At 65.4% G+C, this 111,141-nt stretch carries 110 protein-coding genes and 3 tRNA genes (2 of these 113 cut by a window edge); 40 read left to right on the forward strand and 73 right to left on the reverse strand.

The genetic code is table 11. The features are described 5' to 3' along the window. Together F3H57_RS01945 and F3H57_RS01950 are read right to left on the reverse strand one after the other, a co-directional pair. Positions 1-225, reverse strand: the start of a protein-coding gene (locus F3H57_RS01945; RefSeq protein ID WP_149754179.1) for a M20/M25/M40 family metallo-hydrolase. 1,170 nt of this gene lie to the left of the window's left edge; only the first 225 of its 1,395 coding nucleotides appear in the window; the start codon lies at positions 223-225; its stop codon lies beyond the left edge, outside the window. 86 nt (positions 226-311) lie between these two features. Next, positions 312-1,508, reverse strand: coding sequence for a trans-sulfuration enzyme family protein (locus F3H57_RS01950; RefSeq protein ID WP_149754180.1), 1,197 nt, complete (start codon positions 1,506-1,508; stop codon positions 312-314). 25 nt (positions 1,509-1,533) lie between these two features. Here F3H57_RS01950 and F3H57_RS01955 point away from each other — a divergent pair, with 25 nt between their 5' ends. Continuing rightward, positions 1,534-2,517: a LysR substrate-binding domain-containing protein gene (locus F3H57_RS01955; protein ID WP_223162908.1), complete on the forward strand. Its 984-nt coding sequence runs from the start codon at positions 1,534-1,536 to the stop codon at positions 2,515-2,517. Positions 2,518-2,525: 8 nt separating this feature from the next. Here F3H57_RS01955 and F3H57_RS01960 read toward each other — a convergent pair whose 3' ends face one another. The 6 genes from F3H57_RS01960 to F3H57_RS01985 all read right to left on the reverse strand — a co-directional run bounded on the left by F3H57_RS01960 (position 2,526) and on the right by F3H57_RS01985 (position 8,726). After that, positions 2,526-3,311, reverse strand: coding sequence for an amino acid ABC transporter ATP-binding protein (locus tag F3H57_RS01960; RefSeq protein WP_149754181.1), 786 nt, complete (start codon positions 3,309-3,311; stop codon positions 2,526-2,528). Beyond that, complete coding sequence (locus tag F3H57_RS01965; protein ID WP_149754415.1) at positions 3,289-4,182, reverse strand: amino acid ABC transporter permease; 894 nt, start codon at positions 4,180-4,182, stop codon at positions 3,289-3,291. Before F3H57_RS01965 ends, F3H57_RS01960 begins: the two co-directional genes overlap by 23 nt. Positions 4,183-4,204: 22 nt before the next feature. Continuing rightward, positions 4,205-5,038, reverse strand: coding sequence for a transporter substrate-binding domain-containing protein (locus F3H57_RS01970; protein WP_223162909.1), 834 nt, complete (start codon positions 5,036-5,038; stop codon positions 4,205-4,207). A 355-nt stretch (positions 5,039-5,393) separates the two neighbouring features. Then, the gene (locus F3H57_RS01975) at positions 5,394-6,416 is read right to left on the reverse strand and encodes a helix-turn-helix domain-containing protein (protein ID WP_149754183.1); all 1,023 of its coding nucleotides are present in this window, start codon (positions 6,414-6,416) and stop codon (positions 5,394-5,396) included. A gap of 542 nt (positions 6,417-6,958) precedes the next feature. Continuing rightward, positions 6,959-7,903 (reverse strand): alpha/beta hydrolase family protein, encoded by a 945-nt coding sequence (locus F3H57_RS01980; protein ID WP_149754184.1) that lies wholly within the window; start codon positions 7,901-7,903, stop codon positions 6,959-6,961. Between the two features lie 64 nt (positions 7,904-7,967). Beyond that, entirely contained in the window at positions 7,968-8,726 is a 759-nt protein-coding gene (locus tag F3H57_RS01985) for an SDR family oxidoreductase (protein ID WP_149754185.1), read from the reverse strand. Between the two features lie 73 nt (positions 8,727-8,799). Here F3H57_RS01985 and F3H57_RS01990 point away from each other — a divergent pair, with 73 nt between their 5' ends. From F3H57_RS01990 to F3H57_RS02015, 6 genes are all read left to right on the forward strand, one after another. Continuing rightward, complete coding sequence (locus F3H57_RS01990) at positions 8,800-9,738, forward strand: AraC family transcriptional regulator (protein ID WP_149754186.1); 939 nt, start codon at positions 8,800-8,802, stop codon at positions 9,736-9,738. Between the two features lie 540 nt (positions 9,739-10,278). Beyond that, entirely contained in the window at positions 10,279-11,364 is a 1,086-nt protein-coding gene (locus F3H57_RS01995; protein WP_149754187.1) for an Atu2307/SP_0267 family LLM class monooxygenase, read from the forward strand. Between the two features lie 27 nt (positions 11,365-11,391). Further along, positions 11,392-11,790 carry a RidA family protein gene (locus F3H57_RS02000; RefSeq protein ID WP_149754188.1) on the forward strand — a complete coding sequence of 133 codons (399 nt, stop codon included), beginning with the start codon at positions 11,392-11,394 and terminating at the stop codon, positions 11,788-11,790. Between the two features lie 96 nt (positions 11,791-11,886). Continuing rightward, positions 11,887-12,795, forward strand: a complete 909-nt coding sequence (locus F3H57_RS02005; RefSeq protein WP_149754189.1) for an alpha/beta fold hydrolase — start codon at positions 11,887-11,889, stop codon at positions 12,793-12,795. 109 nt (positions 12,796-12,904) lie between these two features. After that, positions 12,905-13,597 (forward strand): type 1 glutamine amidotransferase domain-containing protein, encoded by a 693-nt coding sequence (locus F3H57_RS02010; protein ID WP_149754190.1) that lies wholly within the window; start codon positions 12,905-12,907, stop codon positions 13,595-13,597. After that, positions 13,597-13,884 (forward strand): DUF1330 domain-containing protein, encoded by a 288-nt coding sequence (locus F3H57_RS02015; protein WP_149754191.1) that lies wholly within the window; start codon positions 13,597-13,599, stop codon positions 13,882-13,884. The genes F3H57_RS02010 and F3H57_RS02015 overlap by 1 nt, the downstream gene beginning before the upstream one ends. 15 nt (positions 13,885-13,899) lie before the next feature. Here F3H57_RS02015 and F3H57_RS02020 read toward each other — a convergent pair whose 3' ends face one another. From F3H57_RS02020 to F3H57_RS02035, 4 genes are all read right to left on the reverse strand, one after another. Next, complete coding sequence (locus tag F3H57_RS02020) at positions 13,900-14,565, reverse strand: NAD(P)H-binding protein (RefSeq protein WP_149754192.1); 666 nt, start codon at positions 14,563-14,565, stop codon at positions 13,900-13,902. A 114-nt stretch (positions 14,566-14,679) separates the two neighbouring features. Further along, positions 14,680-14,880 (reverse strand): hypothetical protein, encoded by a 201-nt coding sequence (locus F3H57_RS02025; RefSeq protein WP_149754193.1) that lies wholly within the window; start codon positions 14,878-14,880, stop codon positions 14,680-14,682. 48 nt (positions 14,881-14,928) lie between these two features. Then, positions 14,929-15,816, reverse strand: coding sequence for a helix-turn-helix domain-containing protein (locus F3H57_RS02030; RefSeq protein WP_149754194.1), 888 nt, complete (start codon positions 15,814-15,816; stop codon positions 14,929-14,931). Further along, a complete protein-coding gene (locus F3H57_RS02035) occupies positions 15,813-16,664 on the reverse strand; it encodes an AraC family transcriptional regulator (protein ID WP_223162910.1) in 852 nt (283 codons plus the stop codon). The genes F3H57_RS02030 and F3H57_RS02035 overlap by 4 nt, the downstream gene beginning before the upstream one ends. A gap of 566 nt (positions 16,665-17,230) precedes the next feature. Between F3H57_RS02035 and F3H57_RS02040 the strand changes: the two genes are divergently transcribed. From F3H57_RS02040 to F3H57_RS02065, 5 genes are all read left to right on the forward strand, one after another. Next, complete coding sequence (locus F3H57_RS02040) at positions 17,231-18,124, forward strand: LysR family transcriptional regulator (RefSeq protein WP_149754195.1); 894 nt, start codon at positions 17,231-17,233, stop codon at positions 18,122-18,124. Between the two features lie 448 nt (positions 18,125-18,572). Then, positions 18,573-19,628, forward strand: coding sequence for a helix-turn-helix domain-containing protein (locus F3H57_RS02045; RefSeq protein ID WP_149754196.1), 1,056 nt, complete (start codon positions 18,573-18,575; stop codon positions 19,626-19,628). Between the two features lie 16 nt (positions 19,629-19,644). Further along, positions 19,645-20,652, forward strand: coding sequence for a hypothetical protein (locus tag F3H57_RS23035; protein WP_262504482.1), 1,008 nt, complete (start codon positions 19,645-19,647; stop codon positions 20,650-20,652). A gap of 121 nt (positions 20,653-20,773) precedes the next feature. Then, positions 20,774-21,487 (forward strand): NAD(P)-dependent oxidoreductase, encoded by a 714-nt coding sequence (locus F3H57_RS02060; protein ID WP_149754199.1) that lies wholly within the window; start codon positions 20,774-20,776, stop codon positions 21,485-21,487. 395 nt (positions 21,488-21,882) lie between these two features. Further along, complete coding sequence (locus tag F3H57_RS02065) at positions 21,883-22,248, forward strand: alcohol dehydrogenase catalytic domain-containing protein (RefSeq protein WP_223162911.1); 366 nt, start codon at positions 21,883-21,885, stop codon at positions 22,246-22,248. Positions 22,249-22,381: 133 nt separating this feature from the next. Here the strand turns inward: F3H57_RS02065 and F3H57_RS02070 are convergent, their stop codons facing one another. Beyond that, entirely contained in the window at positions 22,382-23,692 is a 1,311-nt protein-coding gene (locus F3H57_RS02070) for an aspartate aminotransferase family protein (protein ID WP_149754200.1), read from the reverse strand. Between the two features lie 102 nt (positions 23,693-23,794). Between F3H57_RS02070 and F3H57_RS02075 the strand changes: the two genes are divergently transcribed. Then, the gene (locus F3H57_RS02075; RefSeq protein WP_149754201.1) at positions 23,795-24,646 is read left to right on the forward strand and encodes a LysR family transcriptional regulator; all 852 of its coding nucleotides are present in this window, start codon (positions 23,795-23,797) and stop codon (positions 24,644-24,646) included. Positions 24,647-24,689: 43 nt separating this feature from the next. On the opposite strand, the gene F3H57_RS02080 is transcribed toward F3H57_RS02075, so the two are convergent. Beyond that, positions 24,690-24,902: a multidrug effflux MFS transporter gene (locus F3H57_RS02080; protein ID WP_149754202.1), complete on the reverse strand. Its 213-nt coding sequence runs from the start codon at positions 24,900-24,902 to the stop codon at positions 24,690-24,692. Between the two features lie 77 nt (positions 24,903-24,979). Beyond that, the gene (locus F3H57_RS02085; RefSeq protein ID WP_149754203.1) at positions 24,980-25,885 is read right to left on the reverse strand and encodes a LysR family transcriptional regulator; all 906 of its coding nucleotides are present in this window, start codon (positions 25,883-25,885) and stop codon (positions 24,980-24,982) included. 147 nt (positions 25,886-26,032) lie between these two features. Between F3H57_RS02085 and F3H57_RS02090 the strand changes: the two genes are divergently transcribed. Together F3H57_RS02090 and F3H57_RS02095 are read left to right on the forward strand one after the other, a co-directional pair. Further along, positions 26,033-26,761 carry an alpha/beta fold hydrolase gene (locus tag F3H57_RS02090; protein ID WP_223162912.1) on the forward strand — a complete coding sequence of 243 codons (729 nt, stop codon included), beginning with the start codon at positions 26,033-26,035 and terminating at the stop codon, positions 26,759-26,761. Between the two features lie 286 nt (positions 26,762-27,047). Next, positions 27,048-27,188, forward strand: a complete 141-nt coding sequence (locus tag F3H57_RS02095) for a response regulator (protein WP_149754204.1) — start codon at positions 27,048-27,050, stop codon at positions 27,186-27,188. Between the two features lie 232 nt (positions 27,189-27,420). On the opposite strand, the gene F3H57_RS02100 is transcribed toward F3H57_RS02095, so the two are convergent. The 3 genes from F3H57_RS02100 to F3H57_RS02110 all read right to left on the reverse strand — a co-directional run bounded on the left by F3H57_RS02100 (position 27,421) and on the right by F3H57_RS02110 (position 32,154). Continuing rightward, entirely contained in the window at positions 27,421-28,434 is a 1,014-nt protein-coding gene (locus tag F3H57_RS02100) for a Gfo/Idh/MocA family protein (RefSeq protein ID WP_149754205.1), read from the reverse strand. A gap of 82 nt (positions 28,435-28,516) precedes the next feature. After that, positions 28,517-30,913 carry a GH36-type glycosyl hydrolase domain-containing protein gene (locus F3H57_RS02105; RefSeq protein WP_149754206.1) on the reverse strand — a complete coding sequence of 799 codons (2,397 nt, stop codon included), beginning with the start codon at positions 30,911-30,913 and terminating at the stop codon, positions 28,517-28,519. A 23-nt stretch (positions 30,914-30,936) separates the two neighbouring features. Then, on the reverse strand, positions 30,937-32,154 hold the full coding sequence (locus F3H57_RS02110) for a LacI family DNA-binding transcriptional regulator (RefSeq protein ID WP_223162913.1): 1,218 nt from the start codon (positions 32,152-32,154) through the stop codon (positions 30,937-30,939). A gap of 37 nt (positions 32,155-32,191) precedes the next feature. Here F3H57_RS02110 and F3H57_RS02115 point away from each other — a divergent pair, with 37 nt between their 5' ends. From F3H57_RS02115 to F3H57_RS02135, 5 genes are all read left to right on the forward strand, one after another. After that, positions 32,192-33,424: an ABC transporter substrate-binding protein gene (locus tag F3H57_RS02115; protein WP_149754207.1), complete on the forward strand. Its 1,233-nt coding sequence runs from the start codon at positions 32,192-32,194 to the stop codon at positions 33,422-33,424. 71 nt (positions 33,425-33,495) lie between these two features. Next, a complete protein-coding gene (locus F3H57_RS02120; protein ID WP_223162914.1) occupies positions 33,496-34,395 on the forward strand; it encodes a carbohydrate ABC transporter permease in 900 nt (299 codons plus the stop codon). Further along, on the forward strand, positions 34,392-35,291 hold the full coding sequence (locus F3H57_RS02125; protein ID WP_149754208.1) for a carbohydrate ABC transporter permease: 900 nt from the start codon (positions 34,392-34,394) through the stop codon (positions 35,289-35,291). Before F3H57_RS02120 ends, F3H57_RS02125 begins: the two co-directional genes overlap by 4 nt. 3 nt (positions 35,292-35,294) lie before the next feature. Next, positions 35,295-36,374, forward strand: a complete 1,080-nt coding sequence (locus tag F3H57_RS02130; protein ID WP_149754209.1) for an ABC transporter ATP-binding protein — start codon at positions 35,295-35,297, stop codon at positions 36,372-36,374. A 649-nt stretch (positions 36,375-37,023) separates the two neighbouring features. Further along, a complete protein-coding gene (locus tag F3H57_RS02135) occupies positions 37,024-38,340 on the forward strand; it encodes an integrase family protein (protein ID WP_149754210.1) in 1,317 nt (438 codons plus the stop codon). 497 nt (positions 38,341-38,837) lie between these two features. Here the strand turns inward: F3H57_RS02135 and F3H57_RS02140 are convergent, their stop codons facing one another. The 6 genes from F3H57_RS02140 to F3H57_RS02165 form a co-directional block, all read right to left on the reverse strand. After that, positions 38,838-41,867 carry a type I restriction endonuclease subunit R gene (locus tag F3H57_RS02140; RefSeq protein ID WP_149754211.1) on the reverse strand — a complete coding sequence of 1,010 codons (3,030 nt, stop codon included), beginning with the start codon at positions 41,865-41,867 and terminating at the stop codon, positions 38,838-38,840. Between the two features lie 50 nt (positions 41,868-41,917). Next, positions 41,918-43,201, reverse strand: coding sequence for a restriction endonuclease subunit S domain-containing protein (locus F3H57_RS02145; RefSeq protein WP_149754212.1), 1,284 nt, complete (start codon positions 43,199-43,201; stop codon positions 41,918-41,920). Beyond that, positions 43,198-45,672, reverse strand: coding sequence for a type I restriction-modification system subunit M (locus tag F3H57_RS02150; protein ID WP_223162915.1), 2,475 nt, complete (start codon positions 45,670-45,672; stop codon positions 43,198-43,200). Before F3H57_RS02150 ends, F3H57_RS02145 begins: the two co-directional genes overlap by 4 nt. 152 nt (positions 45,673-45,824) lie before the next feature. Continuing rightward, positions 45,825-46,139, reverse strand: coding sequence for a helix-turn-helix transcriptional regulator (locus F3H57_RS02155; RefSeq protein ID WP_149754213.1), 315 nt, complete (start codon positions 46,137-46,139; stop codon positions 45,825-45,827). A gap of 424 nt (positions 46,140-46,563) precedes the next feature. Then, positions 46,564-47,439 carry a hypothetical protein gene (locus tag F3H57_RS02160; protein WP_149754214.1) on the reverse strand — a complete coding sequence of 292 codons (876 nt, stop codon included), beginning with the start codon at positions 47,437-47,439 and terminating at the stop codon, positions 46,564-46,566. 1 nt (position 47,440) lies between these two features. Then, complete coding sequence (locus tag F3H57_RS02165; RefSeq protein ID WP_149754215.1) at positions 47,441-48,694, reverse strand: TIR domain-containing protein; 1,254 nt, start codon at positions 48,692-48,694, stop codon at positions 47,441-47,443. Positions 48,695-48,799: 105 nt separating this feature from the next. Here F3H57_RS02165 and F3H57_RS02170 point away from each other — a divergent pair, with 105 nt between their 5' ends. Genes F3H57_RS02170 through F3H57_RS02185 form a run of 4 tightly spaced genes read left to right on the forward strand, consistent with a single transcriptional unit; the run spans position 48,800 to position 51,732 of the window. Further along, entirely contained in the window at positions 48,800-49,273 is a 474-nt protein-coding gene (locus F3H57_RS02170) for a TIR domain-containing protein (protein WP_149754216.1), read from the forward strand. A gap of 19 nt (positions 49,274-49,292) precedes the next feature. Beyond that, positions 49,293-49,910 carry an Nmad2 family putative nucleotide modification protein gene (locus F3H57_RS02175; RefSeq protein ID WP_223162916.1) on the forward strand — a complete coding sequence of 206 codons (618 nt, stop codon included), beginning with the start codon at positions 49,293-49,295 and terminating at the stop codon, positions 49,908-49,910. Next, positions 49,907-51,058, forward strand: a complete 1,152-nt coding sequence (locus F3H57_RS02180; protein ID WP_149754218.1) for a nucleoside triphosphate pyrophosphohydrolase family protein — start codon at positions 49,907-49,909, stop codon at positions 51,056-51,058. Before F3H57_RS02175 ends, F3H57_RS02180 begins: the two co-directional genes overlap by 4 nt. Next, on the forward strand, positions 51,055-51,732 hold the full coding sequence (locus tag F3H57_RS02185; protein WP_149754219.1) for a uracil-DNA glycosylase: 678 nt from the start codon (positions 51,055-51,057) through the stop codon (positions 51,730-51,732). Before F3H57_RS02180 ends, F3H57_RS02185 begins: the two co-directional genes overlap by 4 nt. A 101-nt stretch (positions 51,733-51,833) precedes the next feature. Here F3H57_RS02185 and F3H57_RS02190 read toward each other — a convergent pair whose 3' ends face one another. Then, positions 51,834-52,223, reverse strand: a complete 390-nt coding sequence (locus F3H57_RS02190) for a hypothetical protein (protein WP_149754220.1) — start codon at positions 52,221-52,223, stop codon at positions 51,834-51,836. 319 nt (positions 52,224-52,542) lie between these two features. On the opposite strand from F3H57_RS02190, the gene F3H57_RS02195 reads away from it, so the two are divergent. Continuing rightward, complete coding sequence (locus tag F3H57_RS02195; protein ID WP_149754221.1) at positions 52,543-52,785, forward strand: hypothetical protein; 243 nt, start codon at positions 52,543-52,545, stop codon at positions 52,783-52,785. Between the two features lie 394 nt (positions 52,786-53,179). Here F3H57_RS02195 and F3H57_RS02200 read toward each other — a convergent pair. From F3H57_RS02200 to F3H57_RS02250, 11 genes are all read right to left on the reverse strand, one after another. Beyond that, positions 53,180-53,256 (reverse strand) — tRNA-Arg (locus tag F3H57_RS02200). A gap of 44 nt (positions 53,257-53,300) precedes the next feature. After that, positions 53,301-53,385: transfer RNA gene (locus F3H57_RS02205), tRNA-Arg, on the reverse strand. A 217-nt stretch (positions 53,386-53,602) separates the two neighbouring features. Next, entirely contained in the window at positions 53,603-55,570 is a 1,968-nt protein-coding gene (locus F3H57_RS02210; RefSeq protein ID WP_149754222.1) for a bifunctional 2',3'-cyclic-nucleotide 2'-phosphodiesterase/3'-nucleotidase, read from the reverse strand. Positions 55,571-55,878: 308 nt separating this feature from the next. Continuing rightward, positions 55,879-56,886, reverse strand: a complete 1,008-nt coding sequence (locus F3H57_RS02215; RefSeq protein ID WP_149754223.1) for an ABC transporter substrate-binding protein — start codon at positions 56,884-56,886, stop codon at positions 55,879-55,881. Positions 56,887-56,926: 40 nt separating this feature from the next. After that, on the reverse strand, positions 56,927-57,772 hold the full coding sequence (locus F3H57_RS02220) for an ABC transporter permease (RefSeq protein ID WP_149754224.1): 846 nt from the start codon (positions 57,770-57,772) through the stop codon (positions 56,927-56,929). Between the two features lie 103 nt (positions 57,773-57,875). Beyond that, on the reverse strand, positions 57,876-58,796 hold the full coding sequence (locus tag F3H57_RS02225) for an ABC transporter permease (protein WP_223162928.1): 921 nt from the start codon (positions 58,794-58,796) through the stop codon (positions 57,876-57,878). 187 nt (positions 58,797-58,983) lie between these two features. After that, on the reverse strand, positions 58,984-59,760 hold the full coding sequence (locus F3H57_RS02230) for an ABC transporter ATP-binding protein (RefSeq protein WP_149754226.1): 777 nt from the start codon (positions 59,758-59,760) through the stop codon (positions 58,984-58,986). 112 nt (positions 59,761-59,872) lie between these two features. Beyond that, complete coding sequence (locus tag F3H57_RS02235) at positions 59,873-60,202, reverse strand: hypothetical protein (RefSeq protein WP_149754227.1); 330 nt, start codon at positions 60,200-60,202, stop codon at positions 59,873-59,875. Then, entirely contained in the window at positions 60,202-61,662 is a 1,461-nt protein-coding gene (hydA, locus tag F3H57_RS02240) for a dihydropyrimidinase (RefSeq protein WP_149754228.1), read from the reverse strand. Before hydA ends, F3H57_RS02235 begins: the two co-directional genes overlap by 1 nt. Before the next feature lie 79 nt (positions 61,663-61,741). After that, positions 61,742-61,990, reverse strand: a complete 249-nt coding sequence (locus F3H57_RS02245) for a hypothetical protein (protein ID WP_149754229.1) — start codon at positions 61,988-61,990, stop codon at positions 61,742-61,744. Continuing rightward, positions 61,987-63,261, reverse strand: coding sequence for a Zn-dependent hydrolase (locus tag F3H57_RS02250; protein ID WP_149754230.1), 1,275 nt, complete (start codon positions 63,259-63,261; stop codon positions 61,987-61,989). Before F3H57_RS02250 ends, F3H57_RS02245 begins: the two co-directional genes overlap by 4 nt. A gap of 183 nt (positions 63,262-63,444) precedes the next feature. Here F3H57_RS02250 and F3H57_RS02255 point away from each other — a divergent pair, with 183 nt between their 5' ends. From F3H57_RS02255 to F3H57_RS02265, 3 genes are all read left to right on the forward strand, one after another. Beyond that, a complete protein-coding gene (locus F3H57_RS02255; protein ID WP_149754231.1) occupies positions 63,445-64,110 on the forward strand; it encodes a TetR family transcriptional regulator C-terminal domain-containing protein in 666 nt (221 codons plus the stop codon). A 67-nt stretch (positions 64,111-64,177) separates the two neighbouring features. Next, on the forward strand, positions 64,178-64,684 hold the full coding sequence (locus tag F3H57_RS02260; RefSeq protein ID WP_149754232.1) for a methanogen output domain 1-containing protein: 507 nt from the start codon (positions 64,178-64,180) through the stop codon (positions 64,682-64,684). 58 nt (positions 64,685-64,742) lie between these two features. Continuing rightward, the gene (locus tag F3H57_RS02265; RefSeq protein WP_149754233.1) at positions 64,743-64,997 is read left to right on the forward strand and encodes a hypothetical protein; all 255 of its coding nucleotides are present in this window, start codon (positions 64,743-64,745) and stop codon (positions 64,995-64,997) included. Positions 64,998-65,064: 67 nt separating this feature from the next. Here F3H57_RS02265 and preA read toward each other — a convergent pair whose 3' ends face one another. Together preA and F3H57_RS02275 are read right to left on the reverse strand one after the other, a co-directional pair. Beyond that, positions 65,065-66,372, reverse strand: a complete 1,308-nt coding sequence (gene preA / locus F3H57_RS02270) for an NAD-dependent dihydropyrimidine dehydrogenase subunit PreA (protein ID WP_149754234.1) — start codon at positions 66,370-66,372, stop codon at positions 65,065-65,067. Between the two features lie 83 nt (positions 66,373-66,455). Continuing rightward, on the reverse strand, positions 66,456-67,790 hold the full coding sequence (locus tag F3H57_RS02275; protein WP_149754235.1) for an NAD(P)-dependent oxidoreductase: 1,335 nt from the start codon (positions 67,788-67,790) through the stop codon (positions 66,456-66,458). Positions 67,791-68,128: 338 nt separating this feature from the next. Between F3H57_RS02275 and F3H57_RS02280 the strand changes: the two genes are divergently transcribed. The 4 genes from F3H57_RS02280 to F3H57_RS02295 all read left to right on the forward strand — a co-directional run bounded on the left by F3H57_RS02280 (position 68,129) and on the right by F3H57_RS02295 (position 71,087). Further along, positions 68,129-68,629, forward strand: coding sequence for a type III secretion system chaperone family protein (locus F3H57_RS02280; protein ID WP_149754236.1), 501 nt, complete (start codon positions 68,129-68,131; stop codon positions 68,627-68,629). Between the two features lie 44 nt (positions 68,630-68,673). Next, positions 68,674-69,492 (forward strand): pyrroline-5-carboxylate reductase, encoded by an 819-nt coding sequence (gene proC, locus F3H57_RS02285; RefSeq protein ID WP_149754237.1) that lies wholly within the window; start codon positions 68,674-68,676, stop codon positions 69,490-69,492. Continuing rightward, a complete protein-coding gene (locus F3H57_RS02290) occupies positions 69,482-69,823 on the forward strand; it encodes a tRNA-binding protein (protein WP_149754238.1) in 342 nt (113 codons plus the stop codon). Before proC ends, F3H57_RS02290 begins: the two co-directional genes overlap by 11 nt. A gap of 145 nt (positions 69,824-69,968) precedes the next feature. Next, positions 69,969-71,087: a beta-ketoacyl-ACP synthase III gene (locus F3H57_RS02295; RefSeq protein ID WP_149754239.1), complete on the forward strand. Its 1,119-nt coding sequence runs from the start codon at positions 69,969-69,971 to the stop codon at positions 71,085-71,087. A 42-nt stretch (positions 71,088-71,129) separates the two neighbouring features. Here the strand turns inward: F3H57_RS02295 and F3H57_RS02300 are convergent, their stop codons facing one another. After that, positions 71,130-71,711 carry a thymidine kinase gene (locus F3H57_RS02300; RefSeq protein WP_149754240.1) on the reverse strand — a complete coding sequence of 194 codons (582 nt, stop codon included), beginning with the start codon at positions 71,709-71,711 and terminating at the stop codon, positions 71,130-71,132. 96 nt (positions 71,712-71,807) lie between these two features. Between F3H57_RS02300 and F3H57_RS02305 the strand changes: the two genes are divergently transcribed. Beyond that, positions 71,808-72,695, forward strand: coding sequence for a helix-turn-helix transcriptional regulator (locus F3H57_RS02305; RefSeq protein WP_188129577.1), 888 nt, complete (start codon positions 71,808-71,810; stop codon positions 72,693-72,695). 358 nt (positions 72,696-73,053) lie between these two features. Here F3H57_RS02305 and rimO read toward each other — a convergent pair whose 3' ends face one another. Further along, positions 73,054-74,424, reverse strand: coding sequence for a 30S ribosomal protein S12 methylthiotransferase RimO (gene rimO, locus F3H57_RS02310; RefSeq protein WP_149754242.1), 1,371 nt, complete (start codon positions 74,422-74,424; stop codon positions 73,054-73,056). 97 nt (positions 74,425-74,521) lie between these two features. Further along, entirely contained in the window at positions 74,522-75,121 is a 600-nt protein-coding gene (locus F3H57_RS02315; protein WP_149754243.1) for a GcrA family cell cycle regulator, read from the reverse strand. A gap of 129 nt (positions 75,122-75,250) precedes the next feature. Here F3H57_RS02315 and F3H57_RS02320 point away from each other — a divergent pair, with 129 nt between their 5' ends. Then, positions 75,251-76,060: an ABC transporter permease gene (locus tag F3H57_RS02320; RefSeq protein ID WP_149754244.1), complete on the forward strand. Its 810-nt coding sequence runs from the start codon at positions 75,251-75,253 to the stop codon at positions 76,058-76,060. A gap of 4 nt (positions 76,061-76,064) precedes the next feature. Next, positions 76,065-76,772 (forward strand): SDR family NAD(P)-dependent oxidoreductase, encoded by a 708-nt coding sequence (locus tag F3H57_RS02325; protein WP_149754245.1) that lies wholly within the window; start codon positions 76,065-76,067, stop codon positions 76,770-76,772. 4 nt (positions 76,773-76,776) lie between these two features. Here the strand turns inward: F3H57_RS02325 and F3H57_RS02330 are convergent, their stop codons facing one another. The 3 genes from F3H57_RS02330 to dapF form a co-directional block, all read right to left on the reverse strand. Next, positions 76,777-77,490, reverse strand: coding sequence for a CDP-alcohol phosphatidyltransferase family protein (locus tag F3H57_RS02330; RefSeq protein WP_149754246.1), 714 nt, complete (start codon positions 77,488-77,490; stop codon positions 76,777-76,779). A gap of 94 nt (positions 77,491-77,584) precedes the next feature. Beyond that, positions 77,585-78,838 carry a tRNA (N(6)-L-threonylcarbamoyladenosine(37)-C(2))-methylthiotransferase MtaB gene (gene mtaB / locus F3H57_RS02335; RefSeq protein ID WP_149754247.1) on the reverse strand — a complete coding sequence of 418 codons (1,254 nt, stop codon included), beginning with the start codon at positions 78,836-78,838 and terminating at the stop codon, positions 77,585-77,587. After that, entirely contained in the window at positions 78,835-79,677 is an 843-nt protein-coding gene (gene dapF / locus F3H57_RS02340; protein WP_149754248.1) for a diaminopimelate epimerase, read from the reverse strand. Before dapF ends, mtaB begins: the two co-directional genes overlap by 4 nt. Positions 79,678-79,816: 139 nt before the next feature. Here dapF and F3H57_RS02345 point away from each other — a divergent pair. The 3 genes from F3H57_RS02345 (at position 79,817) to F3H57_RS02355 (ending at position 82,656) form a co-directional block, all read left to right on the forward strand. Continuing rightward, positions 79,817-79,892: transfer RNA gene (locus F3H57_RS02345), tRNA-Lys, on the forward strand. A gap of 362 nt (positions 79,893-80,254) precedes the next feature. Next, on the forward strand, positions 80,255-81,658 hold the full coding sequence (locus F3H57_RS02350; protein WP_149754249.1) for a hypothetical protein: 1,404 nt from the start codon (positions 80,255-80,257) through the stop codon (positions 81,656-81,658). 191 nt (positions 81,659-81,849) lie between these two features. Continuing rightward, a complete protein-coding gene (locus F3H57_RS02355; RefSeq protein WP_149754250.1) occupies positions 81,850-82,656 on the forward strand; it encodes a DUF6635 family protein in 807 nt (268 codons plus the stop codon). 555 nt (positions 82,657-83,211) lie between these two features. On the opposite strand, the gene F3H57_RS02360 is transcribed toward F3H57_RS02355, so the two are convergent. From F3H57_RS02360 to F3H57_RS02375, 4 genes are read right to left on the reverse strand one after another with little or no spacing between them, the layout of a single operon-like run. Beyond that, complete coding sequence (locus tag F3H57_RS02360; RefSeq protein ID WP_149754251.1) at positions 83,212-84,276, reverse strand: maleylacetate reductase; 1,065 nt, start codon at positions 84,274-84,276, stop codon at positions 83,212-83,214. Further along, entirely contained in the window at positions 84,273-84,923 is a 651-nt protein-coding gene (locus tag F3H57_RS02365; RefSeq protein WP_149754252.1) for an alpha/beta hydrolase, read from the reverse strand. Before F3H57_RS02365 ends, F3H57_RS02360 begins: the two co-directional genes overlap by 4 nt. Beyond that, positions 84,920-85,879, reverse strand: coding sequence for a VOC family protein (locus F3H57_RS02370; protein WP_149754253.1), 960 nt, complete (start codon positions 85,877-85,879; stop codon positions 84,920-84,922). The genes F3H57_RS02365 and F3H57_RS02370 overlap by 4 nt, the downstream gene beginning before the upstream one ends. Positions 85,880-85,881: 2 nt before the next feature. Then, positions 85,882-86,787: a dioxygenase family protein gene (locus tag F3H57_RS02375; RefSeq protein WP_149754254.1), complete on the reverse strand. Its 906-nt coding sequence runs from the start codon at positions 86,785-86,787 to the stop codon at positions 85,882-85,884. A gap of 114 nt (positions 86,788-86,901) precedes the next feature. Between F3H57_RS02375 and F3H57_RS02380 the strand changes: the two genes are divergently transcribed. After that, a complete protein-coding gene (locus F3H57_RS02380; RefSeq protein WP_223162917.1) occupies positions 86,902-87,828 on the forward strand; it encodes a LysR family transcriptional regulator in 927 nt (308 codons plus the stop codon). 423 nt (positions 87,829-88,251) lie between these two features. Here the strand turns inward: F3H57_RS02380 and F3H57_RS02385 are convergent, their stop codons facing one another. From F3H57_RS02385 to fabA, 3 genes are read right to left on the reverse strand one after another with little or no spacing between them, the layout of a single operon-like run. Continuing rightward, positions 88,252-89,040, reverse strand: a complete 789-nt coding sequence (locus tag F3H57_RS02385; RefSeq protein WP_149754256.1) for an enoyl-ACP reductase FabI — start codon at positions 89,038-89,040, stop codon at positions 88,252-88,254. A gap of 42 nt (positions 89,041-89,082) precedes the next feature. Beyond that, positions 89,083-90,312 (reverse strand): beta-ketoacyl-ACP synthase I, encoded by a 1,230-nt coding sequence (fabB, locus tag F3H57_RS02390; protein ID WP_149754257.1) that lies wholly within the window; start codon positions 90,310-90,312, stop codon positions 89,083-89,085. A gap of 28 nt (positions 90,313-90,340) precedes the next feature. Then, positions 90,341-90,850: a bifunctional 3-hydroxydecanoyl-ACP dehydratase/trans-2-decenoyl-ACP isomerase gene (gene fabA, locus F3H57_RS02395; protein WP_149754258.1), complete on the reverse strand. Its 510-nt coding sequence runs from the start codon at positions 90,848-90,850 to the stop codon at positions 90,341-90,343. A gap of 181 nt (positions 90,851-91,031) precedes the next feature. On the opposite strand from fabA, the gene irrA reads away from it, so the two are divergent. Beyond that, on the forward strand, positions 91,032-91,451 hold the full coding sequence (gene irrA / locus F3H57_RS02400; RefSeq protein ID WP_149754259.1) for an iron response transcriptional regulator IrrA: 420 nt from the start codon (positions 91,032-91,034) through the stop codon (positions 91,449-91,451). 6 nt (positions 91,452-91,457) lie between these two features. Here the strand turns inward: irrA and nagA are convergent, their stop codons facing one another. The 22 genes from nagA to F3H57_RS02510 all read right to left on the reverse strand — a co-directional run. Then, positions 91,458-92,585, reverse strand: coding sequence for an N-acetylglucosamine-6-phosphate deacetylase (nagA, locus tag F3H57_RS02405; protein ID WP_149754260.1), 1,128 nt, complete (start codon positions 92,583-92,585; stop codon positions 91,458-91,460). After that, complete coding sequence (locus F3H57_RS02410; protein WP_149754261.1) at positions 92,582-93,430, reverse strand: BadF/BadG/BcrA/BcrD ATPase family protein; 849 nt, start codon at positions 93,428-93,430, stop codon at positions 92,582-92,584. Before F3H57_RS02410 ends, nagA begins: the two co-directional genes overlap by 4 nt. A gap of 50 nt (positions 93,431-93,480) precedes the next feature. Further along, positions 93,481-94,314, reverse strand: coding sequence for a metal ABC transporter permease (locus F3H57_RS02415; protein WP_149754262.1), 834 nt, complete (start codon positions 94,312-94,314; stop codon positions 93,481-93,483). Next, positions 94,311-95,180, reverse strand: a complete 870-nt coding sequence (locus tag F3H57_RS02420; RefSeq protein WP_149754263.1) for a metal ABC transporter permease — start codon at positions 95,178-95,180, stop codon at positions 94,311-94,313. The genes F3H57_RS02415 and F3H57_RS02420 overlap by 4 nt, the downstream gene beginning before the upstream one ends. 52 nt (positions 95,181-95,232) lie before the next feature. Continuing rightward, positions 95,233-96,111 (reverse strand): manganese/iron ABC transporter ATP-binding protein, encoded by an 879-nt coding sequence (locus F3H57_RS02425; RefSeq protein WP_149754264.1) that lies wholly within the window; start codon positions 96,109-96,111, stop codon positions 95,233-95,235. Beyond that, a complete protein-coding gene (locus F3H57_RS02430; RefSeq protein WP_149754265.1) occupies positions 96,108-97,007 on the reverse strand; it encodes a metal ABC transporter substrate-binding protein in 900 nt (299 codons plus the stop codon). Before F3H57_RS02430 ends, F3H57_RS02425 begins: the two co-directional genes overlap by 4 nt. Before the next feature lie 354 nt (positions 97,008-97,361). Further along, on the reverse strand, positions 97,362-98,204 hold the full coding sequence (locus F3H57_RS02435) for a BKACE family enzyme (protein ID WP_149754266.1): 843 nt from the start codon (positions 98,202-98,204) through the stop codon (positions 97,362-97,364). Further along, the gene (gene pcaG, locus F3H57_RS02440) at positions 98,197-98,805 is read right to left on the reverse strand and encodes a protocatechuate 3,4-dioxygenase subunit alpha (RefSeq protein WP_149754267.1); all 609 of its coding nucleotides are present in this window, start codon (positions 98,803-98,805) and stop codon (positions 98,197-98,199) included. The genes F3H57_RS02435 and pcaG overlap by 8 nt, the downstream gene beginning before the upstream one ends. 25 nt (positions 98,806-98,830) lie before the next feature. Then, positions 98,831-99,556 carry a protocatechuate 3,4-dioxygenase subunit beta gene (pcaH, locus tag F3H57_RS02445; protein WP_149754268.1) on the reverse strand — a complete coding sequence of 242 codons (726 nt, stop codon included), beginning with the start codon at positions 99,554-99,556 and terminating at the stop codon, positions 98,831-98,833. Next, positions 99,549-99,932: a 4-carboxymuconolactone decarboxylase gene (gene pcaC, locus F3H57_RS02450; protein ID WP_394349810.1), complete on the reverse strand. Its 384-nt coding sequence runs from the start codon at positions 99,930-99,932 to the stop codon at positions 99,549-99,551. Before pcaC ends, pcaH begins: the two co-directional genes overlap by 8 nt. Before the next feature lie 368 nt (positions 99,933-100,300). Continuing rightward, positions 100,301-102,523, reverse strand: coding sequence for an NADP-dependent isocitrate dehydrogenase (locus F3H57_RS02455; RefSeq protein ID WP_149754270.1), 2,223 nt, complete (start codon positions 102,521-102,523; stop codon positions 100,301-100,303). 222 nt (positions 102,524-102,745) lie between these two features. Next, positions 102,746-106,639: a baseplate multidomain protein megatron gene (locus F3H57_RS02460; RefSeq protein WP_149754271.1), complete on the reverse strand. Its 3,894-nt coding sequence runs from the start codon at positions 106,637-106,639 to the stop codon at positions 102,746-102,748. Between the two features lie 47 nt (positions 106,640-106,686). Beyond that, complete coding sequence (locus F3H57_RS02465) at positions 106,687-107,118, reverse strand: NlpC/P60 family protein (RefSeq protein ID WP_149754272.1); 432 nt, start codon at positions 107,116-107,118, stop codon at positions 106,687-106,689. Next, on the reverse strand, positions 107,115-107,996 hold the full coding sequence (locus F3H57_RS02470) for a DUF2163 domain-containing protein (protein ID WP_149754273.1): 882 nt from the start codon (positions 107,994-107,996) through the stop codon (positions 107,115-107,117). The genes F3H57_RS02465 and F3H57_RS02470 overlap by 4 nt, the downstream gene beginning before the upstream one ends. Next, entirely contained in the window at positions 107,993-108,625 is a 633-nt protein-coding gene (locus tag F3H57_RS02475; protein ID WP_149754274.1) for a DUF2460 domain-containing protein, read from the reverse strand. Before F3H57_RS02475 ends, F3H57_RS02470 begins: the two co-directional genes overlap by 4 nt. Positions 108,626-108,638: 13 nt before the next feature. After that, on the reverse strand, positions 108,639-109,295 hold the full coding sequence (locus F3H57_RS02480; protein ID WP_149754275.1) for a phage tail tape measure protein: 657 nt from the start codon (positions 109,293-109,295) through the stop codon (positions 108,639-108,641). Continuing rightward, entirely contained in the window at positions 109,292-109,486 is a 195-nt protein-coding gene (locus tag F3H57_RS02485; protein ID WP_149754276.1) for a rcc01693 family protein, read from the reverse strand. The genes F3H57_RS02480 and F3H57_RS02485 overlap by 4 nt, the downstream gene beginning before the upstream one ends. A 1-nt stretch (position 109,487) precedes the next feature. Then, positions 109,488-109,808, reverse strand: a complete 321-nt coding sequence (locus F3H57_RS02490) for a gene transfer agent family protein (protein ID WP_149754277.1) — start codon at positions 109,806-109,808, stop codon at positions 109,488-109,490. Next, entirely contained in the window at positions 109,808-110,227 is a 420-nt protein-coding gene (locus tag F3H57_RS02495; RefSeq protein WP_149754278.1) for a phage major tail protein, TP901-1 family, read from the reverse strand. The genes F3H57_RS02490 and F3H57_RS02495 overlap by 1 nt, the downstream gene beginning before the upstream one ends. Before the next feature lie 27 nt (positions 110,228-110,254). Next, a complete protein-coding gene (locus F3H57_RS02500; protein WP_149754279.1) occupies positions 110,255-110,662 on the reverse strand; it encodes a DUF3168 domain-containing protein in 408 nt (135 codons plus the stop codon). Continuing rightward, complete coding sequence (locus F3H57_RS02505) at positions 110,659-110,997, reverse strand: head-tail adaptor protein (protein ID WP_149754280.1); 339 nt, start codon at positions 110,995-110,997, stop codon at positions 110,659-110,661. Before F3H57_RS02505 ends, F3H57_RS02500 begins: the two co-directional genes overlap by 4 nt. Further along, positions 110,994-111,141, reverse strand: the 3' end of a protein-coding gene (locus F3H57_RS02510; protein ID WP_149754281.1) for a head-tail connector protein. It continues 446 nt past the right edge of the window; the window shows 148 of its 594 coding nt (coding positions 447-594); its start codon lies beyond the right edge, outside the window; it ends in the stop codon at positions 110,994-110,996. Before F3H57_RS02510 ends, F3H57_RS02505 begins: the two co-directional genes overlap by 4 nt.

The raw sequence follows: 111,141 nt of genomic DNA on the forward strand, positions 1-111,141 counted from the left end.
CTCGGACCGTGCCAGCACAACGGGATTGCAGGCCGTTTCCACGACGCGGGAGGAAAAGCCGATAGCCGTCAGCGCGTCGTCCAGCCACGTGGCGGCGCGGGCGATACCTGCCTTGCCCGCGTCTTCGCCCGAAACGGACGGGATCGAAATCAGCTCCAGCAGATCGGCAACTGCAGTGTCGAGATTGGCGTCGACCTCCCTCAGCGCGCGTTCGATTTCCGACACGTCAAACGTCCTTTCCGCGTATCATTGCGGTGAGCGCCGCCGCGAAGCGACGTGACACCACTCGAATGTGTCGGCGAGCCCCCCTGTCACTCGGCCGCGTCCCCCGCGGCACTGAGGCGCCGCAGCGCGGTCAGCATACGCTCCAGATCCGCCCAGAGCTCCCCTTCGTCTTCCAGCCCGATCGATATCCGCAGGATCACGTCGGGCTCCTGCCAGCGCGTGGCGCTCCGGCTGGCCCCGATCGACATCGGCGCGGCCAGGCTCCGCGTGCCGCCCCAGGACGCGCCGATGGCGAACAGGCTCAGATGATCGAGCGCGCGCCAGACATGCGGGGCGACACATTCAGGGAAGGTCAGGGAAAAGACACCGCTGCTGCCCAGAAAATCGCGCTTGAAGATCTCATGTCCCGCCATCGTCGGAAGCCCCGGAAAAAGCACCCTGCCGATCGCGCGGTGGCCGGAAAGCCGCTCGGCGAACCGCTGTGCCACGGCCCCGCAATGCCGCAGTCGCATCCCCAGCGTCTCGAACCCTCTCAAGACAAGAGAGGCATCATCCGGTGAGGCACCTATACCAAAACGGCCGAACATCTTCTTCAGCGGCTGCGCCAGATCGGGATCGCGAACGGATATCGATCCCATCAGCACATCCGAATGGCCCGAAACGTATTTCGTAAGCGCCTCCGTGACGATGTCCGCCCCGAGCGCCAGAGGTTTCAGGTTCAGCGGCGTGGCCCATGTATTGTCTACCGCCAACAGGGCCCTGGCCTCGTGCGTCAGCGCCGCCGCTGCGGGAATATCCATCAGCTCCATCGTCGTGGAGCCGGGGCTTTCACACCAGACGAGCCGCGTTTCGCTTCGGATTCGCGCCTCCAGATCGCCGAGATCCGTCGGGTCGAAAAAATCGAGCGTGATCCCCATCCTTGCCAGGTCGGACAGGGCGAAATCCCGCATTGGCGGATAGACCGTATCGGCCAGCAGAATGTGGTCCCCCTTGTTCAGGAAGGCCACCGCTGCCAGCGCGTTGGCTGCCTGCCCGGAAGGCGCTAGAAACGTGCCCGCGGCCTGCTCGAGCTGCGTCAGTTTCTCCTCCAGCGTCCGCGTCGTCGGGGTCCCGTAAAGACCGTAGGAATACCCCTTCTCGCCACGCTCGCCCCTTTCGGCGTAGGCCGCAGCATCCTCGAAAAGGATCGTCGACGCGCGATGAACGCCAATGCCGATCGGCTCGAACCCCTCCGTCGCCACACGTGGGGTCAGGACACATCGTGTCAGATCGGTGGGTGCCATCGTTTCTTACCTTCTACAACGCGCAGTGTATGCGTTGACGTTATTGCCGCTATCGGTATTATTCGTTCCGCTCTTGATTGCCCGGAGGCTCTGGATCATGAACCTGCGTCAGATCGAGGTTTTCCGGGCCGTCGTGACCAGCGGCACGACCTCGCGCGCCGCCGAAGTGCTGAGGATCTCGCAGCCCTCCGTCAGCAAGACGATCATGGATCTCGAACGTTCGATCGGTTTTCCCGTCTTCGACCGGATCAAGGGCCGTTTGCGACCGACCGCCGAGGGTCAGCTTTTCTTCCGCGAGGTCGAGCACACCTTCCAAGGTCTCGCTCATCTTCGTGGCGCCGCCGCTCGAATCCGGGATTTCGGGTCCGGAGAGTTGCGTGTGGCGTCGCTGTCGGCCCTGTCCACCAACGTCATGCCCCACGCATTGTCCGCGCTGATGTCGAAAAATCCCGGTGTTGCGATCACCTTTCAGACGAACCTGTCCTCCGTGGTCAGGGACCACGTCGCATCCGGCCAGTTCGATGTGGGCGTCGTGTCCGACGAGATCGACAAGACCGGTGTCGAGATCCGTCCCTTCGCCCGCTTCCGCGCGTGGCTTGCGGTCCCCGAAGGCCATCCGCTCGAGGCGCACGCCGTCATCCGGCCGGCTGATCTCGTCAATCAGCCATTCATCGCACTTTCGCCCGAGGACACCACGCGTCAGCAGGCTGAAACCGCTCTCGCTGCCGAAAACGTCAAGCTGAGCATCATTCTGGAAACGCCCTATGCCACGACGATCTGCGCGATGGTGGCCGCGGGCCTGGGGGTAGGATTGGTCGATCCCCTGACCGCCGAGTTGTTCAAGGGGCGCGGGCTGGTACTGCGCCCGTTCGAGCCAGAAGTGCATTTCCGGACGCTCGTGATCCTGCCGCCGCACCGCCCCGCGTCGCGCATCGTCGAGGACTTCATCATCGAACTGTTCCGCACCCTGGAAGAGGACGGAAAGTTCGGCGGCGGCTTCTGCTGCTGACAGCATCTCTAGAGAACCTTTGACAGGAACGCTTGGGTACGCGTGCTCTTCGGCGCCGCAAGCATTTGCTTCGGCTGCCCCTCTTCCACGATGGTTCCGTGATCCATGAAGACCATGCGGTCGCCGACCTCGCGGGCAAAGCCGATCTCGTGCGTGACCAGGATCATCGTCATGCCGGAGGCCGCGAGATCCTTGATCACGTCGAGCACCTCCCCCACAAGCTCCGGATCGAGCGCCGAGGTCGGTTCGTCGAAGAGCATCACCTCCGGCTCCATCGCCAGCGCCCGCGCGATGGCGACGCGCTGCTGCTGTCCCCCCGAGAGCTGGTTGGGATAGCGGTCCTCGAGGTCGGTCAGCCCCACCCGGGCAAGCTGATCCCGCCCAATGCGCCGCGCCTCGGCCTTCGGAATGCGCTTCACTTGCACGGGGCCTTCGATCACGTTGCCAAGCGCGGTCATGTGCGGAAAGAGGTTGAACCGCTGGAACACCATGCCGGTCAGCCGGCGTTGCCGGTCAATGGCTCGCGGCGACAGCTCGTGAAGACGGCCGTTCCGCTCATCGTAGCCCTGCAGCGTGCCACCGATCCTGACGCGTCCCGCCGAAATCTGCTCGATCTGGTTGATACACCGCAGAAGGGTCGACTTGCCCGATCCGGACGGACCGATCACAACGCAGACTTCGCCCTTGGCGATAGTCAGGTCGATACCGCGTAGCGCGTGGTAATTGCCGAAGAACTTGTGGACGCCTTCAAGCAACACTGCGGCAGCCCGGTCAGGCGTGGCGTGTCGGGACATAATCCTGCCCCCTGCCGAAATGGCGTTCCAGGTAGTACTGGCCAATCATCATCACCGAGGTAATCGCCAGATACCAGAATGCCGCGACCATGAGCATCGGCACCGGAAGATAGATCCGGTTCGAGATCGCGTTGGTGGCGAACATCAGATCCAATGTGAACGGCACGGCAAGGACGAGCGCAGTCCCCTTAAGCATTCCGATCGTCTCGTTTCCCGTCGGCGGGATGATCGTACGCAAGGCCTGCGGCAGAAGGATGCGCCACCATATGCGCCCTTTCGACATTCCGATGGCTTGTGCGGCCTCGGTCTGCCCGCGGTCGATGGCCCTGAAGCCCGCTCGAAAGATCTCGGCCAGATAAGCGCTTTCACACAGGCCAAGCCCCAGGATTGCCGCAACGCCGGCGGTCACCACCCAATCTGTGGGCACACCAATGATTTCGGGACCGAACGGAACGGAAATCGACAGGCGCGGAAACAGGACCGCGAACAGGCCCCAGAACAGAAGCTGCGTGTAAAGCGGGGTTCCGCGGAAAAACCAGATCCACAGCCACGAAACCGTCCTCAGGATCGGGTTTTCGCTGTCACGCATCAGCACGAGGATGACTGCGCAGACAATCGCGACCAGCATGGCAATCACGGTCAACATCAGCGTCCACCCCACACCGGCCATGACAGTCGGCGCAAAGAGGTACTGCCAGAATACGTCCCAGTGAAAATTCGGATTGACGATGATGCCGTGCGCCACCTGCGCGACGACGACTGCCAGCAGGGCGACTGCAACCCAGCGCCCCGGGTGGCGGTGCGGCACCACGTCATTCAGCCGGACCTTCTGTCCTTCGTCGCGGGCGGCGTCGTCGTGTCCCGAAGCCATTGCTGTCGTGTCTGATTGCATATCAGTTCGACACTTCCGGATTGATGACGGATTCATCGACAAGGAAGTGTGACACGCCCCAGAACTCGTAGATTTCGGCATAGACGCCGTTGTCGATAAGGTGATTCAGCGTGTCCGCGATGAGCTGGGTGAGTTCCATATCATCCTTGGCCACGGCGATACCGTTCAGGCCGCGCTTTCCCATCGGCTCGACGGGTTCGAGGTTCTCCAGTCTTCCCCCGCTCTGCTTCACGGCATAGGCCGCTGTGCCGCCACCTGTCGCGGTTGCATCGGCGCCGCCTGCGGCGACCCGCGTGATCGCCTCCGTCTGCACTGAGAACGGCAGCTTCTCGATCGCCGGTTTGCCCGCGTCCAGGCATGCCTGGTTGTCCAGGTCCAGGTGCTTTTCGTAGTAGGTGCCCGACATGATGGCAACCTTGGCGCCGCAATAATCCGCCGGATCGAACCCGGTCGGATTCCCGGCCCGGACCACCCATAGGCCCTGAGTGTCCGAGTACGACACGAAGTTCACCACCTTCATGCGCTCGTTGGTGATTGAAAATGCGTTCAGTCCGATATCGTATTTCGACCCGAGCGCGGGCAGAATAGAGGGGAACGCCGCGGTGCGCGATTCGTATTCGAGCCCGAGCGTCTTCGCGATCGCCCTGCCGACATCAATGTCGATCCCCTGTGGCGATTGACCGTCATCGCCCGCCAGGAATTCCCATGGCGCATAGGCATTGTCGGCACCGCCGACGAGAATGCCGCGTTCGGCGATCTTCTCCGGCACGCGTTCGGCAAGTTCCGGAACCGCTTCAAGCCCGGACCGGTCAAAAACCTGCGCAAGGCTGGCCACGGGAATGTGAACTGAAACCGCGACGAGAGCTGCGGAATATCTGCATCTAAGTCGAAAGAAAGATGTCATCTGGTTATTCCCTGCCGGACACTTCAGAGGCGATCTTTTCATTAAATCTGTTTCGCGCGGCCGCGCGATCTTCTCAACGATACGCCCGAGCTGGGTATTCGTCCAATACTAGATTCTCAGGAACTCATTCACAAAGTGCATAACTTATCGTCCGACCTGCCAAAAACGAAGCCCGACGGGGATCTTGATCGTCAGGCAGAACTGGATCGCTCCTTCCGACAAGACCGGCAGCCGAGCGGGGCTCACTCATGCGGGGCGAGCCTCGTCATGTTCTGCACGAACCGGATCAGCATCTCACCGAACTTGCGAAGCACCGCGTTGTCAAAAGACCTGTCTGCGCCGCGCAAACGGGCAGGCGGGCGCCGGCCTCGGCATGACGCCCCACCGACTTTCTGGTTTCCGGTTGTGAATTCATGGCTCCCCAGGTTCTGTGACTACGTCGGTAATCGGTCGGGCTCATGAGCTTATTCTTGAGAAAGACCCGGGCGAGCACCTGGTTCGAGGAATACCCGACCTCGAAAGCGATCTCGGTGACCGGAATGTCCGTGTGCTTAAGAAGGTCGCAGGCCTTTTCCATTCTCAATTGCGTCAGATAAACCCGCGGTGGTACACCGAGGCTCTGCTTGAACATTCGGGCGAAATGAAACGGAGATAGCTTCGCCTCGTCAGCCAGTTCATCCAGACTGATGTCTTCCGAAAGCCGGGCATGCATAAGCTCTATGCAACGTCGCTTCGCCCAGGGCGAAAGGCCGCCCTTTACAGGGACAATTGCCGCACCACCCAGCCGACACAGATGCGCCATGATCTCGAAGCCTGCGGCGCGCGCCAGCAAACGTGATGGCACGCCTTCGTCTGCGCAAATTGCCCAGAGGCACCTTATCGCCGAACGGATTTCAGGCGATTTGAATGCCCCCCTGAAGACTTCAGGCCGGTCGAGTACTGCTTCGCCAACATTCGCTTCATCAAATACGCTTTGCCAATGCGACAGAGGCAATGCCAGACTGCGAACTTGAAGGCAGGAATCGACCATTATCTTGTTGGCGCAGTTCGGTTTCGCGAGGAAGAACCCGCCCTTTTCGCTTGTGACGTCGAAAGCTCCCGCGCCCAGATCGCCACTGAAACGCGTACCGCCATTCAGATCCTGATGCAGAACGAGGTCCGGTACCGCGGGGCCGGAAATGTCGCCAGCCGGTTGCTCCGCCTCGATCAGATCAAGTATTCCGCCGGCTGATCTTCTTGCCCGCACGTAGGATGCGAGATGACCTTCCTCATACCATTGCGCAAAAGAAGAATAAGCAGGGGATCTCATCCTTCGTTATCCTTTTCTCAGTTGAGCAAGATCTAAGATCGGTTGCCACGCGCACCGCTCCACCAAGGGCCACGGTACCCTTTTCCAATCTATTCGGAAAATACTGATCATTCAGCGGTCTATTCCAGAATGATATAGGCAGTGCCCATCCTCGGCCTGCGACGCTGTCGACCTCAACGAGGGCGCACGCTCGGGAAGCCGAGCGGGTCCCGGTCAAGTTCGGCATTTGCGACGCAGCGGAAGGGACGCTTGATGTTCCGAAGGCGGCCATGTGCTCGACCGCGGGCACCAGCCGTGAAGCTCGCGTGGGCTCTGGACGAACTCCGGGATCAGGTCGGACGGCATCATTATATCCAGGTGGGTGGACCACTTGGCGTAATCGCGGCTGAGCCTTCTCGCCGGCAGCGCCGGGATCTCCCACCCAGGTCGTCCAACGATCGGCGTTGAGGAAGAACCCGCATGCCGAGCTATCGCTCGCGCCAGCCCGCCACACGACCGCTTACCCAATGGGACCCTTGGTGACGCAACGCACGAACGCTACCTCAAGTCCCTCGCGCGCTGATCGTCGCGAGGGCAGATGCGTCTTCTCGAAGCGCGGCTTGGCTCTTGGTCCACGCGTCCGGCTCGATTGACAATCTGCTCCTAAGCCATGCCAGTGTCAGTCGCCGGGTGGCCTCAAGCGCCTCGGGCTCTTCCACGTCGGTCTCGCGTGCGTCGAACGCGGCGATCCCGCCCAACCCGTGGCCCACACCCTCGATCGTCAGAAGGGAATCCGCGCCCGGCGCGTCGCGGAACGCATCCGCATGCCATTCCGGTCCGCGCGGCGTGAAATGCGGATCGTCCTCGGCACCGCAGACCACAAGCATCGGCACGCCGATACCCCCGAAGTCCACATCGAAGAAGGGAAAGCGCGCGGCATGCTCGGGCGTGAGGTCCGAACCGCCGCGTCCTGGCGCTGCCAGCAGGATACCGCCGGCGATCCGCGGATCGGAGAAATCTTCCCCCTTGAGACGCCCTCCCAGTAGCAGGCTGCAGGTCTGACCGCCGAAGGAGTGCCCCGCCACGGCGATCCGGCCATGATCCAGCCGCCCCGCAATGGCAGGAGCCTGTCCTCCGATCTCAGCCAACCGGTCGAGGATCGCCCGCATCTCGGCGACCCGTTCGCGCCAGAAGAAAGGGCCACCGGGCAAGTCGGGATCGAGCCCGCCGGAGCGTGAACTGGCATGCGTCGGCTGAATGACGGCGATCCCCCGTTCTGCCCAGAACTGGGCGAGCGGGGCGTAACCGTCCTTCGATGGAATGTAATTCGAGGGCCCAAAGCCATGCGACAGGATCACGATCGGCACGGCGTCCCCGATGGCAGGTGCAGTCAAGCGCAGTTCCAGGGGTTGTCGGCCCGGTATGGTGAGCCGGATTGGCGAATAAGCCACGGTCGGGCCCGGCTCCGGAACGGGAAGGGCGCGGCTCAGCTTGATCAGTCGGTTCATCGGTCGATCCTTTCGGGATTGTGCGGGCGCGGCGCCATTGCCGCGCCCCGGAGAGCCGCCAGGATCAGGCCGCGCTCCGACCCGCTTCGCGAAACCACGTCTCGGCATCGGCACCGGCGGGAAGCTTCATCGGAGCGCTGTCGTCCGTGACGGCGCGCCAGACGACCTGCGCGACGTCGTGCGCCTGCGTCTTCTCCGTGGCCGATTGCAGCCTTTCGAAACAGGCCTGCACGAAGTCGCCATAGGCCTCGGGCACGTCCATGCCCATGCGCGCCACGGCATTGCGTCCGAAGGACGTCTCGGGCGCGCTGCCGGGCAGGACGAGCCGGGCGCGTACGCCGAATTCTGCTGCCTCCAGCGAGAAGCTTTCGGTGAACGCGTTGAGCGCTGCTTTGCTGGCAGAATAGATCGACAGGGCGGGCAACGGGCGAAGCGTCACGCTGGAACTGATATTCACGATCACGCCGCTGCGGCGCGCGCGCATACCGGGCATAACGGCGCGGGTCATTGCCATGGCCCCCAGCACGTTGGTTTCGAAAAGCTCGCGGGCCCGGTCGATCTCGGCGCCTTCCAGCACGTTAAGCATGCCGACACCGGCGTTGTTCACCAAGGCGTCAAGCGGACCGGCTTCCGCGACCGCATCGGCGATGCTGGACGCATCGGTGACGTCCAGCGGCAGCAGACGCAGGTTGTCCGAGGCGGGCAGGCCTTCGGCGGAAGGAGTGCGCATCGTGGCTAAGACCTCCCAGCCGCGGTCGAGGAAGTGCGAAGCGATGGCACGGCCGAAGCCGGAAGAGGTACCGGTGATGAGTATGCGGGACATATCTGTTCTCCTGTTGCGATGTGCGGGAGAGATAGACGGCGAGCCCCGTTCATCCTATATACGATAATCCATAATGATTCATCGAAAGTCCGGAAACATCCTCGATGGTCTCGAAGACCCCCTGTCGCGCGTCGTCGAGTTGCTCCGCCCGGCGATGTCCATCTCGAAGATGGTCGAGGCGGGCGGCCGGTGGCGGGTCGAGCGGCACGACATGTCCAACCCGTTCTACTGCGCGATCGTCGAGGGGGCCTGCCGGATCGAGGTGACCGAACGGCCGTCGGCGGTCACCTTGACGGCCGGCGACTTCATCCTGATCCCCGATCTGCATGGCTTCACCATGACCAGCGAGACGCCGCCGGAGGCGAAGCGGCCAGGCCGGCCGCTCACGATCGAACCCGGGCGCGTTCGGCTGGGCCCGGAGACCGATCCGGTCGAGATGCGTGCGCTTGTCGGGCATTGTCGTTTTCAGGCCCCCGCTCGCGACCTTCTGGTGTCACTTCTGCCCGAGATGATCCGTATATCCGGTCACGAGCGCCTGATGGCACTGGTGCCGGTGATCCACGAGGAAACCCGCGCCAGCCGGCCGGGGCGCGAGCTGATCTTGGAGCGGCTCCTCGAAGTGCTGCTCATCGAGGCGCTCCGCTCGGGGCCCGCCGCGGAGATGCCGCCCGGGCTCTTGCGCGGCCTTTCGGATCCGCGCCTGGCGACCGCGTTACAACACATTCATTCGGATGCGGGGGGCGAAATCTCTGTCGCCGGACTGGCAAAACAGGCAGGCATGTCCCGCTCCGGCTTTTTCGAGACGTTCCGCAAGGAGATCGGCCGCGCGCCGATGGACTACGTGACCGGCTGGCGCATGGCCATCGCCAAGACCCTGCTGCGGCAGGGCGGATTGACCAATGCCGAGATCGCGCACAGGATCGGCTACGGGTCCGCCAGCGCATTCGGGATGGCCTTTCTTCGACACGAGAAAATCTCGCCGGGGGCGTATGCAGTTGCCCACGACAGGTAGTGTAACGCCTTCGCCCGGAAGCTGCCGCACGTCGGATGCTGATCTGCCTCGCGGAGGAAGGCGTCCAACCGTGACGGGCGGCGATGAAGAGGTCGCTCCCGGGCACGCGCCCTAGGTCAATAGCATCACTCGGATCCTTCCCTGAACGGCATCATGCGTCGCTCGAGCCGTGACTGAGGACAGAAGCGATGAGCAAAGCGGACAGGACGACCGCAGAACGATAAGCACTTGACCAAGGCTCGGCGGACCAAGCCTGCCCATGCAGCCCGCAACCACGCCGAATTCGGTAGATGAAACTGGCGGCCGCTTGCCCAAAAAGGACTTCCAGTTCCCCTAACCCGATATCGCTCGAGGACTTGCAAACTTGACCGCTTAGCGATCGACGCAGCAGCAAGATCGGCACCAGAAAGGCAGTTTCTGCGCCGCGCTGCCCGGATGCACTCGCTATCTATGCCGGCAGAACTCGGCTCAGGATTTTTGATGCAAGTGACAGGCACAGACGCCGGGCGGCCGCCAACAAAAAGTCTGCAAGGAGCAATCATGGAAATCGGTATCGACAGTTTTGCGGCCATTCTTCCTGATCGGAAGACGGGTGCGCTTCCATCCGCGACCGATCGCATGGCCACGCTTCTTGATGAAGTCGAACTCGCTGATAGCGTCGGACTGGATGTCTTCGGCATCGGCGAACATCACCGTGCCGAATTCCTCGATTCAGCGCCTGCCATTATCCTGGCTGCAGCTGCAACCCGCACCGAGAAGATCCGATTGACAAGCGCGGTCACGGTGCTGAGCGCCGCAGACCCGGTACGGGTGTTTCAGGAATTCGCGACCCTTGACCTGATCTCGAGGGGACGGGCCGAAATCGTCGTCGGCCGGGGCTCGTTCGGAGAAGCCTTTCCGCTGTTCGGCCTGGACACGCGGGCCTATGACGACCTCTTTGCGGAAAAGCTTGAGCTGTTCCTCAAACTTGGCGAGGCGACCAATGTCACCTGGGAGGGCCGCTTCCGGCCGGCGCTTACCGGACAGGGCGTCTTCCCGCGTCCGCATCAGGCTCGCCTGCCGCTTTGGGTCGGAGTCGGCGGCACGCCGCAATCCTTCGCGCGCGCCGGTCAGCTCGGCCTTCCGCTGATGGTCGCGATCATCGGGGGCGACTTCGAGCGGTTTCGGCCGCTGGTCGATCTCTATCGCAAAACCGGACTGCAAGCCGGACATCGTCCAGAGACGCTTGCGGTGGGGATCCATGCGATGGGGTTCGTCGGCGAGACCGATGCGGCGGCGAGGGATTCCTTCTTTCCCGGCTGGGCACATCTGACGGCGACAATCGGGCGCGAACGCGGCTGGTCGGCACCGTCGCGCCAGCAGTTCGACGCCATGGCGGGGCCGGAGGGCGCGTTCCTGGTCGGAGCTCCTGCAACGGTCGCCGACAAGATGATTCATGCCAGCGAGACGCTTGGCGGTGTCTCGCGCATCACATTCCAGATGAGCACGGCCTCGCTCGAAACGGCAGCGATGAAGCGTTCGATCGAGCTTCTGGGGAACGAGGTCGCGCCGATCGTCCGCGCGGCACCGGAAACACCGGCACACCCGAACCACAATGAACGGCGCGCTGGCGCGCCACAGCACTGAACCTGCACATCCCGAAAGGACGCCACCGTGTCGAAACGCAGTGCGATTTTTCCCGCGAACCGCCATGCCCTTTATGAAATGCACGGATATTCCGCTGCCATCGCGTCGGGCGATCTGCTGTTCGTATCGGGGCAGGTGGGCAGCCGTTCCGACGGCTCACCGGAGCCGGAATTCGCAAAGCAGGTCCGGTTGGCCTTTTCCAACCTTGAGGCCACACTGGCCGCGGGCGGCTGCACCGTTGACGATCTCGTCGATGTGACGACATTCCACACCGATCCCGAGAACCAGTTCGAAACGATCATGGCCGAGAAGAGCCTGGTTTTCTCGCAGCCCCCCTATCCGAACTGGACTGCGATCGGCGTCAACTGGCTTGCCGGATTCGACTTCGAGATCAAGGTGATCGCCCGCATTCCGGGCCAGGGCTAGCGGCGGCGGGCGGCCAGTATGAACCAGTTGCGAAGACCGTGATCGAACTCAGAGCAGTCCTCGCACGGAAAATAGCAATCCGGAGGCAAGTCCGAGATGGAATCCAACGTCAAGCGAACACGTTACAAGTCCCTGACAGTCGGCGAAGCGAAGGTCTTCTATCGGGAGGCGGGACTGTCCGACGCGCCGGTCATCCTGCTGCTGCATGGTTTTCCGACTGCCAGCCATATGTTCCGCGACCTGATTCCCCTTCTGGCAGATCGTTATCGGCTCATTGCGCCTGACCTGCCCGGCTTCGGCCAGACCATGACACCACCACGTGGGGCGTTCGACTACAGCTTCGATCGGCTGGCCGATGTCGTCGAAGGTTTCACCGAGGCACTGTCGCTCGACCGGTACGCGCTATACATCTTCGATTATGGCGCACCGGTCGGGCTGCGTCTCGCCACGCGTCACCCAGAGCGGGTCTCCGCGATCATCAGCCAGAACGGCAACGCCTATGTCGAAGGTTTCAGCGACCAGTGGGGGCCGTGGGAGGCCTACTGGCAGGACGCGAGCGAAGCGAACCGGGAAGCTTGCCGCCCCTCGCTGTCTCCCGAAACGATCAGGAACTGGCAATACGGAACTGGCGCCGACCCGGAGCTGCTCTCGCCGGATGGATACGAACTCGACATAGCCTACATGGCGCGGCCGGATGCGGAAGAAATCCAGCTCGACCTGATCCGCGACTATCGCACCAACGTGGCGCTCTATCCTGAGTTCCAGTCCTATTTCCGCGAGCATCGTCCGCCGCTGTTGGCGACCTGGGGACGTCACGATCCGGCGTTTATCCCTTCTGGCGCCGAGGCCTACAAGCGCGACCTTCCTGACGCCGAGGTGCATTTGCTGGATGCGGGACATTTCGCTTTGGAGACCCATGCCGAAGAGATCGCGACGCTGATCCGTGATTTTCTCGGTCGTGTTCTGTCGAAGGGAGACAGGGGCGCGCAGACGCTCTCGGCGTGAGCGGTCGATGGGACCCGAATGAGATGAGGCCGGGACCGTCCAGGCCCCGGCCCCGAGCGGGGGCTTTCCTGGGCGGACGGCTCCGAAACCGACTGAAAGGGATATCGATATGAAAGTACTGATCGTTCTGACCTCGCACGACACCCTGGGCGACACCGGCCGCAAGACCGGCTTCTGGCTCGAGGAACTGGCGGCCCCCTATTTCGCCTTCCGGGACGCGGGCGCCGAAATCACCTTGGCATCGCCCAAGGGCGGACAACCGCCGCTGGACCCGGTCAGCAATTCGCCCGACTTCCAGACGGATGATACCCGTCGTTTCGAAGCCGACGCCGAAGCCACGGCTGCGCTTGCCAGCACCGTGAAACTGTCCGACGTCAACGCGGATGACTACGACACCGTCTTTTATCCGGGCGGCCACGGCCCGCTCTGGGATCTGACCGTGGATGCCGACTCGATCAGGCTGATCGAAGCCTTCAATGCGGCGGAAAAGCCGCTGGGTCTGGTCTGCCACGCACCCGGCGTGCTGCGTGACGTGAAGGGGACCGACGGCGCGCCGATCGTGCAGGGCCGCAAGGTCACGGGCTTCACCAACTCGGAAGAAGAAGGCGTCGGCCTGACCAAGGTCGTGCCGTACCTCGTGGAAGACACGCTCAAGGCGAAGGGTGGAGAGTTTGCGAAGGGCGATGACTGGGCTTCTTTCGTCGTGCAGGACGGTCTGCTTGTCACCGGCCAGAACCCCGCGTCCTCCGCAGAAGCCGCGCGGCGCGTTATCGCTGCGCTCGAGGCTCGGGGCACGAAATAATGACCGCTTACGTGGTCATGATCCGCGAAGAGACCAGCGATCCTGCCGAAATGGCCCTCTACCGCGAAAAGGCTCCACTAGCGCGGGAGGGTCATGACGTCTCTGCCGTCGCCTTCTACGGTGCGCAGGACGTGCTCGAGGGGCCAGAGTTCGAAGGGGCAGCGATCCTGGCCTTTCCGGATATGGATGCGGCGCGCGCCTGGTACGACAGCCCGGCCTATCAGGTCGCCCGCCAGCACCGGCAGGCCGGCAGCAGGACGCGGGTCTTCCTCATCGACGGTGTCTGAGCGCCAGCGCGGTGCTTATGCGCGTCCGGCCCCGGCCATGGTCGAAACGGCGGCCGCGATCGGGGTCGCCCCGTCGGTCACTTCCAGAATGATGCGGTTGACGTCCGGCTGGCGCAGAACCTCGACAACGGTCTCCGCCACGTCATCGCGGGTGATTTCCTCATGAACCTTCGCGAGGCCCAGATCCACAAGGCCGGTCCCGGGTGCGTTGCTCAGTGCTGAAGGGCGGACGATGACCCAATCCAGATCAGTGAGGACGAGTTCGACTTCGGCCTGCTTCTTCGCAACCATGTAGTGTTCGAACGCCTCGTCCATTCGCCGCTCCCGCCAAGCCTCCGGAAAGACCGACACCAGGACAATCCGGCTGACCCCGGCGATTTCGGCTGCCTTCGACAACTTGCCCGGACCGGCACCGTCGATCTGGTCGATGGCTTCAGGGCCGCCCTCCCCGCCCGCACCGGCGGTGAAGACGGCCGCATCGTAACCGCGTATGAACGCGGCGAGTTCCTCGGATGTCAGCGTCACGAGATCCCCGAGAGTTGCGGCAATTCCTTCTGCGGCCAGATCCTCGACCTGGGCCGATCTCCGCACCAGCCCACCCACCTGAACGCCCTGCGCGACAAGGCGTGCTGCAACGCGACGACCAACACCGCCCGCTATTCCGACAACAAATACTTTCATCGAGATACTCCGTCTGATCGGTCTCGCGGTCCGTATGGCTAAAGCGCGGAATGACTGCGTTGCCAGAAGACATGGAGACCCGACGTTACCGAACCCGCCTAGGCTCGACGGCGCTCAGGCTGCGGCGCCGGTGCTGATCTTGCTTTCTTTCGCCGTTGGGCAGACGAGTTGTGATCCTGCCCAGCTTGAGTGGACATCCCGATAGGTTTCCAAGCCAAAAGAAGAGTGTTCGAGATTTGGGCAACGGCCCTTCTGCGACGGATACGCCGGTTCGAATTGGCTGCCGAGAATGCCCGGCTGAAGCGTGAAACGCATCGCGGCCTGATCCCGTCCATTTTTACGGAGCAGGATCAGTCTGCGTACTCAATCACGAACGGCCCGGCGATAGTCGCTCGGGCTCACATGCGTGTGCTTGGCGAAGACGCGCGCCAACACTTGGTTCGACGAATATCCGACCTCCAGCGCAATCTCCGTAATCGAAAGGTCCGTCTGCTCGAGGAGCGTGCAGGCCTTCTCCATCCTCAACCGCGTGAAGTAGACGCGTGGCGGCACGCCGAGGCTCTGCTTGAACATCCGGGCGAAATGAAAAGGCGAAAGCTGCACCTCGGCCGCCAACTCGTCGAGGCTCAGATCCTCATCGAGTCGCGCCCGCATCAGTTCCAGGCAGCGCCGTTCGGCCCGGGGCGCGAGGCCGCCCTTGGCCGGCGCGAACGGGGCCCCGCCCAACCGGCACAGCTCGGCAAGGATCTCGCATCCAGCGGCTCGCGCCAGAAAAAGCGAGGGCGGCCCCTCGTTGGCACACAGGGTCCACAGGGTCCTGAGCGCCGACCGGATGGCCGGCGAATCGAAAGTCCCGTCGTAGACACCGGCAAGGTCGAAATTGAACTGACCATCGACGGCTTCATTCAGTATTGCCTGCCAATGCGACAATGGAAATGTTACTGCGCGCATCCGATGGCCGATATCGACGTTGGACGTAAGCGAGAAGTTCGGCGCACCCAGAAACAGCGCGCCTTGCCGACTTAATACATCGAAACGCCGCCCTCCGAGATGTCCGTTAACGCGGCTGCCGCCGACCATGTCTTGAACCAGCACAAGATCGGGAAGGCCCGAGCGAGACATGTTCCCGGCCGGTCGCTCAATCTCAAGCAGATCGAGCATTCCGCCTGCGGACTTCATCGTACGCAGATTGTATCCGCAATTGCCTTGCCGGTACCACTGGGCGGTGGCCGAACGGTCAGGCACAGTCATCGCCATGACCTTGCCGGGGCAAACGCCGCGCCCGGCATTCGAACAGGGATCTGTCGCACCGGATCACGCACCGCTCGACGATACTCGGTCGGACTCATGCGAATGTGCTTGTGAAAAATCCGCGCCAGAACCTGGTTCGACGAATATCCGACCTCCTGCGCGATCTCCGTGACGGTATGGTCGGTGTGCTCCAAAAGGTGGCAACTCTCCTCGACCCTCAGCCGTGTCAGGTAGACGCGCGGCGGCACGCCGACACTCTGCTTGAACATGCGGGCGAAGTGGTAGGGCGATAGCTGCGCCTCGGCTGCGAGTTCGTCGAGACTTATGTCGTCGGCGAGCCGCGCCCGCATCAATTCCAGACAGCGCCGCTCTGCCCAGGGCGCCAGGCCGCCCTTGGCCGGTGCGATAGGCGCACCGCCCAGCCTGCACAACTCGGCCAGGATCTCGCAACCCGCGGCCTGAGCCAGCAACCTCGATGGCGTACCCTCGTGCTCGCAGAGAGCCCAAAGGTTCCGGAACGCGGATCGGATAACAGGCGAACCGAACATCCGGCCGTAGACGAACGAACTGTCGAACGAGAACCGACCGTCGCCGGCGTCGTCGAGTGTGCTTTGCCATTGCGCTACCGGGAACGACAGACCGCGCAGCTGGTGGCTTTCTTCCATGACGGCGTCGGTGGCGAAGTCCGGCGCTGCCAGGCAGAAGTCGCCCCGCGTGCCCGTCACGTCGAATTTACCCCCTCCAAGGTCGCCGCGCACCCGACTGCCACCGAGCAGGTCCTGATAAAGCACGATGTCCGGCAGGCCTGGCCGGGACATGTCACCGGCCGGTCGCGCGACCTCGAACATGTCGAGGATTCCGCCAGCGGATCTTCGTGCCCTCATGTACTCCGCCTGCCGGCCTTCGCAGTACCACTCTGAGGTTGAAGCGTAGACAGGCTCAGGCATCATGATCGCTCCTCTAGGCTGGGTGCGCGGTTGATCAGCCACCGGTATGACACAGCGAAGCGATCGACCCGGGCCTCGCCCCGAACCACAGCCCGCGCGAAGCGATCGCGCAGCGATGCAGTCGAAGACTCCCTAGACGGTTCGTGACCACCCGACTGAATTGTTCAATCGGACGTCACACCGGTTCCACGCCTTCCATGCCAGTTTCCCGCAGGAGACGTCTCCTGCGCTCATCTGGGTGGCTCGAATTGTCGTCGAGGCGAAAATCAGCTCGAAATCTTTACGCAACACATCTCGAACGGCTGCCGCAGCATCCTCGTTCAACATCTCGATCGGCTTCGGTCGCGCTTCGGGGAGCCAATCCAACACCCGACATCGACCTTGGTGTAATACAGGATACCGCTCGGGCGGATGGCGCACCAGTGTTACAACCCGAGTAGGTGTGGCGCGGACGGGGGAACACCAAGATGGACATCGATGACCTACAGACATTCGTCGCCGTGGCCGATGCGGGCGGAGTATCGGCTGCAGCACGGAGACTTGGCGTATCGAAATCCATCGTCAGCCGGCGTCTTTTCCGGATAGAAGCCGAACTGGGTGCCCAACTCGTCGCGCGAACGACCCGCGGCGCCGCGCTGACGGAAGCCGGGATGATATTTCGGGATCATGCCGCAAGAGTCAGCGCCGAAATCGACACGGCGCGAGAGTCGATCCAGCCGGACGGCGAGTTGCGCGGCCGCCTGCGCGTTGCCTTACCGTTCACCTTCGGACCGACCCACTTCGCGCCCGTGGTCGCCGAGATGGCGCGACGCCACCCGCAGCTGCACATTCACGCGGCCTACCAGGATCGTCTCGTCGATCTCATCGCGGAGGGCTACGATTGCGCGATCAGGGTCGGGTCCCTTCACGATTCGAGCCTGATCGCCCAGCGCGTGGCGCCGATCCGCGGGGCGCTGGTGGCGAGCCCCGACTATGTGGAGACCCACGGCGCACCAGTGACGCCGGAGGAAGTCACCGAACACGAGGCACTCATGCAGGGCACTGAAACGTGGCAGTTCATGGATGCCGGTAGCGTGATCAACGTTCAGCCGCGTGGCAGGTTCAAGGCCGACAACGCCAAGGCACTTGCCGTCGCCGCCGCAGCAGGGCTTGGCATTGCATGGCTCCCCAACTGCGTCACGCAGGAATACGTGATCGCCGGCGCTCTCGTTCCGATCATGACGGAGTATCCCCCGCCGGACGCCGGCATATACGTGGTCCGGCCGCCCGGACGACATCCCGCCCGCAAGATACGGGTGCTGACCGAGATGCTGGGCGAAGACATCAAGTCGAACCCCAATCTCTGGGGGCTCGACCGCTGAGCGCTGCGGGGCGACCTGTGCACGATAGGCCCGGTGGGCAATACCGGCACTTGATGCATTGAATCGACGCTGAATAGTCCTGACCGCAACGCCGATGATCCTTCAGGTCATCCGAGCGCCGGGGCGTTCGGGGGCCCGGACTGCGCAATCTTGCGCACCCGAACTGTTTGAGAACCGGTGAGGCAGTCTCTGTTGACAGACGACTGCGAATGAATCCGCAAGAGCGATGCCATCGCAGCAGGGCGAGCAACACAAGCTCCTTCGGCACCGGCTAGTCTCCCTTCGTAACTTGGTACATCGCGGACGACGCTGAATCCGCCGCTGTGCCACACGGTTCGCAGTCCACTTGCAGGACGGCGAGAGCGAATAGCCGCGGCTTGAGGTCGCCAGGCTTCCGCCGCGCCGCCCCCGAAAGTCGGATCTGCGAACCTTATTGACAGGGTTGCCGATGCCGAACGATCAAATCTCGTCCAACACAACAATCTCCCGAGGGACCTGGCTGCCCTCGCAGCTCGACATTCCCTTCATGAGCGTGGGAAGGCTCCGCGAGAGAATTGGCGCTCCGACACGACGGATCGTGGGTGAAGGCGAACCTGGGGTACTGGTTCTGGTGGAACTTGGGCAGCGTCCCAGGCACGGGCTGCGCGCCTCGCAGACGGCAGCGACGTTCGAGATCTGCCCCAAGGCGAATGTCTCCATCCGCGATGTAAGGCATGCTTGCATCGTGGATGACACCGGTGGCGCAGATACCGTGCTTTTCTGGATCGGCAGCAATGCGCTCAGCGATTTCTCGATGCTCTCCGGTCGACCGGAGTTCACGGCGTTGCGCTGTGTCCAGGGCGTCAGCGATCCATGGTTGCAGGGGTTGGCACTGGCGCTTCTTCCAGCTCTGGAGCGGCCAGGCAAATCCAGTCCACTGTTCCTCGAACAATTGGCGCTTGCCGTGATGGCACACCTGACACAATGCTACGGCGGAATGACAGTCGCGCCGACCCGCAAAGGGGGGCTGTCGGCGCGGCAAGAGACTACGGCCGTCGAGTTTCTTGCCGCCCATTTGCAAGAGGAATTTACCCTGCAGGACCTGGCCGATGCCTGCGGTCTCTCCCGAAGCTATTTCAGCAAGGCGTTCAAGGCCACCTTCGGCAAGACCCCCGGCCGATGGCTGGCCGAGTTTCGCGTGGCACGCGCGTGCGAGTTGCTGCGCACCACCATGCCGATCTCGCAGATCTCGTTTGCCTGCGGCTTTGCCGACCAGAGCCACCTGACGCGTGTGTTCTCCGAGATCATGGGCGAACCCCCGGGCGGCTGGCGACGAAGCCTCCGCGAGATTTCGCACGACGGGCACGAGCCGGCCGGACTGCCGTCGAACGCGACGGAGCGAGACAACACACGCGCCGATCCGAAGGTCATTCGCGCGCTGAGACGGCACCGGTCGACGGCACTGGCCCGGTTGCCTCTGGAAACGCCACATCCGAAGCCAATGCCGCCGGCAGTGGTCTCGTAGCGGGCTGGTGAACACGATGCACGACCTGCTACTCGATCAGGAACGCCCCCTCGTCTACAATGCGATGCTCGCAGCGCCCGGCAGCAAGGGCATCATCGGGATGACGGGCTGCATTGTGCCCCAGTTCTCGGGCATGAGCTTCGTCAAGTTCCACTACCCGCCGGGTGAATTTTCCGGCATGTCCTTCGGCTGCTGGCTCATCGGGATCGTTCGCACCCCGCACTTGGTCAAGCACTCCGAATTCCAGGAAAAGTGCACGCGCGGACGCACCGTTACGGCCGGGGAGCTGCTGATCGTAGAGCCGGGCGCCGAGTATTCTTCGACGATCTCCATGCGAGCGCAGATCGATTTCCTGGTACTGACAAAGGACCGTCTGCACTCCGCCATGGACGCCCAGCACGCGAACCGTCCGGTCAAGAACACGTCGCCGGAATCGTATTTCGCCTCGCACCTCATAGCGCCGCTGGTCGACGCCGTGTTGTCCAGCGCTGAACGCCCCGATGTTTTCGAAGCTTGCCATTCCGACAATTTCATCAACGCGATCGTGTCGGGATTGTCCCAGCCCGAGCCGGACATGAGCGCCGGCCGAGACCGCTTTCACAACGGGTTATCCCCGCGCGATCTAAGAGTGATTGACGAATTCATCGACAACGCTGCTGGGCACGACGCGTCTTTCGATCGCCGAGATCGCCTACAGCTGCGGGTTTCCCTGGCAGAGCCACATGACAGACGTGTTCCGCTGCCGCGTCGGCGCCACGCCCGCGGCCGTTCGGAAAGCAGGTCCGGGCGCATGACGCAGCGGTATCGGGCGGAGTGTCAGGACTCGCGAGGCCGCACCGGTCCGACGCCGGGCGTCACCCCCGTTGAGCAGCTCGGTTGCCGGGATCTGACAACACCCGGCACGAAATCCGGAATATTCCACCCGGCCCGAGGTGCAGAACAGCAAGTGTTTCAGCGACAAAGGATGCGACGACATGACTTGTCCCACGATAGAGACTTACAGGAAACCGCGGCGGCGTGGTGACCCTGCCGGATCGGCGGACCGTGGACAGATGCCATCTTTCGCCGACCGGCCGGCGGTGTTGCCGCAGCCTGCCCGCGCCAACGCCCGAACCAGTGTACTCGTGACCGGCCGAAACACTACTATGGGCCGTACCGTCATTGCGGAACTTCTGGCACGGGGCCTGTCCGTTACCGTGTTCGGGACAGGATACGAAGACGATTCCAGGGGCGTCGTGACTCTGATCTCGGATCTCTCCGATTCATTGGTCATTCGCTCTGTGGCCGGCCAGCTGGATGCGGTGATCCATTGCGACCGGTCCGACCGGGCCACGACAAAATCCGTCTCGGCTGCGCTCTGCAAAATGCTGGCGGCAATGCCGCCGCATGGCCGGCTGATTTCCGCGTCCGGCGCCTCATGTCCCGACTGCCCCGAGGCAGCAGAGACCGACCGCGCCGTGCTGTCCGCGGCCGAGTGTCGGCCGCAATCCGCCTATGTCCTGGCACCTGCATTGCGCTCGCCCGACTGCCTTGCGCGTACCAGCGTCCGAACCCTGACACCGTCGGCATCGAAGAGCGACCGCGTCTCGCGTCCATTGCCAACGAAGACGGTGGAAGACTGTGCAAGGCTACTTGCCTGCCTCGCCGAGAACGGTGCGTTCAAGGGCGGTGCGGTTTCCTGCCCGGCATCGGCCGCGCGCGTGCCGGCCGACTTGGTGCATCCGGTGAGACTCGGTTTCGGTGCGCCGATGAGTCCCGAGGAATTTGGGTTCCGGGCGTCGCCTGCCCCCCGGAAGCGAAGCTATGAGCCGTCTGCTGTCGCGGACCGGATGTCGGCACGTCGACCATTCATTCAATAGGTCGGCATTAACCAGACTATCTATCCGGCAGATCGCACGTTTATGCCGGTCGGTCTGAACGCACTGGCGCAGTTCGCCGTTGTCGCGCGGCTTCTCAACTTCAGGCGCGCTGCCGCCGAATGCGCAACGTTCAAGATCACTTCCCCTAAATCAATAGACCATGCCATTCTATCGCCTTTTTGGCCGACAAACGAGCGGTTGGCTCCAGCACGTTCCGATGCAGGAGCAACCCCGCGACCGAAGACAAATCAAACCGCGCTGCGTGGCAGCCCGCACCCGGACAACCTCTGCAACTCGGAGGCACCGAGATGCCCGAGCCCGGCGCCGACGAGATCCTCATCCCTAATGCGGCCAATTCCATCAATCCGCTGGATTGACTGCTGCAGGACCAAGTGTTGCTGCCTTGGCTCGACTACCCTGCGATACTGGGCCGCGATACCGCGGGCGAGGTCGCCGCGATCGGCCGAGACGTGACACGGCTCAGGATCGACGATCGCGTGATCGGACAGGCGGTCGGCCCAACAACGAACAATCCCGCCGAAGATACCCACCAGCACTATACGATCGCGTCCGAGCACATGGCGTCGACAAGGCCGGACGCTATGGCCTTCGCCGAAGCTGTGGCTCCACCGCTCGGTCTGGGCACCAGGGCTGTCGACGTGGCAGCCCCGCCGGCCAGGATCGCCGGTCATGGCCTCGAAGCGCTTCAGGAGGCGCTCGAACTATTAAAACCGGCGTGTCCGGCACCAAGATCGTCGTGAACCTGGGAAAATAGCCGGAAAGCTCCGGTTGACAGCGATCCGCGAGTAGCGGACCAGCAACGAGCCGTCACATCGTCAGGGCCACACGTGTTGCCAACGCGATCCCCTCGACCACAGCCGGATCGCGGGCAGCCTACTGCCGGCTGGCGTCATCCAGGGCGGCAGACATGATGTCGAGGCCCAGGTCGATCTCAGCGTCCGTGGCCGTCAGCGGCGGCGCGATGCGGAACACCGATCCCATCGCCGGAACCTTGACGATGTTCATACTCAATCCGCGCGCCATGGCCGCCTCCGCGATCCGGTCGCCCATGGCGAGATCCGGAACCTTGCTGCCACGATCCGTCACGATCTCGAGGCCGAGCAGCAGGCCACGGCCGCGCACGTCGCCGATGCATCCGTAGCGCTGCTGGAGGGCCAGCATCCCGTTCCGCAGGCGTTCGCCCGCCTCCGCCGCCCGGCTGATCAGCCCATCGCGTTCGACGACGTCGAGAACGGCAAGGCCCACAGCGGCCGGCAGCGGGTCGGAGACATGCGTGGTCAGGAAGATGAAGCCCCGCTCATGGGCCGCTTCCTCGATCTCGCGGCTGGTGACCAGCGCCGAAAGCGGCAGGCCGGCGCCGAGCGTCTTGGACAAAGTCAGGATATCGGGCGTCACCCCGTCGCGCTGGAAGGCGAACATCGTGCCGGTGCGTCCGATCCCGGTCTGCGCCTCGTCGAGGATCAGCAGCATGTCGCGCTCCTCGCACTTGCGCTTGAGCGCGGCGAGGTAGCCTTCGGGCAGGTCGATGACGCCACCCGACGACAGGATCGGCTCCGCGATGAAAGCCGCGAGGCTGCCCGTCGACTGCGCGTCGATCTGGGCGAACGCATCATCGAGCTCGGTCCGCCAGTCCAGGCTGCCGTCGGCATGTTTGAAGCGCGGCCGGTAGGCATGCGGCGCGGGGATCGCGAAGGCGCCCACGTTCGCCGGCCCGTAGCCCTTGCGCGCGGCGCTGTAGGTCGCCGACGCCGCGGCCCCCGTCATGCCGTGCCAGCTCTTGGAGAAGGCGACGATTTCGTGCTTGCCCGTGACGCACTTGGCAAGCCGTATCGCCGCCTCGTTCGCCTCGCCGCCCGTCGACAGCAGCATCGCCTTCTCGAGCCCCGGCACCATCCCGCCCAGGCGCGCGCAGAGATCGACCACCGGCCGCGACAACATCCCGCTGAAGAGGTGGTCGAGCCGGCCGATCTGCTCGCGGACGACGTGCACGATGTCGGGATGCGCATGGCCGAGCAGCGCACTCATCTGCCCCGACGTGAAGTCGAGGATGCGCGTGCCGTCCTCGTCGTAGACAAAACTGCCATCCGCCCGGTCGATGATCCGCTGTTCGAAGGCCGGGCCGTAGCGCATGACGTGGTTCGACACGTCGGACCAGAAGGTGTCGGGCTGATGGGTATCGGGCATGGCGGTCTCCGTTCCGGACTGCATCGCGAACCACGGTACCGCCGATCCCGATTCAAGGATAATTCATTCTCCTGCCACCGGAATCGAGGAATCCTCATACCCATGCCCGACCTCGACATCGCGCTGCTGCGCAGCTTCATCGCCGTCTCCCGCGCGGGGTCGATCCGTTCGGCGGCCGTGCGCATCGGCCGGACGCAATCGGCGGTCAGCCTCCAGATCAAGCGGCTCGAAGCCATCGTCGGCGAGCAGCTTTTCCACCGGACGGGGTCCGGCATCGCGCCGACCGCGGCGGGCGAGCGGTTCTTTTCCGGTGCGGAGCGGATCCTCGCCGCGCATGACGATACGCTCGAGGAGATCCGCTCGGAAGGCGTCCGCGGGTCGATCGTCTTCGGATGTCCCGAGGATTACCTGACGGCGTTCTTCCCCGACCTTCTAGGGCGCTATGGCGCCGCGCACCCCGGCGTCGAGATCGAATTCATCTGCTTGCCGACGGTCGAATTGCAGCCGCTTCTGCAGCGACGCCGGATCGACCTCGCGCTCGTTTCCCTGCCGAACTCGGCGCAGTCCGAAGACATCATCCGCTACGAGCCGCTGGTCTGGATCGCGTCGGCGCGGGTCCCTGCCCTGCTGCACGATCCGGCGCTGCCGCTGGCCCTCTCCGCGCCTGCCACGCTCGATCACCAGGAGGCACGCCGCGCGCTCGACGCGGCCGGAATGTCCTACCGGATCGCCCATGCCAGCAACGGCCTGGCCGGTCTGCTGGCCATCGCGCGGTCCGGCCTCGCGATCAGCGTGGCGACGCGGGCGGCCGTGCCCGACGACCTCGCCATCGTCACCGAGAGCCTGCCGCCATTGCCGGATATCGGGGTCAGCCTCGCCTACGCGTCGGCCAGGCCCTCGCGCGCGATCCGCTCGTTCGGCGCGTTCGTCTCCTCGAGCCTGAAATCGGCATGAGGTGCCGTCGAAGATCGACGCAGAAGCGCCCTCGTCGCCGGGGTCAAGCCTTCCGCAGGCGCAGCCGCGGCAGCGGCAGCGGCGCTGCCAGCCAGGCCACGCCCGCGCAAGACGCGAAGGCCGCGATCATGCTCAGAACGTCGCCCCCGATGAACGGTCCGGCCAGAGCGATCATGAGCCCTCCGGTCAGCATCTGCCCCGTGCCGCCGATCGAGGAGGCGAGCCCCGCGATGGCGGGATGCGGATCGAGCGCCACATCGCATCACGGCCCGGGGCCACGGCGCCGGCCACGCTGGCTCGACACGTCTCCGCACCCGCAACTCATCGACACTCTCAACCGCTTCGCCGCCTCCTGCTCTGAAGGTAGTCGACCAGCGCCGCGAGCGCGGCCGATTTCTGGTGCCGGCCGGGGTAGTACAGATGATAACCCGACCAGAGCGGGCAGAACGGCTCGAGGCAGGTCCGGAGGCGACCCGCCGCCAGATGCTCCGAGACGAACGGCTCGAACATGTAGGTCAGCCCGTGACCCGCCAGCGCGGCCTCGATCATCACGTGGGCATCGTCGGTGATCAGCGGCCCCCTGACCGCCATCTCGACCCGGCGCTCGCCCTGCCGGAACGACCAGCGGAAGAGGTCGCCGTGGCTCGGCTGACGGTAGTTCAGGCAGGCATGGTCGGCGAGATCCTCCAGCCGTTCCGGCACGCCACGCCGGGCGAAATAGTCCGGCGAGCCGATGACCACCGCGCGCAGATCGGGACCGAGCGGCACCGCCGACATGTCCTGTTCCAGATGTGCGCCCATCCGGATGCCGGCATCGAACCCGCCCGCGACAATGTCGGTCAGCCGGTCGCTGATCCGCAGATCGACTGTGACGTTGGGATATTGCTCCATGAATCCCGTCAGCGCGGGGATCATGATCGCCCTTGCCGGGTACTCGATGGAGGTGAGCCGCAGGGTGCCGACCACGCCGCCGCGGGCCTCCTGAAGCTCGGTAAGCCCCTCCTCGATCAGCCGCAGTGCCGGGTTCAGCGAGGTCAGAAGCCGCTGCCCCGCCTCCGTCGGGCGCACATTGCGCGTTGTCCGCGCCAGCAGCGGCACGCCGATCCGCCGTTCCAGCGCGGCGATCGCCTGACTGATCCCCGACTGCGCCCGTCCCAGCCGCAGTGCCGCGCGTGTGAAGCTGCCCTCCTCGGCCACGACCTGGAAGAGCAGCAGGTCGGGCAGATCGCGACGGTCCATTCATGTGCCCCACTGATAAGCGATATCACTTCGATCAGTATACTGATCGCTCACAGCCAAGGCTATCTCACAGCCCTGACACCGAGAACATATTCAACTGAGGCACAGACTATGACCAATCTCCGCACTCTCTTCTTGTCCGGAAGCGTGGCGCTCGGCACCATGATGGCGCAGCCGGGCATGGCCACCGCCGATGTCAAGAACATCGTCCTGGTTCACGGCGCGAACGTCGATGGCAGCACCTGGCGGGAGGTGTACGACCGCCTGATCGCACAGGACTTCAACGTCACCATCACGCAATTGCCGCTGACCTCAGTCGCCGACGACATCGCCGCGGTCCGGCGCAACCTGGACGGCCAGGACGGCCCGGTGCTGCTCGTCGGTCATTCATATGGCGGCGTGGTCATCAGCGAAGCCGGAACGGACCCTGACGTGAAGGGCCTCGTCTACGTCGCGGCCTTCCAGCCGGACGCGGGGGAAAGCGGCGGCGCCCTGCTGGCCTCGACATCGACCGAATTCACGCCCGACAAGCTCACGGTCTTTGATGACGGCCATTACCTGGTCAATGAGGACGCTTTCCTCTCTCTGGTCTCCAACGGTCTTTCCGACGACGACGCCATCTTCGTGGCCAGATCGCAGGCAATGTCCCATACGGCGATCCTCGCGCACGAGGCACAGGCCGCGGCCTGGAACGACAAGCCGAGCTGGTCGGCCATCGCCACCGAGGACCGGACCATCGCGCCCGAGCTCCAGCGCCGCATGGCCGAGCGGGCCGGCTCCACGGTCGTCGAGATCGAGAACGGCCACATGCTGCCGATGACGAGCCCCGACGAGGTGGCCGAGGTGATCGCGCAGGCCGCCGAAGCGGTGGAATGACCACGCCCCCGGTGCGGACCGGGAAACCGGTCCGCGCGCTCTTGTAACGACACGGCAGACGGACGCCGAAATCCGGATGACCTGTCACTCACGACAAAGCGCCGGGTGAAAATTCCGAATGACGGCAAGACTCCGCTACGAGTGGCAGGCGACCGCTTGCCGGTTCGATGACTTCGCACCCGGTCGCTTACCTGGTGAGACGAAGCTTACCACCTCGGCTGCGCCCGATAGCTCTCGTCTTGCAAGACGGATACACAGGGCAGAACTGCGGAAATGAGGGAGCGCCGTGAGAATTCTGCTTGTCGAAGACGAGCTTCGGCTCGCGGACGCATTGCGCGCGGTCCTGGAATGGGAGCGGTTCGTCGTGGCTCATGCGGACCGGTTCGAGACGGCGCGGGAAGCCGCAACGCTGGCATGCTGCCGGTGATACCGTTTAGCTCGAGCAACTCATCGAGAATGCGTCCTCGCTCTTGCCTCGAACTGGTCCGGTACCGCGCCTTAACCGCCAACACCGGCTCGGCACACGCACCCATGCTTTTCCTCCGAACAATCGCCGCTCCGCCCTTCGGTTTCCGTCCGGGCCGAAGTTATCCGCAACAGCGTCCGGTAGCATTTCAGGTTAGGCAATGCGGGGTCGGACCCTGATGTCGCCGGACATCCTACGCGACCTCGGTCCGCCATTGCTCGAGGACAGAATTGGTGCCGATACTGGCTGCCGGAGCCATTGCCGGCCAGTCGAGGCCGCTGCGCCCCTCCGCGATAGCCCGGCTGGCGGCTTCCGCCTCGAAGGCAAAGAGATGCTCCGGTTGCCGCAGTTCCTCGATGCGCCGGCCCTCCGCCTTGATCACATGGATCCGCACGTCCGCGGGCCCTCCGTCGCGCCCGGGCGTCCAGGGGTCCGGAAGCGAAAGGCTGCCTTTGTCGCCTTCGACGTAAACGGCATTCTCCATCGGCCGGCTGATGGCGCAGCCGATTTCCGCCGTGATGCCATCCGCGAATGTCAATGCCCCGCGGGCGATCTCCACGACCCCACTTCGCCCGATCGCGCCCGTGCCGGAGACCACCTCCGGCTGGGCGAACCGTCGCTCCGCGGCTCCGGCAAATAGGCAGGCGGCGGAAACGGGATAGCCGCCGACGTCAAGGATGGCGCCGCCGCCCAGCTCGGGCGAGAACAGGCGAGATTCTGGATCGAAAGGCGCCTCGAACCCGAAGGTCGCGCGTACGAGTCGAAGCTTGCCGATCTCGCCGGACCGCAGAATCTCAAGGGCACGCGCGATCTGCGGATGGCACAGGTACATGTAGGCCTCCATGAGGAAAACCCGCTCGCGCGCCGCAGCCTCGACGATCGTCCGTACTTCGGCGGCCGTGACCCCGGCCGGTTTCTCGACCGAGACGTGCTTGCCGGCGCGGATCGCCATCAGCGCCTGCTCGGCATGGAAGACGTGCGGGGTCGAGATGTGTACGGCGTCCACGTCCGGGTCGGCGCACAGATCCCGGTAATCGGTGTACCGCTTCGCCCCGTCCAGGCGGTAGCGATCGCCGAACGCGCGCGCTCTCGCCTCCGATCGACTCGCCACGGCGACGAGCGCGCCCGAAGGCGCTTCGGCCAGCCCGTCGGCAAAGTTCCGGGCGATGGCTCCGGGGCCGATCAAGCCCCACCTTGTCACCGACATCGAAGACTCCTCGGAACGGGCGCGCAACGACGAGGAGCGTCGGCGGACGAGACCCGGTGGGTCGAGCCATGGTAGCGGCAGATCATGCCGCGCCGTGCCGCTGCGCCTGCTGCTGGGTCTGGCCGGGGATCTTCACCTTCACATCGTAGGTGCGCCCGGGTTCGACCCGCCGGAGGACGTCTCCGTCGAGCGGTCGGCTGTCGATATCGATCATCCGGTCGGTCAGACCCTCCGCCCGTTCCACATCCACCTTGAAAGTGGCGCCGCGGAAGGTCCTGCGAAAGCGGCAGCGCTGCCAGTCCGATGGGATCTGGGGCGCGATCACGATCCCGTCTCGCGTCCCCCGCAGACCGCAGAGCTGCTCGATCACCAGGCGGTAGAACCAGGAGGCCGTGCCGGTATTGAACAGGTTGCTCGAGCGCCCCGCGGTGCGGGGATGCTGATGCCAGGCTCCGCGATAATAGTTGGGGATGTAGAGCGGCAGCTGGCCACGGACGGCGATGTCGTCCGCGTCGGGTTCGGTCAGCATCGCGCGCAGCACGCGAAACGCCCTGTCGCCCTCGTCGACATGGTAAAGAGCGGCGGCATAGAAGGCGGCGGCGTGGTTGTAGACCGAACCGTTCTCGGCACTGCCGGGCCATTTCTGTGTCAGGCGGCCCACATCCTCGCGCATCCGCGTATAGGCGGGCGCGAACATCGCGACGCCCCAGGGTGTTTCGAGCTGCTCGTCGATGGCGCGCAGCATCCGCGCCTTGCGATCCGCGTCTGCGGCCCCGCAGAGCATCGCCCAGCTCTGGGCATTGAGGTAGATCCGCCCTTCCGGATCGGACGAGACGCCGAAAGGCGCGCCGTCGTCGGTGATGCCGCGGGCGTACCAGTTGCCGTCCCAGAGATGCGCATTGATCCGTTCGACCATGGCGTCGGACGCGCGCTTCAGCCATCCGGCGGTCTCATGATCGGCCTCCGCTTCGCAGATATCCGCCCACAGCGACATCGCGTAGCTCGACGCCTCGGCCAGCCAGCCCGAGACGCCCCTGCCCTTGTATCCGACCATGTTCATAGGATCGTTCCAGTCGCCCTGCGCGATCAGGGGCAATCCGCGCTCGTCCACCTCGCCCGCGAGAAATCGCAGCGCGCGGCTGACGTGCTCATACAGGCTGTCGGATCCGGCGCCGTCGGCCCAGCCGGCCGGCGCGGCCAGGATGGAGCGGTCACCCGTCTCGTCCAGATAGGCGCAGGTTGCGATCACGAGCCACACCGCGTGATCGGTGTGCGGCACCTGGTTGATGTATTTCAGCGTCGCATCGGCGCGCAGCAGGATCCCGTCCGGAACCTTGCCGGAGACGAATTGCTGGCTCGCGGCGCGCAAAATGACCTCGCGGGTCGTCTCCGGCCGGATGAACACCATGCCGAGGGCATCCTGCAGGTAGTTCCGGGTCTGCGGATCGGTGGTCAATCGGTTGGTGTCGCCGTGATAATAGACCTGCCGAGGCAGCCAGTTGTTCACGAAGGCGTCGAACGCGCCATCGGGCGATTCGATCTCGAAGCTGCCGAGCCCGTCGGCGATGTACGCGCGGGAGGCACGCCGAACTGCCTCGGCATCGCCCCGCAGATATTTTCCGGTGAGCTCGGAGACCTCCGATGTATCCCGCGCCGGCCCGAAGAGGAGCCGGATGCACTCGCTTCCGCCGGCAGGCAGCGACAGGTCGTATTGCAGGATGCCTGCGGGCAGCTCGTAGCACGCATCGCCCCCCTTCAGGTTCCCGCCCGCCTGCAGCGCCGACGGATCGGCGAGCCCACCCTCACCCTCGAAGGCCTGCTGCGAGACCTCGAAATGGTCGGGCCGGCGGTCAGCGGCGAGGAACGTGATGTCCTTGAGGTGTTGGTTCCGGAAATAGTCCTCGACCGCCTGATAAGGCGTCACACTGGTGCACAGGACGGCGCCGAGTTCGGGGTCGAAATGCCCGCCCATGTTCATCCAGGACATGTACCCGGCCGGAAAATACGGCACGAACGACACGTCCCGGCCGGTCTCGCCGACATTGGTCACCGTCGCTGTCCAGATCTCCGCCACATCGTCGTCGGGCAGTTCGAGGCAGAGATCGACGCGCAGTCCGTCCTTCTCGACCGTGCAGCGGATGTCCGAGAGACCCGGCTCGAAGGCGAAGCTGTCCGGCCGCGCGCGCACCGGCTCGTGCGGGGCCGAGAACAGCGCCCCGCTCCGGTTGTCGCGGACATAGAAGAACCGGCCGGGATGGTGGGCGAAATAGCGATGCTCCGGCTGCATGAAGGTTTGGCCCGCGATGGTCGGCACATGCGCGTATTTCCGCGGCTCGGGATCCATGTACTGGCTCACCGCGTAGCCACGGCAGGTCATCTGGATCATCATCCGACGGTTCCACAGGTAGCCGGCGGCGGCCGGTGCCAGCGTGGGGTCTGTCAGGCGGAACCGGGTTCCGTTGTCGATGAAGTCGGCCATGTTCGTCTTTCGATACTGCAAGATCAGGGGGCGGACGGGGGCGGCGCGGTCGATTTGCGCGCACAGAGCGCGGGCTCGAAACGCTCCCGGAAGGGCAGGTCGAGACCGTATGTGAGGTTGAGAAGCTGACGGCAGGCCGATTGCGTCATCTCGACGATGGGGGCGTGGATCGTGCTGAGGGCCGGCACCATGTATTCGGCAAAATCGACGTTGTCGTAGCCCAGCACGGAAACCTCGTCGGGCACGCTGACGCCGGAGGCCTGAAGGCGGGACGCCACCACCATCGCCACCTTGTCGTTGCCGCAGAACACCGCGGTGAACTTCGCCGACGACCGCAGGAGCATGTCGGCGGCCCGCTCGCCGCCCGCATAGCTGAAGGCCCCCTCGATGATCCGTTCGGGCGCCACCGGATCGCCAAGCCGTGCCATCTCATCGACGAAGCCGCCATGCCGCTGCTTGGCGTCCTGCGCCGAGAGCCGGCCGGTAATGACGGCGATCTTCCGGTGGCCGAGTCCATGAAGGTGCCGCGCTGCAAGGCGGCCGCCAAGGTCGTGATCGATGGAAAAGGCCCGGCCGGGCAGGGCCTCGACCTCGCGATTGATGCAGACGAGGTTCGGATATCGCTCCGACAGGCTGGCGAGCTTGAACTCGCCGAGCCGCGAGCCCGACATCAAGATGCCGTCGCAATCGCGATTGATCAGGTAGTCGATGTGTCCGAGCCGGTCTTCGTCGGTCTGCGCGTCCTCGGCATTGGCCAGGATCATGTGCTTACCCTGCTGCCGAAGCTCCAGCTCGATGGCCCGGATCATCATCTGGTAGTAGGGCCCCTCGAGCGACGGCACCCACACACCCAGCAGATCCGAGCGGCGAGACGACAGCGACCGGGCGATGCTGTTGGGGCGATACTTGAGCTGGGTGATCGCGCGGGCGATCTTCTCGGCGGATTTCGGCGAAACTGAACCGTTTCCAGAAACGTATCTCGATACGGTACCGGAACCCACACCGGCGAGCCTTGCCACATCCTTCAGTGTCGCCATCTTTTGCTCCGCCATTCTGGATACCCGAATATCATTACGATTTTTTATTTTTATTTCAGCAACATGACAAGACGCGTAGCCGCTTGCGGCAGGCCACCGCAACTTGGTTGTCGCAGGAACGATTGACAAAATCAAGGTGTCGTGATTGGAATGGAACCGGTTCCAGTGGGGGATCTGGAGCATGGCACGGCCGCGCCATGCCATTCAGCGACGCTCGAATTCGGTGCATCCGGGAGGACACATGTTTCACAAGACGAAATCGTTGGCGCATACCGCCATGGCTCTGACCATCGGCGCGGGCGCGGCCCATGCCCAGGAGGCGGAGGTCATCCATTTCTGGACCTCGGGCGGCGAATCGGCGGCAATCTCGGTCATCGCCGAGGCGTTCGAGGAACGTGGCGGAAATTGGGTCGACAACGCCATCGCCGGCGGTTCGGCCGCCCGCGGCGCGGCCATCAACCGGATCATCGGCGGAGATCCGTCGACCGCCGCGCTGTTCAACACGTCGCAGCAATATCACGAGATAATCGGGGAAGGCCTGCTGAACGACATCGACGGCGTCGCCAACCGGAACGATTGGGACAACGTTCTGCCCGCCCCTATCGTCGATGCGATCAAGGTCGACGGCAAATATTACGCCGCCCCGGTCAACATCCATATGCCGCTCTGGCTCTGGTATTCATCGGACGCGCTCCAGGAAGCGGGCATCGAGTCGCCGCCCGAAACCATGGAAGAGTTCTTCGCCGCTCTCGACGCTCTGCAAGAGGCGGGTATCACTCCGCTCGCACTCGGCGGCCAGCGCTGGCAGGAGAACCTGCTCTTCTCCGCGATGATGACCAATGTCGGCGGGCACGACCTGTGGACAAGCGTCTACGCGGACAAGGACGAGGCAGCGATCAACTCGCCCGAATTCCGGGAGGTCATCGAGACCTTCATCCGACTGAAGCAATATGTCGATGACGCCTCGCCCGGCCGCAACTGGAACGACACGACAGCGATGCTGATCAGCGACGAGGCCGGATTTCAGTTCATGGGCGACTGGGCGAAGGGCGAGTTCAAGCAGGCCGATCAGGAAATCGGCGTCGATTACGGCTGCCTGCCCGGCCTGCGCGCAGATTCCCCCTACGTGCTGGGCGGTGACGTCTTCGTCTTTCCGCGCACCGACGACCCCGCACAGATCGAGGCGCAGACCATGCTGGTCGAGACCATTACCGCGCCGGACGTTCAGGTGTCGTTCAACAACCTGAAGGGGTCGATCCCGATCCGGTCCGACGTGGACGCCACCGCGCTGGACGAATGCGCCGCACTCGGCATGGAGATTCTGTCCGACCCCTCGCGCCAGGCCCCTGACGCCTCGCAGATGATGGAGGAATACGTCTACGGATCGGTCCAGGACATCATCACCGAACTCTGGAACACGGACATGAGCGTCGACGAGGCCGTCTCCCGCTTCGACAGCGCACTGCGCAACTGAACCTGCGACCGGCAAGGACCTGCGTAGGCGGGAAGGCGCGTCCTTCCCGCCGTCGAACGAGGGAGGACATCGTGCAGACCGCTCAACTCACCTGGCACGTGCGACGCAACGCCGTGGCCTACCTGGCCCTGCTGCCAATGGCCGCGATCGTCGTGTTCGCATATCTGGGCACGATGGCGTGGTCGATCCGCCTGTCGTTCTCCAGCTCCCGGCTGCTTCCCAGAAACGACTTCGTGGGCTTCGCCCAGTACACAGAGCTGTTCGGGACGTCGCGCTGGCTGACCTCGCTGGAGAACTTCGCCTTCATCGCTGTGTTCTTCCTTGCGATCTGCTTCGTCCTGGGCACGCTTCTGGCGATCTTCATCGATCAGAACGTGCGCGCTGAGGGCCTGTTCCGGACGGCCTTCCTCTATCCCTACGCCATGTCCATGGTCGTGACCGGCCTGATGTGGCAATGGATCCTCAACCCGGATCTCGGCATCGAGCGGACGATGCGCGATATGGGGTTCTCCGGCTTCGTGCTCGACTGGGTCGTCAACAGCAATACCGTCCTCTACGCCGTGGTGCTCGCCACCGTCTGGCACGGGGCCGGGCTGGTGATGGCGCTGCTGCTGGCCGGCCTGCGGGGCATCGACACCGATCTGTGGAAGGCCACGCGGATCGACGGCATCCCGGCCTGGCGCGTCTATGCCTTTATCATCCTGCCGATCCTGCGGCCGATGATCGTCACCTCGCTGGTGCTGCTGTCGATCAGCATCGTCAAGATGTACGACCTCATCGTCGCGATGACCAACGGCGGCCCCGGCAATGCCAGCGAGGTTCCCGCGAAGTTCATCATGGACAACCTGTTCGAGCGGGCGAACATCGGATTGGCGACCGCGGCCTCGACCACGATGCTGGTCACCGTCCTGCTCATCATCGCGCCGGTTCTCTATTCGCAATACCTCGGCAAGAAGGGATCCTCGGCATGAGTGTGGCCGAACTGATCGCCCCCGCCGCCCGGCGGCCCGTGACTTCCCAGCAGCTCTGGGGACGCATAGGGATCTACGCCTTCCTCGGCGCGATGACGCTGTTCTTTCTGCTGCCGCTCTACGTGATGGTCGTCACCTCGCTGAAGACGATGGACGAGATCCGGCTGGGACAGATCTTCGCCCTGCCCCGCGAGCTCACCTTCGACGCCTGGAAGGTGGCATGGTCGAGCGCCTGCACCGGGCTCGACTGTACCGGACTGCGCGTCGGCTTCTGGAACTCGGTCGAGATCCTGATCCCCAGCGTCGTGCTGTCGATCCTGCTGGGCGCGTTGAACGGCTACGCGCTGTCGTTCTGGAAGGTCCGTGGCGGGAATGTGCTCTTCGCCTGCCTGCTGCTGGGCGCATTCATGCCCTATCAGGTGTTCATCTATCCGCTGGTGCGCTTCTACGCCCAGGCGGGCATCTACGGATCGCTGCCGGGGGTCGTGCTCACGCATGTCATTTTCGGGATGCCGGTGATGACGCTCCTGTTCCGGAACTACTATTCGGGGCTTCCGACCGAACTCTTCAAGGCGGCACGCATCGACGGAGCCGGCTTCTGGATGATCTTCTTCACCATCATCCTGCCGATGTCCGTCCCGATCACCATCGTCGCGGTCATCATGCAGGTCACGGCGATCTGGAACGACTTCCTGCTGGGGCTCGTCTTCGCGGGCCGCGAGAACCTGCCGATGACCGTGCAGCTGAACAACATCGTCAACACCACCACCGGCGAACGGGCCTACAACGTCAACATGGCCGCGACCATCCTGACGTCTCTGGTCCCGCTGGCCGTTTATCTGGGCTCCGGCCGCTGGTTCGTCCGCGGCATCGCCTCCGGCGCCGTGAAGGGGTAAGCCATGACCTCCGTCTCCATCCGCAACCTTGAAATCCGCTATGGCCAGCACGCGGTCATAGACAAGCTCGACCTCGATATCCGGGACGGCGAGTTCCTGGTCCTCCTCGGGCCGTCGGGCTGCGGGAAATCCACGCTGATGAATGCCGTCGGCGGGCTCACTGACGCGAGCGCAGGCAGCATCCATTTCGACGGCAAGGACGTCACCTGGGCCGATCCGAAGGACCGCGGCATCGGCATGGTGTTCCAGTCCTACGCGCTCTACCCGACGATGAGCGTGCGTCGGAACATGTCCTACGGCCTGCGCATCGCCCGGGTCGATCGCGCCACGATCGACAGGAAGATCGAATGGGCGGCCGAGGTCCTGCAGATCACGCACCTGCTCGACCGCAAGCCCGCGGCGCTGTCGGGCGGACAGCGGCAGCGCGTTGCAATCGGTCGCGCCCTCGTGCGCGACGCCGACATCTTCCTGTTCGACGAGCCGCTGTCGAACCTCGACGCCAAGCTGCGCGCGGAGCTCAGGCTGGAGATCAAGAAGCTGCACAAGGCGATCGGTTCAACCATGATCTACGTGACCCACGATCAGATCGAGGCGCTGACGCTCGCCGACCGGATCGCCGTAATGAAGGATGGCGTCATCCAGCAGCTCGATACGCCACTGAATGTCTACAACAAACCGGCCAACGCCTTTGTCGGCGGTTTTCTCGGTTCGCCCGCCATGAACAAGGTCGAGGGGCAGTTTTCCACGCGCGACGGCACGCTCACGTTCGAAACCGGCGGTTTCGCCCTCGACATGGAGGCCTATCCTTTCGAGGAGCGCGTCGAGACCGGTCAGAAGGCGACGCTGGGCCTGCGGCCGGAGCATATCGTACCGGCCGACGGCACATCGCGGCAGCTCGAAGGCACTCTGTCACTGATCGAACCGATGGGCAGCGACATACTCGCCTGGTCGGACTTCGGGGGCATCAGCATGGCGCATCGACTGAGTCAGGAAGACAGCTACACGGTCGGCAACCCTTTTGCGGTGAACATCGACACCCGGAAGGCGTCCTTCTTCGATCAAGCGACCGGGAAGCGGCTTTGATGCGCGCCTCACAGCCACGATCCGCGTCACGGCACCCGTGACCGGAGCCCAGCTTTGTCCCAAAATTTTGCGAGGCGCGGAATGTCCTCGTTGAAATGGACGTTGGCAAATAGGATATTCGTCGCCTTCGGCCTGGATGTGTCCTTTCGACATGCGGCGCCACGCGGCTGAAGCGCGGGCTTCGTCCCGCCTCTTTCCGACGGTGGACGTGAAAGGCTCCGGAACCGCGGAACTTTTGGAGGACAAATCCGCGCTTCGTCAACTTGGGCGCGGGGGTCGACGGCAATCGGCTAACAGCAGTACCGCGGCTGCTCCCTCAATCGAAACCCACCGAATTTATGTGGTAAGCTTGTCATGGAAGAATTATTGTCGCCTCGATGAAAGCCAAAACGGCCGGAATGGCATTCAATTGGTGGCCGCCACAACCGCCTTACATATTTCAGAATGGCGACCCCGGCAGGATTCGAACCTGCAACCTGCCCCTTAGGAGTTAATAGAGTGATGTTGTGGATCGCCCGATATCACCCGGTATCATACTGAAAATAAAGGATAATTATCCTTCGTCAGATTTGAATCGGCCAATATCGTCTGTAACCGTCGCGGGTCGCAGGCGGTTCGCGAAACGGCACCAAACTGTTCGGAGGTTAACATGGCTGACTGGCTAAACGAGAAGAAAATCAAGGCCCTCACCTGGAGTGGCGAAGCACAAACTATTCGCGACGGAAAAATCGCAGGGTTCTTCGTTGCAGTGAACAAGACATGCAAATCCTACAAGATCCAAGCCGATCTTTGGCAAGGGCCCAGTGGGCGAAGAACTCTCGTCCGAACGGTCCGTCACACGATAGGAACAACAGAGACCCACAGCCTCGCCGAAGCAAGGAATATCGCAGCTGAACTACTGAGCAAGATCAAGCGGGGTGTGGACCCCTTCCCACCTAAGCGGCAGGCTCGCGACGGCGCGGACTTGATGGTTGTTAATGGAGACCCTGTTGGTTGGAACGTGGACGAGCTCATGATCAACTATCAGGCCGTGCTCGCAGCAGCAGAAAAATCCGAAAGGTCTATACACAACGTTGAGGAAACTCGAGTGCGTTACCTCAAGCGCTGGCGCGGCCGAATGATAGTAGACATTAGGAAAAAAGACGCTCGTGAACTCCATGCATATATCACAGCAAACCACGGAAAAATTGTTGCCAATCAGACAATGCGATATTTCCGTGCTGCGTATAATGTGGCTGAAGCTCTCTCCGACGATGAAGAAGCTTTCGAATACAACCCTGTTCAAGGCGTGATATTCCATAAGGAAAGGGCCAGCAAGAGGGTCATTTTACCGCAACTTATTTTCGATTGGTGGAGTCAAGTGGAGGCGCTTCCAAACCCTCTGAGGCAGGAGATGCACAAGCTACATATCTTGAGCGGATTACGCCCGGGAACAGTTATGACGATCAAAAGAGAATGGCTCGACCTTCAGTCATGCACTATACACTTCCCGAAAATGAAAACTTCGGAAGGCTTCGATCTCCCACTTTCGTGGCAAATGGTGGACTGCGTAAAACGTGCAGAGGAGATGTCCAAATTCCTGTACTCAGGATCAGAATGGCTCTTTCCCACAAGAGCCAAGGATCGCTCCATCACCCACACCAAGGTAATACGTGAAAAATCGATGCCGAGTGAGACGGGACACATTCTTCGACATACCCATCGGACCATCGCGCAATCGGTAGGGGTAAGTCCCATCAACGCGAAGCTACTGCTGGACCAAAAAATTCCAGGTATCGACGGCGTTTACATTCACGACGTAGCACTATTCGGGCCGCTTCTTCGTGATCAGCAAAAAATTAGTGACTGTATAACGAGTCTCGCCACAGACAGAGACGCAATCCTGCCGACACATGCCAACGCAGCGCAGATACTTCAACTCTCCCCAAATACAAAATCTGTCACGCGGCTTCGTCATGCGCAATAGTAGTGGGCTGAGGTGTAAACTGCAGGTACGAAAGGAACGGCGCCTAAAAGGGCACCCGGATGAGTTTGGGCTCGAGCAGGATATCTGTGATATTACCTTATGGTTATCCATAAGCTTTCGCGTGCACAAGATACACCTTTGGGTTGATCGCCATCACTTCCATCATGGCCGTCAGATTTCCGATGTAGAGGTATTCGGGGCAAGGCAGATTTCTTCTCAAATGTCAGCCGCTGCTCGCAAAGCTTTCGCTGCCCTTGGATACCGCATTCACGACACTGGTGCCGATGTATACGGCCATCAGCACTGCGATGGAAATCACTCGAAACATGATGCAATCCGCGCGTATTCAAGAATAGAGCGCGAGTTCAAGTTGGGTTGATACGGTCAGATTTACTCATTGCAAGAAATGCGAAGGGCGAACAACAGCCCGCCGCCCTTTTCAGGGTTAGAGGGCTTTCGCCAACTTCAATAACCCGGTGGTCAATGCGCGGGGAGGGTCATGTTGGGGGTCGGCCTTTGTCGATTGCATCTTTGATGCTTTGATAGAGTGACGATTTGAATGCCTGATCCTGTGCATGCAGCTTGTAGAGCTCAAGTTCTTCCTTGCGGCGGCGAAGCATCACGTCCTTCATGATTTTATCGAAGGCGAGGTCGCGGGAATACGGGTCAGGATTTTCGCTGAACTTCTCTTCGAAGTCTGGGTGAGCCTGAACGCTTTCCACAATATTGAGGAATTTGACCCGCTGCTCTTCAGGGGTTGCACTCCATCCTTGGAACCAACGTTCGTTGAAGCTGCGAATGATCTCTTCAAGCGGATCTTCCTGCGCATCTTCGCCGCGGTAGCCACGCGGGTTGGGGTTCGGGGGATCAAGCTCGGCTTCACCGGAATCCAGCTCGATGGATTGATTGAGCTTCGTGCGTTCAAGCCCGTAAGACGACAAGTCCACAGCTTCGAGCAGTTCGTCCAAGGCGTCCTGATTGGGGTCTTGAATCTTCAGCTTCGGCACCAAGAACTTCAGGAACCAGAAGAGCTTCTCCCAGTCGAGCACTTCGAACGGCATGATCGAGGCCATCTGGCCGTAGATCTTCACGAATTGCTTGGCTTTGACCTTGAAGTCGATCTTTGCCTCGTCCACCAAATCCAGTTCGTCGTTGAACCTCGCGGCAGCCGTATCAATCAGGGGGCTCAGTTTCTGCGAATCTTCTCCCTCGAAGAACCGGGTGCAGAACTCCTCAACCTCTGCCCACTCGTAGACGCCAGCGTCATCCAGCGTGCCTTTCAACTCATGCAGGACGTTCACGTCGGTCGCTTCGGACAGGGACGTCACAGTGAAGAACGGATCGAAGGCAGCCTTGATGTCCTCGGTTTCGTTGAAGAAGTCGAGGACGAAGAGGTCCTCGGTGCGTTTGCCGAGCTTGGGCGAGGACCGGTTCAACCGCGATAGTGCCTGCACCGCCAGCACCGATTGCAGTTTCTTGTCGACATACATTGCGCAAAGCTTCGGCTGGTCAAAGCCGGTCAAATACTTGTTCGCTACGACCAGAAGCCGGTATTCGTCCTTGTCGAACTCGGAACGCGTTTTGTCCTCGGCAAAGCCATTCATCTCGGCTTCGGTGCGCTTGATCCCATCGACCTCTTTCTCACCCGAGAACGCGATCAGCGCCTTAAAGGGCTTCCCGCGCTTCTCAAGCTCGGCCTGCACCGCATTGTAGTAGCGGATCGCCATCTCGATGTTCTGGGTGACGATCATACCCTTGCCTTTGCCACGCAGCTTCTTGGTGTTGACCACGTTGTCGATGAAGTCATCGACCATAATCTCTGCCTTGGTGTTGATCGTCTGCTGGCTGCGCTCGACATAGGAACGGAGCTTCTTCTGCGCCTTCACCGTATCGAACAGGGGGTTATCTTCGATCGACTTCTGGATCTCGTAATAGCCCTTATAGGTCGTGTAATTGGCAAGGACATCGAGGATGAAGCCTTCCTCGATCGCCTGCTTCATCGAGTATAGGTGGAAGGGCTTGAAACGGCCATCTTCCAGCTGCGTGCCGAACTTCTCCAAGGTCGTGTTCTTGGGCGTGGCGGTGAAGGCGAAGTAGGAGGCGTTGCCGCGCATCTTGCGGGCGCGCATCGCCTTCAGGATCTTGTCCTGGTTATCCTCCTCATCCGGATCCTCGCCGCCGCCCATGGCCTGGTTCATCTTGTCATGGGCCAGACCGCTCTGGCCGCTATGGGCCTCGTCGATGATAACGGCAAAGCGCTTGTCGCTCAGATCGGCGATCCCGTCGATGATGAAGGGGAACTTCTGGATCGTGGTGATGATGATCTTCTTGCCGTTTTCCAGCGCCGCTTTCAGATCGGCAGAGCGCATCGCCGGAGCGACGATGTTCTTCACCTCAGAGAAGTCGCGGATGTTGTCGCGCAGCTGCTTGTCCAGCAACCGGCGGTCGGTCACCACGATCACGCTGTCGAATAGCGGTGCATCCAGCGCACGGGCACCGGGCAGGTCCATGCTGTCCGGGTAGGTCTCGATCAGCTGATAGGCCGTCCAGGTGATCGAGTTCGACTTGCCGGACCCTGCCGAGTGCTGGATCAGGTAGCTATGGCCGACGCCTTGCCCGGCGGTGTGGGTCAGCAGCTGACGCACCACGTCCAGCTGGTGATAGCGCGGGAAGATCAGCGTCTTTTTCGCCAGCGGGTCGGTGGACTTGCCCTCGAGCAGGACGAAGTGTTGGATGATCCCAGACAGGCTCTGCGGCTGGAACACCTCTTCCCACAGATAGGCGGTCTTGTGGCCATTGGGGTTGGGCGGATTGCCCGCGCCCTCGTTGTGGCCCTTGTTGAAGGGCAGGAAGAAGGTCGAGCCGCCCGCCAGCTTGGTCGCCATCCAGACCTCGTCAGTATCTGCGGTCATGTGGACCAAGACGCGGCCAAAGCTCAGCAGGGGCTGGCTGGCGTCGCGTTCGCGATATTGCTTCTGGCCGTGGTAGCGGGCGGTCTGGTGGGTCCAGGCGTTCTTTAGTTCCAGCGTGATGATGGGCAGGCCGTTGAGGAACAGCACCATGTCCACGGATTCATTCGGATTGGAAAGGGAATGATGCACCTGCCGCATCACGCTCCAGATATTGGCGGCGAAGTTGTCGTGGACCTTTTGCGCTGAACTCGCCAGCGGCGCAGGATACATCAGCGTGAACTGCGCGTCATCGACGGGCAGGCCCTTTTTCAGGATGTGCAGCAGGCCCTTGCGTTTGATCAGCTTGTCGAATTGGCCGAGGATCTTGGCCTGCCAGTCGGTAGGGTTGCGGGTCTTGAGTCGCTCCAGCGCCTTGCCCTGAGTGGTTTCGAGGAATTCCCAGAACAGCGCGGTGTCGAGCGCGCGGGTTGCGTCGAAATCGGCGGGGCGGCCGATGCGGAATGGGCCAGTCGGCCCGGCGCCTTCGGCCAGCTCTTCCGAGATGGCACCGGCGAGACCACGTTCGATGGCCTGCTCCAGTGCGATTTCCTTGGTGTTGCTGACCGCAATATTCATGACGCGACTTTCAAATGTTCGGGTCGCAGGCCCCGTTCTGGGGCCCGCGCTTACATCACCTTGATCTTTCCAGTCACCGCAGCGTTGATCAAGCTTGTCTTGTATTCGCGCAAAGCGGTGATCTGGGATTCTTTCAATGCTATGGCAGCATCAATCCGTCGACTTTGATCGTCGATATGAGCCACGATTGCATCTTGCTCGTCACGAGGTGGGAGTGGCGTTTTGAAGGATGCGAAACTTTCCTTCGGGATCGTGTTGCGGAGCCCCTTATACATTCCACGCATTTTCTTTCCCGTATCTGCAAAGATGTAGAAGTGCATGAGAAAGCGAGAGTTCACGTCCTCGGCGGGCCGATAGACAGTGTATGCTCCAGTGATCATGCCGAAAAATTCTGATAGCCCAATCGTTCTCGGTGTCTCTTCGACATCGAAGTGACAGAACACAAAGTCGCCTGGGGTGACCTCTTGGTAGGTGTCGAATTCGGCAGGAAACTTACCTTCCGGGTTTTCCATGTCACGCTTTATGACACCTCGAAGGGTGAGTGACAGGAGGTCGAACTCTGGCGCGCGCTTCCCTACCAACCTTTTTGTCAAAGCAAAGATGAACTTGTTGTGGCGCGGTTCCCAATGCGCGGGGATTTGGCCGATCCAGTCGATGCCGCTGTCCTTCATGGGGGCGTCTTTGTTCAGGCCGCGGGTGACGGCCTGCTGGATCAGTATCTGCCTGCGCTCGCGCAGGAGCGTGATCTGCTCCTCCTTGATCCGCACCGCCTCATCAATCGTCGCGCATTTCCCATCCAGAAACGCCGCAATGGCGCGTTGTTCGGGGAGCGGAGGTGCGAAAAGATCCACCATGGAAAAGTTCTCAAACCGCAGCGCCTGACCGTCACGAACAAGGTTGGAGGTCGATTGAAGCGCCTCAATGTACCGGGTGCTCTTCAATAGGTACTTGTAGAATGGCGGGTGAACCTCGTCCTGAGGTTCCAGCGCGACGTATGCCGAACTCACGCATCCGGTGTGTTCGGAATATTCAAGGCCACCTTGGAAGCTGCGCATACTCATCACGAAGTCGCCTGCTTCGACATGCTTCAGAATAGTGAAGTCGAGAAAGACTTGGGTGATCCTCCGGCCTTCAAGCTCCATGAATTCTGCCTGCGGGATCACACCATACTTCTGGGTCGCCGCAAGCTGCGGCTCACCCTTGCGTGCTCGTTCCTTTCGGTCGTGGAATAGCCATTTGCTGCGCTCGACAAGCCAGTGGGAAGGTATCTCACCAATCCACTGAACACCGCTGTCCTTATAGCTGTCGTACCTTGGAAGTGTCGCAATGTTCATTCCGCCGGCTCCAGCTTGGTCGCGACTTCGACGCCGAGGATATCGGCGATCAACCCGTCGGCCTTCTCCTCCAGCGCCAGAATGTCCTGCGTGACTTCTTCGAGGCTGCGCAGCGGCTTGTGGCGGTAGAAATATTTGTTGAAGCTGATCTCGTAGCCGATCTTGACGCTGTCGAGGTTGATCCAGGCTTCCTCCACATGCGGCTTCACCTCCGCCAGGAAATAGCGGTGGATGCTGTCCTTGAGCGGCACGCTTTCCGCATCGCGCAGGTCGGTCGCGGTCTCATAGGTCAGGTAGCTGCCGTCGGGCTGCACGTACCAGCCGAAATCGCCCAGATCCCCGGTGGCACAGCCCAGATGGGTGGTCAGGTCGTTCAGATCGCCCGAGGACAGCTTGCGCCGCTTGGCGATGACCTTTTGCGCCGCCTCGTCATACCAGCTGACGGCGTTCAGAATGGCGTTCTTCTCCGTCACGCCCAGCTTGATCTTGCGAGCCTTGATCGCCTTGGTCACCGCGTCGCGGAAGGCGTTGAAGTCGTCCGTCTCCTCGGTGCCGATGTCGCCCATCAGCTGGGTCGCGACCTTGAGCAGGTCGCGCAGTCTGGTCCAGAAGCTGGTGTCGGTCAGCTTGCCCCGCTGCTTGGCGTTGAGCGTGATCCCCTGTTGCTCGCACCATGCGACGATGGCCTTCTGCTCGCCCTTCAGGAAGCCGGGTTCATAGACCTGTTCGCCATGCTCCGCGTAGAGCCATTCCATCGGCTCGCGCAGGGATTTGTCAAAGCGCAGGGGCGCAATGCGATCGGCGCTGAAAGCCGCGCGGCGGCGGTCGGGGCGTTCGATCGTGACCTTGTGATAGCCGAAGTCCTCGTTGTCGAAGACCTGCACGGCGATGCCGACGGGATCGTTGTTCGCGTCGATCTCGCGCTCGACAGGGGCGAAGTTCAGGTAGGCGTCTGTGATCGCCTTGATGTGCTCGGGCGCAAATTCGCAATTCTTGTCGCCAAGGTTCTTGCGCAGTTTGCGATAGAGCAGGTTGGCATCAATCAGCTGGACCCGGCCCTTACGGGCCTCAGGCTTGGCGTTGGTCAGGAGCCAGATGTAGGTGGTGATGCCAGTGTTGTAGAACAGGTTGTTCGGCAGCTGGATGATGGTGTCCAGCATGTCGTTCTCGATAATAAAGCGGCGGATGTTGGATTCTCCGCTGCCCGCATCACCGGTGAAGAGGCTGGACCCGTTGTGGACCGAGGCGATGCGCGAGCCGAGCGGGCTTGTGCCAGCGGGCTTCATCTTGTTCACCATTTCCATCAGGAACAGCAGCTGTCCGTCGGAGGAGCGCGGCGTGGCGTCCATGGTGTCCTTGTTGCCCCAGTAGTCGGTCAGTTCGACCTGAAAGCGGGGGTCGATGACGTCCTTGCCGTCCTTGATGTATTTGACTTCGCTGTTCCAGCTTTTGCCGTAGGGCGGGTTGGACAGCATGAAGTCGAAGCGGTTGGCCGAGAATTCATCGGTGGAAAGGGTGGAGCCGACGCGGATGTTCTCGGGGTTGTTGCCCTTGATCATCATGTCCGATTTGCAGATCGCGTAGGTCTCGTCGTTGATCTCCTTGCCGTAGAGATAGACGTCGCCTTTTGCCTGGATCGGGCCGTCGGGTTCCTTGATGTAGTTCTGCGCCTCAGTGAGCATGCCGCCCGAGCCGCAGGCCGGATCGTAGATCGTCATGACCGGGGGCAGCTGATCCGTGATCGGGTCGAACATGAGGTGGGTCATGAGGTGGATCACCTCGCGCGGGGTGAAGTGTTCCCCGGCTTCCTCGTTGTTCTCTTCGTTGAACTTGCGGATCAACTCTTCGAAGACGTAACCCATGCCGAGGTTAGACAGGCCAGGCAAGGTGTTCCCGTCAGGGTCCTCTTGATCGTGTGGTGTTAGGTTGATCCACGGCGACACAAAGTTTTCGATGACGTCCAGCAAGACCTGCTTTTTCGCCATGTGCCGCATCTGATCGAATAGCTTGAAGCGGGTGACGATCTCTTTGACGTTGTCGGAGAAGCCGTCGAGATAGTCCTCGATGTTGGCCAGCAGGATCTGCTGGTTGTTTGTGGCGGTGCTGTGGAGCTTCTTCAGGGTCCACTGGCTGGTGTTGAAGAACACGTATCCGGCGGCGTCTCTCAGCGGCTCATCGTCAAACTCGACCGCACCCATCTCTTCCTTCTGGTAACGGACTTCCTCGAGGACGGCGTCCTTGGTTGGCTCCAGCAGGGTGTCGAGGCGCCGGAGAACGACCATCGGCAGGATTACATCACGATACTTCCCTCGCACGTAGACGTCCCGAAGACAGTCATCGGCAATGCGCCAAATGAAGGATACAAGGCTATTGTGGGATGTTTGGTTCATTGCCTGCCCTCGTGGTGGTTGCCGTCTCGCTGGACAGAAGACTGTCGCGGCGAGGGTAGAAGCAGCAGCGCCAAAGCTCAACGATGTCCGAGGCTCAAATTGCAGGACAGATAGAAATTGGCCGCTTGAAGTCTGCGTCAGACTACCAACCCAGAAGAACGTGAAAGGGCTTCTTCGTGCCCTTAAAAAGCGGCACGAAGGAACTCAGACCTTCCACACGAGCGAACGCGCGACTAACGCCCGGCTTCCCGGTCACGCTCCATCCACTCGCGGACCTCATCCTCTCTATAGCGGACGTTGAAACCTTGGCGATAGAATGGAGGGCCTTGGCGCTTTGCCCGAAAAGCCTCCAGCGTAGCCTTCTTGTATTTTGTTATTTTAGCTACTTCTTGTGTGGTAAGGTATTCAGGGCGCTCATTTGGCTCGACCGACCCGATGATCTCGAGCAACTGAGCTACACTCGCCTCTATCATCGCGCCGATCTCTTCCAGATCCTTAACGGAAAGACGCGGCACACCACCGGCGGCTTGACGTGGATGAAAACTCATTTGTGACTCCTTGAAGGCTGGTGACTTTCTTCGGGCACTCGGACCCGTTCAAGGAGTGCGGCTCGGCCGCGCCATCGAGCTTAGATGTGTTGCTAAGATAATGTACACCACTAAGATCGCAACCTCATAGCGTCATGTTTTTTATAGTATTTTTTCTTCTGAATGGTGGAAAGTCGCTAATATCCCCTGGTTGAGCATCCGCACGCGCTGGTGCTTATTGTGTTTATGGAGTTTCGTGGCGGTGACTAAAAGCGCCGGCTGCTTCGAGAGCTGTGGAGGTCGAGCGCGTCGCCCAAGAACCGCTGATTGACCCTTGGTCGGCGAGATCCACGCCGCCAGATCGCCTATACAATCATACCTCCAAGATTCGTTGAAACCAGAGCCAAGGCCCTCCGCTCGCTTGGGTTAAGGGAGGCAAAACGAGCTATTCTCGGCCTTCGATTGACGGCAGCATGTGCCCCATTCCCTTGCCAACCAGACCGGCTATTTCGCTCGGGCGGTAAGAAGCAGCCAGAAGAAGGTTTTCATCTTCGCTCAACCCGTTCTCGAAACCGTCCCAACTCGTAGCAGCTACAACATCTGCGATTTTCGCGAGGCCGTGGACAAGCCGTTCGTCGGGAGGAGGTGCATCCCGCGCCAAAGGAAACCACTCAGCGTATTCAGGTCGCAAATGTCGAATAACGTCCAAGGTCGCGCCGCCGAATCCTCCAGCCAAATAGAGAGGCTGCCTACGTTCCAGAGCAAACATTACCTCTTCGAGGATGCCTGGCATAACTCCTTGAAACCCGGCGCGCTTGCCGCCGATTACTATGCGGGCACTTGTGCCGCTCGTTATATAAGCCCGCAAGGCCGACAGAGAGCGGGCGCGCTCTTCGGCTGGTGGATCATTGATTACCGGTTCATCAACTGGGCCGTCGAGCCTGTCCCCGTCACGCGAGAGAAAATGTATCTCCCCGAACAGCCCCAGCAGTTCTTTTTGCTCGGCTATCTGCTCTGGTGTCATTGCCCGATGAACCGTCCATGCAAGACAAACCTTGAGGGGGCGGTCGCGCCGCCCATAACGATGTAACTCTTCTATAAGGAAATTTGTGATGCCGCCGGGCTGAAGATGCCCGCCATAATACAGCGAGCCACCCGCGATGATCACCGTGCGTGCCAGCTCTCCGAGCGTCATACGAAAATGCGTATCCAGCAGCCCCAACCGGTCGAGGTCGGGACTGTCGGATACGGACAAGCCAAGTTGTTTGCCGCTCAGCGCGTTCGCCGGGAGCAGCTCGGTCCTGCGCTGTTCTGCGGCCATCCTACCCCCCTCTCGTCGCAAGCTGGCGCGGGGTCATGATATCAATCTCCCGTCCAAGGCGGGTCGTCCGCGCGTAGTTCATTAACACATTTCGCTCCTCGGGTCCCAGCGGCGGATCAGGATGCAGAATCCGAATAGCTTCGTCACTGGCGTCGTCGCCGTTCTGTTCCAGATAGGAATCGATCCAGCGTGACAAGGTCAGCGGTTCCGGCGCATGTGGTGCCCACCACGCAACATCGAGTTCAGGGCGCTCATGCGAGAGATCTTTCTGGTGTATCCAGAGCGCGCGCTTCAGACATTCATCAACCAGTAGATTGAGGGCGCGATAAACGTCTTGCCGTCGCCAGCGCCCTTCCATTTTTCTGAGAGCGATCCGGGGGACATGGTCCATCAAGAACGAGCCGCGCTCCTCTCCAACGCCGATCGCGTCCATCATGATCACAGGCATACCATGTGTCTTGGCGATAACCACCTCACGCTGACACCATTCCCGGCTGGAATACAGATCCGTCCGCAGCGCAAGCATTGCGCTTGCACCGGACTTATCTCGGAGTTCTTGGTCCCAGTCGGTGCCTGGTTGCAAGTCATTGGCATCGAAGAACTCGTTCAGGCGCGTATTCCGGATAACCTCACGCACCAAATCGACAAGGTCATCGACATCTTGACCTTCGCCCAGGCTGTGCCGCTTGGTATGGCTGATAAATGCTGTCAGTCGGTCCATCTCGTCAGGGGAAATCATCTGCGTGATGCCCTGCGTCAGGTCCCGGCAAAGCATGCTCTCGACGTCTTCGCCCCTGCCGTCGGGATTACCCGCCGCTACGAACTGGTATGCCCCCAGGATGTCTTGAAGCTTTGTCCCGCGCGTAGCACCAGAATCCATTGCGTAGGGGAACACGCCGACACGTTCAGGCGATGCCTGGTGCAAGTCCTGAATGGCCTTTACATAGGCGTGCCATTGCGTGTTTTCGGCCTCGACGCACGCCGCCATTTCAATGCCGAGCAAGGGAACGATAGCCACGAAGCTCGCGGGACGGATGCCGTTCGGCGACGTATGGCCCTCTGCATAGATGGGCCTGGGCGCGTCGTCCTGACCTTCCCACCCCGCGCTTCGCAAGGAGACCTGCACTCCGCCGCCGATCACACCGGAGAAGGTTGTCCCCTTCATGAAGTGATCGAAGATTGTCTCAGCGAGCCCCGCGCCTTGCTGGTCGTCCGGATGCCAGATTACGAAGATTTCAAGGATGGGTGGTAACATCTAACTCCTTTCCACTCCAAGACGATCGAGGCTCGCACTTTGTGCCTATATGGTGTAGCCTACAAGGCGAGACACAGTATATGGTCAGACGGGACGATAGCACCGATGAGCAACAAGACCAAAAATGTATTTATCAGCCATGTCCATAAGGACGACAAGGGCCTGACCGACCTTAAAGACCTGCTCAAGAACAAGGGCATGGATGTGCGCGACAGTTCGATAAATTCGGATCGTCCAAATAACGCCAAGTCACCGGATTACATTAAAACTCAGATACTTGCGCCCCGTATCGATTGGGCCAGCACAATGATCGTCTATATCTCTCCGGAAACCAAGAACAGCGAATGGGTAAACTGGGAAATCGAGCGCGCGCACAAGCAAGACAAAACTATTGTCGGCGTGTGGGAGCGCGGAGCCAACGGATGCGAGGTTCCCGAAGCGCTCGACGAATACGGACATGCGGTTGTCGGATGGAACGCAGACAGGATTATTGACGCTGTGAATGGGGATTATGAGCAGTTTGAAGCACCGGACGGCACACCGGTCGAGCCCCGGTCTATTCGCCGACATCCCTGTTAGCGAGGGCCAGATGCCAAAAATGTATAGTTACGTGGTCGCCTATGACAGCGGGTTTGCTCCAAACCCGTTCAATGGTTTCTGCACGTTGGCCACTTGTAAACCAAAGATCAGGAAACACGCTTCGATCGGAGATTGGATTATCGGCACCGGGAGCGACAGGAAAGGAGTCCGCCGCGGTGGATTCTTAGTTCACGCTATGTGTGTCGAAGAAGATTTGACATTCTCAGAATACTGGCATGACCCAAGATTTTCCAAGAAAAAACCAAATCTCTTCGGAAGCTATCGCATGGCATGCGGCGACAATATCTACTGTCCAGATGGTGAAGGTTGGCTCCAACTGAATTCCTACCATAGCAACCAAGATGGAACCCAGCGCGCAGATCATACCAGGAAAGATACGTCAGTTGACCGTGTGCTTATTTCGCAGAAATTCGTCTACTTTGGTGCAGAAGGCCCCGAGCTTCCTGGCTATCTAAAATCAGCAGGACTCATTCACTCAGGTATAGGCGAACATAAAGTAACAGATGTCGGAGCGATAGAGATGTTCGAGACTTGGTTCGATGAACTCGGCGTCCGGGGATACCAGGGCAGGCCGTTCGACATGGTGGAAGCCGCGAGAAAGAGAGCAGCACAATGAGCGGATCACCAGCCAGTCCGCATGTTCTGCTATCCGAATACGAGCAAGCCATCGCACCCACGGACCGCTTTGCACACTCGGAGGTAACGCCGATCCTGCTGGGGCTGTTTGGTGAAGTCGGTAGCGTGATGAGCACTTCGAAGAAGCTTCACAGGGAAAAATCCGCGTTCACAGGTTTTCAGCGCGATGTCGAGGAAGAACTCGGCGATACGCTCTGGTATGTTGCCGCGCTTTGCAGGCGCTTGGACGTGAAGCTCTCGGATATGTTTGCACAGGTTTTGGGCGGGAGCGGCTACGCAGTCAGCATCGCGGCGAACGCTGATCCCGCGCATCCGGTTGCCCAGGTCATGACCACCAAAGATATCGCGCCCCTGGACTCTGTCCTGCTGCGGTTAGGTGAGCAGACATCCAGGCTTCTGCGCATCGACGTTGCTGATGATACAGCCAAGGACAAGGTGCTCAACTTCGTCCAAGTCTATATCGAGGCCGTACAAGCCGCCGGCGTCTCGTTTTCGGCCGTTTTGACGAACAACATGGCCAAAGCTTGTGGTCGCTTCATCACGCCGGATCCTGATGAGCTACCGGATTTTGATGCCGACTTCCCCATCGAGGAACAACTGCCGCGCACTTTCGAGATTGAAATTTCACAGCGAGCCGATGGCCGAAGTTATCTGCGGTGGAATGGCGTCTTTATAGGTGACCCACTTTCGGATAATATCGCCGACGAGGACGGATATCGCTTTCACGATGTCTTTCATTTTGCCAATTCGGCGATCCTACACTGGTCGCCGACTTTCAGGGCGCTGATCAAACATAAACGCAAGAGCCGGAAGGACGTCGATGAGGCTCAGGACAGCGGGCGTGCAATTGTCATTGATGAAGGACTGTCGGCCTACATTTTCTCCTACGCAAAATCTGTTAACTTCTTCGAGGACCAAAAGACGGTGTCCTTCGATCTTCTGAAGGCAGTGAGAAACTTTGTGCGCGGATACGAGGTGGAGGCCTGCCCGCTACACCTGTGGGAGCACGCTATCCTGCAAGGCTACGAAGTGTTTCGCGAAGTCCGAAAGAACAATGGCGGCATCATCGTCGGCAATCGCGATCAACGCACATTGCGCTACAAATTCGCCGGGAATCAAGGTGCATGACAGGGACACAAAAGATCATCCGGGCGCTGGAAGACATTCAGTTTGAGAACACGTTTAATCCGTATTTCGATCGCTGCCCTATCTATGATACGAAAGATGCGCCCGATTTGAGGCGGCACTATCTTGCAGAAATGCTGGATCGAGCATCCAAGACCGATCTGGATTCGATCTGGGTTGGACGTGACCTCGGATATCGGGGAGGGCGGCGGACGGGTTTAGCGCTGACTGATGACGTGCATTTTTCCGATCACTTGGAGCGTTGGGGGTTGGATGTGGAGCGGCCAACCTACGGAAAACCGGTCGCGGAACGGACCGCTACCGCGATCTGGGACATCCTATTGCGCGTCAGCGCACCGGTCTTCCTCTGGAATGTGTTTCCCCTTCACCCCTTCATCGGGGGCAATCCGTTCTCCAACCGCGCGCACAATGCCAAGGAGCGCAGGGCAGGAGCCGAGATTCTGATCCAAATCGTCGAATATTTGCAACCGAAACGGATAGTCGCCATTGGCAACGACGCCCACAACATTCTGTCCGGTGTTTTTTCTGAGCGTACTGTGTGTAAGGCAAGGCATCCCAGCTACGGCGGTCAGGCCGAATTTCTGACTACCATGCAGTCACTTTATGCTACGCAAATAGCTGCTGGACAGCCAAATCTGTTCGACCAAGAATTGTAACTTCGCCCCAAGCTCTCGCGAAACCGCGCTCTTATCCAGAAAACGTAACCACTCCACAAAATAGAAAGAGCCCCGGAAATTTCCGGGGCCCTTGTCCGACTTCAGCACTCGAGCGCACGAGATATTGTGACTACGGTATCCTGAAGCCGGGCTCCGGACCACCGCAGCCAAGCATCTAAATCCGTCGGAGCGCGCGCGTCGACCACGGCATCCGGCGAGATGGTCCACACATATTCCGTCAGGCGTTCGAGCGATACTTGAGCACGTTTGAGCATTCGGCGAGTGTCCGTCGGCGTGGAGGCCGCCTCGAGATGTAGCCCTCGGAGAACTGTGATGTCTTCTTTGGCATCTCCACAGCCAGAAATCTCGAGCAGCTCCTCGAGGGACCCCATCTCGACGTCGAGCCATGCACCGAGGCGATCCAGTGCGGCGTCCAGAATGAATTCGCCTTGGTCAGACGCGGCGACATGGGTAAGAATAATAGAGTTCATGATGAACCTCCAGATTATGTGGTCCGGGGGCAATCGTGCCCAATGGCCGCTTCCGGGAAAGAACGACAGCGATTCTGCCGCCACGACCGTCAATAATTCCGGGTGTTAGACCTGATTGTAGGAGGCTTTTGTTCTTTCCTTTCCCTTTACTCGAGTGGGATATTGGCCAGTCGCGCAATGAACGAAATAAAAAGTCTGCTCCCCAAGGGTAGCGTCATGCGCGAGGCGCGCCGCAAGCGGCGCGTAGGCACCTCAGCATCCGAATTTCATCGTGAGCCGAGGCCGGCCGGCTCGGCGCTACATCATAGACGTCTCGCCCGTGCTCAAGCTCTACGGTGTAGCCGAGCTCGCGAAGAAGGTTGTCAGCTTCGGTGCGGAGTCGCTGGCGCAGAACGCGGTCATCGCTCAAGCCATGAATTGCGACGAAGGCGATGTGTTTGTACGGGCCGAAATGCGATTGGGCGGTGATCCGAAGATGCGGCAGGTCGGGGTTCGCCACCCGAAGCGCGGTCTCGACCCATCCCAGATGTTCAGGGCGGGGATCCTGTGGGTACATGCATGAACTTCCTTTTTTCATCGGAAAGGAGTTTGGCCAAATCAGAATCTGGCGAAGAAAAAGGGGACGCTCTGCTGAAGCTCCGCGCTGTAAGGAAGTTTGGTCACCGTCGACCTCCTTGCGCCGCGACCGATAAATCTCTGGTTCAGCCTTCGTGGCAGCGTCCAGAAGTGCGCCTGGCTCCCAAGGCTCCATAGTATCTCGGGAACCGCAAACGGTTAGGCGACCGCGGGTGTTTCTGCATCCATGAGACGGAAAAATCACTTCGCACCGAAAGGGAATTCGCGGCAATTTTTCCGTCCAGACGCAAGGGCGGACGAACCTTTCTCTCCCCCCCTCAGACCAACATCGAAGGCACTGGAAAAGTTCTATCTTTCCGGGGCATAGAGTCATGAGTGTTTGGCGACCCTGGCAGGATTCGAACCTGCAACCTGTCCCTTAGGAGGGGACTGCTCTATCCAGTTGAGCCACAGGGCCGTTCAACACTGTTCGCATGAACGGTTCGCGTTCACTCGTAGACTTGGCGACCCCAACAAATCAAGGCTCCAAAGCCTCTTGACCTGCCCCTTAGGAGGGGGCTGCTCTATCCAGTTGAGCCACGGGGCCTCGCCCAGCGTCCTAGCAAAGCCGCCGCGTGATGTCTCGGTCAAATCGACTGCCGCAAGGACGTCCCCGATCAGCGCCCGGGGCGGGCGTCCCTGCCTTCACCTGGCCGGGTAAATCCTGGCGGGCACGAGGGGCGCCGCCCCATTGTCGCTCGGGCCGATGGCGTATCGATGGCGGCCCTCGCTCCGCACCGCAACACTCGCGCGGCGCCCGGATCTCAGAGCCGGATGCGGTAGCGGGCGAAACCGGCTTCGGTCTCGGCGCCGGTCTCCTCGATCTCGACGCCCTTCACATCGGCGACATACCGTGCCGCCGCGGGCCCCGTGTCGAACAGGACGGTGGTGTCCTCCATCGGGGCGAAGCGCCAGTTGCCGTCCGCGACCGGGGAAATCGTGCCGCGATCGACGATGTAGCGCACGATGACGTCGCGGTTGGTGTCCGGCGCCTCGAAGACCGTCGTCTCGGGCGACGCGCCGGGGAAATTCCCGCCGCCGCCCGCGCGGTAATTGTTGGTGGCGACGATGAATTCCTGCGCCTCGCCCACGGGCGCGCCCTCGAATGTGAGGTTGACGATGCGCCGCGCGTTCTCGTGCGCCACGTTGCCGTCGGCATCGTAGCGCGCCGGCTGCGACAGGTCGATCTGATACTCCACGCCGTCGATCACGTCGAAATTGTAGGACGGGAAGTCGAGGTTCAGAAGCGTCGCGTCGGTCGCGCCCGGCTCGATCCGGTTGAACATGCCGGCCGAACGCTCCAGCCATTCGCGCACGTCGACGCCGGTGATCTTCACCGCCCGCACGGTGTTGGGATAGAGGTAGAGGTCGGCCACGTTCTTGATCGCGATATCGCCCGCCGCGACATCGGTGTAGTAATCCGGCCCGCCGCGCCCGCCGGCCTTGAACGGCGCCGCCGCGGAGAGGATCGGCAGCCCCTCGTGCGCCGTCCCCTTCATCATCTCCGCGATGTACCAGCTCTGCGCGTTCGACACGATCTGCACCGACGGGTCGTCCGCGACCAACGCGAAGTAGGAATAGAGCGGCGCCTCGGTCTGGCCCACCGCGCGGCGCACATAGGCCAGCGTCGCCTCGTGCGCCTCGGCGACCGAGGCGAGCACCGCCTCGTCGCTCTCCACTACCGGGGTGACGGAGCGGTCCTCGCCCCGCTCGTAGATCGGCCGGGTCGCGACATCGGTCGTGGCGACTCGCCAGCCGCCGCCATCCCGTTCCAGCATGAGGTCGATCACGCCGAGATGGCTGCCCCAGAACCCGCCCATAACCGCCGGCTTGCCACGGATCGTGCCGGCCGAGATGTCGGTACCGGCAAAGCCCTCGTAATCCGGCGACGGGAAGACGAGGTGCGAATGCCCGGTCATCAGCCCGTCGATCCCGTCCACCCCCGCGAGAGGCACGGAGGCATTCTCCATCCCTTCCTCGTGCCGGGGCGCGCCAATGCCGGAATGCGACAGCGCAATGACGATGTCCGCGCCTTCCTCGCGCATCTGCGGCACCCAGGCGCGCGCCGCGGCGACGATGTCGCGGGTCTGCACACGGCCCTCCAGGTGCTGGCGGTCCCAGTTCATGATCTGCGGCGGCACGAAGCCGATGATGCCGACACGGATCGGATGCGCCTCGCCGGCGCCGTCGGTGACCTGTCGCTCGAGGATCACGTAGGGCTGCACCAGCATCGTGTCGGCGGTGGGGCTCGCAGCCATCTCCTTGACGACATTGGCGGAAACGACCGGGAAATCCGCCCCGGCGAGCGATTTCATCAGGAAGTCGAGCCCGTAGTTGAACTCGTGGTTGCCCAGCGTCGAGGCGTCGAAGTTCATCGTGTTCATCGCGGTGACGACCGGGTGCATGTCCCCCTCCCTCATCCCCCGCTCATAGGCGATGTAATCGCCCATCGGGTTGCCCTGCAGGAAATCGCCGTTGTCGAGCAGCATCGAGTTCGTCGCCTCGGCACGGATCGCGGCGACATGCGCGGCGGTCCGCGCGAGCCCCACCGTGTCCGAGGGGCGGTCGGCGTAGTAGTCGTAGGGATGGACATGCACGTGCAGGTCCGTGGTCTCCATCAGGCGCAGATGCACCTGCCCGGCCTGCGCGCGGGCCGAGAACGGATGCAACACCGTCAGCGCGGCGGCGCCCGCGGTGCTGGTCAGAAAGGTGCGGCGATCGATGGACGGCATGGCTCGGCTCCTGTGACGGGGGATGCGCTCAATGTCGGCGGGATCTGTGACAGTCGCGCTACATTCTACGCCAGCTCGCCGGCAGACGCACCGGCCGTTTCGCGGATGGCCTGCCGCGCTGAGGTGTGCGCAGCCGCTGCGGCATCGCTTACCGATCCCGAGCGCGTGACCCCGCCCCGCAACTCTCCCCCGCTTCTTTGGGCCGGTAAATACTCCGGGGTGAATTGGCCGCTCTGCGGCCAAGAGGGGCAGCGCCCCTCCCCGGGCGCTGCGCACCGGCGCGGCACCGCCGCCGCGCCGGCCCGCGATCACGATTCCCCGCCGAGCGCCTCGTCGGTGATGTCGTGCGTCCAGGCGCCCTCGGGCTCCTCGGTGATCGCCGGGTTCTCCTCCGAGATCGCGGAAAGGAGCGTCTCCACCGTCTGCCGGTAGTCCGCCTCGTCGAGCGAGCCGTCCGACCCTTCGGTCAGCTTGGCGACCTCACCCATCATGTAGACCTGGTGGTCGAGCGTCTGCGCTCCGGTCATGTCGTTGTCGACGACGATCTGCGCGGCCTCCTCGGGGTTCTCCTCGGCCCATTTCCAGCCCTTCATGGAGGCGCGGACGAAGCGCTCCATCCTGTCGCGGAACGCCTCGTCCTCGAGATCCTCCTCGAGCACGTAGAGGCCGTCCTCCAGCATCCCGACGCCTTCCTCCAGATAGTTGAAGTTCACCAGCTCCTCCTCGGTGTAGCCGGCGTCGAGGATCTGGCCGTACTCGTTGTAGGTCATGGTGGAGATGCAGTCCGCCTGCCCCTGCAGCAGCGGGTCGACGTTGAACGCCTGCTTGAGCACCGTCACCCCGTCCTCGTCCGCCCCGTCCGTGTCGATGCCGAGTTGCGCCATCCAGGCGTAGAACGGGTACTCGTTGCCGAAGAACCAGACCCCCAGCGTGCGTCCCGGGAAGTCCTCGGGGCTTTCGACGCCGGTCTCCTTGAGGCAGGTGAGCTGCAGACCGCCGGTGGCGAAGGGCTGGGCGATGTTGACGAGCGGCACGCCCCGCTCGCGCGCCGCGAGCCCCGCGGCCATCCAGGTGACGATGACGTCGGCGCCGCCGCCGGCGATGACCTGCTCGGGCGCAATGTCCGGCCCGCCCGGCTTGATCGTCACGTCGAGGTTCTCGTCCTCGTAAAAGCCCTGGTCCTCGGCCACGTAATAGCCGGCGAACTGCGCCTGCGTGACCCATTTGAGCTGCAGCACCACCTCGTCCATATCCTGCGCCGCCGCCGGCAGCGCGAGGCCGAGCGTCAGCGCCCCGGCGATGATCTTGGTCTTCATGTCGTACCTCCTTGTGGGTCCCGGCTTCGCGCCCGGTCTCTCAGGACCGGTGCGACGGGTGCCAGAACGTGACCCGTTTCTCGATGGCGGCGATGGCGCCGTAAAACAGCGTCCCCGCCAGCGCCGCCACCGCAATCTCCGCCCAGACCATGTCGAGCGCAAGCTGACCCACGGAGGTGGAGATGCGAAACCCCACCCCGCGGATCGGCGAGCCGAAGAACTCGGCAACGATGGCACCGATCAGCGCCAGCGTGGTGGAGATCTTGAGCCCGTTGAAGACGAACGGCATCGCCGCCGGCAGGCGCAGCTTGACCAGCGTCTGCAGGTAGCTCGCCCCGTAGGTGCGCATCAGGTCGCGCTGCATCGCGCCGGTATCGGCCAGCCCCGCGACGGTGTTCACCAGCATCGGGAAGAACACCATCACCACGACCACGGCGGCCTTCGATTCCCAGTCGAAGCCGAACCACATCACCAGGATCGGCGCGGTGCCGACGATCGGCAGCGCCGCCATGAAGTTGCCCACCGGCAGAAGCCCCCGGCGCAGGAAATCGAACCGATCGGCGACGATCGCCACCGCGAAGGCGGCAACGCACCCGATCGCGTAGCCCGACAGCGCGCCCTTGAGGAAGGTCTGCACGAAATCCTCCCACAGCGTGCCGGTTCGCGCCGCGAAGGTCTCGGCGATGACGCTCGGCGCAGGCAGGATCACCAGCGGCACCTCGAGCCCGCGCACGACCAGCTCCCACATGCCCAGAAGCGTCGCGCCGAAGATCAGCGGCACCGCCAGCCGCGCCGCCGCCGTGCCCCGCGCCGGCCCGTTCGCGAGCGCCGCGTTCGCTGCCCAGCCCAGGGCCCAGAGCAGGAGCGCCAGCATCACCAGCCCCACGCCGCCCCTCCTTCTTCTCGTCCCAAATACTCCGCGGGGGGCTGCCGCAGGCAGCGGGGGGCGCGCAGCCCCCCTCCCCGGCCCGTTGCCCGCGCCGCCCGCATCAGCGCATCCCCATCCGGCCGAGGAGGGCGCGTTCGAGCGCCCCGAGGAGGCCGACCGACAAAGCCGCGAGGATCGCCGCGGCGAAGAGCGCCGCCCAGATCTGCTCGGTCTGGCCGTAGTAGCTTCCCGCCAGCAGACGCGCGCCGAGCCCCGCCGATGCACCGGTCGGCAGCTCTCCGACGATGGCGCCGATGAGCGAGGCGGCGATGCCGATCTTCAGCGACGCGAAGAGATACGGCATCGACGCGGGCAGCCGCAGCTTGGTCAGGACCTGCAGCCGCGACGCGCCGTAGGTCGCCAGAAGGTCGAGCTGCATCGAACCGGGGCTGCGCAGGCCCGTCACCATGCCGACGACGACCGGAAAGAACGACAGGTAGGCCGAGATGACGGCCTTCGGCACGATCCCCTGGATGCCCACGGAATACAGCACGACGATGATCATCGGCGCGATGGCGATGATCGGCACGGTCTGGCTGACGATGGCCCATGGCATCACGCTCATGTCCATCACCCGGCTGTGCACGATCCCGATGGCCAGCAGCACGCCGAGTGCGGTGCCGAAGACGAAGCCCAGCAGCGTCGCCGACATCGTCACCCAGCCATGCCAGATGAGCGAGCGGTTCGAGCTTACCGGCTCGCCGACGGTGCCGGCCCAGAGCTCGGCGGCCACCTGGTGCGGCGCCGGCAGGCGGGCGCGGTCCTGTCCGTAGGCGCCGGCGACGGCCACGCCCGGATTGCGCAGAGCCAGCGCCAGCCCGCTCATTCCGCGCCGGTCGGAGGCGCTTTCGGGCGAAACGGCGACATCCGCACGCGCCGCGGTCAGCACCGACTGGCCGGCGTTCATCGGGATGCAGGCGAGGTACCACAGCGCCAGGATCGCCGCGAGGACGGTCATCACGGGCAGGAGCGTGTGCGCCATGCCCTTCGCCCGGAGCGCCACGCGCCCCGACCGGCCGACACCGGCGCCCTGCGCCGCGATGGGGGCGGCCCGGGTCATGCGCCCCCTCCGACGGAGGCGCGGGCGTCGCGGACGGACGCCTCCGGCGGGAGTATTTGGAACGAGAAGAAGCAGGGGGACCGCCTGCTTTCCGAACGTGGGCGCCTTGTCATGCCGCCTCCATGCCCGCGCGCAGGCCTTCTCGGACGCGGTGGGCGATCTCGATGAACTCCCGGCTGTCGCGGATGTCGAGCGGGCGTTCCTTCGGCAGCGGGCTCTCGATCACGTCCGAGATCCGGCCCGGGCGCGGGCTCATCACCACGATCTTGGTCGACAGGTAAACCGCTTCGGGGATCGAGTGGGTCACGAAGAGCATCGTCTTGCCGGTTCGTGCCCAGAGCGCCAGCAGTTCCTCGTTCAGCCGGTCGCGGACGATCTCGTCGAGCGCGCCGAAGGGTTCGTCCATCAAGAGGATCCCCGCGTCGAAGCTGAGCGCGCGCGCGATGGAGGCGCGCTGCTGCATGCCGCCCGAGAGCTGCCAGGGGTACTTCTTTTCGAACCCGGCGAGGTCCACCAGTTCCAGCGTCTCGCGCACCCGGCGCGCCTTTTCGTCCTCGGAAAAGCCCATGATCTCCAGTGGCAGCCGGATGTTGCCGCCGATCGTGCGCCAGGGATAGAGGCCCGCCGCCTGGAACACGTAGCCGTAGGCGCGCGCGCGGCGCGCCGCGTCGGCGCTCATGCCGTTCACCGCCAGGGTGCCGCCGGTGGGCGTCTCAAGCCCCGCGACGCAGCGCAGGAACGTGGTCTTGCCGCAGCCCGACGGGCCGATGAAGGACACGAACTCTCCCGCGCCGATGTCGAGGCTCACGTCCTTCAGCGCGTGGACCGCACCATCGGTGGTCTGGAAGGTGAGATCGAGCGCATGGGCCGAGACGACGGGTGTCATGCGTGCCTCCCACCGCCTGTGCCGGAGCTGAGGCCGGCCGCTTGCCGCACATGGCGCGACACGTCCCCCGGCGCCGCGCTCCGGAGGATCGCCGCCCTCCGCCGTCTTTGTCTCACTCGCACGGGTAGAGTACCTCCTCGGTCGCACCGTCCGGCATGGTGAGCACGATCCCCTCGCCGTCCGGGGATTTCGCGATGCCGAGGACGAGGTCGAACCTGCCGTCCTGTCCGGCGCAGGACGCCATGAGTGTGCCGGTCTGGATCCCCGCGATCTGGCATGTCGCATCGCGCCAGGCGAGGTGTCCGGGCAGGATGGCGATACGGTCCTCGGCCTCGGACCCGGCGCCGTCCACATGCGCACAGCCCGCCTCGGTGCCGAGGGCGGCCTGCGCCTGCGCCGTCGTCGCCGCGCAGAGCACCGCCAGCACCGCGAGCGCGCGCATCACACCCCCGCCGGAATGTTCATCGGATCGCGGTGGATCTGCTTGGGCGCGGTCAGGGCCTTCCACTTCGACAGCGCCGTGTGCGCCGAGGGAAAGGCCGGGCGGGGTACATATTTGCCGCGGCCGGGCTGCGGCTGCGAGTTCTGACCCCAGGCCCAGATCACCTCTCCGCGGGAGATCGTGTAGCGCGGCTGCGCGACCACCTCGAAGCCCTCGAACACGTTGTAATCGAGGATCGAATGGTGGTTCGAGGCGCTGATCGTCTTCTTGATCGACGGGTCCCACACGACGATGTCGGCATCCGCCCCCTCCACGATGGCACCCTTCCGGGGGTAGATGTTGAGGATCTTGGCGACGTTCGAGGAGGTCACGGCGACAAACTCGTTCATCGTCAGCCGCCCGGTCTCCACCCCCCTGGTCCAGAGCACGCCGAGCCGCTCTTCGAGGCCGTTGGAGCCGTTCGGGATCTTGGTGAAGTCCTTGAGCCCCATACGCTTCTGTTCGGTCGAGAAGGCGGCATGATCGGTCGCGACGACCTGGAGCGAGCCGGCCGCCAGACCGGCCCAGAGCCCGTCCTGGTGCTCCTTCGACCGGAACGGGGGCGACATAACCCGGCGCGCGGCATGGTCCCAGTCCTTGTTGAAATACTCGCTCTCGTCGAGCGTCAGGAACTGCGCCAGCGGCTCGCCGTAGACGCGCATTCCCTTCTGGCGGGCGCGGCGGATCGCCTCGTGTGCCTGCTCGCAGCTCACGTGCACGATATAGAGCGGCACGCCCGCGGCGTCGGCGATGGTGATCGCGCGGTTGGCGGCCTCGCCCTCGAACTCGGGTGGGCGCGAATAGGCGTGACCCTCGGGGCCGGTGATGCCCTGCTCGAGCATCTGCTGCTGCATGTCCGCGACGAGATCGCCGTTCTCGGCGTGCACCATCGGCAGCGCGCCGAGCTCCTTGCAGCGCTTGAAGGAGGCGAACATCTCGTCGTCCTCGATCATCAGCGCGCCCTTGTAGGCCATGAAGTGCTTGAACGAGTTGACGCCCATGTCCACGGCGTCCTTCATCTCGTTGAAAATTGTCTCGTTCCAGCCGGTCACCGCGCAGTGAAACCCGATGTCCGAGCAGATCTGCGGCCCCGACTTGCGGTGCCACTCGTTGATGGCGTTCTTGATCGAGCCGTCCGCGCCCGGCAGCACGAAATCGATGGTCATGGTTGTGCCGCCGCAAGCCGCCGCCCAGGTCCCGGTCTCGAAGGTCTCGGCGGCCGTGGTGCCCATGAACGGCATTTCCATGTGGGTGTGCGGGTCGATGCCGCCGGGAATGACATAGGCGCCTTCCGCGTCGATCACCTCGTCGCCCTTGAGGTCCGCGCCGATCTCCTTGATCGTCTCCCCCTCGATCAGGATATCCGCCTTCCAGGTGCGGTCGGCGGTGACGATGGTGCCGTTCTTGATGACCTTGGTCATGGTCTCTCCCCGTGATCTGTGGCGCGGTCTGGCGGTCGCCGCGCATCTCTTCGTCCTGTGCCGACCGGGAACTCCCCGGTCATTCGCCGACGCCGACGCAGACCGGGTTGCCGTCGGCGTCGCGTACCGGCTCGGCCACGCGCGCGCCTTCGGCCATCACCGACTGGCAGCCGTTCTCGTCGATCATCAGCGTCGCGCCCTCGGTGTCCGAGACCAGCGTGGTGCCACCGACCTGGCGGATGCCGGTCTCGGCGCCCGCACCGCCGCCGCCCGAGACGGAACAGCCCGCCGCGAGGGCAAGCGCAAGCGCGGCCGCGAGCTGCCTCACGAGACGATCTCCGCCGTCTCGACCACCGCGTGCATCAGCACGTCCGCACCGGCCGTGGCCCAATCCTTGCTGATCTCCTCGGCCTCGTTGTGCGACAGCCCGTCCACGCAGGGGCACATGACCATGGCCGTCGGCGCCACCTGGTTGATCCAGCACGCGTCGTGGCCTGCGCCGGAGACGATGTCGCGATGCGAATAACCCAGCCGTTCCGCCGCATCCCGCACGGCTCCGACACAGCCGGGATCGAAGGTCACCGGATCGAAATGGCCCACCGGCTCGATCTCGATCCCGAGGCCCAGATCCTTCGCGATAACCGCCGCCTCGTCCTCCAGCCGCGCCCGCATCGAATTGAGCTTGTCGAGATCGGGCGAACGGAAATCGACGGTGAACACCGCCTTGCCGGGGATCACGTTGCGCGAATTGGGGTAGACATTGGCCTGCCCCACCGCGCCCACCGCGTCGGGCAGATGGTCCATGGCGATCCTGTGCACCGCCTCGGTGATGCGGGCCATGCCGAGCCCGGCATTCACCCGCATCTCCATCGGCGTGGATCCGGTATGCGCATCCTTGCCGGTCAGCGTCACCTGCAGCCACCACAGGCCCTGGCCGTGCGTGACCACGCCGATATCCTTGCCCTCGGCCTCCAGGATCGGGCCCTGTTCGATATGCAGCTCGAAGAAGGCGTGCATCTTGCGCGCGCCCACCGGCTCGTCGCCGCGCCAGCCGATCCGGTCGAGCTCCTCGCCGAAGCGCTTGCCCTCGGCATCCTCGCGCGCCTCGGCCCAGTCCTGCTCGTGCACGCCGGCGAAGACGCCGGAGGCCAGCATCGCCGGGGCGAACCGCGTGCCTTCCTCGTTGGTCCAGTTGGTCACCACGATCGGATGCCGGGTCTTCACGCCGAGATCGTTGAGCGTGCGCACGACCTCCAGCCCGCCGAGAACGCCCAGCACGCCGTCGTACTTGCCGCCGGTCGGCTGGGTGTCGAGATGGCTGCCGACATAGACAGGCAACGCGTCGGGATCGGTGCCGTCGCGCTGCGCGAACATGTTGCCCAGCGCGTCGAGCCCCATGGTGCAACCCGCCGCCTCGCACCAAGACTGGAACAGCGCGCGCCCTTCGGCGTCGGCGTCCGTCAGCGTCTGGCGGTTGTTGCCGCCGGCCACGCCCGGCCCGATCCGGGCCATCTCCATGATCGTCTCCCAGAGACGATCGCCGTCGATCCTGAGGTTCTCACCCGGTGCTGGCCCTGTCGCTGGCCCCGATGCCGTCATGTCACATCCCCGTCTGTCGCGGCGCCGGCACGCTTGACCGCGCCGCCGCAGGTTTTTTACCAATTGGTAAAGCGACGATTGCAACCGGGTGCCAGCCTGTCAAGCGACCGTTCGGCCCCTCCGGCGCACCGGCGCCCGGCGAATGGGCATAGTGCCGCGTATCTCATCACGGGAAGGATCACCATGGCCGAGGACGGCTCCCGAGCGCTGGCGGACCGGCCCCGGAGCCGCATCCAGACACGCAACCGCCGGCGCATTCTCGACGCTGCCCTCGACGTCTTCTCCCAGCACGGCTTTCGCGGCGCGACGCTCGACCAGATCGCCGCGCAGGCGGGCATGTCCAAGCCCAACGTCCTGTATTATTTCGACAGCAAGGACGCGATCCATGTGACGCTGCTGAACGCCCTGATGGCCGAATGGCTCGCGCCGCTTGACGCGCTGGACGCCAGCGCCGATCCGCTTTCGGCGCTCATGGACTACGTGCACCGCAAACTCGAGATGAGTTTCGAGATGCCGCGCGAAAGCCGGCTCTTCGCCGGGGAGATCCTGCAGGGCGCGCCGCGTATGGCGCCGCATCTGGACAGCGCGCTCGCGCCGCTCTTCGTGGAGAAATGCGCGCTGATCCGGGGCTGGAGCGCGGCGGGCCTGATCGCGCCGGTCGATCCCGAGCACCTGATCTACTCGATCTGGGCGGTCACGCAGCATTACGCCGATTTCGAGGCCCAGGTCGCCGCGCTCACGCCCGAACCTGACGGCGCCCGGGCACGGGCGACGGCGCATGTCGACACGCTCTTTCGGCGGCTTCTGGCCCCCGCCGGTGACGCGGCGCAGACCGGCGCCCCCGATTGATGATTCTTCTATACACCGTTAACTTCTCTGCGATAGCAGTGGCTACTGGGTCACAAAGGTAACGATCATGCAGGCTGTTGCGACTTTCGAGGATGCGCCCATCACGCGCGACCGCGACGTGTTCGTGCGCGAACTCCTGAGCGAATTGGCCACGCTGCTGGAAAGCGGCGTCGGGCTTGAACAGACCGCATCGTACATTGCCCGTGTGGGCGACAGGATCGGCTCGGAGATGAACTGCGAATATGTTGGCGCCGCCGGGAACGGCAAGCTGTCCGTAGACCAGGTGGCCGCCGCGCTCGTGGACCTCAAGAGGCGGATCAACGGCGGCTTCTCGGTCGAGAGCATCGAAGAGGATTGCATCGTGCTGGTGAACACCGCCTGCCCCTTCGGTCGCTACGTGAACGGACGGAGGTCGCTTTGCATGATGACCTCCAGCGTGTTCGGCCGCCTCGCGGCGGACAATCTAGGCTATGCGCGGGTTGAGATCGACGAAGCCATCGCCCGGGGCGATCCTGGCTGCCGCGTGCTCGTGCATCTCAGTCCCGGCGACGCGGGCTTCGAATATCACGGCTGACCCGCCGCCGCTCCGGCGGTTTACCATCCATTAACCCGATCGGGTGACGATCCGCTGGATGGCACAGATCCTTATATCCACCGCCCCCACGGCGCGTCCCGGCCCGGGCCGGGAGCAATGGCTTCAACAGCTTTTCGCCGCCAAGGCGGTAGACCGCGGCGGCGTGGTGCGCCGCGCCGTGCGGGACGTGGAGCGGATGGTTGGCCGCGACCGCTTCATCGAGGCGGTCGCGGAGCGGGGCTTCCACCTCGTCGAAAGCGGCGGCCAGTTCGTGGTGATCTGCAATGCCGGCCGGATGCAGGTCCACCTCTGAGCCGGGCGCCGGCACAATATTGGCCCAAGATTGTGCCCGGATCCTTGCCTTAAAATCCGTACCCGCCCTACTCCGCCGCCGTTACCGCGGCCGGATTGTTGGGGTGCGTGGTCCAGTTGGCATATGCGTCCTCGACCGTACGCCCGGTGCGCGGATCGACGCTGCCCGACGCCAGTTCCACCATCGTGATGCACTCCTCGACCGGGCAGACATCGACGCAGAGGTTGCAGGCCACGCATTCTGCGTCGATCACCTCGAACACCCGTCCCGGCTTCATAGCGATGGCCTGGTGGGAGGTGTCCTCGCAGGCCGCGTAACAGCGCCCGCACTTGATGCAGGCCTCCTGGTCGATGCGCGCCTTGGTGACGTAGTTGAGATTGAGATACTGCCAGTCGGTCACGTTCGGCACCGCGCGGCCGACCACGTCGGCGACCGAGGCATGCCCCTTCTCGTCCATCCATGCCGACAACCCGCGCTTCATCTCCTCCACGATCCGGAACCCGTAGGTCATCGCCGCCGTGCAGACCTGCACATTGCCGCAGCCGAGCGATATGAACTCCGCCGCGTCGCGCCACGTCGTCACCCCGCCGATCCCGGAGATCGGCAGCCCGCGCGTGACCTCGTCGCGGGCGATCTCGGAGACCATCGACAGCGCGATGGGCTTGACCGCGGGCCCGCAATAGCCGCCATGCGATCCCTTGCCGTCGATCGACGGCTCCGGCGACATCGTGTCGAGGTTCACCGAGGTGATCGAGTTGATCGTGTTGATCAGCGACACCGCGTCCGCCCCGCCGTTCCGCGCCGCCGCCGCCGGCTTGCGGATATCGGTGATGTTGGGCGTGAGCTTCACGATCACCGGCCGGTCGTAGTACTGCTTGCACCAGCGCGTGACCATCTCGATGTATTCCGGCACCTGCCCGACGGCCGAGCCCATGCCGCGCTCGCTCATCCCGTGCGGGCAGCCGAAGTTGAGCTCGATCCCGTCCGCGCCCGTCTCCGCCACGCGCGGCAGGATCGCCTTCCACGCCGCCTCCTCGCAGGGCACCATGATCGAGGCGATCAGCGCCCGGTCGGGCCAGTCGGCCTTCACCCGCGCCATCTCCTCGAGGTTGGTCTCCAGCGGCCGGTCGGTGATCAACTCGATATTGTTGAGCCCCAGAAGCCGCCGGTCGGCGCCATGAATCGCCCCGTAGCGCGGCCCGTTCACGTTCACCACCGGCGGACCCTCGGACCCCAGCGTCTTCCACACCACACCGCCCCAGCCTGCCTCGAAGGCACGGCGGACGTTGTATTCCTTGTCCGTCGGCGGCGCCGAGGCGAGCCAGAACGGATTGGGGCTCTTGATGCCCACGAAGTCGGTCTCGAGATTGGCCATGCCGCTGATCTCCCTGTTGCCGCCGGATCGTCCCGGCTCTTCCCGGCGCCGCCTAGGGTGGGCCATCTGCCCACCCCGCACCGCTATCCGTCCGTGTCCAGCGCGGCGTGAATGTCCGCCGCCGCGTCGCGCCCCTCGGCCACCGCGACCACAGTCAGGTCCTCGCCGGGCGTGCAGTCGCCGCCGGCCCAGACCTTCGCCATGGACGTGCGCCCGGCGCCCGTGACCTTCAGTTTGCGGCCCTGCATCTCCAGCCCAGGTGCCGGCACGAACGTCTGGCCGATGGCGCGGAACACCTGGTCGGCCGGCAGGCGCATCGTCTCGCCGGTGCCGCGCAGGCCCCCGTCCCCGTCCTCCGCGGTGTATTCCAGCTCGATCTCCGCCGCGGCGCCGTTGCCGTGGATCGCCTTGGGCTGCGCGTTGCAGACGATCCGCACCCCGCGCGTCGCCGCGAGGTCCTGCTCGTAGCGTGAGGCGCCCATGCGGTCCTGCGACCGCCGGTAGGCGATGGTGACGTTCTCGGCGCCCAGAAGCTTGGACTGCACCGCCACGTCGATCGCCGTCATGCCGCCGCCGATCACCACCACGTTGCGCCCCACAGGAAGGGTCGACAGGTCGGAGGCCTGGCGAAGCTCCGCGATGAAGCCGACCGCGTCGTCGACGCCCTCCCGATCTGCCCCCTCCACGTCGAGCCTGTTCACGTCGCCCAGCCCGACGCCGAGGAAAACCGCGTCGAACTCCGCCGCCAGCCCCTCCAGCGTCAGGTCGCGGCCGAGCGCCCGGCCGTAATCGAAGGTGATTCCGCCGATCTCGGCCAGCCAGGCAACCTCGCGCGCCGCGAAATCGTCCACCGACTTGTAGGCGGCGATGCCGTATTCGTTGAGCCCGCCGGGCTTCGGCCGCGCCTCATAGACCGTCACGTCGTGGCCGCGCCGCGCCAGCCCGTGCGCGCAGGCGAGCCCCGCCGGACCCGCGCCGACCACCGCGATCCGCTTGCCGGTCGGCGCCGCACGATCGAACGGGTGCCCCTGCCGGGCCATCACGCTGTCGGTGGCGTGGCGCTGCAGCCGCCCGATCTCCACCGGCTTGCCCTCGGCGGTCTCGCGCACGCAGGCGCCCTCGCACAGATCCTCGGTCGGGCAGACTCGCGCGCACATGCCGCCGAGGATGTTCGCCTCAAGGATCGTGCGCCCCGCCGCCTCCGGCTGCCCGGTCGCGATCTGCCGGATGAAGAGCGGTATGTCGATGTCCGTCGGGCACGCCTCCACGCAGGGCGCATCATGGCAGAAGTAGCAGCGATCCGCCGCCACGGCCGCCTCGTGCGGCGACAGCGGCGCATGCAGGTCCTCGAAATTCGACGCGATCTCCTGGGGCGACAGGCGGGCTGGCGCAATGCCTGGGGTCAGCGGGTCGGCCATGACGTCCTCCGGCTCTTGATGTCGTCGAAGACTGCCACGATCGGATTTTTTATCAAACGGTAAAATTCCGTTTTGCCGATGCGGTCCGGAGTTCGCGTGCCCGGCGCACAGAAATTCATCGCGCGGAGCCCGACATGCCGGGACGCCGCATCTTGGGCACGCCGCCTCGCCATCCACAACTTAATGCCTGAGTCACGAAAATATCGCTTTACACTCAGCTTCGGACACAGGCACGATATGTGGTAAGGGCGGCGCGTCAGATCGCTTGCCCTAGAGCAGGCACCAAGCGCTTGGGGGCGCTGCCAGCCCCGGGCGCGACAACAGCAGAGGTTGGCGCCATGGCATTGTCCGAGCAGTTCCTGGAAGACGACATCCACCCGATCGACATCACCCAGCACCTGGCCGAGCACAACGACTGGGATTTCGACCGCGTGGGCGACGACCAGATCGCCATGGCGGTGGAGGGGCAGTGGCGCACCTACTCGATCACCCTCGCCTGGTCGGGCTACGACGAGACGCTGCGCCTGATCTGCACCTTCGAGATGGAGCCGCCCGAGGAGCGCATGGGCGCGCTCTACGAAGGGCTAAACCGCGTCAACGACCAGTGCTGGGCCGGCGCGTTCTCATACTGGGCGGAACAATCGCTCATGGTCTACCGCTACGGCCTGGTGCTCGCCGGCGGCCAGGTGGCCAGCCCCGACCAGATCGACACGATGATCGCCGCCGCGATCCTCTCGGCCGAGCGTTACTACCCGGCCTTCCAGCTCATCGCCTGGAGCGACCAGACCCCGAAGGCCGCCCTGCAGGTCGCCATTGCAGAGGCCTACGGCCGCGCGTAAACCTGTCCCCCGGTGATCGAACGCGAGCCGGGGAGACATCATTCATGCAGGACACCGACATCGCCCGCCGCGGCCTTCTGCTGCTGGGCTGCGGCAGGATGGGCTCGGCCATGCTCGAGGGCTGGCTCTCCCGCGGCCTGCCCGCGGAGGCCGTCTGGGCGCTGGATCCGCATCCCTCCGACTGGCTGCAGGCGCAGGACGTGCATCTCGACGGCGATCTGCCCGTCGATCCGGCCATCGCCCTCGTGGCCGTGAAACCGCAGATGATGCGCGACGCGCTGCCCACGCTGACCACGCTGGCGGGCGGCCGCACGCTTTTCGTGTCGGTCGCGGCCGGCATCTCCATCGCCACGTTCGAGGCGCTGCTCGGGCGGCAGACGCCGATCGTGCGTGCCATGCCGAACACGCCGGCGGCCATCGGCCGCGGCATCACCGCGCTGGTCGGCAATGACCAGACGACCGAAATGCATATGCAACAGGCCGAACTCCTGCTCTCGGCGGTGGGGGAGACCGTGCGCCTCGACACCGAGGACCAGATGGACGCGGTCACCGGCACCTCCGGCTCCGGCCCGGCCTATGTCTTCCACATGATCGAGGCGCTCGCCGCCGCGGCCGAGGCCGAGGGCCTGCCCTCGGAGCTCGCGCTCCGGCTGGCACGCGCCACCGTCGCCGGCGCGGGCGCGCTGGCCCAGGAAACCGGCACGGACCCGGCCGAGCTGCGCCGCAACGTCACCAGCCCGAACGGCACGACACAGGCCGGGCTCGACGTGCTGATGGACGAAGAAACGGGCCTGCGCCGCCTCATGCACGACACGGTCGCCGCCGCCGCGAGGCGCTCGCGGGAGCTTGGCCGTGACGGATGAGATCGCCTTCGACGACTTCCTGAAGGTCGACATCCGAGCCGGCACGATCCTGCGCGCCGAACCCTTCCCCGAGGCCCGGAAGCCGGCGATCAAGCTCTGGATAGATTTCGGCCCCGAGATCGGCGAGAAGAAATCCTCGGCCCAGATCACCACGCATTACACGCCCGAGTCGCTTGTCGGCCGGCAGGTGATGGCCGTCGTCAACTTCCCGCCCCGCCAGATCGGCCCGATCCGCTCGGAGGTTCTCGTCCTCGGCGCCTCGGATACCGAAGGCACCATCGTCCTCATCGCCCCCGACCGAGAGGTCCCGAACGGCGCCCGGATGCACTGAGCCCGCCCCTTCTTCTCGTTCGAAATACTCCGGGGAGCGCGAGGGGCAGGCCCCTCGCCGGCGAAACGCGGACGCGCGCGCAGCGGAAGCGCTTGACCCGCCCGCCCGGACCGCCCATGTCCCGCCAACGCCCCGGAGGAGAGCCATGACCCGCCCCGCGATTACCGGCACCGGCGTCTTCACGCCCGCTCAGACGATCACCAACGACGAGCTCGTCGTCGCCTTCAACGCCTATGCGGAGCGGTTCAACGCCGCGCACGCCGAGGAGATCGAGGCCGGCACCGTCGCCGCCAAGCCGCTCTCGAGCTCGGATTTCATCCTCCAGGCCTCCGGCATCGAACGGCGCCATGTGCTCGACAAGGCGGGCGTGCTCGACCCCGACCGGATGTATCCCCGGCTCGACCCGCGCCCCGACGAGGCGCCGTCGATCATGGCGGAAATGGCGCTCGACGCGGCCCGCACGGCGCTCGCCGATGCCGGACGCGAGGCCGCGGAGATCGACCTGGTGATCTGCGCCGCCTCGAACCACGAACGCCCCTACCCCGCCATCGCCATCGAGATACAGCAGCTCCTGGGCGCCGGCGGCTTCGCCTTCGACATGAACGTCGCCTGCTCCTCGGCGACCTTCGGCATCCAGGCGGCGGCGGACATGATCCGCGGCGGCTCCGCACGCCGCGCGCTGGTGGTCAGCCCCGAGATCTGCTCGGGCCACCTGGAATGGCGCGACCGCGACTGCCACTTCATCTTCGGCGACGTCGCCACCGCCGTGGTGATCGAACCGTCCGACGAGGCGCGGGGCGCCCGGTTCGACATCCACTCGACCCGCTGCGCGACGCAGTATTCCAACAACATCCGCAACAATCACGGCTTCCTGCGCCCGGTGCACGACCAGATGGAGGACCGCCGCGACATGCGCTTCATGCAGAACGGCCGCAAGGTCTTCAAGGAAGTGCTGCCGCTGGTCTCCGCGCATATCGCCGGCCACCTGGACCAGGCCGGCTGGACAAGGGATGACCTCAAGCGGCTCTGGCTGCACCAGGCCAACAAGGCGATGAACGACTTCATCGGCAAGAAGGTCCTCGGCCGCACGCCCACCGCGGCGGAGCAGCCGAACATCCTGCAGGACTACGCCAACACCTCCTCGGCCGGCTCGATCATCGCCTTCGCGCAGAACTCCGGCGACCTCGCCCCGGGCGACCGCGGCGTGATCTGCTCCTTCGGCGCCGGCTATTCGGTGGGTTCGGTGCTGGTGGAGCGCGCCTGACCGGATGCGAAGACGCCCGCAAGGGCGGATGAGCGGCGCCGCTCAGCGCTCGCCCATCGCCTCTCGCCAATGCCTGCGGCAGAGGCTCACATAGGTCTCGTTGCCGCCGATCTGCACCTGGTCGCCTTCGCGCGCCGCCGCACCGGCGGCGTCCCGGCGCACCACCATCGTCGCCTTCGCGCCGCACCAGCAGATCGTCCGCACCTCGCACATCCAGTCCGCCCAGGCCAGGAGGGCGGCAGAGCCCGGAAACAGCGCGCCGCGAAAATCCACCCGCAGACCGTAGCACATCACCTGCAGGTCCAGATCGTCGACCACCCGGGCCAGCTGCCAGACCTGCGCCTCGGACAGGAACTGCGCCTCGTCCACGAAGAGGCAGGCCAGCGGATCGGCTGCGTGCCGCGCCTCGATCGCGGCAAAGAGGTCACTGCCGGCGTCGAACGGCTCCGCCTCCCGCTCAAGCCCGATGCGGGAGCCGATGCGCCGCGGCCCCGCCCGCCTGTCGAACGCCGCCGTCAGCAGCATCACCCGCATCCCGCGTTCCTCGTAGTTATGCGCCGCCTGCAACAGCAGGGTCGATTTTCCGGCGTTCATCGTGGAATAATGGAAGCAGAGCTGGGCCATGCCGGCCTGATGCCCCAGCCCGTGGAGCAAGGCAAGACGACGCGGCAGTCGCCCCCGGGAGGCGCGGCCGCCGCTCGGATACCGGGGAGGAGGACGATGAGGGGGGATCCGACTGGTCGGCGCGTGCGGCGTGCGATGATGCCGGCCGAGTGTCATACGCCCGAAATCCTGCACGACGTCCTCGCGCGGCTGGAGGCGACGTGCCATTCGCGCGAGGTCTGGCAGCTGATCGTGGAGACCGGGCGCGCGGTCGGCCTGCCCTTCGTCGACTTCGTCTCCGCCTCGGGCCTGCTCGACTGGCGGCGCACGCTGTTCCTGCGCACATCCTACGACGCCGACTGGCTGATGGACCAGTACCGCGATCCCGATCTGCGCAAATGGTCCTATTTCCGGACCCATGCCTGCCATCACCTGACCCCGATCCTCGGCGGGCTGGAGTTCATCGACGACCACCCCCCGGTGCCGCCCGGCCGGCGCGCGATCCTTCAGGAGGCCGCCGCGCGCGGGCTCCGGGCCGGGTTCTCGATCCCGCTGCGCCAGAACGCGCCGCCGCAGGCCGCGCTTCTGACGTTCTCGGGCGATCACGGGCGGCGCGAAATGCGGGCCATCGTGCAGGCCCATGGATGGACGCTGCACGCCGTCGCCCTGATCGGCCACCAGCGTTACCTCCAGCACTTCGCGACCGAGTTCACGGAGCGCAACGAGATCACCGACAAGCAGTGCGAGCTTCTGGAGCTGATCGGCCACGGCCTCCAGGACAAGACCATCGCCGACCGTCTCGGTGTTTCGGTGTCGGCAGTGCGCCAGCGGATGAACGCCCTCTGCGCCAAGACCGGCCTCGGCTCCCGCGCCGAACTGGCAGCGCTCGCGATGACGCTCGGCCTCCTCCCCGATCCGATCAACCGCGGCGACGCCGAGGAGTACACCGACATGCTGGTCGAGATGGACGAGACCGGAATCCGTCGCACGGTCGCGCTGATGTGACCCGCACCGAAAAAGGCGCCCCCGACGGAGGCGCCCGATATCGCATCAAATGCCAAGTCGAAATCCTTCGCTCCCCCGAACAAAGGGAAAAACTGTCGGCTCGGAAGCCCCACGCCACCCAATGACGACGCGACCACACTCGGAGGTCCTCTTCCGATCCGTGGCGCCGCGGCCCAGCGGAACGCCCTTGGAATGAGACCATTTTAACCCAACGTAAACGTCTTGTCGCGCACGGCGTGGCGGGACCCCGCCGCCGGCCCGGCGGGAATCGCCAGGTATGCCCATTCGACCTGTTAGAATCGGCAGATCGGGGCACCCCGCAAACATGGCGCGGCGCGCTTCCCGAATCGCCCTGGCCTCAGAGGCGCGCGCCCCATAGGTCATAGTCGGACGCCTCGTCCACCTCGACCTCGATGATGTCGCCGGGGGTCAGGCCCTCGAAGCCGCGGTCGACGAAGAGATTGCCGTCGATCTCGGGCGCGTCTGCGGTCGTGCGGCAGGTCGCGCCATCGTCGTCCACGTCGTCCACGATGGCGTTAACGCGCCGGCCCACCTTTGCCGCCAGCTTCGCCTCGGAAATCGCCTGCGCCTTTTCCATGAACCGCGCCCAGCGCTCGGCCTTGACCTCTTCGGGCACGTGATCGGGCAGCGCGTTCGACCGCGCGCCGGCGACGTTCTCGTACTGGAAGCACCCCACGCGGTCGAGCTGCGCCTCGTCCAGCCAGTCGAGCAGCGTCTGAAACTCCGCCTCCGTCTCGCCGGGATAGCCGACGATGAAGGTCGACCTCAGCGTGATGTCGGGGCAGGTGCGGCGCCAGGCGGCGATCTCCTCGAGCGTGCGCTCGGCCGCGGCGGGCCGCGCCATGCGCTTGAGCGTATCGGGATGCGCATGCTGGAAGGGAATGTCGAGATAGGGCAGCACGCCGCCGTCGGCCATCACCGGCACGAGATCGCGCACGTGCTTGTACGGGTAGACGTAGTGCATCCGCACCCACACACCGAGTTGCCCCAGCTCGCGCGCCAGATCGAGGATCGGGAATTTCGACGGCCGGTCCGCCCAGTCGGTGCCGTAGGCCGAAGTGTCCTGGCTGATCACCAGGATCTCCTTCACGCCGCTCTCCACCAGCTTCTCGGCCTCTCGCATCACCGCCGCCATCGGGCGCGAGGACAGGCGCCCGCGCATGTCGGGGATGACGCAGAACCGGCACTTGTGATTGCAGCCCTCGGAGATCTTCAGATAACTGTAATGCCGCGGCGTCAGCTTCACCCCCGCCGCCGGCATCAGGTCCACGAAGGGGTCGGGATCGGGCGGCACCGCCCCGTGCACCGCGTCGAGCACCTGCTCGTATTGATGCGGGCCGGTGACGGCGAGCACCTTGGGATGCGCCCCGGTGATGTACTCCGGCTCCGCCCCCAGACACCCCGTCACGATGACCCGGCCGTTGGCATTCAGCGCCTCGCCGATGGCATCCAGGCTTTCGGCCTTGGCGCTGTCGAGAAAGCCGCAGGTGTTCACGATCACCGCGTCGGCGCCGCCGTATTCGGGCGAGATCGCGTACCCCTCCGCCCGCAGACGCGTCAGGATGCGCTCGCTGTCCACCAGCGCCTTCGGACAGCCCAGAGAGACCATCCCGATCGTCGGCTGCCGGCCGGGCCGCACGGTACCGAGATCCCGTTCGAGACGGGCATTGGCGCGGTCGGGGCGAAGGTCTGGGGGGTTCTGAGCCATGACGGCGGGATATAATGACGCGGCCCCCGGAAGGAAAGAACCCTGCCGCTTCGCCGTTACGCCATGGCGGGCACAAGCCAGCGCGTGACGGCCGCCCCTACCGCCGCCGGTCGCGGCGGGAGGACATGGGCTGGAACGCCACGCCGACATGCGCCTCGCAATAGGGTTTGCCCTGCTTGACCGGCAGTCCGCAGAACCAGAAGTCCTCCGTCGCCGGGTCGCCGACGGGCCATTTGCAGGTCCGCTCCGTCAGCTCCATCAGGGTCAGTCTCTTCGCCTTCTTCTCCACTTCGCTCACCTTTGCGAGAGCCTCGGGGCTGATTTCGTTGGCCGAAGGCTGGGGTGGCAGGGGCTGGCCCGCGGGCACGATCTTGCCGCGCAGGGCCGGCTGGGTCGATTTCGTCTCGGGCGCCGGCTCGTTGTCGGGTTCGGCGGTCATGTCGGGTTCGGGTTCGGGGCGCGGCGCAGGCTGCGCAGCGGCGGGACGCGGCTTCGGTTCGGGCTTGGGTGCGGGCTGTTCGACTTCCGCCGCAGCGACGGCTTCGGCTCCGGTGCGGTTCGACAGGCCGAGGCGGTGCACCTTGCCGATCACGGCGTTTCGGGTCACGCCGCCGAGTTCCTTGGCGATCTGGCTTGCAGATTGCCCGTCGTTCCACATCTTCCTGAGAAGCTCCACGCGCTCGTCGGTCCAGGACATCGGGCTGCCTTCCTCAGTGAAAAAGCGGCCGCGTTGGTTCGGGCCGCCTGACTATTCCGGTTGTCCACCTATTCTAATCACAGGCCACGCAGATACAAGCGGCACCACACGCACGAAGACGAGGACGACATGAGCGACATCGCGTCATACGACCAGGGCACGCGGAGATTCGGACGGGTCAACTGGATGGGGCTCTACACGCTCTGCCAGCGCGAGGTGCAGAGATTCATGAACGTCTGGACCCAGACGCTGCTGGCGCCGCTGGTGACCGCCGGGCTGTTCATGGTGATCTTCTCCATCGCCATCGGCCCGCGCCGCGGGGACGTCATGGGAATGCCCTTCACCACCTTCATCGCGCCGGGCATCATGATGATGACAGTGATCCAGAACGCCTTTGCCAACACCTCGTCGTCGATCGTGATCGCAAAGGTGCAGGGCAACATCGTCGACACGCTGATGCCGCCCCTCTCGGGCGGAGAGATGGTGATCGGCTACCTCGCCGGCGGCATCGCGCGGGGTCTCGTGGTTGCCCTGGTGATCGCGCTCGGCGTCGGGCTGGTTCTGGGCATCTGGCCGCAGCACCCGCTGGTGATGCTGGTCTTCGTCCTTCTCGGGGCGGCGTTCCTGTCGGGGCTCGGGCTCGTCGCCGGGATCTTTTCCGAAAAGTTCGACCAGATGGCGGCGATCACCAACTTCATCGTCACGCCGCTGGCGTTCCTGTCGGGCACCTTCTACTCGGTCAGCGCGCTGCCGCCGGGGATGTACGAGCTGACGCACGTGAACCCGATCTTCTACCTGATCGACGGCGCGCGCTACGGCATGATCGGGGTCTCGGACAGCTCCCCGCTTCTGGGGTTCTTCATCGCGCTCGCGGCGGTGGTGGCGATCAACCTCGTCGGCTGGCGGATGTTCGCCCGCGGCTACCGGCTGAAGGCCTGAGCGGATGTCGGAAGCAGCCAAACCCAGTGCGGTCATCATGGGCGTCGGCGACGGGCTGTCGGCGGCGCTCGCCCGCCGCCTCGCGCCGGACTACGCGCTGCATCTCTGCGCGCGCAGTCCGGGCCGCATGAACGCCGTGGCCGAGGAGACGGGCGCCGCGACGCACCTTCTGGACGGAACCGATCCGGGCGCGACGCGGGTGCTGTTCGAGGCGCTCGACCCCGCGCCGCGCGTGGCGATCTACAACCCGTCGGCGCGCGTGAAGGGGCCGATCACCGATCTCGACCCCGAGGAGGTGCGCAAGGCGGTGGAGGTCACCGCCTTCGGGGCCTTCCTGATGGCGCAGGCGGCGGCGCGGCGGATGCTGGCGGCCGAACCCGACGAACGCGGCGTGCGCGGCACGATCCTCTTCACCGGCGCCTCGGCCGGGGTGAAGGGCTTCCCGCGCTCCTCGGTCTTCGCGATGGGCAAATTCGCGCAGCGCGGCCTTGCCGAAAGCCTCAGCCGGGAGCTGCACCCGCAGGGCGTCCACGTCGCATGGATCAACATCGACGGCGCGATCCGCAACCCGGGCCGGGAGGAGCCGGAGGACAATCCCGACTCGATGCTCGACCCCGGCGCCATCGCGGAGGCCTATGCCACGCTCATCCTGCAGGACCGGTCAGCCTGGAGCCACGAGCTGACGCTGCGCCCTTGGGTGGAGGATTTCTGAGGCGCTATTCCGCCGGCGCCTCGACCGGGCGGCGGACCGGCACGAGCTGCTGCACGCCGCCCACCAGCACGAGGTAGACGGAGCTCGCCACCAGCCCCCAATGCGCCCAGCTGTCGGGGTGGAAATCGACCCAGGCCGCCCATCCGGCGCAGAGCACCCAGGCCGCCGCCACCGGCAGCGACACCTGCCGCCAGCGCTTCGTGCGCACGGGGTGGATGAACTTGATAGACAGGAACATCGCAAGGCTGAGCGCCGCGATCAGCACCAGCATCACCGCCACGGGGGGCTTCACCGCAAAGAGCACCAGCACAAGCATGTTCCAGCAGCCGGGAAAGCCCATGAAGGAATTGTCCTCGGTCTTCATCCGGCAGTCGGCGAAATACATCGCCGAGGCGAAGGTGATCAGGAAGATCGCCCCCCACCCGGACCACCCCGGCAAGAGCCCCGACTGGAACAGCGCGAAGGCCGGGATGAACACGTAGGTCAGGTAGTCGATTATAAGGTCGAGCAGTACGCCGTCGAAGCGTGGCGCGTTCATCTTCACGTCGTATTTCCGCGCCAGCGGGCCGTCCACGCCGTCGACGGCGAAGGCCACGACCAGCCACAGAAACATGACCGCCCATTGCTCCTGTGCCGCGGCGAGAAGCGCCAGCATCGCAAACACCGCCCCGGTGGCGGTCAGGAGGTGAACGAAGAGCGCACGTGTCTGCTGTGTCATCGACCCGTCATGGAGGAAAACGGGCTTCGGATCAATGCTCGCCGGGCTTGGCTACGTCGCGTTCCCGCCTTTGCGGCGACGCGCGGAACGGGCCTCAGGCGATCAGCGCGTGCCCGTCGTGGCGCCGGGGAATGGCGGTGACGATCTCGCCCTCGGCCTGCGGATCGGCGAAGCGCACCTCGGCGAAATGCTCCGTCCGGCCCATGTCCGGCGCCTCCATCAGGATGCGGTGCGCGCGGCCGGTCTGCGCCGCAAGGTGGCGCGCGACCGCCGCCTGACCTGCCTCCCGCAGCCGCTTCGCTCGGTCTTTGATCGCCGCGCCGTGCACCTGCGGCATCCGCGCCGCGGGCGTGCCGGGCCGGGGCGAATAGGGAAAGACGTGCAGCCAGGTCAGGTCGCACGCCTCCACGAGACGCAGGGAGTTCTCGAAGGCGGCCTCCGTCTCGGTCGGGAAACCGGCGATGATGTCGGCGCCGAAGGTCATGTCGGGGCGCAGGCGCCGCGCCTCTTCGCAGAAGCGGATCGCGTCGCCCGAAAGGTGCCGCCGCTTCATCCGTTTCAGGATCAGGTCGTCGCCGTGCTGCAGCGACAGGTGCAGGTGCGGCATCAGCCGCTCTTCCTCCGCGATCGCCTGCAGGAGCGCCTCGTCCACCTCGATCGAATCGATGGAGGAGATGCGCAGGCGCGGCAGTTCCGGCACCAGCCTGAGGATCCGCAGCACCAGATCGCCCAGCTTCGGCTGCGCCGGAAGATCGGCGCCCCAGCTCGTCAGGTCGACGCCGGTCAGCACCACCTCGTTGAAGCCCTTCCGGGCCAGCCGCCGGATCTGGTCCACGACCACGCCCGCCGGCACCGACCGCGAATTGCCGCGCCCGTAGGGAATGATGCAGAACGTGCAGCGGTGATCGCAGCCGTTCTGCACCTGCACGTAGGCCCGGCTGCGGGTGCCGAAGCCGTCGATCAGGTGGCCCGCGGTCTCGGTCACCGACATGATGTCGTCGACCATCACCCGTTCGGTGGCGCCGATGAAATCGGCAGCCAGCCGGCCCCAGGTCTCGGGCGCCATCTTCTCGGTGTTGCCGACGACGGCGTCGACCTCGTCCATCGCGGCAAAGGTCTCCGGTTCGGTCTGGGCGGCGCAGCCGGTGACGATGACGCGGGCCTCCGGATTCTCGCGCCGGAGACGCCGGATCTCCTGCCGGGCCTTGCGCACCGCCTCGGCCGTCACCGCGCAGGTGTTGACGACGACGGCGCCCTCGAGCCCCGCCTGGCGCGCGAGATCTTTCATCGCCTCGGTCTCGTAGGCGTTGAGCCGGCAGCCCATGGTGGTGAAACGCGGCGCCGTCATGCCAGTGCCCCCAGCCAGTCCGGCGTCAGCACGCCGTCGAAGACATGCGCCGTCGCGCCGGTCATCCACACGCCGTCCTCGCGCCAGTCGACCTCCAGCGCGCCGCCGTCAAGGTCGATGGTTACACGCCGCCCGGTCAGGCCGCGCCGCGCCGCCGCCACCGCCACCGCGCAGGAGGACGAGCCCGAGGCGAGCGTCACGCCGACGCCGCGTTCCCATACCCGCATGCGCAGCCGGTCCGGTCCGGTCACCGACACGACCTGCACGTTGGTGCGCTCGGGGTAGAGCGGGTGGTGCTCGTAGCGCGGCCCGAAGGTCTCCAGCGACACTGCCTCCGCGTCGTCCACGAAGAAGGTGCAGTGCGGGTTGCCCATGCCGGTCGCGGTCGGGCTGCCCTCGATCGGCAGCTCCAGCGTGTCGATCGCTTCGGCCAGCGGGATCTCGGTCCAGTCCGTCTGCGGCGCGCCCATGTTCACCGAGGTGCGCCCGTCCCCCGCATCGACGGCGTGCAGCACGCCGCGGGCGGTTGTCAGAACCAGCGCATCGCGCCCGGTCTCGTCCATCAGCATCCGCGCGATGCAGCGCGTCGCGTTGCCGCAAGCCGCCGAGGCCGAGCCGTCCGCGTTGAGGAAGGTCAGATGCGCGTCGCCCCCGCCCCGCCCCGCGCGTTCGATCACCGCGAGCTGGTCGTACCCCACGCCGCGATGCCGGTCGGCCAGCGCCGCGGCCAGTGCCGGCGACACGTCGACGACGCCCGCGCGAGCGTCGATCACGACGAAGTCGTTCCCCAGCCCGTGCATTTTCCTGAAGGGCAGCCCGTCTGTGCGCAAATCGGTCATCGGCGCGCATATACGCGCGCGCGACGGCTCTGACCAGTGGGTCCGGGATCACACCGCGACATGCCGCCACGACACGGCCTCGCCCCCCGGATTTTTTGGGTTGACCTTCCAGAGGGCTATTTCTACTTAGCGCGCCAGTGGGCCGTTAGCTCAGTTGGTAGAGCAACTGACTTTTAATCAGTGGGTCGCAGGTTCGAATCCTGCACGGCTCACCACTGTATCCCGGACATTGTCAGGGGCCGTCTTGAGAAGGCGGACTTGTCATCGCTGGCGCGTGAGAGTGCGTCTGGCGGGATGGTGGCGGCAGGATGATGCGATCATCCATGCCCGCGGGCTCTCGGATGCGCGGCACCGCCCCACCCCGGCGGTTTGCGGGCGCCTCCCCGCTCCCTGCCGGCGACGGTTCGATTGTCCGCGGACGCCCGGATGCCGTGCCCGAAGGCGACCCGGCGTCGATGTGCAATCGAGTTGGCGTTCGCGTCCAAGACGCTATGCTGAACGCGGAACGATCGGACGGCCAGTTGACCCTTCTCCCAGACCCAGAGCGCTACAGCATTCCGGCCTTGGCGGGGCGGCGATGACCGCGCCGGCCGCGCTCGACCGGTGGGGCGGCGTGCTGATGATCGGCGCGCTGGCCTTTTCCGTGCCGCACGAATTCACCGGCGCACCGATTTTCTCTCATCTCGCCGCCGCCTGCGCCTTCGGCGGGCTGGCGCTGTTCGCCCCGCGCGTTTCGCGGGCGGCACGGCTGTTCCTGGTGCTCGGCCCGCTGGTGCTGCTGGCGGCGACGATCACCCTGCCCGATTGGCCGGACGCCACCCTCACGGCGCTGGCGCGCGGCGCCTTCATCGCCGCCTTCTTCACCGCGCTGACCGCGATCCGCAGCGCCGCGATCACCGATCCCGGCATCCTCGATTGCGGCCGCTTCCTGGCCGCGCAGCCGCCCGGACGACGCTACCTCGCGCTGACGCTCGGCGGACATCTCTACGGGCTCGTGCTGATGTACGGCTCGATCGCGCTCCTCGGTGCGCTGGCGACCGAGAACGCGCGGCAGGAGCCAAATCCCGAGATCCGCGGCCACCGCAGCCGCAGGATGCTCGTGGCGGTCCAGCGCGGCTTCATCTCCACCCTGCCATGGTCGCCGCTGACCTTCGCCTCCGCGATTTCCCTGTCGGTGGTACCCGGTGCCACCTGGGCAGCGGCACTGCCGCTCTGCGCCGTAAGCGTGGCGCTGGTCAGCGGGATCGGCTGGGCGCTCGACACGCTCTTCAAGCCGCGCCTTTCGGCTCCTGCCCCCGCCCGCGGCCCCGCGGAGGGCGCCTGGCTGAGCCACCTGCGGCCGCTCTACACCCTGCTGGCGCTTCTGGGCGCCGCCGTGGCGACGTTGCACATCACGACCGGGGTGCGCGTCTTCGGGGCGGTGATGGCGATCGTGCCGCTGATCGCCCTCGTCTGGGTGACGCTCCAGCCCGGGACGCGGGGCGCACGCGGCGCCACGCTCGCGCGGCGCGCGGGAGCTTTCGCGACGCAGGAAATGCCGCAGCTTCGCAGCGAGCTGTCGCTCCTCGTGATGGCGGCGTTCATCGGCACGCTCGGCTCCGCGCTGGCAGAGCCCCTGGCGGCGCGAGCCGGGCTGGACCTGACCGCCGTACCGACGCCGCTGCTGCTTCTGGCGGTGTTCTGGCTGATTCCCGTCACCGGACAGATGGGGATGAACCCGATCCTCGCTGTCTCGCTCTTCGGACCGCTCCTGCCCGCCCCCGAGACGCTCGGGATCTCGCCTGCGCTCATGGTCTGCACGATCACGAGCGGCTGGGCGCTGAGCGGTGCGACCTCGCCGTTCACCGCCTCGGTCCTGCTCATCGCCAATTACGGCGGCGTCTCGCCGCTGCGCGTCGGCATCGGCTGGAACGGGACCTACGCGCTGATCTGCGGCGCGGCGCTGTCGCTCTGGATTCTGGCGCTCGCGGCGCTGGCCTGACCTGTCGGATCAGCCGCCGGCCGACCGCCGCCGCCAGTCCTGACACCTACGGCGTGCCGGGCCCGGCGCGGGAGCGGGCGAACCGCTGCGCCGCAAACGGCGCCCGCGACCGTCCGCCGGCCACTCTGACGTGCGTTGCGCCGGGCGCCGCTTCTCCCTACCTTTAGGTCACGCAATCCCAGGCAGAACCCATGTCCGTCGCCGAGATCCGCGCCTCCGAGATCCGGGCCTTCGTCCGCGCCACGTACGGGTTGCGCGGCACCCTGGCGCTGCACCGTGCGGCACTCGGGCTCGACCTTCTGCGCGCCCCGATCAACGTGGCGCTTGCGACGGTCTTCCTGCTCAGCCGCCTGTTGATGCTGATCCTGCGGCTGGTGCGCCTGCGCGGCGCCGCGGCCTGGCTCGGCCGCCGCCGGATATTCCTGCGCACCGCCGTCGCGCAGGCCGTCGCGCTCCGGCTCGAGGCTTTCCTGGCCCGGCTCGACGGTCTCGGCGCAGGCGTGACCGCCGGGCCGGAGCGCCGCCTCCACGCCATCGACGAATACGTCGGCGTACGCAGCGCGGTGGCAGAGATCACCACGTCGCTGATCGTCCTGGCGCTCGGCTACGCCATCTTCCACGCGGCGACGCCGGGCATCATGTCGCTGGCCCCGAACGTCGCGGACCGGATGACCCACGCGGAGGCCGTGCGCGGCTTCTGGGCCGGCGACGGGCTCGGCCGGATGTGGTACGGTGCCTTCCCGCCCTCGATTTCGCCGGAGCGGATCGTGCTGACCGGCATGATCCTCGCGATGCTCGCTTCGGTCGTCACAACGTTCGCGGGCCTCGTCGCCGACCCGGTCCAGCGTGCTCTCGGAATCCACCGCCGCCGCCTCGACCGGATGCTCACCCGCCTCGACGGCGACCGCCCCGAAAGCCTTGCCCCCGAGCACCTCGCCGCACGCACCGGCGATCTGATCGACGTCCTTTTCGCCGCCCTGCGCGCGCTTCGCGGCTGATCCACATCCCTGCTTCTTTGGGCCGGCAAATACTCCGGGAGCGCGAGGGCAGCGCCCTCGCACCGGGAGTTCGGAGCTTTCTCCAGGGGCCGCCGATCGCGGACGCGGCGGCGAGAGGTCGGTTCGGCAAGGCGGGAACGTTGTCTTGAACGGCGAAGCGGGCAAGTCTGCGGGATCAAAGCAACCTGGTATCGAGCGGTATCTCGTTTCGATACCGCGATCGGCCTCTACCTGCGCCGTCTCATCGGCTCGCACGGATTTGCACCAGGGGATGGGGATCTCCCCGGTCCGCCCCCCGCAGGCCATCTCAGGCAAGACATCCGGAACGAGGAGGAGGATGGATGCTGGCCCCGACCCGGAGGAAAATTCGACAAGCGAGCACGAGCGCCATGATGCCGGCGCCTCGACCCATCCCCCGAGTTCACGGAGGCGATACGGGCGGGAAAACCTTCCGGGCACCACGGGGACGAACGCCCGGGCCCGGCTCGGTGTCCGGTCGGGATCCAAAGCGCGATTGATGAGTGGCGGAGGCGCGCATGGGGCCCGCGGGACGGGTCACGGCGCGGGACGGTCTCCCGCCCATGCGTGCTGAAGCAGATCCCGTATCGCGGCGCGGTCGAAGCGGCGCGGGTTGGGATAGGTGTTCTTCACCGCGATATCCGCCGCACGATCGAGATCCGGTTCGGCGATGCCGATATCCTGCAGGCTGCGCGGGGCGCCGATCTCGCCGGCGAAGTCCCACAGCCCGGCCCCCGCCGATCCGCCGCCGAAGGTTTCGGCGATCGGCGCCAGAAGCTCGGGCACCGCGACCTCGTTGAAGGCGGTCGTGTAGGGCAGCAGGATGGCGTGCGTGTCGGCGTGAGGCGTGTCGAAGGTCCCGCCGAAGGTGTGCGCCAGCTTGTGATGCAGCGCCATCGACACATGGCCGAGCGCCGTCGAACAAGCCCAGGCACCGTAAAGCGCCCGTGTGCGGCCCTGCAGGTTTTGCGGATCGCGGATCACGGCCGGCAGCCCGTTCCGGAACGCCACCAGAGCGTCCTTGCACAGCAGCTCCAGCACCGGATTGAGGTCCGGCGCGTAAAGCGCCTCCATCGCGTGGGCCAGCGCATTCATTGCCGAGGCGACCGTCATCTCGACCGGCAGGTCCAGCGTCAGGTCGACATCGTAGATCACCGTCTCGGGGCGGATGTCCGGAGAGCGGCGGGTGGTCTTCTCCCCGCCCTGGGTCTCGCCCAGTATGTCGGTCATCTCCGAGCCGGCATAGGTGGTAGGAATCACAACCTGGTCGGCCCCGCTGCGCGCCGCGATCGCCTTGGCCAGTCCGACGGTGGAGCCCCCGCCGAGGCCGACCACCGCGGTGGCGCCGCTGGCACGGAACTCGGCCATCGCAGTCTCGGTCACCTCGACCGGAGTGTGCATCGCGGCGCCGGCGAACACCCCCGCCGAGAGCGCGCCGAGCTGCGCGGCCAGCGCCTCGGCCGCGTGCCGCTGGTTCGGCCCCGACAGCACCAGGGCCTTGTCGTGACCCAGGCGCTGCACCTCTTCGGCGGTCTGCGTCAGCGTTCCAGATCCGAATATGACCCGCTGGGTGATGCCCGGGAACGTGAATGTGTCCATCATCTGGGGGCCCCCATGGCCGGATCGCGCCCGGCCGCCATGTCGTGCAAGACAGCGCGCAGGATCGCGATCTCTGCGCCGGAGACCTCGTGCGGCCGTCCGGGGAAGACGTCACTGCGCAGAGCGGCGCCGCCGCGCGCGAGATCGAGCGCCGCATCGGCCATCGCCTCGACCGGGATCCAGGGGTCCGCGTCACCGCCACTGAGATAGACCGGCAGTCCCCGCGGCACTGCCTGGGGCCGGCCGTCGGCCGACACGCCCACCCGGCAACCGGTGAGCGCGGCGAGCGCATCCGGTCCGGGGCGGCCGGAAAAGGCGTATTCCAGCGCCAGGCAGGCGCCCTGCGAAAACCCCGCGAGAAGCAGCGGCAGGCCGGGATGTTCTGCCCGGGCCGCAACGATGTCGGCCTCCAGCACATTCAGCCCGCGTCCCAGTTCCGCACGCGTGTCGCATGTCAGCGGATCGACGGCGCGGGCGGCGTACCAGACGCCTCCCACAGCGCGTGGCAGAACGAAGGCCGTGGCGGTCGTGTCGAGCCGCGCCAGCACGTGCGACTGCATCTCTTCGGGGGACTGGCCGCGGCCGTGGACGAAAACGCAGACCGCCTTCACCCCCGCGCCGCCGCCGACCCGGAGCGCGCGTTCGGTCATGCGAACTCCGCGTCTTCGAGCCCGGCGCGCAATTCGTCCTCGCGGTCCTTGAACCAGGGCGGAAAGACCAGCGTCTTGCCGATCTCGCCCGGCGCCTCGTCGCGGGCCCAGCCCTCCGGCGTGGTCCAGGCCAGTTCAAACAGCGCGCCACCCGGAGAACGGACGTAGCAGGACTTGAAGTAGTTGCGATCCTTCTGCTCCGAGATATCGGTAAAGCCGAGGCCTTCGATATGGGCGCGCAAGGCCAACTGGTTGTCCTCGTCACCCGTGTTGAGCGCGAGGTGATGGATGGTGCCCCCCGACAGCGTCCATGTGCCCTGGTCGCTGTCGCGGTCGGTGATGACCTCGACCCGCTGGATCACGCCATCCGCATCCGGCACCCGGTAGACGGTGCCCTCGTCGCTGTCGGCTTCCTTGGTCATCGGCAGGGCGACGGTCAGAAAGTCTTCCATAGCGGTGCGATCGAAACAGGCGACCAGTCCGCCGTAGATCCCCTTGATCCCGTGATCCTTGCCGATGCCCTGCGCCGCGTTGGTGATCGGCTCGCGCGGGTCGCCGTCGCTCTCGACCAGCTCGTGCGGAATGCCGCAGGGATGGGCGAACGCGACCCGGTCGGCGCCGAAGCGACTGAGCTTCTCGGCCGCAATACCGCGTTCGTTCAGCCGCCCGACCCAGAAATCCGCCGCGCCCTTCGGGATCGACTGCATGATCGTGCGCGACTGGTTTGTGCCGCGCCGGCCGTAGATTCCGGGTTTGCGGAACGGGAAGGTGGTGATGATCGTCGAGGCGTCGCCGTCGGGCGAGCCGTAATAAAGATGATAGACCGGGATCACGCCGTCGAAGAGCACGGTGCGCTTCACCGAGTGCAGCCCGAGGGTTTTTGTATAGAAGTCGAAGTCTTCCTGCGCACCGTCGGTGGACAATGTAAGATGATGGTAGCCGCTGATCTGTGCCATTCCTATTTCCTCCCGTTTGGCTCAGTGTCGCCGGCCCGCGCGGGGCACAGCACGAATTCGAGGTCGAGCGCATGGCACGGACGTCCGCCTCGGGGCGGCAGCGCACGGAACTCGGCCAGCAGTTCGGGTTTCACCCCGAAGACGGCGTCGCGATCGACGGCAGGGTCGGCGCGATCGAAGACATGGGTTGTAAGCGTCTCGTAGCCCTTACGGCAGACGCGGAAATGCAGATGCGCGGGCCGGACCGGCGGCAGCCCGAGAGCAATCATCAGCCGACCGGCGGGTCCGTCGCTTGGCAACGCGTAGCCGGCGGGCTTCACGGTCAGGAAGCGGAACCGCCCCTGGGCATCGGTACGGAACCGGCCACGCAGGTTGAACTCCGGCTGCAGATGCGGATCCTGGTTTTCGTACACGCCCTGGTCGTTGGCGTGCCAGACTTCGACCCCGGCGCCCGCGACGGGCCTGCCGCCCAGCGCCTGGATGCGTCCCGACACCTCCAGCGGCTCCCCCTTGCCGTCGCGCGATATATTGCTGCCCGCGAGCATTTCCGGCACATCCTCGCGGTAGAAGGGGCCCGGTATGGTGTTCGGCGTCGCGCCGGCAGGACGCGCGTTGCTGAGGTCGTGGACCAGCGTCGATACGCCCAGAAGATCGGCAAGCAACACCCATTCCTGGCGGCGCCGATCGACATGATGGCCGACCTCGGTCAGAAAAGCGACGATCGCGAGCAGCTCGTCGCCGGAGAGACGGATGTCTGCGATGATCCGGTGCAGCCCGACAATTCCCTGACCGAGGGCCGTGACCAGCCGCGAACGCGGCAAAGCCACCAGACGTTCGGCGATCTCGGCGGTGACGCCTGGATCGGCCGCCGCGGGCATGCGCTCCAACGATTCGCTCCGGGACATCATCGCCGGGGCCTCCCTTCCCCTCGGCATAGACGTAAGCCGGCGAAGCCGGAATTTGTTTGATTTCTGAGTCAGGGATTATAGCGATTCGTTATGGACCTGAATGAGCGACACCTGATGCAGCTTGCGGCGGTGCTGGAAACGGGCAGCGTCTCCGAGGGCGCGGCGTTCCTGGGCCTGACCCAGCCTGCGGTGAGCCGGTCGTTGTCGATGCTCGAAGCGCGGGTCGGCGCGCCGCTCTTCGTCAAGGGGCGCAGGCCGCTTCAGGGCACGGCTCTGGGGCTGCAACTGGCCGCGCAGGGGCGCATCATCATCAACGCGTCGCGGCAAGCCTCCCAGGCGGCCCAGGGATTCGTGAAAGGAACCAGGGGCGTTGTCCGCGTAGGCGGTGTGCCGTTCTTCATGGACGCAATCGTCAGCCAGATTTTCGGTGAGTTCCAGATCCAGGAACCAGACATCACGATACAGCAGAGCTACATGAACCTGCCCGAGGTCGTCGCCGCGCTCAAGGCTGCGCAAATCGACCTCGGCATCGTTGCCATCGGCGACGCGTCCTCCGGGACGGACTTCGAGTTTACCGAGCTCTTGCCCGGCCGCAACATCGTCGCCTGCCGGACCGGCCACCCACTGATGCGCAAACGCCCGCTCCTGACCGGGGATCTGACAGCTTATCCTTGGGTCGCGCCCCTCCCGGGATCGCCGCTGATGTCCGATCTGCAAATGATCCTGATGAGCATCGGCACGTCGGAACTGAACATCCGCTACTCGGGCGGCTCATTGATGAGCGTCGTGAATTTTCTCGCTGAAACCGATGCGCTTGCGGTGCTACCGTTCTCGGTGGTTTTCGCGCTGCGCAAGGAGAACCGGGTGACCGTCCTGCCCTACGACATCCCGCAGCCGAACCGGTCGCTGGGCATCATGCGGCAATCGGAAACCACACTGAAACCGGCGACGAAGCGTCTGAGCGCCCACCTCGTCCAGACGTTCGACCGACTGAAACACACGATCCAACGGCACGAGAACGCGGTGGTGTGGGGAACATGAAGAGGCCGGGCGGTCCCTTCCCGGCACCGATCGCGAGCTTCAGGCCCATCGCTACATGCCTCACCACCCGCCATGCTGCTTACTGCCAGCGTGAAAGCCGGAGCGTCTCGTGCTTGACCGGATTGGGGACACTCGCGATCCCGGCCGTCGAGGCAGATGTCGGGATCACGACGGGCGAACGGCATTCCGAGGCGCTTCGCGCGCGTCCCGTGGCACGTGTCGGGTGAGAAACACCCACACCGCAGCGGCCAGGCAACTCCGCGTCAGCGGCGTGCGCGTCACCGACATGCTCCGGCACAAGCGCAAGAGCGGGACTCTCGAACCGGCGCGGCGCGGCGATCCAAGAGCGTAACCTCTCTGGTGGGCAAACGGTCCCGCCAAAACGCCGAGAGCAGGCGGCAGCGCGTGCCGCGCGACACGCTCTCAGAGGTTGTCGAACTGCGGCATGCCGAGGACGTGGAACCCGCCGTCGACATGGATCACCTCGCCGGTGGTGAAGGCGCCGGCATCCGAGGCCAGCCACACCGCGGTGCCGCCCACCGCCTCCAGCGTCGCGTTGGAGCGCAGGGGCGCGTTCGCCTCGGTGTGCTTGTAGCTGCGCCGCGCGCCGCCGATTGCCGCCCCGGCGAGCGTCTTCATCGGCCCGGGCGAGATCGCGTTCACGCGGATCCCCTCGGGGCCGAGGTCGTTGGCAAGATAGCGCGTCGCCGATTCGAGCGCGGCCTTCGCGACGCCCATCACGTTGTAGTTCGGCACCACCTTGTTCGACCCCTGGTAGGTCAGCGTCAGGATCGTGCCGCCATTGTCGACCATCAGCGGATGCGCGCGACGCGCGACCTCGATGAACGAGTAGCAGGAAATCTCCATCGAGTGCTTGAAGTTCGCCCGCGAGGTGTTCTTGAACCGCCCCTGCAATTCGGACTTGTCCGAAAAGGCGATCGCATGAACCAGGAAGTCGATCGTCGGCCAGTGCGCGGCGAGCTGCTCGAACGCCGTGTCGAGCGAGGCGTCGTCGCAGACGTCCACGTCGAACAGAAGCTCCGACCCGACGCTTTGGGCCAGCGGCGCGAGGCGCGCGCCGAAGGCTTCGCCCTGGTGGGTGAAGGCAAGCTCCGCCCCCGCCTCGTGCATCGCCTTCGCGATCCCCCAGGCGATAGAGCGTTCGTTCGCGACGCCCATGACCAGCCCGCGCTTGCCCTTGAGATCTACCATATGCGTGTCGTCCGTCTGTAATGCCGCGGCGCCGCGCGCCGGCTATTCGGAATAGCGGCTGAGCAGCATGGACCCGTTGGTCCCGCCGAAGCCGAAGGAATTGGTCATCACCGTGTCGAGGCCGGCCGCGTCCACCCGCGCGGTCGCGATCTCCTCGGGCTTAAGCGCGGGGTCGAGCGTGTCGACGTTGATCGAGGGGCAGATGAAATCGTGCTCCAGCATCAGAAGGCAATAGACCGCCTCCTGCGCGCCGGTCGCGCCCTGGCTGTGCCCGGTCATCGACTTGGTGGAGGACACCGGCGGCGTGGTGCCATCGCCGAAGACGCGGCGGACCGCCTCGATCTCGCCCACGTCGCCCACCGGCGTGGAAGTGCCGTGCGCGTTGATGTAGCCGACGCTGCGTCCCTCGGGCAGCGTCTCGAGCGCGATGCGCATCGCGCGCTCGCCGCCCTCGCCGGATGGCGCGACCATGTCGTGCCCGTCCGACGTCGCGCCGTAACCGGTGACCTCGGCGTAGATCTTCGCGCCGCGGGCCTTGGCATGTTCGAGCTCCTCGAGCACCAGTATCCCGCCGCCGCCGCCGATGACGAAGCCGTCGCGGTCCGCGTCGAAGGCGCGCGAGGCTTTCTCGGGCGTGTCGTTGTATTTCGAGGACATCGCGCCCATCGCGTCAAAGAGGCACGACAGCGTCCAGTCGAGCTCCTCGCCGCCGCCGGCGAACATCACGTCCTGCTTGCCCATCATGATCTGCTCGGCGGCGTTGCCGATGCAGTGCAGCGAGGTCGAGCAGGCCGAGGTGATCGAGTAATTGATGCCCTTGATCCGGAACGCGGTCGAAAGGTTCGCGGAGATCGTCGAGGACATGCACTTGGGCACTGCCGTCGGCCCGATCCGCTTGGGCGCGCCCGTTTTCAGTACCGTCTGGTGCGCCGCGAACATCGCGGAGGTGGACGGCCCGCCCGATCCGGCCACGAGACCCGTGCGCGGATTGACGATGTCGCTCTCCTCGAGGCCCGCATCGGCGATCGCCTGGGTCATCGCGATATGGGCATAGGCGGCGCCCGGCCCCATGAAGCGCAGCGTGCGCTTCTCGATATGCTCCTTCAGGTCGAGCTTCACGTCCCCCGCGATCTGGGAGCGGAAGCCGTGCTCCTTCATGTCTTCGTTGGCGGTGATCCCGGAGCGGCCGGCTTTCAGCGCGGCAAGCACTTCCTCGGCATTGTTGCCGATGGACGACACGATCCCCAGTCCGGTGACGACGACGCGGCGCATGGCGCCTCCCCTCGATTGAATGCGGTGCTCAGCTCTCGGAGAGAGCGACCTTCATGTCCTTGACCTGATATATCGTCTCACCGTCGGCTTCGACACGCCCGTCGGCGACCCCCATGGTCAGGCGGCGGGTCTGCACGGCCTTGGTGAAGTCGACGTAATAGGTCAGCATCTTGCGGTCGGGCCGGACCATGCCGGTCAGCTTCACCTCGCCCACGCCAAGCGCGTAGCCCCGCCCCTGCCAGCCGCGCCAGCCGAGGTTGAAGCCCGTAAGCTGCCACAGCCCGTCGAGCCCCAGGCAGCCCGGCATGATCGGGTTGCCGGGAAAGTGGCACTGGAAGAACCACAGGTCCGGGTGGATGTCGAACTCGGCCACGACGTGGCCCTTGCCGTGCGGACCGCCCTCGCCCGAGATGTCGGTGATGCGGTCCATCATCAGCATCGGCGGTTCGGGAAGCTGCGCGTTGCCGGGGCCGAACAGCTCCCCGCGCGCACATTTCAGGAGGTCGTCCTTGTCGAACGTGGTCGGATAATCGGCCATCTGCGCGGGGCGCCCTCTTCCTGGCAAGTCGTCCGCGTCCGTCTATCACCGCGCTCGCGCCGCTTGCAAGCCTGCGTGATCGGTCGCGGCGCGGGTGGCCTCGTGGCGGAATCCGATTGAAAACATGGGGTATGACACCCTATATCTGGTTCAAAGCCATCAAGCGGCATGCGAGCGAGTGATGACGCCTGAAGCAATCGACCGGGGAACGAACTGGCTGGGCCAGGCGGGGCTGCGTCCGACGCGGCAGCGCGTGGCGCTGGCCGCGCTGCTCGTGGGGGACGGTGACGACCGCCACGTGACCGCCGAGAGCCTTTTCGCAGCGGTCAAGGAAACCGGCGAGAAGGTGTCGCTGGCCACCGTCTACAACACGCTCAAGGCCTTCTGCGACGTGGGCCTGATGCAGGAAGTAACGGTCGACGGCTCCAAGAGCTATTTCGACACCAAGACGCACGATCACCCGCATTTCTTCTGGGAAGAGGACGGGCGCCTTACCGATGCGCCGCCGCACGAGCTCAAGATCGCGCAGCTTCCCGACGCGCCCGAGGGCGCGGAGATCGCGAGCGTCGACGTGGTCATCCGGCTGCGCCGCAAGGGCTGAGCGCCGCTAGACCGGCGCGCCGCGCTGCCACGTCCCCAGCAGGTCCAGATCGTCCGACAGATGCACGAGATCGGCGCCGGCCCCCGCGGCGAGGCGCCCGATATCGCGCCGCCCGATGGCGTCGGCGGGCCGCGAGGTCGCCATCGCCAGCGTCTCCTCCAGCGAAAGACCGAGCGCGCGCACCAGCCGCAGCGCGCGCGGCAGGTCGAGATCGGCGCCGGCCAGCGTGCCGTCTGCCAGCGTGAGCCGCCCATCGGTCCGTCGTATCTCCCGCCCGTTCAGGGTGAAACTGTCGAGGTCGGTTCCCGCCGGGGCCATGGCGTCGGTGACGAGGAAAAGCCGGTCGGGCTTGGCCCGGCACGCGAGGCGCAGGGCAGCCGGGTGAACGTGAACGCCATCGGCGATGATCCCGGCCCAGGACTGGCCGTCCAGCGCCGCGCCGACCAGGCCCGGCGCCCTATGGCCGAGCGGGCTCATCGCGTTGAAGAGATGCGTGACCATCGTCGCCCCGGCGGCCTCGGCCCCCCGCGCGGTGTCGTAGCAGGTGCCCGTGTGGCCCAGCGAGACGATTGCGCCCGCCTTGCGCAGCGCGGCGATCTGCCCCGCGCTCGCCGCCTCGGGCGCGAGGGTGATCAACAGCGTCGGCAACCGGCGCGCGGCGTCACTAAGCTGCGCGAGATCGGCGTCGGTCATGGGCCGGATCAGCGCCGGATCGTGCGCGCCGGCGCGGCGCGGATCGAGATGCGGCCCCTCGAGGTGCAGCCCGCCGATGCCGGGCACATGGCCCGCGGCGTCCACGGCCGCCGCGATCGCCGCCCCGGTCTGCCCGGCGGTATCGGTGATCAGCGTCGGCAGCAGCGTGGTGGTGCCGAGACCCGCATGGGCACGGGCGATCCGTGCCATCGTCTCGGGCGTCGGCGCCTCGTTCAGCATGAGCCCGCCGCCGCCGTTCACCTGAAGATCGACGAAACCCGGAGCGAGGAGGCCATCGAGCGGCGTGCGCGGCATCTCCGCCGGCAAGACCGCCTCGGGCGTGAGCGCGGCGATATGGCCGCCATCCAGGATAACGGCGTGATCGGCCAAGAGCCGCGTGCCGTCGAACACGACGGGGGCGGTGAGGGCATGCAGGCTCATGCGCCGGTCTCCGCGAGCCGCCGCGCACGGGCGAGCGCACCGTCGAGCGCGCCGCCCTTCGGCGCCACACGCGCCTCGGCGAGCGGGGCGGCGAGGCGCGGCGCGTAGGTCCCGGCCAACCCGCCGGACAGGCAGAAGGGCTCCCCCGGCTGCCAGCCGAGGGCCGCGGCGGCGCGGTGCAGGTAGGCCGCGCCGTCGGTGAGGATGGCGTGGCCGAGCGGGTCGCCTCCGGCCGCGGCCACGCGCGGGGCGAGCGCGGCGAACGCCTCCGCCGTCGCGGTGCGGGCGAAGGCGACGATGCCGGGGATGCCGCCGAACTCCGCCAGTGTCGCATCGGCGAGCGGGGAGCCGGGGACGAGCCCCTCGGCCGCGTGCAGCGTGCGGGACAGAAGCTGCCGGCCGATCCAGGCGCCCGAAGCCTCGTCCCCGAGCACCGCGCCATGCCCGCCAATGGCCCATGCCTCCGCCCCCTGCCGCCGCGCAAGGAAGGAGCCGGTGCCGATTCCGGCGAGTGTACCGTCCGCGCCGTCGAGGGCGCCGTCGAGGGCCGCGCGCCAATCTTCCTCCACGACCACGCGCGAGAGCAGCAGGGCGGCGGCGACGCGGGCGCAGGTCGCCTCGTCAATCGCGCCGGCAAGGGCGAGGCAGGCGGGAACCCGGATCAGCGAGACGCCGGAGGTGGCCTCCAGCGCCGACAGGCCGTCCGTCAGGACCGCGACGCTGCCGTCGAAATCGGAAAAGACGTTGGCGGCGCCGCGCTCGATCCGGTGGGTGCCGTCCGCGGCGACCAGCAGGAAGCGGCTGCCGCTGCCGCCGCCGTCGACCGCCAGGAAATGTGCCGCCATTGCCGATCCCTCGTTGCCCTCTGCCACGCCTGCATCGGCGGGGCGCGGTGTCAAGCTGTGGAGGCGGTTGCGGCCCTTGTCTGCCGCACGCGCCGCACGAAGGCGAGAACGAAGAGCGCGGTCAGGATCAGCACCACTGTCGGCGCTGGCGCGCTGTCGAGCCAGAAGCTCGCGTAGCTGCCGGCGGTCATCGAAACGGCACAGACCGCGACCGCCACAGCCAGCATCGCGCCGAAGCGGCGCACCACCAGAAAGGCGATGGCCCCCGGCGCGATCAGGAGCGCCACGGCGAGGATCAGCCCCGTCGCGCTGAGCGTCGCGACCACCGTCAGCGACAGGATCGCCAGAAGCGTGTAGTGCAAAAGCCCGACGCGCAGGCCCGAGGCGCGCGCCTGCGCCGGGTCGAAGGCGTGCAGGAGGAAATCGCGCCATTTCAGCAGGAGGATCGCCGAAACCGGCAGCGCGATCGCCCCGGCGGTCCAGAGATCCTGCGCCCCCACCCCCAGCATGTTGCCGAAGAGGATGTGGTCGAGATGCTGGTTGGTGTTCACCTGCGTGTAAAGCACAATGCCGAGACCGAACATGCCCGAGAACACGACGCCCATGACGGTGTCGCGCTTCACGCGGGAGTTTTCCGCGAGGTAACCGGTCAGCAGCGCGCAACTCATCCCGGCGGCAAAGGCGCCGAGGATCAGGGGCAGGCCGGTGAGCCAGGCGATGACCACGCCCGGCAGGATCGCATGGCTGACCGCGTCACCCATCAGCGCCCAGCCCTTGAGCACGAGGAAACAGGACAGCAGCGCCGTCGGCACCGCGACGATCAGCCCGATCAGGAAGGCGTTCTGCATGAACGGGAAGGTGAAGGGCAGAAGGAGGTCGGTCATTCGGCGGGCGCCTCGGGTGGTCGTTCCAGCACCGCGGCGCTGCGGGCGCGGGCGGCGAGAAGGCCGTGCTTGGGCGCGAAGACGAAGGCGAGCAGGAACAGGACGGTCTGCAGGCAGACGATGACGCCGCCCGTGGCTCCGTCGAGGAAGTAGCTCGCATAGGCGCCGGCGAAGCTCGTCCCCGCGCCGATCGCGACAGAGGTCACGAGGAGCCGCGGGAAGCGGTCGCAGAGCAGGTAGGCGGTGGCGCCGGGCGTGACGACCATGGCGATCACGAGGAAGGCGCCGACGGTCTGCATCGCCGCGACCACGGCGAGCGACAGGAGCGTGAAGAACATCAGGCGCAGGCGCCCGGGATCGAGCCCGATGGAGCGCGCGTGTGTCTCGTCGAAGAAGACCGCGAGGAGGTCCTTCCACTTCGCCAGAAGCACGACAAGCGACACGACGCCGATGAGGACGAGCTGGACCGTGTCGCCTGGAGAGATGGCGAGGATGTTGCCCATGGTGATGGTCTGCACGCTGACCGCCATCGGGTTGAGCGAGACCATGAACAGGCCGAGCCCGAAGAAGGCGGTGAAGATGAGCCCGATGATGACGTCGATCTTGAGGCCCGAGCGCTCGGACAGGAACAGCATCGTACCGGCGGCGAGCCCGCCGGCGATGAAGGCGCCGAGCGCGAAGGGCAAGCCCAGCATGTAGGCGCCGGCGACCCCCGGGACCACGGAATGCGAGAGCGCGTCGCCGATGAGGCTCCAGCCCTTGAGCATGAGATAGGCCGAGAGGAACGCGCAGACGGCCCCGACGAGGGCGGAGACCCACATCGCGTTGGTCATGTAGCCGTATTGGAAGGGTTCGAGCAGGATCATGGGGCGGCTCCCGGCCCGCTCATCCGCCCTGTGCGGGCGTCTTCGCTATGGCTCATGTCCCGTCCCCGGTGGTACGTGCGCGGTCGCCGTAATGAACCAGCGGGCGTTCGTCATCGGTGAAGATCGACACCGCGCGGTCGTCGTCGTCGTGATCGTCGTGCAGGTCGGCGCCGCCGAGCGTGAACTGGCGCAGGACACCGCCGAAGGCGCGTTCGAGGTTGGACTTGGTGAACACCTCCTCGGTCGGGCCGTGGGCGAGGACGGTGCCCTTGACCAGCACGGTGCGGTCGCAGAATTCCGGCACCGAACCGAGGTTGTGGGTCGAGACCAGCATCACCCGCCCCTCGTCGCGCAAGTCGCGCAGAAGCGCGATGATCTGCTCTTCCGTGGTCACGTCGACGCCGGTGAAAGGCTCGTCCAGAAGGATCACCTGCCCCTCCTGCGCAAGCGCGCGGGCGAGGAAGACGCGCTTGCGCTGGCCGCCCGAAAGCTCCCCGATCTGGCGATGGCGGAACTCGGTCATGTTCACCCGGGCGAGCGCGGCGTCGACGGCGTCTCGGTCTGGCTGTTTCGCGCGGCGCAGGAAGCCCATATGGCCGTAGCGGCCCATCATCACCACGTCCTCCACGAGGACGGGAAAGGCCCAGTCGACCTCCTCGGCCTGCGGCACGTAGGCGACGAGGTTGGCGCGCAGCGCGTCGCGAACGCTGCGGCCGAGAAGCGTGATCGACCCGCGGGCGAGCGGCACGAAGCCCATGACCGCCTTGAAGAGCGTCGACTTGCCCGCGCCGTTCACCCCGACGAGCGCGGTGATCGTGCCGCGGGGGATGGCGAAGGTCGTGTCTATCAGCGCATTGTGGCCGTTGCGATAGGTGACCGCGACGTCCTCGGCGACGATGCCGTCCGCGCTGTCGGCGGCGGCGTCCTTCATGAGCCGTCCGTTTCGGGGGCGAGCCCGTCGGCAACGGTCGTCGCGGTCTCGCGCAGAAGGTCGAGGTAGGTCGGCACCGGCCCGTTCTCGGCCGTCAGCGAATCGACGTAGAGCTCGCCCCCGTAGCGCGCGCCGGTCTCGCGCGCGACCTGCTTGGCGGGCGCGGTGTTCACGGTGCTTTCGCAGAAGACCGCCGGCACCTCATTGTCGCGTACGCCGTCGATCACCGCGCGGACCTGCCGCGGCGTGCCCACCTGATCGGCGTTCATCGGCCAGAGGTACAGCTCCTTCAGGCCGAAATCGCGCGCGAAGTAGGAGAACGCGCCTTCGCAGGTGACAAGCCAGCGCTGGCCTTCGGGGATCTCCTCGATCCGGGCGCGCAGGGGTTCCAGCGTGCCGCGGATCTCGTCCTTGTAGGCCTCGGCATTGGCGGCATAGGTCTCGGCGTTCCCGGGGTCGGCCTCGGAGAGCGCGGCGGCGATATTGTCCACGTAGGTCAGCGCGCTTTCGAGACCCATCCAGGCGTGGGGGTTCGACTGGCCCTCGTAGGCGCCCGCGGCGATCGGGATCGGGTCGATCCCCTCGGAGATCGTGACCGACGGCACATCGCCGAGATTGGCGAGGAACTGTTCGAACCAGAGTTCCAGGTTGAGCCCGTTCCACAGGATGAGATCGGCGCCCTGCGCGCCGACGATATCCTGCGGCGTCGGCTCGTAGCCGTGGATCTCCGCCCCCGGCTTGGTGACGGACACGACCTCCGCCGCGTCCCCGGCGACATTCCGCGCCATGTCGGCGATCACCGTGAAGGTGGTGACGACCTTGAGCGGGTCGTCCTGGGCCTGCGCGCCGCCGGCGGCGAGGCCAAGACAGAGCGAGAGGATCAACGGGCGGGACATGCGGGTCTCCTTCGGGTGCGGGCCGGTCGAAGCGGGTGACCTCGGCATCGGGCCCCAGTTGCGAACGATTCGCAACTGGGGCAGGAATGAGCGCGTCCGGCGCGAAATTCAAGAGCGCGCGTGCGAATTTTTCGTGATGGAAGGGGCGGCGCCCGTATCGGCGGCAGGCTGGTGGAGCGAGGCCGGATGGACGTGTCGCGTGAAGAGCGCCGTGCTGCCCGGGTGCACGGCGCGCGCGTGGGGGCTCTGCCCCCACACCCCCGGGATATTTACGGGCAGATGAAACCAGGGGAAGCGGTGGCAAGCCGGGTGCGGCGTCGTCGGAGGGGTGCGCCCCGCGGGGCTCGCAGGCGCTCAGGCCGGGCGCAGCCCCAGAAGATCGCGCGCCTCGGCCGGGGTGGCGACGGGCCGTTCGTACCTGGCGCAGAGCGCGGCGGCGCGCGCGATCAGCGCCGCGTTCGAGGGCGCGAGCGTATCGCGGTCGAGGCGCACGTTGTCCTCGAGCCCCGCGCGGGTATGCCCGCCCGCCGCGATGGCCCATTCGTTCACCACCACCTGGTTCGCGCCGATCCCCGCAGCGCACCAGAGCGCGTCGGGCGCGCGCACCCTCATCGTCTCGACGTAGAAATCGAAGACGGTGCGGTCGGCCGGCATCGCGTTCTTCACGCCCATCACGAACTGCACGTAGAGCTTGCCGGGCAGCTTGCCGGCGTCGTGCATCGCGATGGCCTGCAGGATGTGGCTGAGGTCGAAGGCCTCGATCTCGGGCGTGACCTCGTAGGTGTGCATTTCGCCGGCGAGCCAGTCGACGAGGTCCGGCGGATTCTCGTAGACGCGGGTGGGAAAGTTGTTCGATCCGACGGAGAGAGAGGCCATGTCGGGGCGCAGCGGCAGCATCCCGCCGCGCGCCTTGCCGGCGCCGGAGCGCCCCCCGGTGGAGAACTGCACGATCATGCCCGGGCAGTGTTTTTCGATGCCCTCCTTCAGGCGGGCAAACTTCTCGGGGTCCGAGGACGGCGTCTGATCGTCGTTGCGCACGTGGCAGTGGGCGATGGCGGCGCCGGCCTCGTAGGCTTCGTGCGTGGATTCGACCTGTTCCGCGACGGTGATCGGCACCGCCGGGTTGTTGTCCTTGGTCGGGAGCGATCCGGTGATCGCCACGCAGAGGATGCAGGGTTTGCCGGACACGTCAGACATCGAAGAACACCGTTTCGTTGTCGCCCTGAAGGCGGATATCGAAGCGATAGCCGCCGTCCTGCGGCACCGCCATCAGCGTCGGGATGCGGTTCTTGTGCTCGATCCGCGCGAGGATCGGATCCTCGGCGTTCGCCTCCTCCTCGTCGGCGAAATACATGCGGGTGTGCAGGCCGATATTGATGCCCCGCGCGACGATCCAGACCGTCACGTGCGGCGCCTGAAGGCCCCCGTCGGGCATCGGCACCCGGCCCGGCTTCACGGTGTCGAAGGTCCATTCGCCGGTCTCGGGATCGCCGGCGAAGCGCCCGAACCCGCTGACACCCGGATCGGCGGGTCCGCGCGGATCGTTGCCGGGGTACACACCGTTCGCGTCGGCCTGCCACACTTCGATCATGGCGTCGCGCAGGGGCGTGCCGGTGCCGTCCCAGACGCAACCGGTGACGGTGATGTGGGGTCCCTTCGCCTGATCCGTGCGCATCACCTGCCCGAGATCGTCGGGATAGACGCCCGTGATGCCGCAGACATTCGGCACGCAGCCGATATGCACATAGGGTCCGGCGGTCTGGCTGGCGGTTTCCTTGAGGTAGGGAAGTGTCTGCATCTTTCGTCTTCTCCGGCGCTCGGGCTCAGGTCCCTTCCGGGCGGTTCTCGAACAGCGTGGCGCGGCGCCCGCGCAGCACGATGTCGAACTTGTAGGCGCGCGAATCCATCGGGATCGTCGCGTTCATGTCGAGCGGCGCGATCAGCTGCTCCACCGCCTCGCGCGAGGGGATCGTCGCCACGATCGGACAGCGCCAGATCAGCGGGTCGCCCTCGAAATACATCTGGGTGATGAGTCGCTGAGCGAAACTCGCCCCGAAGACCGAGAAGTGGATATGCGCCGGCCGCCAGTCGTTGCCGCCGTTCGGCCAGGGATAGGGGCCGGGCTTGACGGTGCGGAAATGGTAGCTGCCGTCCTCGGAAGTGATCGTCCGCCCGCAGCCGCCGAAATTGGGATCGAGCGGGGCGAGGTAGCCCTCCTTCTTGTGCCGGTAGCGCCCGCCGGCATTGGCCTGCCAGAACTCCACCAGCGCGTTCGGCACGCCACGGCCGGTCTCGTCCAGCACGCGGCCATGGACGATGATGCGCTGGCCGATCGCGCTTTCGCCCGGGGCGGCGAAGTTGTGCAGAAGATCGTTATCGAGCGGACCGAGGACATCGTGGTCGAAGACCGGCCCGGTCTCTTCCGAGAGAGTCGGCGGGAAGGAGACCAGCGCCCGCGAGGGCGCCCGCGTGACCGACGTCTTGTAGCCCGGCGTGAAGGCCGGCGGATGCCACGTGCGTTCACGGGAAAAGAGCGGGCCGTCACTCATCGCCCGCCTCCATCTCGGCATAGGTCGCCTTGGCCAGCTTCAGCGCGTGATTGGCGCGCGGCACGCCCGCATAGATCGCAACGTGCTGGAACGCCTCGAGCACGTCGCGCTTGGAGGCGCCGGTGCGCGCGGTGGCCCGCACATGCATCGGGATCTCCTCGAAATTGCCGGTGGCGGCCAGAAGCGCCAGCGTCAGCATCGAACGTTCGCGCGGCGCGATCCCGTCCGAGGCCCAGACCGTGCCCCAGGCGGCTTCGGTGATCATCTCCTGGAAGGGCTCGTCGAAGGCGGTCTTGGCCGCTTCGGCGCGGTCCACATGGGCGTCGCCCAGAACCTGCCGCCGCATCTTCATGCCGATATCGTACCGCGCCGTCACGTCGCCCTCCTCCGATCCGCCTTCCATGAATACAGAACGGGCGCCCGAATGAAATTGCGAAATTCCGGACGGAAACCACCCGCAGGCGGCGAGCCCGGCCGCCGCGCGCGCCGACGTCGAATCACCGCCGTCCTCGCGACCGTGGCGCCGCAGCAGAGGGGGTCCGCATGACGCGGCCCCGAGGCACCCATGCCCGCGCCGCGCAGGCAGCGGCCTGCGCGCCTCGTCGGCCCGCACATGCCGCCCCCAACGGCCCGGCGCCCCTGCTTCTTTGGGCTTGAAATACTCCGGGGAGCGCGAGGGGCTGGCCCCTCGCTCCCGCCCGCGCAGGAAGCCCTGCGCGGGGGAGGCTTTTCCCGGCGCTCCGCTCAGCCGATGATCTTGTTGAGCGTCGCGGAGGGGCGCATCACCGAAGCGGTCTTGTCCGCGTCCGGGTGGTAATAGCCGCCGAGATCCGCCGGCTGGCCCTGCGCTTCGGCCAGTTCCTGGGTGATCTTGTCGGCGTTCACGCGCAGCGTCTCCGCGATCGGCGTGAAATGGCTGGCGATATCGGCGTCGTCGGTCTGCTTGGACAGGGCGTCCGCCCAGTAATACGCGAACCAGAAATGGCTGTCGCGGTTGTCCGGCTGGCCGACCTTCCGCGACGGCGAACGGTCGTTGTCGAGGACGCCTTGCGTGGCGACCTCCACCGCACGGCCGAGGACGCGCGCCTTCTCGTTGCCCTGCTGGTCGGCGAGGAACTTCAGGCTCTCGCCGAGCGCACAGAACTCGCCCAGGCTGTCCCAGCGCAGGTGGTTCTGCTCCTGCAGCTGCTGGACGTGCTTGGGCGCCGAGCCGCCCGCGCCCGTCTCGAACAGGCCGCCGCCGTTCATCAGCTTGACGATCGACAACATCTTGGCCGAGGTGCCGAGCTCCAGGATCGGGAAGAGGTCGGTGAGGTAGTCGCGCAGCACGTTGCCGGTGATGGCGATGGAGGTCTCGCCCTTGCGGATCGTCTCCAGCGTCTTGCGGGTCGCCTCGCGCGGGGCGAGGATCTCGAACTTGTCGGCGACGCCCTGCTCTTCGAGGATCGGCTTGACGAAGCTGATGAGCTGGGCGTCATGCGCGCGGTTCTCGTCGAGCCAGAAGATCGCCTGGCAGCCCTCGGCCTTCTGCCGCGCGATGGCGAGCTTCACCCAGTCCTCGATCGGCGCCTTCTTGGCGGAGGCCGACCGCCAGATGTCGCCCGCCTCGACCGCGTGCTCGTGCAGCACGTCGCCGTTGGCGAGCACCAGCCGCACGCGGCCCTTGGCCGGGATCTCGAATGTCGTGGGGTGGGAGCCGTATTCCTGCGCCTTCTGGGCCATCAGGCCAATGTTCTGCACCGTGCCGGAGGTCGTCGGATCGAGCGCGCCGGTCTCCTTGAAGTACTTGATCGTCTCGTCATAGACGGGCGCGTAGCTGTTGTCGGGGATCACGCAGTTGACGTCGTGCTGCGCGTCGTCCGGGCCCCAGCCCTTGCCGCCGGCGCGGATCACCGCCGGGATCGAGGCGTCGATGATCACGTCGGAGGGCACGTGCAGGTTGGAGATGCCCTTGCCGCTGTCGACCATGTACATCGGCGGACGCTCGTTCATCACGCGGTCGATCTCGGCGCGGATCTCGTCTTCCTTGCCGGTCTCGGGCAGCCGCGCGAGCAGGTCCTTGATGCCCGAATTGGGGTTCGCACCCGCGGCCTTGAGTTCATCGCCGTACTTCTCGAAGACCGGCTTGAGGAATTCCTTGACCGCGTGGCCGAAGATGATCGGGTCCGACACCTTCATCATCGTCGCCTTGAGGTGGATAGAGAACAGGATCCCCTCGTCCTTCGTCTTCTCGATCTCGTCGGCGAGGAAGGCGTCGAGCTTGGCCGCAGACATGAAGGTCGCGTCGACCACCGTGCCGGCGGGCAGTGCCACGTCCGATTTCAGCACCGTCTCGGTGCCGTCCTCGGCGACGTGCACGATCTTCGCGGTGCCGGCCTGCGCATCGCTCAGCGTCGCGGAGACCTCGTTGGAGTAGAAGTCGCCGTCCGGCATGGACGACACGCGGGTGCGGCTCTCCGGCGACCAGGAGCCCATCGAATGCGGGTTGGCCATGGCGTATTTCTTCACCGCGGTCGCGGCGCGGCGGTCGGAATTGCCCTCGCGCAGGACCGGGTTCACCGCCGAGCCCTTGATCGCGTCGTAGCGGGCGCGTGCGTCCTTCTCTTCGTCCGTCGACGGCTCGTCGGGATAGTCGGGAATGTCGTAGCCCTGCGATTGCAGCTCGCGCACCGCGGCGACGAGCTGCGGCACCGAGGCCGAGATGTTCGGCAGCTTGATGACGTTGGCGCGCGGCTCCTTCACGATGCGGCCGAGCGCGGCAAGATCGTCCTCCTGCTTCTGCGCGTCGGTCAGGCGCTCGGGGAAGGCCGCGATGATCCGCCCGGCGAGCGAGATGTCCCTGAGGCCCACGCTGACGCCCGCGGCCTCCGTGAAGCTGCGGACGATCGGCAGGAGCGAGAAGGAGGCAAGCTCCGGCGCCTCGTCGACCTTGGTGTAGATGATGTCGGGAATGGGCTGATCGGCCATGTCGGTCTCGTCCTTGTCCTGTCGCGGCGTCGTATACCCTAGTATACCGTGAAGGTCCACTGACCTGCTGCGGCAGCGGACCGGGGCGCAAATCGGCGCGTCGGTGGCAGTTCAGGATCAACATAGTCGCCGAATGCCGGCAAGTGGAGTGTCCGGACGCGCGAACGCCCGACCGCCGTGTGGCGGTCGGGCGGAACGAGGCGGATCGACGGGCCGAAAGACTTACGGTGCGGGCACCGCCAGCCGGGCGAAGGGGCCGGGTCCGAAGCGGGCGGAGATCTGCGCCACCGCGACGGTGACGTCGCCGCCGGCGAGGTCTTCGGCGAGGGCGGAGGCCGGATAGCGCCAGTCCGGGCCGCCGCGCGTGGTCTCGCGCAGGACGTCCTGCCCGCGCTCGATGCGGACGACGTATTCCTCGCGTTCCTCGCCCAGCGGCACGTCGGGCAGCGACCAGTCGTCGCCGTCGATGCGCGTGCGCCGGATCCAGCTCAGCCCGAGCCCGCCGCCGTCCGGCACGGCCCGCAGATGCGCCGGCGCGTAGGGGCGCAGGCCCACGCCGTCGAAGGCCTCCACCCGTTCGACATAGGACGGATCGTCGTAGGGGCGCAGGGCCGGCCCGATCCGGTAGTGGCGCGCCTGCCGCCGGTCGCTGGCGGCAAGGGCGATCTGCACCGGGCGGCCGTCGAGCTTCACCACCCGCGATCCGGCCGGCCAGACGGGCGGCATCACGCCGTCGGTGCCGTAGCGCCCGCGCAGCCGGTGCGACAGGAGCCACCGCCCCGGCCCGATCATCTGCACGTCGCGCGCCTGGATCAGCTCCCACGCGCCGGGCGTGCCGTCGCCAATGGCCAGAAGGTTGCCGCCGTTGAGGAGCCCTTCGTCGTCGATCCCCTCGAACGCGCCGGAGAAGAGCCGCACCTGCAGCGCCGCGCCACGGTCAATGCGCCCCGCCGGCGCCTCGATCAGGGCGCTTTCGGTGCGGCCGATGGCAGACCGCGCCGCGATGATCTCGTTCAGCGCGTAATCGGCATCGGTGGGCGCGTCGTAGACCGCGACGGTCCCCGGCCAGGGCGTCGCGGTGATGGCGATGTGGGGCGCATGCGGCGCCTCGTCCCCGGTGATCAGCGGCAGATCGAGGAAGACCGGCAGCACCGGCACCGCCGGCACGAAGGGGCGCAGGTTGGCGGCTGTGTCCGGAAATTCGGACGGCACGTAGGTGCCGGGGTCGATGCGCACAGCCTCCAGGATCTGGCGGTCGGTGACCTCCACCCGGTCGATGCGAAACCGCGTGCCGGACAGCGAGACCACGTCGCCCGCGCCCAGCGGCAGGCGCGAGGGCGGCAGCGCGAAGCGCACCGATTCGCGGGCGAGCCGCGCCTCCACCAGCCAGCGCTCTGCGATCTGGCGCCCCTCGGCACGGGTCAGCGACACTGCCACGTCGCTTTCCGATATCGCGTGCGTGGCGTCGTCGGGCAGGATCGCCTCTTCGGCTACCGTGTCGTGGTCGCCGTCCGCCTCGAAGAAGCGCAGGCGCACGCGGCCGGCCATCTCGGCCTCCGCCGCGCGCGTCTCGATCAGGCGGGCGTCGAGGTCCGCCGACAGGGCCAGCCCGCTTTCGTCGATCTCGGTGGCGGGTGCCCCGCCGCGCATGCGGAAGACCAGCGTGCCGCCGCGCTCGATCGCGTCGAAGCCGTAGGCGAGCATCAGGGGTTGCAGCGCACGGCGCGCGTCGCCGACCTCGGGCACCGCGTAACCGCGCACGAAGCCGTGGAGCGCGGAGGTGTCGATGTCGGTCAGCCCGGCGCGCGCGCAGATCGCCGTGACCACGGCGGCCAGCGTCTGCGCCGAGGCGCGCCCGGTGATCCAGTGCCCGCGCCGCCAGTTGCCGCCGTCGGCCCAGGTGTCGCCCAGCGCCGGGAACCACGGATAGGGGCGTGCATCCCAGGCCCAGACGAAAGTGCGCGACAGGTCGATCATCCGCCCGCCGTATTCGGGCGAGACGGGGTTGTGCCCCGGATCGCCCCAGTAGAGGTGCAGCGCCTGCAAATACTGGTGCTGGATCAACTCATCCCGAAGTCCGTTCGAATGGCGCGGCAGGAAGCTTTCGGACGACTTCGGGTCAAGGAACACGTTCGGCTGGTTGGTGCCCTTGTCGACGGCGGGGCAGCCGACCTCGGTGAACCAGATCGGTTTCGACATCGGCTCCCACGCGGTCGGGGTCGCCGCGCGTACACCGCCGGGGCGATTGTGGTGCCGCCGCGACCACCAGTTGCGCAAATCCTTGTAGCGGTAGACCCACGGCTCGCCATGAGCGCCGTCGGTGATCGGCACCCGCCGCTGGGCCGCGCGCGCCTCGGGCGTGGGGTAATACCAGTCGTACCCCTCGCCGCCCGCCACGCCGGCCAGCAGGTAATCCAGATCGTAGATCGAACCGTAGGCGGCGGCGTGATCCTCTTCGTCCCTCCAGTCCGATTGCGGCATGTAATTGTCGATGCCGACGAAATCTATCTCGGGGTCCGCCCAGAGCGGATCGAGGTGGAACCACACGTCGCCAGAGCCGTCCTGCGGGTGGTAGCCGAAATATTCCGACCAGTCGGCGGCATAGCCGATCTTCGTCTCCGGCCCCAGCAGCGCGCGCACCTCCGCGGCGAGCGTGCGCAGGTGCCGGACCGAGGGGAAGCCGGTATCGTCGCGGATCTGAGTGAGCGCGCGCATCTCCGAGCCGATGCAGAAGCTGTCCACCCCGCCCGCCGCGGCGCAAAGTGCGGCGTTGTGCAGGATGAAACGGCGAAAGCTCCATTCGTCCGGGCCGGAATAGGCCACGCGGCCCTCCGCGACGTCGAAGTCGGCCGCGGCGGCGGTGCCGAAGAAGGCGTCGACCTCGGCCCGCGCGGCGGCGGTCTTGTCGGGCGTGCCCTCCCGCCCCGGCGCGACCGACAGCGTGATGCGTCCGCGCCAGGGCAGCACGGCCTGATCGTCGGCCCCGGTCCAGGGGTCGGGCAGGCCGTTGCACTCGAGCTGCTCCATCAGGATGAACGGGTAGTAGAGGACGGCCTGCCCCTCTTCGCGCAGCTTTTCGATCGCCTCGATCACCGCGTCGTCTGCGGGGGTGCCGCCGTAGATCACGCGGCCGTCGATCTTCGGCACCTCTTCGGCGGTGTCGCGGGTGAGGCCCGAGACCCGCCACGGCATCTTCTTGGCGTCGAACTCGGTCTGTTCGACCTTGGGGCGCAGGCGGCACGTCCCGCAGCGCAGGTCGTCGCCGAACCAGCTGACCACCAGCGACACCGCGTCGTTATTGGGCAGCTCGTCCCGCATCATGCGAAGCGAGGTGTTGAAGTCGGGCTCTTCGGACGGCGAGTTGACGTTGACGAGCTGCGACGACCCTTCCCCGAACACCAGATGCTGCTGTGTGGCGGCGAGGGAATACTCGCCCGTCCCCGGCAGCATCGCGACCCCGCGGATGAGCTGCGGCACGTCATCGGCCGCGACCGAGGGGCGCACCACCTCGAAGGAAAACTGCGGCACCCGGTTACCGAAGCGGCCGAGACCCAGATCCTCGATCACCACGTAGGCGGTGCCGCGATAGGCCGGCACGAAGCCGACGCCCTCGATCGCCTCCATCTTCGGGTCGGGAAGCTGGCCGTGCGTACCGGTATAGACGCGCATGTTCAGATCGCGGACCGGCATCTCGGCGCCGTCGGCCCAGACGCGGTTGATACCGCCGATCTCGCCCTCGCAGACGGCGAGCGCGAGGCTCACACTGTAGCTGTATGTCTTCACCTTGGGCTTGGGCGGGCCGCCCTTGCCGCCGCCCCCGCCCGAGGTCTTCACGTGTTCCTCGAACTCCGAGGCCCAGATCACCTGCCCGCCGACGCGCATCCGCCCGTAGACCTGCGCGATGGGCGCGCCTTCGGAGGCGCCGGTGAGGCGGAAACGCTCGATCCGGCCGGTCTCCACCGTCTCGGCGCCCTGGCCCATGATGCGCTTGTCGATCACGCGGCCGAGCGTGGCGCCGGCGAAGCGGCCGATGGCGGTCATCGAGAGGCCGAGCACCGAGCCGCCGACCGACGATCCGATCGCCGCGCCTGCGGCAGAGAGAAGAAGGGTCGCCATCGGTCAATCTCCTGGATCTTTTGGGGGCAGAGGCGGCGGCACGCCGCTCAGCGCGGATCGGGAAAGGCGAAGCGCGCCACCACGCGGCGCGCCCAGGGGCGCGACAGCGCGCTTTCGATCACGCCATGGCCTGAATAGGCGTGGAGGAACGCCGCCGGCCCCGTCGCGATGCCGAGATGCTTGGCGACCGATCCGTCGCGCATCCGGAAAAGCAGCACATCGCCCGCCTCGGGCGCCCCGCGCGGGCGCGGCGACAGGTGGCGCAGGGCGGCGGCCCAGAGCCGTTCCTCCCCGGCAGGTTCGGACCAGTCGCGGGTATAGGCCGGCGGGCGCTCGGGCTCGGGCCCCTGCACCTCGCGCCAGACGCCGCGCAGAAGGCCGAGGCAGTCGCATCCCGCGCCCTTCGCCGCCATCTGGTGGATATAGGGCGTGCCGATCCAGCCGCGCGCGGCGGCGACGATGTCGGCCCGCCCGCTCATCGCCGGCTCCCGCCGCCGAGCGCCTTGGCCTCGGTCGGATGCACGGTCAGCCAGTCCTCGCCGGGGATGTCCGGGAAGCCCTGGAAGTTCAGAAGGTTGTTGAATTTCAGACGGCAGGTCTCCATCCGCTTGTCACAGCCGGCCTGAACGCGCACGCGGTCGCCCGGCCGGATCTCCGCCCGGATCGGCTCCCACAGCTCGATCACGCGCGCGCTGCCGCGCGTCTCGTCGCGCTTGACCCAGCCGAAAAGGCCGGCGGCCGGCCCCTCCAGCACCTCGAACCGGCCGCGGCGGAACCAGTCGGGATCGAAGCCGCCGATGGCCCCGAGCGAAAAGCGGCGCCCGTCCTCGGCCGACGCCAAAGGGCCTTCCCAGAGATAGCCCGGCTGGGCGAAGTCGAAGCCGCAGGCGGCATCGCCCAGAACCGCGGTGCACGGCGCCTGGTAGACCCGCCCGATCGGGCGGTTGAGCTTCTCGGCCAGCCCGCGCAGCTCGGCGTGAAAGGCCCCTTCCTCGCGCCGGATCTCTCCGATGAAGCCGCGGAACAGGATCTTGCGCGCCGAGGTGTCGGCCCAGTTGACGAGCCAGGCGACCACCTCGGCGTCGTCGAAGCGGCCGGCCTCGATATCGGCCTCGGTGATCGCATCGGCCGACAGAGCGCCCAGCGCCTCGGTGTTGTCGACCGACAGGCCCGTGCCTTGCTGCAGCGCCAGCGCCGTGAGGCCGCTATCGGCGCGGAAGGTGCGGCCGGCGAAGGTCAGGTCGCGGTCGTGATCGGTGAAGCCGAAGCTCACGCCGTCGGTGCGGTTGACCTCCCACGCGCGGGCCACCGTGGTCAGCCCGGTTTCGAGGTGGTCGTGCAGCGCCGCCTCGCTCATGTCCGCACCTCGATCACCGGAACCGAGGGCGCCTCGCCGGCGCGGAAATTGGCCACCGAGGTTTCGATCCGGTCGGCGTCGAAGCGTACCGGCACGTCGAATTCGAAGCCCGCGGTGATCGCGGCACCGACGAACGGCGCGACCTCGAAGGTCACGAGGCCGGTCGCGGTATCGATCTCGAAATCCACCGCCTCGCGCTGCTCCACGCTCTGCACGCCCACCGTGACGGTGCCGGCGACCGGCTTCTCGATCGGCCTCCGGTAGGTCTGGTCGCCCGAGCGGTAGAGCTTGCAGAGCGGGAAGGAGACGGTCCGCCCGTCGCCGCGCGCGATCACCTGGTCACGGTAATCGGGCTCGCGCGAGGGCAGGCAGGACTTGTAGTCGGCCCAGTCCTTCCAGCGAAAGCCGTGCAGCTTGCCGCGCCGCGCCTCGAAGAAGGCCACCAGCGCCTCGATATCGTCGAGCGAGCGCAGGCCGACGCCGGCGTCGTAGCGCCGCCGCGAATGCGCCCAGGGCGTGTTGCGCTCCTCCGCGCCCGAGGCGAGCGTGACCACGTCGGTCTTGCGCTCCGGCCCGCCGACGGAGCCGAAGCTGAGGCGCGCGGGAAATCGGATCTCGTGAAAGGACATGGGGCCTCCGGTCTCAGCGGTTGCGTTGGCCGCGCGCGAGCATCCGGCCCATCTGCGCGGCGATCTGGGTCTGGCTGCGGCGGAAGCCCTCGACGTCCGGGGTGGTGATGTTCATCACCACGCTCACCGGCTGGTCGCCGCCGCCCTCGGCGCGCACGCCGAGCCGGCCGTCCGAACCGCGGGTCAGCGGCATGATCGCCTCCGGCCCCGCCTCCCCCATGAGCCCGGTGCCGCCGCGCATCGGAAAGGCCGTCGCCTGCGACACGATCCCGCCATTGGCGAACGGCGTCACGCGCCCCTGGGTGAAGGCGCCGCCCTTGGCGAAGGGGGCGAAGTCGCCGAAGATCGACCCGACGCCTTGCCTGATCATGCCGCCGAAATGGTCCGCGACCGGCTTTACCGCCGCGCGCCAGGAAGCGTCGATCATCGACTGCGCCACGGTGCGCAGCGCATCCGACAGCTTCATCCCGTCGAGCACAACGCCGTCGATGGCGCGCGACACGCCCCGGCTCATGGCGTTCTCGAAGCGCCGTGCGCCGGCGCTCGACTGCTCGAACGTGGCGCGGATGCGCTCCATCTCGCCGTGAAAGGCGCTGGCCATGGTGCCGGCGCCGGCCATCGAGGCCTCCAGCGCCTCGATCTCTTCGTCCAGTCCGTCGAAGTCGGTCATTCGGGATCCTCCGTCATGTCGGGAAAGGCGGCCATCAGCGCGTCGAGCCGGGAGCGGTCCATCGCCCGCGCACCGCCGCCCGCCCCCAGCATCACCCGCAGCTCCGCCGGGGTGAGCGCCCAGAACTCCTCGGGCCTGAGGCGCAGGCCGTGCAGGCCCGCGTGCAGAAGCTCGGCCCAGGCGACGCGCATCTCAGCCCTCGCCCGGCAGGGCGAAGGCGCGGGCCAGAAGCTCCGCCGCCGCGCGCGCCGCCGCCATCGGGCCGCCGGCGATATCGGCGGCCAGAAGCTCCTGCGCGCCCCCCGGCCAGCCGCCGCCGCGCAGGCCCGCGACGATCACCGCCAGCACGTCGCGCGAGGTGAAGCGCGCCGCCTCGAACCGCACGGCCAGCGCCACCAGACTGTCCTCGCCAAGCTCGGCCTCCAGTTCGGCAAGCGCCCCGAGGGTGAGGCGCATCACCCGCGTCTCGCCGTCGAGGACGATCTCGACCTCTCCGCGCCAGGGATTGACCATCAGCTTGCCGCCGCCACGAAGCTCAGCGCCCCCGCCGAGGCGAGCGAGACCTCGTAGGTCGCCTCCCCGTCGTGGTTGCCGGCGTATTCGATGGCGGTCACCTGGAACGCCCCCTCGACGGTGCCGAAATCGGGGATCACCACCTGGAAAGCCGGCGTCTCTCCGTCAAAGAAGATCTGCCGCGCGCGTTCGTCCGTCGCCTCGTCCTTGAAGATGCCCGAGCCCGAGATCGCGGCCGACCGCACCCCGGCGCCGCTGAGAAGCTCGCGCCAGCCTCCGGCACTGTCGAGCGTGGTGACATCCACCGTCTCGGCGTTGAAGCTCACGCGGGAGGCGCGCAGCCCCGCCATGGTCTGGAACTGGCCGTCACCGGTCAGGTCCACCTTGATCAGAAGATCCTTGCCGTTCTGGGCTGGCATATCGGTCACTCCGTTCGCTGGGTTGGGTCAGTCGGCTTCCACGCGGGCGCGGAAGGTCAGGTCGATGCGCCGCGTGCCGTCGCTTTCGCGGCGGGCGCGGGCCTTGAGAAAGCGCAAGGAGACAAGCCGCCCCCGCGCCATCGGCAGGCCCGCGCCGCACAGCGCGTCGCAGGCGGCGGCGGCGGCGTCCTTGGCCGCCTGAAAGCCGGCCGCTGCGGTGACGACCGACACGTTGAGATCATGCCAGGCGCCATGGCCCGTCCCGTCCGAGGCGTCGCGCACCCGTTCGGCGCCGAGCGTCATGTAAAGCGCGGGCAGCGTCCCCGAGGGCACGGCGTCGTAGACATGGCCCCCCGTGGCGGCGGCCACGGCCGCATCGGCGGTCAGCGCCTGGTAGATCGCGGCCTGAAGGGCCGGCGCGGTGGCATAGCTCATGCGGCGATCTCCTCTTCGGCAAAGCAGGTCAGGTAGCGGCCCGCCGGGTCGCGCTCGGCCACCGCCTCGATCACGAAGCGGCGGGTCTCGAAGACGAAGCGCTGGCCGGGAGCGGGGCGCGCGGGATCGCCCATCGGGGCGCCGCGCACGATGATCCTGTAGGAGGTGAGCGCCACCGGCCCGCCGGCGCTCCCGCCATCGCGGCCCGACCGCGCCTCCACCGCCCCCCAGAGCGTGCCGAGTGCCTGCCACGTCTCGGCGAAGCCGCCGGCCCCGTCGGGCAGCTTTTGCGGCGCCTCGAGCGTCAGCTCGCAGGTCAGTCGCGGCGCGCTCATGACGTGAACCCCACGCGCATCTGGCGATAGCGGGCAACGAGGGAGGTCACGCCGAACGGCATGCAGCCCTCGCCCAGCGCGGTCGCGTCGCGGTATTCGTAATAATGCGCCGCCAGCAGCATCACCGCCTGCACGAGGTCGGCG

The organism is Roseivivax sediminis (assembly GCF_900112685.1).
GTDB classification, from domain to species: Bacteria; Pseudomonadota; Alphaproteobacteria; order Rhodobacterales; family Rhodobacteraceae; genus Roseivivax; species Roseivivax sediminis.

Bases quoted from the DNA above. Each gene is read 5' to 3' on its own strand.
- F3H57_RS02015 (WP_149754191.1), top strand. From the start codon at position 13,597: ATGACCGCTTACGTGGTCATGATCCGCGAAGAGACCAGCGATCCTGCC.
- F3H57_RS02280 (WP_149754236.1), top strand. From the start codon at position 68,129: ATGGCATTGTCCGAGCAGTTCCTGGAAGACGACATCCACCCGATCGAC.
- F3H57_RS02115 (WP_149754207.1), top strand. From the start codon at position 32,192: ATGTTTCACAAGACGAAATCGTTGGCGCATACCGCCATGGCTCTGACC.
- mtaB (WP_149754247.1), bottom strand. From the start codon at position 78,838: ATGACGGCGCCGCGTTTCACCACCATGGGCTGCCGGCTCAACGCCTAC.
- hydA (WP_149754228.1), bottom strand. From the start codon at position 61,662: ATGACCAAGGTCATCAAGAACGGCACCATCGTCACCGCCGACCGCACC.
- F3H57_RS02355 (WP_149754250.1), top strand. From the start codon at position 81,850: ATGTCCGTCGCCGAGATCCGCGCCTCCGAGATCCGGGCCTTCGTCCGC.
- nagA (WP_149754260.1), bottom strand. From the start codon at position 92,585: ATGAGCCTGCATGCCCTCACCGCCCCCGTCGTGTTCGACGGCACGCGG.
- F3H57_RS02435 (WP_149754266.1), bottom strand. From the start codon at position 98,204: ATGTCTGACGTGTCCGGCAAACCCTGCATCCTCTGCGTGGCGATCACC.
- F3H57_RS02430 (WP_149754265.1), bottom strand. From the start codon at position 97,007: ATGTCCCGCCCGTTGATCCTCTCGCTCTGTCTTGGCCTCGCCGCCGGC.
- F3H57_RS02170 (WP_149754216.1), top strand. From the start codon at position 48,800: ATGAGCAACAAGACCAAAAATGTATTTATCAGCCATGTCCATAAGGAC.
- F3H57_RS02255 (WP_149754231.1), top strand. From the start codon at position 63,445: ATGGCCGAGGACGGCTCCCGAGCGCTGGCGGACCGGCCCCGGAGCCGC.
- F3H57_RS02135 (WP_149754210.1), top strand. From the start codon at position 37,024: ATGGCTGACTGGCTAAACGAGAAGAAAATCAAGGCCCTCACCTGGAGT.
- F3H57_RS01965 (WP_149754415.1), bottom strand. From the start codon at position 4,182: ATGGCTTCGGGACACGACGACGCCGCCCGCGACGAAGGACAGAAGGTC.
- F3H57_RS02175 (WP_223162916.1), top strand. From the start codon at position 49,293: ATGTATAGTTACGTGGTCGCCTATGACAGCGGGTTTGCTCCAAACCCG.
- F3H57_RS02490 (WP_149754277.1), bottom strand. From the start codon at position 109,808: ATGGTCAATCCCTGGCGCGGAGAGGTCGAGATCGTCCTCGACGGCGAG.
- F3H57_RS02225 (WP_223162928.1), bottom strand. From the start codon at position 58,796: ATGGCGCACACGCTCCTGCCCGTGATGACCGTCCTCGCGGCGATCCTG.
- F3H57_RS02105 (WP_149754206.1), bottom strand. From the start codon at position 30,913: ATGGCCGACTTCATCGACAACGGAACCCGGTTCCGCCTGACAGACCCC.
- F3H57_RS01980 (WP_149754184.1), bottom strand. From the start codon at position 7,903: ATGAACCGACTGATCAAGCTGAGCCGCGCCCTTCCCGTTCCGGAGCCG.
- F3H57_RS02250 (WP_149754230.1), bottom strand. From the start codon at position 63,261: ATGACGGCATCGGGGCCAGCGACAGGGCCAGCACCGGGTGAGAACCTC.
- F3H57_RS02060 (WP_149754199.1), top strand. From the start codon at position 20,774: ATGGGCCGTACCGTCATTGCGGAACTTCTGGCACGGGGCCTGTCCGTT.
- F3H57_RS02320 (WP_149754244.1), top strand. From the start codon at position 75,251: ATGAGCGACATCGCGTCATACGACCAGGGCACGCGGAGATTCGGACGG.
- F3H57_RS01990 (WP_149754186.1), top strand. From the start codon at position 8,800: ATGATTCATCGAAAGTCCGGAAACATCCTCGATGGTCTCGAAGACCCC.
- F3H57_RS02025 (WP_149754193.1), bottom strand. From the start codon at position 14,880: ATGCGTTTCACGCTTCAGCCGGGCATTCTCGGCAGCCAATTCGAACCG.
- F3H57_RS02505 (WP_149754280.1), bottom strand. From the start codon at position 110,997: ATGAGCGCGCCGCGACTGACCTGCGAGCTGACGCTCGAGGCGCCGCAA.
- F3H57_RS02495 (WP_149754278.1), bottom strand. From the start codon at position 110,227: ATGCCAGCCCAGAACGGCAAGGATCTTCTGATCAAGGTGGACCTGACC.
- F3H57_RS02365 (WP_149754252.1), bottom strand. From the start codon at position 84,923: ATGACCGAACGCGCGCTCCGGGTCGGCGGCGGCGCGGGGGTGAAGGCG.
- F3H57_RS02275 (WP_149754235.1), bottom strand. From the start codon at position 67,790: ATGGCCGACCCGCTGACCCCAGGCATTGCGCCAGCCCGCCTGTCGCCC.
- F3H57_RS02155 (WP_149754213.1), bottom strand. From the start codon at position 46,139: ATGAGTTTTCATCCACGTCAAGCCGCCGGTGGTGTGCCGCGTCTTTCC.
- F3H57_RS02110 (WP_223162913.1), bottom strand. From the start codon at position 32,154: ATGGCATGGCGCGGCCGTGCCATGCTCCAGATCCCCCACTGGAACCGG.
- F3H57_RS02380 (WP_223162917.1), top strand. From the start codon at position 86,902: ATGCAGCTTGCGGCGGTGCTGGAAACGGGCAGCGTCTCCGAGGGCGCG.
- F3H57_RS02010 (WP_149754190.1), top strand. From the start codon at position 12,905: ATGAAAGTACTGATCGTTCTGACCTCGCACGACACCCTGGGCGACACC.
- F3H57_RS02350 (WP_149754249.1), top strand. From the start codon at position 80,255: ATGACCGCGCCGGCCGCGCTCGACCGGTGGGGCGGCGTGCTGATGATC.
- F3H57_RS02385 (WP_149754256.1), bottom strand. From the start codon at position 89,040: ATGGTAGATCTCAAGGGCAAGCGCGGGCTGGTCATGGGCGTCGCGAAC.
- F3H57_RS01950 (WP_149754180.1), bottom strand. From the start codon at position 1,508: ATGGCACCCACCGATCTGACACGATGTGTCCTGACCCCACGTGTGGCG.
- F3H57_RS02315 (WP_149754243.1), bottom strand. From the start codon at position 75,121: ATGTCCTGGACCGACGAGCGCGTGGAGCTTCTCAGGAAGATGTGGAAC.
- F3H57_RS02035 (WP_223162910.1), bottom strand. From the start codon at position 16,664: ATGTTCGAGGTCGCGCGACCGGCCGGTGACATGTCCCGGCCAGGCCTG.
- F3H57_RS02460 (WP_149754271.1), bottom strand. From the start codon at position 106,639: ATGGCGACCCTTCTTCTCTCTGCCGCAGGCGCGGCGATCGGATCGTCG.
- F3H57_RS02485 (WP_149754276.1), bottom strand. From the start codon at position 109,486: ATGCGCGTCGCCTGGGCCGAGCTTCTGCACGCGGGCCTGCACGGCCTG.
- F3H57_RS02070 (WP_149754200.1), bottom strand. From the start codon at position 23,692: ATGCCCGATACCCATCAGCCCGACACCTTCTGGTCCGACGTGTCGAAC.
- pcaG (WP_149754267.1), bottom strand. From the start codon at position 98,805: ATGCAGACACTTCCCTACCTCAAGGAAACCGCCAGCCAGACCGCCGGA.
- F3H57_RS02040 (WP_149754195.1), top strand. From the start codon at position 17,231: ATGGACATCGATGACCTACAGACATTCGTCGCCGTGGCCGATGCGGGC.
- F3H57_RS02475 (WP_149754274.1), bottom strand. From the start codon at position 108,625: ATGTCCTTTCACGAGATCCGATTTCCCGCGCGCCTCAGCTTCGGCTCC.
- F3H57_RS02235 (WP_149754227.1), bottom strand. From the start codon at position 60,202: ATGCGCGCGCTCGCGGTGCTGGCGGTGCTCTGCGCGGCGACGACGGCG.
- F3H57_RS02295 (WP_149754239.1), top strand. From the start codon at position 69,969: ATGACCCGCCCCGCGATTACCGGCACCGGCGTCTTCACGCCCGCTCAG.
- F3H57_RS02465 (WP_149754272.1), bottom strand. From the start codon at position 107,118: ATGAGCGGGCGGGCCGACATCGTCGCCGCCGCGCGCGGCTGGATCGGC.
- irrA (WP_149754259.1), top strand. From the start codon at position 91,032: ATGACGCCTGAAGCAATCGACCGGGGAACGAACTGGCTGGGCCAGGCG.
- F3H57_RS02145 (WP_149754212.1), bottom strand. From the start codon at position 43,201: ATGAACATTGCGACACTTCCAAGGTACGACAGCTATAAGGACAGCGGT.
- fabB (WP_149754257.1), bottom strand. From the start codon at position 90,312: ATGCGCCGCGTCGTCGTCACCGGACTGGGGATCGTGTCGTCCATCGGC.
- F3H57_RS02085 (WP_149754203.1), bottom strand. From the start codon at position 25,885: ATGGACCGTCGCGATCTGCCCGACCTGCTGCTCTTCCAGGTCGTGGCC.
- F3H57_RS02190 (WP_149754220.1), bottom strand. From the start codon at position 52,223: ATGAACTCTATTATTCTTACCCATGTCGCCGCGTCTGACCAAGGCGAA.
- F3H57_RS02180 (WP_149754218.1), top strand. From the start codon at position 49,907: ATGAGCGGATCACCAGCCAGTCCGCATGTTCTGCTATCCGAATACGAG.
- preA (WP_149754234.1), bottom strand. From the start codon at position 66,372: ATGGCCAATCTCGAGACCGACTTCGTGGGCATCAAGAGCCCCAATCCG.
- F3H57_RS02265 (WP_149754233.1), top strand. From the start codon at position 64,743: ATGGCACAGATCCTTATATCCACCGCCCCCACGGCGCGTCCCGGCCCG.
- F3H57_RS02160 (WP_149754214.1), bottom strand. From the start codon at position 47,439: ATGGCCGCAGAACAGCGCAGGACCGAGCTGCTCCCGGCGAACGCGCTG.
- F3H57_RS02330 (WP_149754246.1), bottom strand. From the start codon at position 77,490: ATGACACAGCAGACACGTGCGCTCTTCGTTCACCTCCTGACCGCCACC.
- F3H57_RS02305 (WP_188129577.1), top strand. From the start codon at position 71,808: ATGAGGGGGGATCCGACTGGTCGGCGCGTGCGGCGTGCGATGATGCCG.
- F3H57_RS02370 (WP_149754253.1), bottom strand. From the start codon at position 85,879: ATGGCACAGATCAGCGGCTACCATCATCTTACATTGTCCACCGACGGT.
- F3H57_RS02415 (WP_149754262.1), bottom strand. From the start codon at position 94,314: ATGACCGACCTCCTTCTGCCCTTCACCTTCCCGTTCATGCAGAACGCC.
- F3H57_RS02410 (WP_149754261.1), bottom strand. From the start codon at position 93,430: ATGGCGGCACATTTCCTGGCGGTCGACGGCGGCGGCAGCGGCAGCCGC.
- F3H57_RS02420 (WP_149754263.1), bottom strand. From the start codon at position 95,180: ATGATCCTGCTCGAACCCTTCCAATACGGCTACATGACCAACGCGATG.
- proC (WP_149754237.1), top strand. From the start codon at position 68,674: ATGCAGGACACCGACATCGCCCGCCGCGGCCTTCTGCTGCTGGGCTGC.
- F3H57_RS02470 (WP_149754273.1), bottom strand. From the start codon at position 107,996: ATGAGCGAGGCGGCGCTGCACGACCACCTCGAAACCGGGCTGACCACG.
- F3H57_RS02100 (WP_149754205.1), bottom strand. From the start codon at position 28,434: ATGTCGGTGACAAGGTGGGGCTTGATCGGCCCCGGAGCCATCGCCCGG.
- F3H57_RS02020 (WP_149754192.1), bottom strand. From the start codon at position 14,565: ATGAAAGTATTTGTTGTCGGAATAGCGGGCGGTGTTGGTCGTCGCGTT.
- F3H57_RS02130 (WP_149754209.1), top strand. From the start codon at position 35,295: ATGACCTCCGTCTCCATCCGCAACCTTGAAATCCGCTATGGCCAGCAC.
- F3H57_RS02480 (WP_149754275.1), bottom strand. From the start codon at position 109,295: ATGACCGACTTCGACGGACTGGACGAAGAGATCGAGGCGCTGGAGGCC.
- F3H57_RS02360 (WP_149754251.1), bottom strand. From the start codon at position 84,276: ATGATGGACACATTCACGTTCCCGGGCATCACCCAGCGGGTCATATTC.
- F3H57_RS01975 (WP_149754183.1), bottom strand. From the start codon at position 6,416: ATGAGATCCCCTGCTTATTCTTCTTTTGCGCAATGGTATGAGGAAGGT.
- F3H57_RS02165 (WP_149754215.1), bottom strand. From the start codon at position 48,694: ATGTTACCACCCATCCTTGAAATCTTCGTAATCTGGCATCCGGACGAC.
- pcaH (WP_149754268.1), bottom strand. From the start codon at position 99,556: ATGAGTGACGGCCCGCTCTTTTCCCGTGAACGCACGTGGCATCCGCCG.
- dapF (WP_149754248.1), bottom strand. From the start codon at position 79,677: ATGACCGATTTGCGCACAGACGGGCTGCCCTTCAGGAAAATGCACGGG.
- F3H57_RS02140 (WP_149754211.1), bottom strand. From the start codon at position 41,867: ATGAATATTGCGGTCAGCAACACCAAGGAAATCGCACTGGAGCAGGCC.
- F3H57_RS02045 (WP_149754196.1), top strand. From the start codon at position 18,573: ATGCCGAACGATCAAATCTCGTCCAACACAACAATCTCCCGAGGGACC.
- F3H57_RS02210 (WP_149754222.1), bottom strand. From the start codon at position 55,570: ATGCCGTCCATCGATCGCCGCACCTTTCTGACCAGCACCGCGGGCGCC.
- F3H57_RS02425 (WP_149754264.1), bottom strand. From the start codon at position 96,111: ATGAAGGACGCCGCCGCCGACAGCGCGGACGGCATCGTCGCCGAGGAC.
- F3H57_RS23035 (WP_262504482.1), top strand. From the start codon at position 19,645: ATGCACGACCTGCTACTCGATCAGGAACGCCCCCTCGTCTACAATGCG.
- F3H57_RS02215 (WP_149754223.1), bottom strand. From the start codon at position 56,886: ATGAAGACCAAGATCATCGCCGGGGCGCTGACGCTCGGCCTCGCGCTG.
- F3H57_RS02125 (WP_149754208.1), top strand. From the start codon at position 34,392: ATGAGTGTGGCCGAACTGATCGCCCCCGCCGCCCGGCGGCCCGTGACT.
- F3H57_RS02005 (WP_149754189.1), top strand. From the start codon at position 11,887: ATGGAATCCAACGTCAAGCGAACACGTTACAAGTCCCTGACAGTCGGC.
- F3H57_RS02300 (WP_149754240.1), bottom strand. From the start codon at position 71,711: ATGGCCCAGCTCTGCTTCCATTATTCCACGATGAACGCCGGAAAATCG.
- F3H57_RS01960 (WP_149754181.1), bottom strand. From the start codon at position 3,311: ATGTCCCGACACGCCACGCCTGACCGGGCTGCCGCAGTGTTGCTTGAA.
- F3H57_RS02230 (WP_149754226.1), bottom strand. From the start codon at position 59,760: ATGACACCCGTCGTCTCGGCCCATGCGCTCGATCTCACCTTCCAGACC.
- fabA (WP_149754258.1), bottom strand. From the start codon at position 90,850: ATGGCCGATTATCCGACCACGTTCGACAAGGACGACCTCCTGAAATGT.
- F3H57_RS02260 (WP_149754232.1), top strand. From the start codon at position 64,178: ATGCAGGCTGTTGCGACTTTCGAGGATGCGCCCATCACGCGCGACCGC.
- F3H57_RS02185 (WP_149754219.1), top strand. From the start codon at position 51,055: ATGACAGGGACACAAAAGATCATCCGGGCGCTGGAAGACATTCAGTTT.
- F3H57_RS02075 (WP_149754201.1), top strand. From the start codon at position 23,795: ATGCCCGACCTCGACATCGCGCTGCTGCGCAGCTTCATCGCCGTCTCC.
- F3H57_RS02375 (WP_149754254.1), bottom strand. From the start codon at position 86,787: ATGATGTCCCGGAGCGAATCGTTGGAGCGCATGCCCGCGGCGGCCGAT.
- F3H57_RS02455 (WP_149754270.1), bottom strand. From the start codon at position 102,523: ATGGCCGATCAGCCCATTCCCGACATCATCTACACCAAGGTCGACGAG.
- F3H57_RS01995 (WP_149754187.1), top strand. From the start codon at position 10,279: ATGGAAATCGGTATCGACAGTTTTGCGGCCATTCTTCCTGATCGGAAG.
- F3H57_RS02500 (WP_149754279.1), bottom strand. From the start codon at position 110,662: ATGAGCTATGCCACCGCGCCGGCCCTTCAGGCCGCGATCTACCAGGCG.
- F3H57_RS02325 (WP_149754245.1), top strand. From the start codon at position 76,065: ATGTCGGAAGCAGCCAAACCCAGTGCGGTCATCATGGGCGTCGGCGAC.
- rimO (WP_149754242.1), bottom strand. From the start codon at position 74,424: ATGGCTCAGAACCCCCCAGACCTTCGCCCCGACCGCGCCAATGCCCGT.
- F3H57_RS01985 (WP_149754185.1), bottom strand. From the start codon at position 8,726: ATGTCCCGCATACTCATCACCGGTACCTCTTCCGGCTTCGGCCGTGCC.
- F3H57_RS02030 (WP_149754194.1), bottom strand. From the start codon at position 15,816: ATGACTGTGCCTGACCGTTCGGCCACCGCCCAGTGGTACCGGCAAGGC.